This window comes from Acinetobacter colistiniresistens, assembly GCF_000413935.1.
Taxonomy (GTDB): domain Bacteria; phylum Pseudomonadota; class Gammaproteobacteria; order Pseudomonadales; family Moraxellaceae; genus Acinetobacter; species Acinetobacter colistiniresistens.
In genome coordinates, this window is the sequence record NZ_KE340376.1 from 234775 (window position 1) to 350117 (window position 115343).

The following is a 115343-nucleotide window of genomic DNA, read 5'->3' on the forward strand; positions in this document are numbered from 1 at the left end:
ACGTCTAGGCCATAAATTTCTTTCATTTCCGCAGCTTCAGTATCGGCAGTACCGGTCATCCCTGAAAGCTTTTTATACAGACGGAAATAGTTCTGGAAAGTTGTGGTGGCAAGGGTTTGGTTTTCAGGTTGAATTTCCATGTTTTCTTTGGCTTCAACCGCTTGATGCAGACCTTCAGACCAACGACGACCTGGCATGGTACGACCCGTGCTTTCATCCACAATAATGACTTCTTCTTTTTGCGTCTGTGGATTCACACCGATGATGTAATGCACATTCTTTTGATAAAGATAATGCGCACGAATCGCAGCGGTGACATGGTGTACCAAATTCAGGTTGGTTGCTGAATACAGGCTCTCACCCTCAGCCAACAAGCCCATTTCAATCAGTTTTTGTTCAACTGTTTCATAACCAACTTCAGTCATTTCAACTGAGCGTTGTTTCTCATCGACCCAGAAGTGTCCGCCATCAGCCACTTTTTCTTCTTTCTGTGGACATAATGTTGGAGGAATACTGTTAATGAGCTGATAAAGATGAGATGAATCTTCACTTTGACCCGAAATAATCAGCGGCGTACGTGCTTCATCAATCAAGATTGAGTCGACTTCATCGATGATGGCATAGCTTAAACCACGTTGCTTTTTCTCTTGCAGAGAAAACACCATGTTGTCACGAAGATAGTCGAAACCGAACTCGTTGTTGGTTCCGTAGGTAATGTCGGAAGTATAGGCTTGTGCTTTTTCATCCGGCATTTGCATCGAGTAAATCACCCCAATGCTAAGACCTAAAAATTCGAATAATGGACGGTTTAACTCAGCATCACGTTGTGCCAAGTAGTCATTCACGGTAATCACGTGAACACCCTGACCGCTCAATGCATTGAGATAACAGGCCAAAGTACCCATCAGGGTTTTACCTTCACCTGTACGCATTTCGGCAATCTTACCTTCGTGTAAGGTAATACCACCAATTAACTGCACGTCATAATGGCGCATGCCCATGACACGTTTTGCTGCTTCACGACACACCGCAAACGCTTCTGGCATTAATTTATCTAAACTTTCGCCATTGCTAAAACGCTGTTTGAATTCTGGAGTTTTTGCAGAGAGGTCTGCATCGTTAAGAGCAGATATCGTCGGTTCAAGCGCATTGATTTGTTCAACAATTTTACGCATGCGTTTGAGCTCGCGCTCATTTTTTGTACCGAAGATACCTCCGATCAGACTTGCCAACATGAATAAACTCTCTAATCCTGTTTGTTATAAGGTTTGCCAATAACAACAAACCCTAGGTCGGTTAATTTTTTCTTAGCTGTTATTATGGAGTCAGAAATAAGAACTACAAGTGCTTTGCATTCAAACAGGCAAAAAAATCTGCGAGGCGATTCTGACGTCACATCACTAAAGATGCGTTAATGTAGCAAATTTGCATTTAACTTACATCGATTTGAATGTGAATTTCTGCTCATTTTTTAACAAGATCAATAATCAATATCTCAAAAGTTCATAATAAAATACAAAAACAATAATTTTATTTATAAAGTAGATCCTGCATATTGAAAGGAGATAGAAAACATAAAGAATGTATAGAGGACTGATCATGACATTACGTTTAGGCGACATTGCCCCGAATTTCCAGCAACAATCAAGCCAAGGCAACATTGATTTCTATGGCTTTTTAGGTGATAGCTGGGGAATCCTTTTTTCCCATCCTGCAGACTACACCCCAGTCTGTACCACCGAACTCGGCTACACAGCAAAGTTAAAAGATGAGTTTGACAAACGCGGCGTAAAAGCAATCGCCCTTTCAGTGGATGATGTTGAATCACATAAAGGCTGGATTCTGGACATTAATGAAACACAAAATACCACAGTTAATTTCCCGATCATTGCCGACAAAGATCGTAAAGTGTCTGAACTATATGGATTTATTCATCCAAATGCCAGTGAGACCTTAACTGTACGTTCATTGGTGATTATTGATCCAAATAAAAAAGTGCGTTTGATTATTACCTACCCAGCTTCAACGGGTCGTAACTTTAATGAAGTGCTGCGTGTCGTCGACTCATTACAGTTAACCGATAACCACAAAGTGGCAACACCAGCGAACTGGCATCAAGGTGAAGATGTGGTGATTGTGCCGTCATTGAAAGATGAAGAAGAAATCAAACAACGCTTCCCGAAAGGCTATAAAGCCGTCAAACCTTATCTAAGACTCACGCCCCAGCCTGAACAAGATTAAAGCATACGCTTTAATCGAAGTGCAAAACAAACGGAGTGCGTAGTAAGAAAGACGAGCAACGCTCGTTCCTGAGAAGCGACTGAAGCTTCGCAAGAAGATGAACAGCTATGCTGTGAGTTAAGAAATTAAAGCGTATGCTTTAAGTGCAAGATAAACGAAGTACGTAGCTCAAGAATAAGATCAAATCATGCAAAGCCTATCTATCCGATAGGCTTTTTCTATACCATTTAAATTTATTTTGGTATTTTTTTAATCAATACGTTATAAGAATAATTCGATCCGAAACACAATAAAAACCATCATGATCTACAACATTCACCATCTTCATTGCGGAAGCTTCTGCCCATCTTGCGCACCGCTGTTTGGACAAAAGGGTTGGAAAGCCCACCTTGTCTGTCATTGCCTCTTGGTTGAGACGGATCAAGGCTTGGTATTGATTGATACAGGCTTAGGTACACAAGATTATTTACATACCGAACAACGCTTGGGTCGCTTACTCAAACAATTTGGTTCAATTGTGCCGAATCTCCAACTCACTGCCATTCAGCAAATTCAGCAACTCAGTTTTAACCCGAGTGATGTCAGACATATTTTTGTGACTCATCTAGATTTTGACCATGCCGGTGGAATTTCAGATTTTCCCAATGCGACGATACATCTCTTAGCTGCGGAGTTTAATGCCACCCAATCACTTACGGCCAAGGGAAAATTGCGCTATAAAACTGAACAATTTAAACAGCATCGTCATTGGAACTTTGCTGAACACAACGATGGCGAGCCATGGTTTAACCTGCAAAAAGTCAAAGGGCTTCCCTTATTTCACGATGAGATTTTAATGATTCCCCTGATCGGGCATACGGCTGGGCACTGTGGCATTGCAATCAAAAAAGCGGATGGTTGGATGTTATTTTGTGGTGATGCCTATTACACCCATCTGGAGCTCAATCCGAAAAATAAATTGAGAGCCCTAGACCTGACTGAACGTTTATTGGCTGAGGATAACCAACTGCGTTTACACAACCTCAAACAGTTACAATATCTCGCTCAACATGAGCCAAGCATTGAGTTAATTTGTGCGCATGATCCAGTCGAATTCAATCGTTATCAGTAATATGAAAACAACGCTCATTACCATTACGCTCATTTCAATACTTAGCTTAGGTGGATGTATGAAACATCCTAACCTAGATGGTGAGCAACGTCCTAAAAACTGGGGAACGCTCATTTCACAAACGCATAATTTTTATCAAATTAGCAATGATGTGTTCCGCAGTGACCAACCCAGTAATGAATTGATCCCTATTTTGAAGAAATATCAAATTGATACCGTCATTAATCTACGCGCTAGAAATGAAGATGCCAAAGTTTTAAAAGATCAACCTTTTAATTTGGTTCATATTCCCATTTATACTTGGGCGATCAATCGTGAAGACTTATTAGAAGCAATGCGCACAATCCAAACGGCCAAACAAAATAATCAAAAAGTATTAGTACATTGCTATCACGGTTCTGATCGTACTGGAGCAACGATTGCCATGTACCGTATTATTTTTGAGAACTGGTCGATTGAAGATGCGGTTAAAGAAATGAAACAAGGCGGTTACGGCTTCCATGTGATCTGGAAAAATATTGATCATTTATTCAGCCCTGAAAATGTAAAATGGATTCAACAGCAACTGTCGAATCCATCTTCTTAATACCACGAACCCAAAGGGTTTCACTTATCTCTGGTCAAGTGGAACCCAGTCAATCACCCAAGCCGATTTCATATTCAAGCTTTCATCTGTGGTAATTTTCTTACGGGTTGCATCCGCAATATCACGATCTTTGGCTGGGCCAACCATGATGCGAATTCCCTTCGAAGTCGGACTAGTAGTTACTTTATAGCCTTTAGCGCGTAATTTAGACACCACAGCGTCGGCATTGGCTTGGTTTGCAGCCAATGCGACTTGTACCATCCACTTCTTATCGCCATTTTCCATCAAATCACGTGCTTTTTCTGCTTCGGCTTTCTTATCAGCTTCAGCTTTACGTTTATCGTCTGCTGCTTTTTTGTCTGCTTCAGCTTTACGCTTGTCTTCGGCCGCTTTCTTGTCAGCCTCAGCCTTACGTTTGTCTTCTGCAGCTTTCTTGTCAGCCTCAGCCTTACGTTTGTCTTCTGCAGCTTTCTTATCAGCCTCAGCCTTACGTCTGTCTTCTGCTGCTTTCTTGTCAGCTTCTGCCTTACGTCTGTCTTCAGCCGCTTTCTTGTCAGCTTCAGCCTTACGTTTGTCTTCGGCTAACTTCTTATCGGCATCGGATTTCTGCTGATCGGTTTTTTGCTGTTCAGCGCGCTTCTTTTCATCAGCTTTACGCTTATCTTCTGCGAGGCGTTGCGCTTTGGCTTTTTCATCTTCAACAAGCTCTGGCGGAATATTGTCTGAACTTTCCTGAGCCGCTGCTCGACGCGCATTAATCGCCGCGTATTCCTCTGCCGCTTTGCGTGCAGCTGCTGCCTCTGCCTGCTGCTGCATCTTTAAAAATTCAGCGGCACGCGCTTCTTGTTCTGCAACTGCTTTTTCACGCGAACGGCGTTGTTCTTCAAGCAAACGTTTTTCGGTTTCAACATCAACTGCCAAAGGCTGTAATGACACCATTTCATTGTCTTGAGCAGGCTGAGCTGTTTTTGGCTTAGACTCAGTTTTGGGAATCGGATGAGTAACGGGCGCGTGAGTCTGATCTTGCTCTATTTCTTCATTACCTTTCAAAAGTAATGCTGCCAATAAAACACCACCACCTAATATAACAACGCCACCCATCCAGCGTTGTTTGTTATTCATCGACATTCTTCTAAATACTCCCAGACCGCTTCTAAAGTATGAAACGAACCACAGACTAAAATCAGCTGATTGTTATGACCTTGTTTCAGCACAGTTTCAAACGCTTGCTGGATACTGCCAAACTCATACACCTGTTGCCTTTGCAATGCTTCTTGGATTTGTTGCACTGGTGCGGCTCTAGGCACATCTAAATTAGCAATAAACCAATCTTTTACTGTTGTTTTTAGTAAATCAGTGACCGATGGAATGTCTTTATCGGCCAACATTGAAAATACAGCAACAACTTCTGTGTACTGTTTATTGTATTTTAAGAATTTTCGCAACTGCTTCAATAAAAATTCGACGCCATGCGCATTGTGCCCTGCATCAAAAATGACTGTTTTATCTTGAATCTGGCGTATTTCAAAACGGCCTTGCAAACGTGCCTGTTGAATACCTGTGGTAATTGCTGCTTGAGAAACTTCAACCCCACTCACCAATACCGCAGCCACCGCAGTTGAAATATTATCTAGCGCAAGCTGACCAACAGGAAGTTTTAAAGTTGTACCCGACGATGCAAATGACCATGTTTCACCATCCTCATTGAGCTGATAAAAATAATCACGATCTAAAGCGTATAACTGCGCTTGGGTTTCAGCCACTTTATTTTGAATGGCTTGCGGCAGTTGCTGTTGCCCTGCAAATACCACGGGAATATTCGGACGAATAATGCCAGCTTTCTCAAATGCAATTTTTTCAACGGTATCACCTAACCAATCAACATGGTCTAAGCCAATGTTGGTAATCACGGCAATATCAGGGTCAATCACATTGACGACATCAAGACGGCCACCCAGACCAACCTCGAGTACCCAAACATCACATTGTTGCTGTTTAAAAATAACAAAAGCAGCCAACGTGGTTGCTTCAAAAAAAGAAAGACTTAATCCACATTCACGACGGGCCTGATCGACTAAAACAAACGCATCTACCAGACTTTGGTCATCGACCTCAGCACCTGCCAGCTTTACCCGTTCATTAAAACGGTAAATATGCGGCGATTGGTAAAGACCGACTTTATAACCTTGTGCATTCAAAATCGCAGCTAAAGTGGTCGTGGTTGAGCCTTTGCCATTGGTGCCTGCAACAGTAAATACTTTGGCCTTAGGTTGCATTACATCCAACTTTTCAGCAACAGGAATAACGCGTTCTAAACCTAAATCAATGCCTGTAACATGAACATGGCCCCAATAATCGAGCCATGTTGTTAATGTATCCGTTGAATGTGGAGCGTGCGGTTTCAAGGTAAGTTCATCAGTTTTGCAACAAGTCTGTATACAGTATCACGTAATGCATGACGATGAACAATTTGATCGACCACACCATGATCAAGCAAGTATTCTGCACGTTGGAATGGTTCTTCCAGTTTTTCACGCACGGTTTGTTCGATGACACGTTTCCCCGCAAAACCAATCATGGCTTTCGGTTCAGCAATATGCACATCACCAAGCATGGCCAATGAAGCGGTTACACCACCATAAACTGGATGGGTCAATACCACCAAATAAGGAACACGGGCATCTTTCATTTTCTGGATTGCCGCAGCAGTACGTGCCATTTGCATCAAAGACAACATACCTTCTTGCATACGTGCACCACCAGATGCTGCAAAACAAATCATCGGTTGATGTAAGGCAATCGCACGCTCAGCGGCCTGTACAAAACGGTCACCAACGACGGTCCCCATTGAACCCGCCATAAAATCGAACTCAAAGGCACAGGCAATGAGGTCTAGGCCTTTTAAAGAACCCTGCATCACCACCAGTGCTTCGGTTTCATCCGTTTTGTCTTGTGCTTCACGAATACGATCTGGATAAGGTCTGCTGTCCACAAACTTTAATGGGTCTTTAGCACCAAATTCTTGGCCCAATTCTCCGTTGACCTGATCAAAAAACCAGTTCAAACGATCACGCGCACGCATACGTAAGTGTTCATCACATTGAGGGCACACATAGGCATTAAATGACATCGCAGTACGGGTTACCAGTGCATGGCACTCAGGACATTCAATGGTCGGTTCAGTAAAGGTCGCTTTAAATGTCTGCTGTTGATCTGCAACCTGAATACCAGGGACATGACGCTCCGTCCAAGGTGTTGAAGGGTTAAGAACCTTCCCTGATGTTAATTCTTGACTCATACTAACTCATCGAGCGCAGCTCGAAGCTCCTTCACTTTATTCACCGTCTGTTGCGCAGCTTCATCGGCTGGCAATGTCGCAAAAGATTTAACGAAAGCACTTCCTACAATCACGGCATCAGCAACCTGCCCCATCGCTTTTGCAGACGCTGCATCACTAATTCCAAAACCGACACCCACTGGGACATTGGTCTTAGATTTAATTTTTGCAATACGTGCTGCTGCTTCGGAGGTATCTAACGTTGCTGCACCAGTGACACCTTTAAGTGACACATAGTAAACAAAGCCACTGGCTTGATTGACCACATGCTGGATACGTTGATCGGTTGAGGTTGGCGCAAGCAAGAAGATCTGATCCATTCCGTTTTGTTTAAGAACTTCACCCAATTGCTTCGACTCTTCTGGCGGCAAGTCCACCAAAAGTATCCCATCAACACCACAGTCTTTCGCATAAGCCACAAACTTTTCATAACCAATCACTTCAACAGGATTTAAATACCCCATCAAAACGACTGGTGTGGTTTGATCTTTTTCACGAAAGGCTTTCACCATATCCAATGCATCTAAAGTATTGGTTCCACCTGCCAAAGCACGCTCAGCGGCTAAAGCAATCACAGGGCCATCTGCCATTGGGTCAGAAAATGGAAGACCCAGTTCAATGACATCGACCCCTGCTTCAACCATTTGATGAAGTAAGGGAACGGTCACTTGTGGATGCGGATCACCTGCCATCACATAAGAAACAAGCGCTTTACGTTGCTGAGATTTAAGCTGTTCAAAACGAGTGGCAAGACGTGACATAGGATTATGCTTTCCTTGATTTATATAAATTGAGGAGTTGTTTGTAGTCATACAAAAACACTGCATTGTAACGCTATTTTTTGTTCATTGAACAGAGTTTGACGTGATTGCGACCGTGAATCTTGCGACTTACAACGCCTCGTGTACATTTATCTATATTTTGAGTTTTTTCTCAATGATCAAAGCTTCCTAATTTCAGGCTGATTACATGACATTTTAGAAATCGGCCAAGCTCCTTTATACTACCCGCAATTTTTAAGTTTTCTTTTTATTTTTTATGTCTGCCCACTCTCAGGAAAAAGTACAAAGCAATGCCCTTGCTTTGCTACCGCTATTGGTATTTTTGATCATCTTTCTCGGGAGTGGTCTCTATCATTCAATGATCGGGACAGAATTTGCCTTCTATCAGGTCAAAGCACCTGTAGCCGCGATTCCAGCCGTTATTTTAGCTTTACTACTGTATAAACAAAAACTCAATGCCGCCATTGAGGAGTTCTTAGAAGGTGCTAGTCATCCCAATCTGATTTTAATGTTTATGGTGTTTATGCTGGCAGGAGCTTTTGCCAGTGTCTCCAGTGCCATTGGCAGTGTTGATGCAACCGTACAGTTGGGGCTTTCACTCATTTCTCCAGAATATGTGTTACCCATGCTGTTTATCATTGCTGCGTTTATTGCGACCGCAATGGGCACTTCAATGGGCACCATTGCGGCCTGTGCACCCATTGCCTTTGGTTTCGCCCAAGCCACAGATATTGCACCCGTCTATGCTATTGGTGCAGTCGTCGGCGGCGCCATGTTTGGCGATAACTTATCGATGATTTCAGATACCACCATTGCTGCAACCCGTAGCCAGAATGTTGAACTTCGAGATAAATTCAGGGTCAATGTCTGGATTGCCCTCCCTGCCGCGATCATGACCTTGTTGGTCTATATCTTCATGAGTCATGAAGCAGAAGCGATTCAATCCAAGCCCTATGATATTTGGCTAATTCTGCCTTATATCGCAGTATTTTTTCTTGCCTTTACCCGTTTACATGTATTAGCAGTACTGATGATCGGCGTGATTTTATCCGGCTTGATGGGGCTGATTGAAAAGCCATATTTTGACCTACTGAAACTGAACAGTGCGATTTATGATGGCTTTGTTGGCATGTTTGAAGTGGCATTACTTTCCATGTTGCTGGGTGGACTATCTGCCTTGATGCAAAAAGAAGGTGGTTTGCAGTGGCTGATCCAACGCATCTATGCCATTACTCGCCTATTCAAATTTGGCAAACAACGTGCTGGTGAGCTGGGCATCAGCTTTCTGGTGGTCTTTTCGAATTTATTTGTGGCCAACAATACCGTTGCGATTATTTTATCGGGTGATATGGCGCGTGAAGTGGCGAGAGAATATGGGGTAGATCCAAAACGTAGCGCGGCTTTACTGGATATTTTTTCTTGTGTCATTCAGGGGATTATCCCCTACGGCGCACAGTTGCTTTTGGCCTGCTCGATTGCCAAACTGTCACCTGTTGAATTGATTGGCAATATCTACTATTGCTGGATTCTTGCGGTTTGTGCAGTACTCGCCATTGTCTTTAATTATCCACGTTTAAAAAACCAATAGAAAGTTTGAGTTACTGATCAAATCTCACTCTCAATAACGCTTTAATTTAGACAAGAATCTACTATCGTGACAGGCGACATGGATGTCGCCCGTTGGACTGCCGTAACATGGACGTACCGTCAGTCCAACAGAGGATTTTTGTTACTTTTCATCCCTGAAAAGTAAGGGAAATATCAAACCCATCTGATTATTCATCAATTAAACAACCTTAGCTAAACTCACTTATTAATTAAAAGTTTGATTAGCAGTCTGATCTAAAATCTAAAGAGATTTTAAAAACTGCTTAGGCGTAACTCCTGTCCAACGCTTAAACGCCCGTCCAAACGCACTCTGATCTGCATAATTCAACCGCTCTGCAATCTCAGAAAAAGACTTCCCTTGCTGCAAATACAGCTTGCTCTGTTCCAAGCGATACTGATCCAGCACGTCCTGAAAATTCAGTTCAAAGGCTTTGAGCTGACGTTGTAAAGTCCGTTCCGAACAATGCAGGCGTTTCGCGACATAACTCTGCAACACCTCTTCCTGCTGCACTAAACCTTGCTCAATAAAGGCATGTATTTTCTGACGAAATTGCTGCTGTTGAACTTCAAAAGAACTAACACTGTTCAATGACTGCTGTGCTTGAGTCGATAACACATGGTTCAGTTGCTGATCTGCGGCAATACTCTTTGCCTTTAAAATTTGATTGGAAAAGCGAATGGCATACTGCCCTGCCTGAATCTGAATCGGACAACCATAAAATTTCTCAAAATGATAAAGTGCTGTATGCGGTGCATAGCCAAATTGAATCATCTGCGGTGGCACTAAAGCATCTTGCACAATCGACTGCGCAATTTTAAAGATCAAGGCCAGATTGAGCTCATACATTTCACGATAATCGCTATAGGATGCGCTCCACACAATTTGAATATATTCAGGATATTGTTGTACATCAAGCTGTTCTAAATTGGTTTGCTTGAACACCAAAGAATAATAACGTTGTAATAGTTGCAAGGCTTGTTGTAGATCAATACTGGTCGATGCCAAATAGCCCATCAATCCCAAATCTTGTAGATTGGCATGTTCAGCCAGTACCAAAGTAATCGGACGAGTGAAATGTGGCTGAGCCGCCTGTAGCAATAAGGCATAGCGTTCAACATCAAAGTCTTTTTCATCCGGATTTTCCAAACAGGCTTGAAAGGCTTGCCAAAGTTCAGGCACAACAACTTTAGACAAATCAACTTGTTCCTGTTGCAACACGCGATTAAACAAACGCAGATATCCGATTATTATTTTAACTGACATACGCCAATCTCATCCTGATCTGTCGTTATTTGTATAAAACTTGGCTGTAACTGTCAAAACATTTCATCGGACTTTTTCCATACTGGGTACATGAAGAAAAACAAGGAATAGTCACGATGAATGCACATGTTTCTTATCAAGTTGATCCTGTGGTCAGAACCAAATTGGACTTCCATCTCGATCAAGCACCACGCTTCTGGTTTGGGGGTGATCCGTTCCGTACCCGTATGTTTGATGCTTTGAGTCTGACCTTTCCTGACGGCGAGCGTTATTTTATTGAATGTGTCCGTTTATTCCGCGACAAAATTGATGATCCAGACTTGCAGGAACGTGTGGCTGATTTCATCCGTCAAGAAGCGCAACATGGTATTGCGCATGACAAAATGAACCAAGTCATGAAAGATCAGGGCATGCCTGTGGATCAATTCACCACACGTTTAAAGAAAATTTTTCGCTTTGAGCTCAAAAACCGTTCTCCACAATACAATATTGCCATGACCGCAGCAGCCGAGCATTTAACCGCACTGATGGCCGATACCTTTTATAGTAAAAAAGCAACTTTGGCAGAAGCAGATCCTTTTGTGCGTGCACTTTTTGCTTGGCATGCCATCGAAGAAATGGAACATCGGGATGTGGCTTTTGATGTGATGCGAGAAGTTGGCGAAGTGCCTGAAGCAACTCGTCGTTTTGCCTTGGTCTTTACTACCGTCATGATGTTTGGCTTTACTTTGTATCGTACCGATGTAATGCTTAAAACCGATGGTTTTAACCTAAGACAACGTTTTGATATGGCACGTAAAGGCTTGCCGTGGTTCTTTGGTCGTAACGGTATTTTGACTGCAAAAAGAGCGCAATATAGTGACTGGTTTAAAAAAGACTTCCATCCGAATCAACATCCTGTGATTCGCCAGTATGATGTCTGGATTGATACTTTGGCCAAAACCAATGATCCGATTGCCGCCGGTGAAGCTTTTTGGCAAGCAGGGCTTTAATTCATTACCCATAAAAAAATCCCCTTTCGATTAAGGGGATTTTTTTATTTTCGTTATTACCACTTCGCATAATGCTGTTCTAATAAGCCATATTCATTATTTAACAACACTAATTCAACCTGCTCATGTGCAATGGTACCGCTGACTTTGGCCTGCCATTGATTAAACTGGCTGCCGATCAGGCGCAAGTTAATATTTTCAAAACGGCACCAACCCGTTTCCACCATCAAGTTTAAACAGCCACCTAATGAGCGAATCGACCAAGTATTTTCATTTTGCTGTTCGAATAGCACATCTGTTAATGGGTACAACCGTCCATTGACCCATAGTGCATTTTCATTACCAAAACTTTCATTCACTCCTGAAGCAAGGTTCAATCCAATCCGACGATCCTGCGCATCACGGAACTGGCAGGACAACCAGAACCAAGCCGTTTCAGGGCGTAGAAAACCACAGGTATCGTCCAAAGCAGCAAGACTATGCGCATTAAATTCAATCTGTTGCTGTTGCGGACTAATAAAAAATCCCTCAACAGCCAATGTGGTTTGCTTCTGGGTATAGGTCCAGCCATTAATTCCCGTTGGGCTACATAAACTTAAAGCATCGGTACCTGCACAAAAAATCCGAGCTTTTAACTGGATTTCACCATGTTTAGTGACCTGAATATAACGCACGCCATTGGCATGCTGCATATCGAATTGATAAGCCGATTTTTTAAAAGAGCTTTGACTAAATAAAGGCTGTTCATCCAGTTGTGTTTTGAATGCCAGTGGCTGAATTGCATTCCATTCAATCACTTTTTCAGCCTGATGGTCATAGACATAGAAAAAGCCATGACCCGCCCAGGATAAATCGACAATCGCGACCCCAATGCTGTAATGCGCATGCTGCAAACCACAGAATTTAAATTTCTTATATTTAAGTTGTTTGCGCCAGCCTTTCAGTATCTGGCCATATGGCGTTTTATAGACATAGTCATCCAAGTTAATCCGCGAAGGTACTTGCTCAAAACGTCCATAACGCGGTTGACCATTGGCTTGTATCAAATCCATTTTATATTCCATGATTGCGAAGTCGCATCTACGCCCATAATAGACTGTAAGTGATCAAATTTACTACTATTTCCATATAAAGAAATGCAACTTAATTCACATTTCACCCGATAAATCCAAGCGATTAATAGACTTCTTTAGCTCATAATTTCATCAAAGATTCATACAGAAGTTTTATTTTAAAAAACAATCTTATACCACTCGATCAAAAAACATGACGACTCAACGACTCTTAAAAGCAAATGTGCTCTGTCTCATGATGCTGGCTTTAACGGCGTGTAATGACGACAATGATAATAACCAGACCCCGACCGTTGAACGCAAAAATCAAAGTATCAACATCCTTGCCTTCAATGATTTTCACGGCAATTTAGAGCCACCAAAACGCTTTATTGAAGCAGATGATCCAAGCGATAACAGCAAAACAGTACGTATCCCAGTCGGTGGGGTCAGTTATTTTGCCGATGCCATCAAAAAACTACGCGCACAGTATCCTAACAATGCCGTCGTGTCAGCCGGTGACTTGATTAGTGCCTCACCACTCACTTCATCTCTGTTCCTAGATGAACCCACCATTGAAACCATGAATGACATTCAGATTGATTTCAATGCAGTGGGAAATCATGAATTTGACCGAGGAACAGATGAGTTACGTCGCTTACAAAATGGTGGCTGTCAGCAGTACACCAGCGCCAAACCTTGTCAAATCAATCCAAAATTTGAGGGTGCAAAGTTTAATTTCTTGGCAGCCAATGTCTCCATGAAGGCTGATCCAAAGAAAACCTTGTTCCCTGCTTATAAAGTCAAAACTTACGGCGGTATTCCAGTTGCCTTTATCGGGATGACCTTGAAAGCTACGCCAAGTATCGTATCAGCGGCAGGAATCAAAGATGTCGACTTTCAGGATGAAGCGGATACCGTCAATGCCCTAATTCCTGAATTGAAGAAACAAGGAATTGAAGCGATTGTAGTCGTCGTGCATGAAGGTGTTGCACCAAGTACTAAATTTAATAAGAAGACTTGCGATGGTTTAAGTGGCCCATTACTCGGTATTTTGGATCGCCTAGACCCTGCGGTTGACGTGGTAGTTTCAGGTCATACCCATCAATCTTATATTTGTGATTACGCGACCAAGAATCCACAAAAACCATTCTTGCTGACTTCTGCTGGACAATATGGCACGATTATTACCAATATTCAGTTGGAACTGGATGGCAAAACAGGTCATGTGATTAAAAAAGATGCCAAACAAGTCCCTATTCAAAGTGAAGCTTATACCTCTGGCGCAACCACAGTAAACTTGACCAATCTCTATGAGAAATTTAATAAAACGCCAAGCATTGAAGTGATTTTAGATAAATATCGTCAAGCAGTCACCACCATTTCAGCACGTGTGGTCGGCACAGCCAACGGTGTCATTAATCGCAATCCAACTGAAAGTGGTGAAAGCGCGCTGGGTAACTTAATTGCCGACGCGCAACAAGCAATGGCCTTGGCGGCAAGTAATCAAGGTTCCGACTTTACCCTGATGAATCCTGGTGGTGTTCGTGCCGATTTATTGGTGAACAGTAGCAACCAGATTACTTTCGGTGATGTCTTTACCGTACAGCCCTTCGGCAACTCGATTGTCACGATCAGTCTGACAGGCAAACAAATTCGCGATGTGTTAGAACAACAATGGTCAGGTGCCAATGCTGGAACGGTACGTATCTTGCAACCATCCAAAGAGCTCAGTTATTCATATAAGAAAGACAGCTCGGCTTCACCACGTGCCAGCAATATTTTAGTTGCGGGGCAGGCGCTCAATGACAGTAAGGTCTATCGTGTTACCGTAAATAGCTTCCTTGCCGATGGTGGCGATAACTTTACCGTCTTAAAAGAAGGAAAAAATCCAGTCGGTGGTGGACAGGATATTGATGCACTAGAGAAATATGTCGCTCAATATTCTCCATTGACCGCACCTAAAACAGATCGAATCAAAGTGATTCCTTAATTACATCTACAATAAAAACGGGGAAGCTTTTGCTTCCCCGTTTTTAACTGCTCATTTAAACCAACTTGAATTTTAAATCACAAAGACTCCGAATTAGGCGTCATCATCACTCGCCGATTCAGATTCCTGCTCATCGCTGTCATGATTTTCCAATTTATTTTCAGCAATTTTTGCAGCTTCATAGCCAGCAAAAGCACTTGCTGCTTTTTCAAGAAAACCCGCATCTGGATCCAATTTATCGACACCTTGTTCAGCGACAATCGCACCCGCAATTTTACCTACTTCATCTAACAGACCCATTTTTATTACTCCAAAGAGCTTTACTTGAGTTTTTAGTCTAATCAGACGAATTGTAAATAGTGCTACAAAAAAGTTGCGATTTGAGAGCGCTATATACGAGATTGGCAACGTTTTATGATTTTTTCTTAAACTTAAGCTTTCGTTAAGAAGGATTAGATCGGTAAATAGGTATTTTCCCAAATGGTGGGACTAAACTCGCCTTGAACCAAATGAATATAACGCCCTGCAACATGATCAATCGGGAGACAGTCATCCACATCAACCACACGATCGGTATGCGGTTTATGCCAATCCTGCCCGATAAACTGCTTACCCAGCTGTTTTGCAGTTACAGTATCTGCCGCAACAACTAAATGGTAGCGATGGAACTCACCAAAGTTGTTTGCTGAATAGCCCCCCAGATTAATCAAATACAGCTTTTCATCCGAGGCAGAAGGCGCTGCATCAGAAAACAGAATTTGATAATTCACACCTTGCGATTGTACGCCTGAAATCTGTGCCCAAGCATCGATGTGTAAACCGTTGACCTCACCAAACCAAGCCTGTTTGAGCTGTGGAATAACCTCCTGTACAGATGTACCAATCGCCATCACGACATCATGCACTTCTGTATTGGCTCTTGCGTGTCGGCCACCCAACATCACCACAAACAAACTTGGCATTGCGAATACTTACATCTCAACCATTTCAACGCCATCAATACGCGCAACCGTCATCAAGTCTTTATCACCACGACCAGAAACCGTTGCAATAATGATCTGATCTTTCGACATGGTTGGCGCAAGTTTAGTGACATAAGCCATCGCATGTGAGCTTTCAAGTGCAGGAATAATTCCTTCAATCTTAGTCAAATCACGGAAACCTTGTAGGGCTTCATCATCATTGATTGGAACATATTCAACACGGTTCATGTCTTTCAGGAAACTATGCTCAGGACCAACACCTGGATAGTCCAAACCAGCAGAAATACTGTGAGTTTCGATGATCTGACCTTGTTCATCCGACATCAAGTAAGTACGGTTACCATGTAACACCCCCACATGACCTGCATTTAACGGCGCAGAATGTTTACCTGTTTCAATGCCATAGCCTGCTGCTTCGACACCGTACATTTTCACGTCTTGATCATTCAAGAAGGGATAGAACAAGCCCATCGCATTTGAGCCACCACCAACGCAAGCGACTAAAGCATCTGGCAAGCGTCCTGCTTGTTCTTGGATTTGACGACGTGCTTCACGCCCAATAATCGATTGGAAATCACGAACCAATTGTGGATATGGATGCGGACCAGCCACTGTACCAATCACATAATAGGTACTATCAACATTGGTGACCCAGTCACGCATTGCTTCGTTCATGGCATCTTTCAATGTTTTTGAACCACTTTGCACAGGCACCACTGTCGCACCCAACAAACGCATACGGTAGACATTCATGGCCTGACGTTTCACGTCTTCGGCGCCCATGTACACCACGCATTCCATTCCTAAACGCGCCGCAATCGTTGCCGTCGCCACACCATGTTGACCCGCACCCGTTTCCGCAATGATACGCTTCTTACCCGACAGCTTTGCCAATAATGCCTGACCAATGGTGTTGTTGACCTTATGCGAACCGGTATGGTTCAGATCTTCACGTTTCAGGTAAATTTGCGCACCGCCGAGGTACTGAGACCATCGTTCAGCATAATACAGCGGACTAGGACGACCAACATAGAAGGCAAGATCACGGTCAAATTCAGCCAAGAATTGAGCATCATTCTTCATACGACCATAAAGACTTTCGAGGTCTTCAAGTGCAGCCATCAGCGTTTCTGATACAAAACGTCCACCATGAATACCGAAATGCCCTTGAGCATCTGGAAACTGGGTGTAGTCAATCACGTTATTTTGCTGATCCACGTTGGACTCCTTGCATAAATTTTTCAATCAGTTGTTGGTCTTTTATACCTTTTGCGGACTCGACGCCTCCGCTGACATCCACAGCAAATGCCGCTGTAGTATCAATAGCTTCACTGACATTTTCAGGGGTTAAGCCCCCTGCCAAGATGAGTGGAATTTCAAGTTGTGGAAATTGGTTCCAGTCAAAACTGTGCCCTGTGCCACCTTTCAATTCAGGATGCCATGCATCCAACAGCACGGCACTGGCACCTGCGGACTGATAACGTTGAATTTCAGCCACCACATTCAGGTCTGGTTTAACCTGAATGGCCTTATACCAGCGACGTTTGCATTGTGCTGCAATTTGTTGGCATTGTTCAGGTGTCTCATCACCATGTAGTTGTAATACATCCAAAGGAACTGAATCAAGCACCGTCTGTATTTCTTTAGCACTGGCATTTACAAATAACCCAACCAACTGTACGTAGGGCGGCACCAGCTCTGCCAAGGTTTTTGCCAGCTCAATGCTGACATGACGTGGGCTCGGTGGAAAAAAGACAAAGCCAATCGCATCTGCACCTGACTCGACAACGGCATGGATATCTTGTGCTCGGGTAATTCCACAAATCTTGGCGCGGGTTCGCATTTGGCTTTGGCGCATGAGCTGTCCAATTTAAACTGAATATTTTTGAAACTTTGGCATTGTAATGCAATTTGACCTACTTTGGGCAAAGTTCATTCGGAATTGCAATTGTTTAAAAAACGTTAACACTTTATACTTTGCGTAATCTTGCAACAAGTCTAAAGCAAATTCTTTTGCTTATAGGGAAGTTGGTGAAATTCCGACACTGCCCTCGCAACGGTAACACCGAATCACTCATCTCAGCTCAACGCCAAATCACTGCATCGGTATGATGTGGGAAGATGATGAGTAACATCATTTATTTGATGATTATAGTGAAGTCCGGAGACCTGCTTGTTGTTTATTTCCACATTATCATTCACGACGGGTGAATGTCTGGAGTGCGCATGTCTACTGCTTTTCAACCAACGCGTTTAGTTGGGGCTATCGCTATTGCGATGGGGTTTTCTTCACCAGCTTTTGCTCAAGATCAATCCAGCGATAAAACTGCGACGCTAGATACGATTGTTGTGACAGCATCAAAAACACCTGAATCAATTAAAAATGTGCCTGCACGAATCAATATCATTGAGCCGAAAATTCTTGAACAGTCACCAATTGCATCTTTACCGCAATTATTAGAAACCGATGCTTCCATTAATATGGTACAAAGCGGCGGCTATGGACAAACGGCATCTATCTTCCTCCGTGGTGGTAATTCAAACCAAACACTTGTTTTAAGAGACGGTGTTCGCCTCAATTCAGCAACATCTGGTACAGCTTCTTTACCATTTATTGATACAACTGATATTAAGCAGATTGAAGTATTAAAAGGTCCTGCATCAGTTTTATATGGTACGGATGCAATCTCAGGTGTCGTTCAACTCATTTCAAAAACACCAGAAACAACCTCCGCATTTGTGACAGGTGAAATTGGTGAAAATAAAACCTATAAATCTGTCATCGGTGCAGATCTGGCTGAAAATGGCTTCTATGCACAAATACGTGGTCAACGCTTAGAAACTGATGGGACGCCTGTAAAAGACGTAATAAATGCACCAAATGCCTCATTTGATCAAAAGGGCTATAGTGCAAAAGTAGGCGTTGATAAAGAGCGATATGCAGCTTCGGTTGATTATAGCGAGAACCAGGGTTCTAGTGATTACGATAACTTTGGCAGACTCGTTTCTCAAGATTTTAAAAATGAAATCATTAACGTTAAAGGACGTTTAAATATTCTTGAGAATTTAGCTGTACATGCCCGTTTCTCTCAATTTAAAGATGAAATAGATCAAAATAATTCAACCGATTTTGTGCATAGTAAAACGCAAGAAGCTGAAATCTATGGTCAATGGGGCTTCACTCCAAATCAACAAATTTTGGTTGGTGTAACCCACCGTAATATTGATGGCGATGTGCTTTCTTATGGCTCACCATACCAAGAAGATATTGACTCAACAGGTTATTATATCCAGCACAAATATGACCAAGCTGGGTTAAATACTCAAGTTGGTGTCCGTGTTGAAGACAATGAAAAATTCGGCACACATACCGTTGCTCAGGGATCTGTTCGCTATCAAGTGCTACCTTTAACTAGCATTTATGCAAATATTGGCTCAGCATTTAAAGCACCAACACTCAATGATATGTATGCTTATGGCGGTAACCCAAACCTTAAACCTGAAGAAAGCTTGTCTTACGAAATCGGTCTAGATCAAAAACTGGCCTACAACATTTCAACAGGTTTATCTCTCTATACTACTGAGGTTGATAATCTCATTGATTTTGATGGTGTTCTCAATCAAATGAGAAACCTTGAAAAAGCAAAAATGGAAGGTAGTGAGCTATATGTGAAATGGCAAGGTGAAAACCTGTTTACCAATTTAAGCTATAACTATGTCCGTGCCAAGAACAAGAAAAATGATGAAGATCTAAGTCGTCGTCCTCGTCAAAATATTGCGTTGACTGCGGGCTGGACTGATGAACAATATACCTTCTCGACCACAATGCTTGCGAATGGCGATTACGACAACAGTACCTTTGACAATGTTCAAATCCCAGGGCACTTCCGCGTAGACATGCATGGACAATACAAAGTGAATAAAAATGTAGATGTCTTTGCCAATATCCAAAATGTAGGGGATTCAAAATATCGTACCGCTTATGGCAGTGGTAGTTACTACATCAACGGCGGTCGCTTGGCTTCTGCGGGTGTCACATTCCGTTATTAATTGCGTGATAAAATCATAAAAAATATTTTCTTAACTCCAGTTTCGGGGTAATGTTCTGACCGACATTATCCCCTTTTTATTTTCAGGATTAGAGAAACAGCACTATGGGACATCGTTTAAGTAAAATCTATACCCGTACAGGTGACTCAGGCACAACTGGCCTAGGGGATGGCTCACGCGTTGCCAAAGATGATTTACGCATTGCAGCTTTGGGCGATGTCGATGAACTCAATGCCACCATTGGCGTGCTTCGTGCACAAATCAGTGCCAGCCAAGTTGCAGATAAAGCGCATTGGGACAAAAGTTTAAGTCTGATTCAGCACTGGTTATTCGATTTAGGCGGTGAGGTGTGTATTCCGAACTATCATTTACTACAACCTGTATGTATTGAATTTCTGGAAAAAGAAATCGACCACATGAATGAATCTTTACCGATGTTAAAAGACTTCATTTTGCCATCAGGCACTTTAGCTTGTAGTTATGCACATCAGGCTCGTGCAATGTGCCGTCGTGCAGAACGTGCTTTATTGTCAGCACATCATCGTGACCAAAATATTCAAGCAACCGCATTACAATTACTCAATCGATTATCGGACTGGCTGTTTGTTGCTTCACGTGCCTTACAACGTGCCGAAGGTGGTAACGAAGTGTTGTGGCAAAAGAATATTAATGACAGTATCGATCAAGCATAATCATTTTTTGGATAGATAAAGATGCGAATTATTGGTCATCGTGGTGCGCGTGGCGAAGCGCCTGAAAATACTTTAGGCGGTTTTCGCTATTTGCATGATTTGGGTATACGTGCCGTTGAATTTGATGTACGTCAACTGAAAGATGATCAACTCGTGGTGATTCATGATGAGGATTTTGTACGTACGGCAGGTCGTTCACAACAGGTAGAAAGTAGCACCTTGCTTGAAGCCCAACAATTTGATCATCGGCATCAGTGGCAAGCTTGGGCCTGTGAAGAATATACCCCTAGCCTGCGACAAGTACTGGATTGCCTCACTGACTTTGAACATATCGAAGTGGAGATTAAGGCAGTTGCAGACGAAGCTGCGGCTGAGCGCTTGATTGTACAATTGCAGCAAGATTTAAAAGGTTTTGAAGCCACCGCAACCATTACCAGCTTTGATGTCAAAATCCTGTCTGCCCTACAGCAACAACAGAGTTCTTTTAAACGTGGACTACTGGTTGAAATTCCCATTGGTGAATATGCGATCGAGTTGGCGCAGCAGTATGGGTGTTGCCAGATGGGTTGGGGAGATTTATTGGCAACAGATGAAATCATTCAACGGACTCAACAGGCTAATCTTGAGATCAGTGTCTGGACCGTGAATGAAGTCGAAAGAGCCAAGCACCTACAACAACTCGGCATCCAAGGTCTAATCACCGATATCCCAAGCGCCATGTTGCAGTATTTCAAGTCATAAAAAGGCGGAAATCATTCCGCCTTTTTATTGTCATTTGCGTTGTGCCTGAATCAAACGCTGCCCTTTGGCATCTAATAAATATAAGTTTGTGCCCTCTAACTGAAAGCGTTCAACCCGTTGAATCGCATCCATCAAGTCTGCCTCTTGCGCTAGAGCACGATTACAGCTCTGATGCTGTGCCATCACATCAAAATCCAGTTTACGTTGTGCAAAGTCATATTTATAGCGTCCATAGATATTGTTACAGCCAGTATGTCCTGTCACCATCTTTGAGGCCGAGTTAAGAGAGAAACTTGGGTACTGATTAAAGAACAATGCCTTTCTATTCTGGATACTGATGATCTGCCATTCAATATCTTGAACACCATCCACGCTCTTGCGCACTTGCATTGCAGGAGGTTGAGCCACTCGCTTAGGTTGTAAGCTATGTTTCTGCACTGGTTTCGGTTGGCTTTGACAGGCTGCAAGCATGACCGCAGCAGAGAATATTAAAGTTTTGTTAAAAAATGCCTTCAAAGAAAAAATCGGATTTTTCATGGTAATTTGCTCAGACATTGATTTATTTCACCTTTTAATTCATTGATCAAATTTATGAATGAATTCTGTTACTGTTCTTTCGATACAACTGTAGAATAATGCTAGTGCTAACTGATTTGGACATGCTAATATCAGTGATAAAATAGCAATATATCGTCATGATTGGTTTTGCTATCTCGTTTAGTTTTATTATCTTGTACAAACAAGGTTTTTAGGAGCGCTGACGGATATGACTTCCGCCCCACTCAAAAAGGCACCCATTAACTGGACTGCTAGCATTACCTTAATTGGAACACCAATTCTTGCCGCTATTTTAATTCCTTTATACGCTTATTATTATGATTTTAGTGTAAGTGCGTGGGTAAGCATGATCTTCTTGCTTGCACTCAGCAGCTTGGGAATTACCGCAGGCTATCACCGTCTTTGGGCACACCGTGCTTATGAAGCGGCATTACCGCTTAAAATTTTATTGATGATTGGTGGTACCTTTGCCGTTCAAAACAGTATTTTGTTCTGGGCTTCGGGGCACCGTACGCATCACCGTCATGTCGATGATGTCGACCAAGACCCTTATTCAATCAAGCGTGGCTTTTGGTATGCTCACCTAGGTTGGATGATCCGCGACCACTCTCCGTCAGAACCCGATTTCAAAAATGTCCCTGATTTGCTGAATGACAAACTGGTGATGTTCCAACATAAATACTATGTTCCGATGGTAATTGCGGTTCATGTTGGTGTGCTGGGCTTAATTGGTTGGGCAACAGGCGATATCTGGGGTGTGATCTTGCTTGGTGGTTTATTGCGTTTGATCATTAGCCATCATGTGACCTTCTTCATCAACTCGCTTTGCCACATGTGGGGCAAACGACCTTATACCGATGAAAACACCGCACGTGACAACTTTGTGTTGGCGATCTTCACTTGGGGTGAGGGCTATCACAATTATCACCATATCTTCCAGTACGACTATCGTAATGGGGTGAAATGGTGGCAATATGACCCAACCAAATGGTTGATCTGGACCAGTTCTAAACTCGGTTTGGCGAAAAATCTACGTCGTATTCCAAGCTTTAATATCAAGAAAGCTGAACTTGCGATGAAGTTTAAATATGCTGAACGCGACTTGGCGATTTATGGTCATGATGTCAATACCGACATCGTGCAAATGAAACAACGTATTGCCCAAGAATATGAAGCTTTTACCCATACCTTAAATGATTGGGCAAAGCTGAAAGAACAAGAACTTCACGCGAAGAAGGCCGCGATGGCTGAAAAAATCCATCAGATGGATCACAAACTTAAAGTTGATTTTCAGTTGCTTGAACATCGCTTAAGCCATCATCGTGAATGTTTAGAAACCTTGATGCGCAACATTAAAAAAGCGCCTGTTTCTGAATAACAAATTGCTTAACGAAAATGGTCTCTCAAGAGGCCATTTTTTATGTCTACTCATCTACACGCTCTTCTCGCAACGGCTCACCATTTCATGCTGATATTTGCTATAGTCAAGATTCAGCTCTCTCTGATGTTTCGTTTATGCAATTCAATTCCCGCTATGCTTCGCTTAACCCTAAACTCTATCACCAGCAACAACCAAGTCCGTTGCGTGGTGCTAAAGCAGGCCATTTTAATGAAGCTTTGGCTGATGAGTTGCAATGGAACGAAGAAGATAAAGCCAACTGGGTTGAGATTTGTAGCGGTCAAAAAACTTTTGCTGAATTTCCTCCACTCGCGATGGTCTATGCGGGGCATCAATTTGGACAATGGGCTGGGCAGCTCGGTGATGGTCGTGGCCTATTGATCGGACAAATCCTGAATCAGCAAGGACAAACCATCGATCTCCATCTGAAAGGTGCAGGTTCAACCCCCTACTCACGCATGGGTGATGGCCGAGCAGTCCTACGTTCCGTCATACGTGAATACTTAGCTGGGCATGCATTAAATGCGCTGGATGTCGCATCGAGCCATGCTGTGGGTTTTACCACCTCGACTCAAGGCGTGCAGCGCGAAACCCTCGAACTCGGTGCAATGCTGTTGCGTACTTCTGAATGTCATATTCGTTTGGGGCATTTTGAGTGGATCAATCAATATGCCCCTGAGCTGTTAGCTGAATTCACACAAAAATGTATTGAATGGCATTATCCAGAATGCCTAGAAGCTGAAAATCAGATTCTTGCATTTGCCCAAGCAGTGATTGAGCGCACTGCCATCATGATTGCCAAATGGCAATTGGTGGGTTTTGCACATGGGGTGATGAATACCGATAATCTAAATATTACAGGTTCAACCTTAGATTTTGGTCCATACGGTTTTATGGAACGTTTCCGACCGAATTGGATTAACAACCACTCAGACTATCAAGGACGTTATACCTATCAGAATCAACCCAGTATTGGTCATTGGAATCTTTGGACATGGCTGAATAATTTAATTCCATTAGCGAGCGCAGAAAATAAAGAACAGTTCAAACTCGATCTAGCAGCATGTTTAGAAAAGTTTGAGCCGACCTTCTTACAATATTATGGTCAAGGCCTATGCCAAAAAATGGGGCTGCCAGAATTTCATAAAGACAGTCTGGATTGTAGTTTTGCCTTTCTCGGAATTTTGCAAACCGAGCAATTGGATTACACCCAAAGTTTTCTGCGTTTACAACAACAGGATTACAAAGCTTTAAGAGATGATTGTATCCATGTGCAGCAGTTCGATGATTTCTTGACCCGCTATCAAAATATCCGACAGCATCAAGATACCGATGCCTTAAATGCGGTGATGCAACAAGTTAATCCACAATATACCCTGCGTAACCATATGGCACAGAAAGCCATTGAGCTTGCGGAGCGTGGTGATTTTAGCGAGGTTGATCGTTTGTTTAAGTTACTGAATCAGCCTTATCAAAAACAGCCTGACTTAGAAACGGAAGCAGATATCGCACCATTGCCAAGTGACGTGCCTGAAATTTCTGTCAGTTGTTCATCTTAGCAGAAGAAATCTATGAAAATTGGGCTGATGTTTGGATGTGCGATTTTAATCCTGTTATTGGGACTGGCTTACTTCCAGTATGGCAAGTTCATTCCGACATTGGGATCGGTACATCAGCCCCTTTCAGCCCAAGAAATACAAAAGCTCCAACAAAGCAAACCCGTGACCTCAATTGAAGTGTTTAAAAGCCAGCGCATTTTACAATTGAAACATCAACAAGAAGTCATTCGCAGCTATCCAATCCGTTTAGGCTTTGATCCAATCGGACACAAACAGTTTGAAGGTGACGGTAAAACCCCTGAAGGTAGCTATTCCATTGACTGGCGCAATCCACAGAGTGCTTACTATAAATCTTTGCATATCTCTTACCCCAATGTGGATGATATAAGCTATGCCAAACAGCAGGGCCAATCTGCGGGTGGTAATGTGATGATTCACGGTACTGTGCCAACACGAGCCACATCCGTTCCTGCAAGCGCAAGCTATATGCCACGTAAAGACTGGACGCTGGGCTGTATTGCGGTGACCAACTCGGATATGGATGAAATATGGCAATTGGTCTCTGACCATACCTCTATTATTATTCACCCATGATGAGATAACCGTTCAGGTAGGTTTTGCGGATAAAGGCAATGATCAAACTGCACAAGGCTTATGCAGAGGATAAGTTTATCATCTGAAATCAGTCACAGTTCACCATCACAATACATCACAAGCAATTGTAAAGTAATGTAAAATTCCTCTACTTATAAAAAGCTGATACTTAAGTTTTCACCAGAAAAGAAGATAATTTCGACAAAAGCTTTGCGAAACTATCCACATTTTCTGTGGATAACGCTGTGGTTATCCACAGGATAAAACTTTTTACCTACTTTATCCTTATTATCTTCAAGACTCATCTTATTTTCAGGCTTTCTACACGAAGAACAAATCATGGGTTAATTCGTAAAAACTGTTCCACATTTTCTTGAATATGAGCCGCGTTGAAGCGGCGCAAGGGCGACTATAGCAGTGCAAGGCGTTGAAGCGGCGCAAGGGGTAGCCACAGGATAAAACTTTTTGTAGTTCCTCATCCCTTCTTATCATCAAGATCCATCTTATTTCAGCGTCTCTATCCGAAGAAAAGTGATGCGCTATTTAAGCAAAACTCATCCCCCACGCCCTAGAAATGAGTTAGATCTAAAGCAGCACAAGGCCGAATAAGGTAGTGCAGGAACAAAGCGTTATTTATTCATCTGGATATTCAAAACGATATCCCACCCCATACACCGCCTGAATCCATTCATGACGATTTCCAGTATCCGCCGCCTCTGAAATCTTACGGCGCAGGTTTTTAATATGGCTATCAATCACACGGTCTGCCACATCAAAGCTGTCTGGATTGATATGATCGAGTAACTGGGCACGTGAATAGACCTGTCCAAGATGCTCTAAAAACAGCTCTAATAAACGGAACTCGGTTGGCGTCAAGGTTAGTGCTTTTTGCTGGTACCAAATCCGTTGCTGCGCTTTATCAATACGGAATAAATCATTTTGTTCAGGTTCCGCTTTACGTTCTAAACGGCGCAAAACTGCCTGTACACGCGCCACCAGTTCTTTTGGACTAAAAGGCTTACAGATATAATCATCTGCACCCATATTCAGACCCAAGACACGATCAATTTCTTCAGTACGTGCAGTCACCATAATGATCGGCAAATCAGACTGCTCACGTACTTTACGGCAAATGGTTAAACCATCCATACGCGGCACCATTAAATCCAGAATCATCAAGCTCGGTTTACGTTGCTGGAACTGGGTATAAGCATCTTGACCATCATGGAACATACTGACTTCAAAACCAGCAGCTTCTAAATAATCACGAACCAACTGTGCCAGTTCAACCTCATCTTCAACCAACATGATATGTTTCATGGTTTTCATCCTATCCATCATCCTCAACACAAGAGGATCTAAAAGTTATTTGATCTGTTTTGGGAAAGTCAGCACACAACGTAATCCACCTAAAGGTGAATGCTCAAAAGTCAGTGAGCCACCTAAAGCTTGTGCAAGTTTACATGATAAAGCCAAACCTAAGCCGGTTCCGCCTGTACTACGGGTACGTGAATCATCAACACGATAGAAGCGCTCACCTAGACGTGCCAGTTGCTCATCATTCACGCCCAATGGACTGTCATCCACATACATTATCCATTGTTGCTCATCTTGTTGAGTGTGAATCTGTATTTTTCCACCTTGTTCCGTGTAACGAACACAGTTACCTAGCAGATTGACGATAATCTGTTTAAAGCGATCACGGTCTAAAGATAAGGTTGCTCCTTCTCCTGACAACGTCACCTCAAGCTGGTTTTGCTCAAATGTCGATTTGAAATTCTCGACTTCTTGTACGACCACATCCCATGGATTGACTTCAGCAAAATAGCATTTCAACTGTTGTGCATCGGCCTGAGCCAGATCAGCCAAATCTTGGGTCAACTTTTTCAAAGTACTGACCTGACGCATCATGGCATTCAGATGCTCAGGCGTCGCTTTACGAATCCCATCCTGCATCGCTTCAATTTGGGCCTGCAATACCGCCAAGGGTGTTTTCAGTTCATGTGAAGTATCGGATACCCATTGACGACGAGATTCTTCATGCTGATGTAAAATATCGGCTAAATGATTGAGCTGATTAGACAAATCACCTAACTCATCATTGCGCTTAATGATCACCTGATGCTGATAATTACCACGGGTCAATTCTAAAGTTGCATTCAATAAGCGTTGAATTGGCTTTTTAAAGTACGTTGCCATCAATAAAGCAGCCACCAAACTTGAGAGCACCGTTAATGCATAAACCAAAAGTAAATAGCGTTTTTGATTACTAAAGAAGTTAATACTGGATGCATCATCCTGATCTAATACAGGTTTTAAGCCCAAATAACCAACCACTTTATCCGAAACAATAATCGGACGGAACGAGATCTGATCCGTGGCGGGTTCACCCACAATAAACTGCTGCTTTTCATCATATAAAGACAGACGCGAACTCAAACCCAAACGGTCTGGAATTGAGACAAACCGTTTTTTGCCATGTTCTACCGGCGCATTTAATTTGCTTTCCTGTTTATCCTCTTTTCCATCTTTCTTTAAACGGAACTGACTTGGACTTAAGGGAAAGCGTAAGCCCTCAAAAGGCTGATATTCAGAAGGTAAATTCTGTTTCAGGATTTTGAGCTCTTCATCATTGAAAATCTGCCGATTTCTGATCTCGACATTATTTTGTGCTAAAGAGGGAGACATACTTAACAGGGTATGATCATTAAAATAACGTTGCTGCAAGGCAATATCATACTGACGACGTAACCACCACTGAGACAGTCGATCATAGTCATCTGGCGCCGCTGTGCCTTCAATCTGTAGAATTTGTGCCTGAATTGCATTACCCCAATCATGATAAACCGTATAGACATTGCCTAGGTTGGCAATCAAACGATCCAACTTTTGCATTTCCACATCGGCCACATAACGGGCAAAGTTCTTTTGCATGGTCCAATGCAAAACTCCCAGACTGATCGTTGCAATCAGCAAGGTGGTGAGTAATACAGTTAAAAACAGGCGTAAGGCTAAGGGCACGCGACGAACATTCAAAAGCGAATTCTCAATAGTGTTCTATTTGTGGATTGTAACCAACATGGTCGAAAAAAACTCTCCATTGTTTCTTCATCTTTATTATCTAATCTTTAACCATCACATCTCAACTGATAACGCTGGATAAAACAATGAACAAGACAAAAATCGTATTGATGACCACTCTACTCAGTTCTGTTTTAGGTTTAGCTGCCTGTCAATCGACAATGCCAGCAGAACAGTCAATGAACCGTGATCATCCTCGTCACAATATGCAACGTACGCCTCTAACACCAGAACAACGTGCTGAATGGCAAGCCAAACGTGAGCAACGCTTAGAACAACGTGAACAAATGCGTCAGGAACATCAAGCACAACGTGCACAGATTGAACAGGCTTGCCAAGGTAAACGTATCGGAGACCGTGTTAATGTTCAATGGAATAATCGTGTCATTCAAGGGACTTGTGAGGTACGTTTTACTCCAGATAAATCCCAATTCAAGCGTCAAACTAACACAACCACTTAATCCCCTCTTCCTCATAGGCGCTTTTCAAGCGCTTTTTTTATGGCCAAAATATATTCATTTTCAAGTACACAGCTGCTTACGATTTTGCCGCAGCAGTTTCACTCAAAAGCCAAAAAACCACCTACAATCTAAACGCTTAAACAGGTTGAACCATAAACTTTGACTTCACAGTCACTAAGAAATGACCTGTAAAAGCTTGTACCGAACTATAACTTGTTGCACGATTAGCGCTACCAAATGGTGCTCTTGGGCACATCAAACATTGACTAAGATTATAACTCTGGTTTAACCAGTATTGAGGAACCCGCTATGCCACAATACAAAGCACCCTTACGTGATATGCAGTTCGTATTACACGAATTATTAAATGCTGAAGCACATTACGCGAAACTTCCTGCATTTCAAGACACTGTAAGCCGTGAATTGGTTGATCAATATTTAGAAGCAGCGGCTGATTTCTGCGAAAACGAACTTTCTCCTTTAAACCAAGTGGGCGACCGCGAAGGTTGTACTTGGAATGACGGCGTTGTAACGACACCTACAGGCTTTAAAGAAGCGTATCAAAAATATATCGAACTTGGTTTCCCATCTCTTTCTGCTGATGAAGAATTTGGCGGTCAAGCATTACCAAACTCTTTAGGGATTGCAATCTCTGAAATGGTCGGTACAGCTAACTGGTCATGGGGTATGTACCCTGGTCTTTCTCATGGTGCGGTGCGTACTTTAGAACACCATGGTTCTGACGAACAAAAGAACACTTACTTGCCAAACCTTGTTTCAGGTGTTTGGACTGGGACCATGTGCTTAACTGAATCTCATGCTGGTTCTGACCTTGGTATTATCCGTTCTAAAGCTGAACCAAATGCAGATGGCAGCTATGCAATCTCTGGCGAGAAAATCTTTATCTCTGCTGGTGAACACGACATGGCTGAAAACATCATCCATATCGTACTTGCACGTTTACCTGGCGCGCCAAAAGGCACAAAAGGGATTTCTTTATTCATCGTACCTAAATTCCACGTGAATGCTGACGGTTCTGTTGGTGAACGTAATGCGGTTCGTTGTGGTTCAATCGAACACAAAATGGGTATCCATGGTAACGCAACTTGCGTGATCAACTTTGATCAAGCAAAAGGTTACTTGATTGGCCCTGAAAACCGTGGCTTAAACTGCATGTTCACTTTCATGAACACAGCACGTATCGGTACAGCAGTTCAAGGTTTATCTGCATCTGAATCGTCTTTCCAAGGCGCTTTAGCGTATGCGAAAGACCGTTTGGCAATGCGTTCTCTTTCTGGTCCTAAAGCGCCTGAAAAAGAAGCCGATCCAATTATTGTTCACCCTGCTGTTCGCAACATGCTTTTGACACAAAAATCATTTGCTGAAGGCGGTCGTGCATTGGTTTACTTATTGGCTCAATATGCAGACATCGTTGAAAAAGGCGAAACTGAAGAAGAGCGTAAGTTTGCTGACAACATCTTGTCTTTGTTAACGCCAATTGCAAAAGCATTCTTAACTGAAACGGGTTCTGAATCTGCGAAGCACGGTGTACAAGTCTTTGGTGGTCACGGCTTCATTTCTGAACACGGTATGGAGCAAATCGTACGTGATACACGTATTGCTTGCTTATACGAAGGTACCACCGAGATTCAAGCGCTTGACTTGTTAGGTCGTAAAGTATTGCAAACTCAAGGTGCAATGTTGAAAGACTTCACCAAGATCATTCATAAATTTGTTGAAGCAAACAAAGATAATGCGGCAATGCAAGAATTCGTTGTGCCATTGGCTGCTGCCAACAAAGAATGGGGTGATATCACCATGCAAATCGGTATGCGTGCGATGCAGAATCCGGATGAAGTGGGTGCAGCTGCGGTTGACTACCTCTACTTCTCTGGTTATGTCACGCTTGCTTACTTATGGGCGCGCATGGCACTTGTTGCTCAAGAAAAATTGGCTGAAGGTACAACCGATGTTGACTTCTACAATGCAAAAGTGACCACGGCTCGTTTCTACTTCAAGAAGATCTTGCCACGTGTTCGCTCACATGTAGACGTACTTTCAACTGGCGTTGCGCCATTGTTTGAACTTGATGCGGAACACTTCGCTTTCTAAACATAGTTTAGAATGAGATGCAACGTTCATCACAGAAAAAGGACTGGTCAGTTTTGACCGTCCTTTTTTTGTTTAATCAATGCTAAATTGATACCATTCAATTTATTTGTTCGTTTTATTTGATCACTTTGCACATGACACTGTGCCTAGAAGGGAACGATTATGCCAATTTACAATGCGCCTTTAGCAGACATGAAATTCATCTTAAATGATGTATTTAAAGCAGAACAATTTTGGCAGTCTAATGAGAAACTGGCTCATGTAGATGCTGCAACAGCTGAAGCAATTTTAGAAGAAATGGCGAAGTTTGCCCAAAACGTGACACATCCGTTAAACCGTACGGGTGATGAAGAAGGTGCACGTTGGGAAAATGGCGAAGTTTTCACCCCAGCAGGTTTCAAAGAAGCATTCCGTCAATACGCTGACGGCGGTTGGATCGGCTTAGGTGCGGACGAAGAATGGGGCGGTCAGGCCATGCCAAAAATGCTGACTGTATTGTCTGATGAAATGTTATTCGCGACCAATCCATCATTCATGCTCTACCCGCTTCTTTCCGTGGGTGCTGGTATGGCCTTAAACAGCTATGCATCACAAGAGCAAAAAGAAACCTATTTACCTAAAATCTACTCTGGCGAATGGTCAGGCACCATGTGCTTAACTGAACCACATGCAGGTACAGATTTAGGCATTATCAAAACCAAAGCTGAACGCAATGAAGATGGTACGTATAACATTACGGGGACTAAAATCTTCATCACTGGCGGTGATAACGATTTAGCTGAAAACATCATTCATCTTGTTCTTGCCAAGACACCTGATGCACCTGCGGGTTCACGCGGTATTTCGTTATTCATCGTTCCAAAGTTCCTGTTAAATGAAGACGGTTCTTTAGGTGAGCGCAATCCAGTTGGCCCAGGTTCTATCGAACACAAGATGGGGATTAAAGCTTCTGCAACTTGCGTGATGAACTTTGATGGTGCCAAAGGTTACCTCGTGGGTAAAGAAAACGAAGGTCTTGCTGCAATGTTCGTGATGATGAACTACGAACGTTTGTCGATGGGTATCCAAGGTCTTGGTGCTTCTGAATTTGCGTATCAAAATGCAGCACAATACGCAACTGACCGTTTGCAAGGCCGTAGCGCGTCTGGTGTTCAATCACCAAACAAGCCCGCGGATAGCATTTTAGTACATGGTGATGTACGTCGTATGTTGCTCAATGTACGTGCCAATAACGAAGCATCTCGTGCATTCGCAGTATATGTTGGTCAGCAACTGGATATCACCAAGTTCTCAACCGATGCGGAAGCAGTGAAGAAAGCCAATGACCGTGTTGCATTATTAACACCAATTGCAAAAGCGTATTTGACTGACACGGCTTTCCAAGCGACTTTAGATGCGCAAATGGTGTTTGGTGGCCACGGTTATATCCGTGAATGGGGTATGGAACAATGTATCCGTGATCTTCGTATTGCTCAGATTTATGAAGGTACCAACGGTGTTCAATCTCAAGATTTAATTGGTCGTAAAACCATTAAATGTGGCGGCGCATTCATTGCTGAATACATCACTGAAATCCGTGACTTTGCCAATGACTTAGACACCGATTTGAACTTCATTAAAGATGCAACTTTAGATGCGGCCACTGAAATCGAAGCGATCACGCAGTTCATTATTGAGCAAGCAGCTGAAAACGTAGATTTCCCAAATGCTGCTGCGGTTGATTACCTACATGCAGTCGGCCTACTCAGCTTCGCCTATATGTTTGCGAAAATTGCTGCCGCGGCTAAAGACAAGTCTGGTGATTTCTACCAAAACAAACTGGCTTTGGCACAATATTTTGTAGACCGTATCCTGCCTGAAATTGATGCGCGTTTAGCGAAGATCAAAGCGGGTTCTGACTTGATCATGAACTTCAGCGAAGATTACTTCACCAATCAAGCTTAATTTAGCTTGGTCATAAAAACTGCTTCGGCCATGTGGTTGAGGCAGTTTTTTTTATCGCTATAATAAAATCAGCATAAAACTTGCATAATATTCTAATAATCATATTGAGCATCTGAGTCGCTATGTCGAACCCTAAAGAGAAACTTGAAGGCTTACCTCGCCTATTCGACCGCTTCGGTCACTATGCGGTTGAAGCCTTTCATTATTTAGCCTTATTTATTATCGGCTGTATGATTGCATGGTCAGCCGTGCATACCGTGATCGAAATTCTGACGGTGAAACAGTACGCCAGCATTGATGACATCTTACTCTTATTTATCTATTTAGAACTCGGCGCCATGGTGGGGATTTATTTCAAGACCAATCACATGCCAGTGCGCTTTTTGATTTATGTCGCGATTACCGCCCTCACTCGCCTGTTGATCGCCGATATTCAGCACAACCATAAAGCCTCGATGGATTTAGTCATCACCACAGGTTCGATCTTAATTTTAGCGGTGGCGATTTTGGTGGTTCGTTTTGCATCATGGAACTACCCTTCTGTGATTCGGGGCAAAGATCAAGAACAACAACTGCCCTCCAATAAAACCCCAAGACCCCAAGACGATGAGCTGGCATAAATAAAAAAGCAGGCATTTGGCCTGCTTTCTTTATTCGCGATCTTATCCAACGCGGAAGACACGATATTGGGAATCAACCAGTACATATTTGCCTTGTACTTGCATCCAGTTATAACCACGTGGCGGCTCGTACAAACGATGGTAGCGATAATTTGAGACTATATAACGGTTATTACGAAACTCAGAAGGCAAACGCTCACCACGTTTAAAATTAATGCGCTGACCATAATGATTACCACGGTCACCATTCGACCAACGCGGTTGTTCACGATGATCATAACGGTGGTCATAACGATCATAGCGCTGATCGTAACGATCTTTATAATCATGACTCCAACGATTTGAATCTGCCATTGCCGAAGCAGATATACCGAGCATTAAAGTCGATACCAATAACACCGCTGTCTTTTTCATTGTTTGATCCTCTATTTTTCGATCTGAAACCAGATTAAGAAAAACTCTAGGAGAAAGCATGAATAAAACCTGTCACATTGCAAAACTTTGTAATGAAATCCAAGAAATTATGGAGAATCATCTACAGACTAAATTTGAAAAAGCAATTTAAAATCAGCGAATAATTTCAATGGTAAAACTATCATCCGTCACCAAAAGATAACGTCCATCCACCATCACCCAATGGCGACCGCGCGGCGGTTCACGTAATGAATAATAATCCCAGTCCCGGACGATATAGCGTTCATTCCTGAATTGACCAGGTAATTCATTGCCAACCACAAAGGAGCCGCTTCGGTAACTGCGCTCATACTGTGTCTCTGGATAATATTCAACACGCACACCAGGACGGTGATTCGGACGAGGATAATAGTTATTTTGATTGGGCTGATAATAATAGCCTTTTGGCGGTGCTGTTGGCGTATCACGCTGATTCGAGAATGCGAATGGATCTTGTGCAGGTGGCTGATAGGAAGATGAGGTCTGATGAGAAGAGTGACGTTCTACGCCACGATAACCACCCCATGCATTATCTGCATAGCTCATCACAGGCAGAGAGCCCAATAGAACCACTAAGCCATAAATATAGCGTTTAGATTGCATCATCATGATCTCCCTAAAATCAGAGTATCTTTTTATTTTAGAATAAAAAACCAGCACTGATGTTGTAATAATATTTTTTCAGATCAGCTGTTGCATTGCATTGATAAATAGCAGCTGCCTAAAGCCATCATTAGATATGCTAAAATCAATTTTTTGGTTTTGAGGCAACATCTGTGGCTGAAATGAATTTTGATCGTCTCTATCAATTTTTCTGTAAAGTTCCCAGCGTACAAGAATCTCGTATCGTTGCGCATGGTGCAGATGGTCAACATGCGTGGTGGTTTAAATTCAACATTGATGTTGAGCATCCGCTGGCATGGCAAACTGTTCAAGAACTCGGGCACGTCCTCAATTATTTATCCACCAATGAACGTTTACCCACTCAGTTCTTTCCCGTGTCTCCTCCCCCGTACATGAACGGTGAAGCTAAAGATTTCTTGGCGTGGGTAATCCAGTGTAATCATCCAGAATTCACTCCAGATGTGGTCTGTGACTGGCTAGAAGCCCGCTTACCCAATCCAGTCGAAGATGAAACTCAGTGGAAAATCAAAACAGATTTAAGCGAACTTGAGCAATTGGCCGATAAAGATTTAGATCAGTTGATTCCTCCGAGCCCTTAATTCGAAGACTTGTCATCTTTTCAACGAGCTTAATAATCAATGATACCCAAGCTCGTTGAGATGCGGCTGTGAAGCACTATAAGTCGTAGCCCAAATACTCTTGTGGTGATTCCGAATAAGGTAAAATCAGATAGTTATTTTTTAAAATCAGGGCTTTTATTTTTTCCTGATGAGGGAGATCTAAAGGGTAAATCAAAGCAAGATCCTGAGCCAAATCATCAATCGTATCCACTTTAAACACTGATGTTTTGATCCACCCCAATAAAGCCGCCCCAAGGCCGATAAACTCAAAACCATAGTGCTGCATTTTCTCAATGATGGCAAAGTTTTCAAATGGATCAAAATCACAGGAGAAATAACCGTTCGGTAACATCGCCAATTTCAATGCTTCGGTTTCAACATCCGCGACTTTCACTTCAATCACACTCTCCATTGAAATCAATAGATTTTGATTAAAATAAATGATCGCCTCTAAATCACTTTCATCGTAATGCTGCATTTTCTCAGCAAAGTTTTCAAAGCGCAGCTGATGGGCTGGATCACTCAACTGTTGAAGATAATGCCGCAATTGCTTGGGTACACAAACATTTTGATAGGTCTGTTCCCAGCTTGAATCACCAACCTCAATCCCGTTCAGATCATCACTAAAATCAACATACAAGCGGTCATCCTCGACTGCATGCATCGAGGTGTATTTTGCCTGTGCTACATCATCCAGAATCAGAAACACTTTTTTGGGATAAACGTCTTTTTTCAAGCTCAGATAGCATTCCAGCAGTTCAGCCCAACTGTGAATTTCAACAATATCAGCATAATGATTGAGTTGATGCACAGCTAAATCAATCTGCTGATCCTGCCTAGTAGTCAGTTTAATTTTTGCCATTCCGTCGAACACCTGCTCTGCTCAATTAAAACGTCGATAACCCCGACCATTCCATAAAACGATACAGCCAGTATTTCGCCTTTGATTCATCCGCATATTTTGCATAATCAACCGTAATTTGACGGCCATTGGCATTGGTCCATGCTGCATCAAAATACTTTCCTGCATCTTTAAACACTGGCGCTTGTGCTGCACCAATCACCCGCATATCAGTCTCAAGGTTATAATTTTTCAAATTCCGTGCAGTTAAGTTGGCTGAACCCAGAATAATTTCTGCTTGCTGCGCATTATATTTCAACAGCATTTTGCTATGGCACTGCTCGCCACGCGTGTCACACCAACGAATTGGAATGCCAGTGGCATGGAGTTCTGAAGCCACTTGACGATTTGGGATACCATTCTTTTTCAGACCGAACGCATCTTTATTCGGATCAATCATGATGCGAATCTTGACACCACGTTGCTGTGCTTGCTTCAGTGCATCAATGATATTGCGTTCCGACAAATAGAACATGGCCATATCCAGATGCTCTTTACTTTTCGCAGTCTGAATCATCTTTAAGACAGCCTCATAAATGGCTTTTTCAGTCAGCACTTGGACTTGAGGTAAGCTTTTATCTTCTGCCAGCCCCCCCATGATCACAAATGGACTAGAGCCATTAGACATATTGGCCACTGCTTGTTCGGTTTGCAGTATATCAATCGCGGTTGGGCCCTCCACCACCAACGCCACATTGCTATGATGCGAACTACCATCATGTGGATTGGCTGAAGTTACCAAACTCTTCCAGCCGTCCACCGTATCCACGACCAAAGTTTTACGATGATTGGCTTTAAAATTAAAGAGTTCCAAATAACTACGCAAAGTCACTTTATCTTTGCCAAATGGACTGCTTAACCATCCCCCTTCTGGATTATTCCCCAAGTTCTGGCAACAGATATACCAGAAACCTGACCAGAGTGGATTCGAGGCACGGAGCGGTTTTAAATCGGTCTCGATTACTTCTACCCCCGCCTGACGTAACTGCTGATAATGCTGAGGTGTCATACCGCCATAAACCGAGTTAATCGGATCGGTAATCACCACAATTTCAACCGTTGGATGCAAACGACGCTTCACAACCAAGGCATCCGTCAATTCTTGCATCAAAGGAAACTGTTTGACTTTGGACTTTCCGACTTCCTGATTAAACAGGAACATATCCAGCACAATCGTTGTTTGTGCCTGATCGATCAACTGGAAAACTTCTTTGAAAATATGCTGATCAACCTGCTGTTGACCTTGCGTATCAATATAAGTCTGATCCGCTAAAAACTTCACATTGGCATGACGCAACTGACCCGTAAAATCCAGTCCTTTCGGGAGTGGTTTTACCGTGTGATAGATTGCCGAAGCAATGTATCCAATCGCAAAAATACACAATATGACTGCCATGTAACGTCGACCTGACCAGTTTAATTTCCGATGAATTCGTTGGAAGATACGCATATAAACAAAAAAAGCCCTAGCCTAATGTGTTAAGGCTAGAGCTTATACTTTGATTTTTCAATAAGATTTAAGTGAAAAATTAGAAGTTAAAATTCACCCCAACGGTAAAGTTACGGCCCACTTGCGGAATCGTCGATAAGAACGATGCATGTTGATAAACCTGATCGTCCAGCAAGTTATTCGCATTCAGGAATACGCGGTAATCGCCAACATTGCTATATTTACCCGTATATGCCACACCCAGATTCACCATGTTATAGCTTTGGGTGTCCGTCTCATAAGCTGCAATTTTGTCTTGCTGGAACACATGATAATATTCCGCTGAACCACTAAAACCATCACCAAAGTCAGCATTTACTTTGGTTCCTAAACGACCTGCCGGTACTCTTGGTGCATTTTCATTGTCGATCTTGCCACGAACATAGTCTCCAAATACACCGACTTTATACATTGACGAAATTTGATAACCAGCTTCTGCCTCAGCACCGTAGAAGCGTGCCTGATCTTGTGTATATTTCACCAAGCGGAAATCTTTATAGCGGTCTAAAGTTTGTGCGTAGATATAATCATCAAACCAGTTGTGATACACGTGGACATGATAATCAAACTTGTTATCGTCATAATGGAAACCTAACTCCACATTATTTGACTTCTCTTTCTTCAATTGATCATCACCTAACTCATAGGTATTGGTCGCAAAATGTCCACCATTCGCATATAACTCTTGTGCTAAAGGTAAACGCTCTTGATGTGAAGTCACCAATGAAAGTTTATAGTTCGGTGCAAATTCCCAGTTGGCTGCACCTGAAACAGAAAAGGCCGAACCACTGAAATCTTTTTTCGATGAGTCATCAATATCAATTTTTTGCTGGTCCGCACGTGCTGCGACTTCAACATGTACATCATTAAATTGAGCATGCTCTAAGGCAAAAACACTCCACTTCTTGGTCGTATTTGGTGCCAAGAACGCTTCTTCACCCGTGAGTTCCAGTTTTTGCTGACCATATTGGGTTCCAATCACACCTTCCCAAGGACCGAGGGGATTGTGTACCAATTCCAGACGCCCATCATAGCCCTTGTTTTTAAAGCGCGTAGCAATGGTGCCTTCTTCAATTTCATCATGCTTATAATCGGTATAACTGGCTTGAGCACGTAACTTTTTAAAGCCCGCAAATGGATCGTTCAGTTCAGTACGGACATCATAACGCTCAGATTTCAAATCGATCCAAGGACCAGCCTCATGTGCGTGATCATGGTCGTGGTCGTGATCATCCCCGTCATCATGATCATGCTCGCCACAATGCAGACTTAAACCATGTAAATGGCAACTTTCATATTCATGGCTGTGGCCCGGTAAACCATATTTATCTTGACGATTACTATATGAAATTCCTGTAAAACCACGATCATAAATCCAGGATAAACCCACATTAACGGTTTCACCCTTGGCAAAAGTATTGCCTACACGGCGCTCTTTTTCGCCCTCATGGAAATAGCCTGGTGCAATGTAATCATTCGCTTCTCGGTTTAACCCTTCTACACGTAAAGCCACCTGATCACCTAAAGCAACTGTAACGCCAGCGGTCGCCAGTTTTTCATCACTGCCTGTGTTATAGCGTAATCCAACATTTCCCTCATAACCATTTGCAGGCATTTGCGTTGGAATCTTACTGTCCGTGACATTGACTAAACCACCCACCGTTCCAGCACCAAACAATAAGGTTGATGGCCCGCGGATCACTTCGACCTGCTTCGCCAATGCTGGATCAACCGTCACCGCATGATCTGGAGACAATGTTGATACGTCAATGTTTTCAGAAGAGTTTTGCAGAACCTTCACACGCGGGCCATCCTGTCCACGAATCACAGGACGACTTGACCCTGCACCGAATTGATTGGAATAAATACCAGGCTCACCACTCAGTGCGTCACCAATGGTCACCGCCCCTTGCTGTAAATGTTTTTGGTCCACCACCGTATCGGCAACAGCAAAATCTTTAGAAGTTTGCTCAAGTGGATGTGCTTTAATTCGAATTGTATCTAAGGTTGAAACCTGTTCAGTTTCTGCTGCCAATGTGGATACAGATACAACAGCTAAAATCGATAAGGTCAGAATATTTTTGGAGAATGACATACCATGTCTCAAATCAGTTGTTTGCTACATTGTAATATTATAACATTTCATTAATTTTGCAATAAGAAACAGTCGAACAAAAAACATTTGCTACACTACTTCTCCATGATTCCATGAATGGTCGTTTTTCAACCATATGCCTTTTACCCTTTCCCATGCTGTTCTCGCCCCGCCACTCTCCAAACTCAGTCAAGGACATTTGCCTGTCGCCGCTTTAGCCATTGGCTGTATGACCCCAGATCTATATCGGTTATTCACGCAGGAAACTATTGCCATTACGCATCAATGGTCTGGCCTATTATTTCCCAACTTGCCAATTGGCCTATTCTTTTGCTTATTGTGGTATTTAATCTATCGCCCTGTCATTTACCGTGTTCTGGGCATTCAGCATCCTTTACATATCCACTCCTTTGATCAGGCTGTGGCTTTCATCTTGATGAATTGCTTTGCCATTCTTTTCGGGAGTGCAACGCATTTAATTTGGGATGGGTTAACTCATCTCGACTTTCGCACGTTTGCATTTAAAGAACTTCTTGCACAAAACATATCCCTACTGGGTCTTAATTATCCTCTGCATCTTATCTTACAGATTGGTTCATCCCTCATCACGCTCCCAATCTTAATGCAGATGTGCTGGCGCTATTATCAGCAGCATAAAGGCACCCAGCCTAGTTCAATTCAAGAGAGATGGTTCTTCGTTATTAGCCTGATCATTTCCACAATTTCAGCACTCCTCTCTATATGGGACTATAGCAGACATATCCCTGCTTCCCTTTGGAACAGCGAACGCTATTTCTTCATTGGAAAATCAATCAATGAATTTACACAAACGGGCTTAAGTCTATTCACGGTCTCGTGTTTATTATTCTTATTTTTGCATCGGAACCAGCGACTGAAATCGTTTTAACAAAAAGCATCCGTTTTAAATTCTCTTGAAAACATTAAGACTTGAGACTCTACGTTCAACAAGGCATAATCTCCCCTTCATTGGTGCTGCGCTGTTTACGCATTCACCTTCTACAGCCAATATAGTTTGGATACATAATTCAATATGATGCGCACTCATTACTGTGGCTCTTTAACTGAAGCCCAAATCGATCAAACCGTTACTTTATGCGGATGGGTTCATCGTCGTCGTGACCATGGCGGTGTAATTTTCCTTGATATGCGTGACCGTGATGGTTTAGTACAGGTGGTGATCGATCCAGATACCCCTGAAGCATTCGCAACAGCAGATAAAGCACGTTCTGAATTTGTATTAAAAATTACAGGCCGTGTTCGTCGCCGCTATGAAGGTACTGAAAATGCCAACATGGTGAGTGGTCAGATTGAAGTTTTAGGTAAAGAAATCGAAGTTCTTGCAGCTTCTGATACTCCGCCATTCCCATTGAATGACGAAAACACCAATATTTCAGAAGAAATTCGTTTGAAATACCGTTTCTTGGACATCCGCCGTCCAGAAATGCTCGAGCGCTTGCGTTTCCGCTCTAAAGTCACCAACTTGATCCGTAACTATTTTGAAGATCATGGTTTCTTAGACGTTGAAACCCCAATTTTGACACGTGCTACACCAGAAGGCGCACGTGACTATTTAGTACCAAGCCGTGTTTCAAATGGTAGTTTCTACGCACTTCCACAATCACCACAATTATTCAAACAGTTGTTGATGGTTGGCGGTATTGATCGTTATTACCAAATTGCTAAATGTTTCCGTGACGAAGACTTACGTGCGGATCGTCAGCCTGAATTTACCCAAATCGACGTTGAAACATCGTTCATGAGTGACGATGACATCATGGATTTAATGGAAGGCTTAACGGTTAAAATGTTCAATGAATTATTGAATGTAAAATTCGATAAATTTGAACGTATGACCTATGCAGACGCAATGCGTGACTATGCATCTGACAAACCAGATATGCGTATTCCATTGAAACTTGTTGACGTTGCAGACTTGATGCAAGACGTTGAGTTCAAAGTATTCGCTGGCCCTGCTAAAGATCCGAAAGGTCGTATCGTGGCTTTACGTGTGCCTGGTGCAGGCTCACTGCCACGTAGTGCAATTGACGAATACACCAAATTCGTAGGCATCTACGGTGCAAAAGGCTTGGCTTATATCAAAGTCAACGAACTTGAAAAAGGCATCGAAGGTCTGCAATCACCAATCGTTAAATTCATCGAACCAATCGTGCTTGATCTATTAAAACGCGTTGGTGCTGAAAATGGCGACATCGTGTTCTTTGGTGCAGACAAAGCCAAAGTTGTAAATGATGCGATGGGTGCACTTCGTGTCAAAATCGGTCATGACTTGAAGCTGACCACTTGCGAGTGGGCACCGCTTTGGGTAGTTGACTTCCCAATGTTTGAAGAAACTGATGATGGTAAATGGACTTCTGTTCACCACCCATTCACACTACCAAAATCAAGTGTTGAAGAAGTGAAGAGCAATCCAGGTGAAGCCCTTTCTGTTGCATACGATATGGTACTGAATGGTACTGAAATCGGTGGTGGCTCACTTCGTATCTATACTTTAGAAATGCAAAAAGCAATTTTTGAAGCTTTAGGGATTGGTGAAGAAGAAGCAGAAGAGAAATTCAGCTTCTTATTGAATGCATTACGTTACGGTGCGCCTCCGCACGGTGGTTTGGCCTTTGGTCTTGACCGCTTAATCATGTTAATGACAGGTGCTTCTTCGATTCGTGATGTAATTGCATTCCCGAAAACCAAGACAGCTGAATGTCCATTGACTCAAGCGCCAGCGCCAGTTGAAGCAAATCAATTACGTGACTTAGGTATTCGTTTACGCGAAAAAGCAAAAGCTGAAGAAAAATAAACCTTGCGTTTATGATTCAACAAAAACCCTGCTCTATGCAGGGTTTTTTTATATTCGAGTTTTACTTTGCGATCATGCTCGCTAGTGGCATAATAGACTGCTTTTTTATTGAGAGATCCGTCTTATGGCAATGCGTCCTGATGTACGTCGACATGCAATTGTACTTATTGTATTTTCACTTGCTCAATGGTTTTTCATGCGTTACATCTTGGCAAATGAACTCTTCAATATGGACACCAATCAACGCATTTTATACTTCTGTGTAAGTAGCTTGGCGGGTGCTCTGCTGATCTTTGTTGCGTTGATCTACATGGTACTTAAAGGCAACGTCGATAAACAAGATTAAAAGCATGTCGTTTTACGCTACCCTACTTCGTATTCTCCCTTTAGCACTTTTGCGTAGTATCGCAAAAGTGGCAGCTTACTTTATCAATCAAAATCCGAATAAAAGTATGCTGTGGAAAACCAGAGTCAATCTAGGCTTAGCCTATCCGCAACTCAAACCAGAACAAAAAGAACAGCTAGCACGAGAAAGTGTGACCAAGCAATGCCTCAGTTATATTGAATCTGGTAAATGCTGGGCCATGCCACCTGAATGGAGCATCCAACAGATTCATACGGTACATCGTTTGGAAGTATTAACAGATGCGCTCAGTGATCCAAGAGGCGCACTGATTATTACCCCGCATCTGGGCACATGGGAAATGATGAATGCATGGGTACATCAATATGGTATTCCGACCATTATGTATAAGCCAATGAAAGATTCTGGCTTTAATGCTTTTGCCCTACATGCACGTCAGCGTCTTAACGCCACTTTGGTCCCTACCGATGCATCTGGCGTTAAAGCTTTGTTTAAAAATTTAAAACAAGGTGGCTTCAGTGTAATTCTACCCGATCATGTTCCAGATCCATCTGGTGGTGTTGTGGTTCCATTTTTCGGAATTCCTTGCCTGACCAGTACGCTAGCCAGCAAAATGGCGCAAAAAACCCAATGTCGTTTAGTTGGTTTAAGCTGTTTCCGCCGCGAAGATGGTGCAGGTTTTGATGTGTATTGTGACGATCTGAATGATCCGCAGCTGTATGATCGAGATATCAAAGTTGCCACAACAGCACTCAATCAAGCGGTTGAGCAAATGATTAACCGTTTTCCTGCTGAGTATATGTGGGGCTACAAACGGTTTAGAGGTGATCAACGCCATACAGACTATTATTCCCCAAAGAACAACCATTAATCACTCATCAAAAAATGCTATGTTAATTTCCACTTTAAACAATTTTACTTGCTTATGATCCCGAAAATTATCCATTATTGCTGGTTTGGTGGAAAACCTCTACCAGAGCAGTTACAACACTATATCAATGGCTGGAAAGTAAAATGCCCAGATTGGGACATTAAACTTTGGAATGAAGATAATTTTGATATTAACAGTCATCCTTTCACAAAAAAGGCATACGAAGAAAAAAAATATGCCTTTGTTTCAGACTATGTGCGTGCATTAGCCTTATATAAATTTGGTGGTGTTTATTTAGATACAGATGTTGAAGTTAAACACTCTATAGACGAATTTTTGGCATTAGAAGCTTTTAGCAGTTTTGAAATCGACAATATACCTTTTACGTCTGCGGTCTGGGGGAGTATGCCAGAACACTCGCTGACAAAAAGAATGTTAGATTATTACAACTCAAAGACTTATAGCAATAATGAACCCCCGAACACTGTTACGATCAGTAATTTGCTCACACAATTTTATGCAATTGATCCGCATAAAGATGAAAACCAAATTGGTCATGATGGTTCTCACAAAATTCATATTTTTGCCTCTTCTTATTTCTGCTTAGATCTTCCTCCAAATTATACCACTCATCATTTTATCGGTTCATGGTTAGATAAAGAGAAAACTGAAAGCTACAAAGCTAGAGTTCATACTGAATATTATAAAAACAAAGTCTTAAACGTAGAAACTGCTACAAATAAACTTTTTTTAAAAGACCTCGCAACAAAATTAGATCTCAAGAGCTTAATAAACTTAATTCGGTATTATATAAGATATAAGTTCAAGTAGTTTTACTACTTGAACTCTATTTTCTTTTCAAAAAATTTATAATGTAGATTGTAAATCTGAATAAAAAAACGATAAATTTCTCTTTTTATTTTCAAGCTTATTTTATTTATTTTCACAGGAGTAATCATTTCACTTTGATGTCTTTGAGACCGATCTGATTGAAGACAACTCGCAAACCGAACTTCCTTATTATAAATAAAATCTTGTACACACAGTGCAGGTTGCATCTGATATACCATTTTCTTTGCAATATAGCTATCAAACATAATATCATCAATTGGTTTTATTACTTCCAGCTCATTTATATATTTCAATAAATCTCTAGCTCCCGCATTGGAAATAATATAGCCCGCAGTACCCAAATGCTCCCCTTTTAAAAGAAATAGTACTCTATCATCAATAAGAGATTTTTTAGAGAATAGTTCAACTTGTACTGAATCAGAAAATGCTTCAAGCTTAATGATTTCGACCTTTCCAGGTATCCAAGAACTATCTTTTAGAAATGACTCTGCCTTGGAACCTAAATAGATATCATCTTCAAAAATTGCCATATAAGGTAAGTTGTTATCAATTATTTTTTTCCACAAGGAGATATGGCTTAAAAGACATCCAATTTCGCCTTTTGTTAGAGAACAATTTTTAAGCTCAATTCCTGTATTTTTGAGAGCTTCTTCAATTTGATGAGGCTCAATAGCATCAAAATATTGAAATTCAATTTGTTGAGTCATAAATTGCTTGTTTATATGCTTTCTTCTTTCAAGCGCATTTTTTAAGCTAACGACAAAAATATCCATTCAATGCTCTCTTCTCAGGATCATGCTAACAACATACTGTTATTTGGGTGATTATAGGATAAAATAGGTCATGACTCAAATTAGCCATATTCACTCAATGATCTGTTTAAGCATTATTATTCCGGTATACAATGTTGAAAAATACATTCAAGAATGCCTACTAAGTATATATAATCAAATAGAAAGTAATATTGAAGTTATTATTATTAATGATGGTTCAACAGACCACTCGGCACAAATTATTGATGAATTTACACATAAGCTACCTAGCTCATTGAAACAGAATTTTATTGTCATCCACCAAAATAATCAGGGCGTAAGCCACTCAAGAAACAATGGCATACAGCAGGCCAGAGGTAACTATATAACGTTCATAGACTCTGATGACATCATAGCTGATCATTACATTTCTAATATCTTATTTGCAATAAAAAAATCTCCAGATCTAGTCCAGTTTAATGCATATTGTTTTTTCGAGAGTGCGCCTGAAAAAAATTATCACCTATCGCAGTCTTCATTATCTGGCCTACATAAAGTTAATGATGAATTGCTTTGTGATCTATTCAATAAGAACAATTGGTTTTCCTGGTTACGAGTATATAAACGAGAACTCCTTCTCGACAACCCATTCCCAACAAATATGACCCACTTTGAAGATGCATTTATTGTATCGAAAATACTCTCTGAAATTGAAAATATATTTATGATTAAACAAAGTATTTATCATTACAGAATTTTAGAAAACAGTGCCACAAGAGAAAATAATCTAGAAACAAAAAATAAACTTTTAAATAGCTGCTCTCTTTTAATCAAAGAACTTATTAAAAACTCTAAAAAAAGAGAAATATTTGCAATTCCACTACTCCACTTTTCTTATATCTATCTAGATGAATCAAAAAAAAGTAGGGGTTATTTTATTACAAATAAAAACTGGAAAAAAATTGCAAAAGAAATGAAAAACTTAAAACTAAATCTCAGTATCATACAAACAAAAAGAGAAAAGCTTTTCTTTATGTTTCGTAACCTCGGCACCTTTGGCCACTATTTGGCCAGAAAATTAAGTAAAGTTATAAAGTAAATTAAACACCCAAGAATACTGTTCTATTCTTGGGCCGATACGCTATTTAAACCCAACAGTTTTAAAGAAAATAAGTTCTCGGATTTGTTGAACAATGCGAATTAATTCTAAATGTATCTTATCCATTCCAGTTTTTTTATCGTATTTCCTTCTGGTTAAACGTTCTTTGTATAAATGACTTGCAAACTTCACACTATCTTTCGTTGAATAAAGCGTCACATCTTGAATACATAAAGCTGGTTTCATCTGACATACAGATAAAATTTTATCTTGAATCAGTTTTTCAAACATCAAGTGATCTAAGGCAATCAGTTTATCCAAAGACTGGATATAGCCGATTAATTGTTTAGCACCATGCAAAGATAAAATATAACCCGCCGTCCCAAGATTCTTGCTTTTAAGATCAAACAGCGCTCTCTCGGGCTCACCATTAAACGTTTTAATCTTTTGCCCTAATGCGACTTTTGGCGTAAATTCTTCAATCTTGATCAGATGCCAGTTCTGATCTACCCAAGAATCATCAGTCAGGAATGCTTTAACATCCTCACCCAAATAAATATCATCTTCAAAAATAGCCATATGTGGAATATTGTCGGTAATCATCTTTTGCCACAAAAACACATGACTCATGAAGCATGCCACTTCACCTTTTGTTAAAGCATACTCATCGATATTTAAACTAAGCTCTTGTGCAAATAATGCTGCTGGTTCAGGTGTCAAGGCATCAAAAAAATCAAAATCGATACCTTTCTTACTGAATTCGCTACTGATATGTACCCTGCGCTCGTGTGCAGTAGATAAACTGATAACAAATTTTTTCATGGCAATAGAAACATTAGTCTTACTGCTATTCTACTTGCTTCCCTACTCCCTTTCACCCTCAATTTCTTCCAGTCTTGTTAAGAAATGTCCAACAATGAATCTTTTAAATACATTCCTTTTTCATAATAATGGCTCAATGTTTTCCTCTCCTTCCCTGCCAGCTTAATCAGTCTTGGCATTTCTGGTGGTGGATAGTTGATCGCCATATCAATCAATACTTTTTCTTTCACCCATTGATGCTTCACTTGGAAAAATAAGGCATTCTGATCACAATTAATTAAGCTCATACTGGGTAAATGACGACGCATCACCTTCTGGCAAGCCACATAAGCAACCAGATATTCCAAACGACCAATCTCTTGGAACAAATCTGGATAATGAGGCTCAGTCTCCTTGAGATGTTGAAGGTAATTTTTAGGCGTTGCTTCAATTGCTTTCGCCAACTCATCAAACCAATGCTTAAAAAAGATGTTTTTCTCTGCGCTAGCCAGCAACCAGTTTTCCAATACGGGAAAATCTTTAAGCGTTGTATTCTTGGCACGGTAATAGGCAAAACTATTGGTATGATTCTTTATAATCAGTTGCTGAATCCAGTCTAAGCTCTCATAAACAAGAATACTTGCATCTAACCAGATACCACCATGCTGATAAATCAGCTCAAAACGGATGAGATCGGCTTTTTGTTGCGGAGTTGCATGTTGAAAACGCGCATAATCAATGTTGCAAAAATCCTTAACTGTATCAGGCGTTAAAAAATTGACTTCATAATCAGGATTGGTTTTTTTAACTTGCTCGACACATTTCTCGACAAAGCCTGAAAGCGTGCCTTCCCAATACATCCAGATTTTTTTAGGAATGACTGCATTCTGCACAACTGGATTGAGCACAATCAAACCAGCATCATTGTCTATTGCCTCATTCACTTCTCTCTGTTTATTTGAATACATCATATAAAATTTTAAGAGATAAAATATTTTTTTAAATATTTTCATATCGGGAACCTAGCTAGGAACTAAATCACTGTTGTATTTCACTTCAGTGATTTGCATCGACCATTTGTATTTAGAGAAAGAGATGCCTAAAAGCATAAAAACGGTCACGCCACATTCGCTTCTGTTTTTTTAAAGCATGAGAGGCGTCACGTTTTTCCAAATCCTTACGCTGAATACCCTGTGTTGCAACCGTACCCAAAATATCACTGTCCAATCCAGCAGGTTTAACAAAAGGCTGCCAGACCCCTAAGCCTTTACCATTTTTACTGAGCCAACCTTGAAAGAAAATATCGACAGGTACATTTATATTTTTGCCGCGTTTGACAAACTCTTCAGCGCCTTTACGAGACCACAGTAAACCCACACCTCGAATTGGAAAATAATAGGCATGCCACACGTTAAAACGATCCATCTGCACAATATCTTTGGCGAGTTTTTTCTTTTTAGCCGCCATATTCACTACATACCAATCGAGTTCTTTATGCTGGTCGAGATAATTGAGTAACGACTCAAGATTGTGCTTAAAGTTGGGCAAAACCTGAATATCGTCCTCCAAAACCACCAAATAATCAGCATCGGTTTCAAGGAATTTTTCCGCACAACCATAATGACTGAGATAACATCCTAGCTCTGAATTGATCAGACTACGGCCTAAAATTCGCTGCGCCTCTGCATCATCGTACTGTTTGAACTCAGAGAGCGCTTTACCACGCCCATCATAGGCTGCAAAACGGGTAAATGGCCAACCTTCTTGCTGTAATTGCGCTGTTGCACTCGCTAAGCGTTGATCACTGCCATCGAGATTAATCAGATAAGTTTCAACTTTCATCATTTATCCTTTGGCCGTTTCAGCCAATAAAACTTTGGGTATATAGCCTGCCAACTTGTGATTTAAAGCTGCATAAATTTGCTTTGCTGCAGTGTCACTCAATTGATCCAGACTCTGCATACACCCATATTTAATCTTTTCGTTGCCCAAGCTTTGCAAGAAACTGCTTAAACTGCTTTCATTTTTCAAATACGCAATTTCGAGATCAGGCTTCAACACAGCTTCATTCTTTTGAATTTTCAAATGATTCATTAATGAAATCGGATTGATCTGTTCTACGCTACGGAACTTATACTGGATCTGTTTTTCCAGAAACGTAGGGTGTGCTAGCAAATAATCACGTAAAATCTTGCGATCGACCGCATGCGGATAATGATGAATTTCAAAAAACTTTTTAAATCCCAGCATATCTGCGCCTAACATTTGCGCAATCATATGTTTAGGTTGGATGGGTTTGGCAAAATATTGATTTAAAAACTGACGGTACCAAAGCTTGGCTTTGAGCGCAAAGCTGCTTTGCCAATGTCCGTAAATCACCATCTTCTGATCAACCAGAATATCTTCCAACTGTGCAGCTGCATTAAAGAAGAAATCATCATTTAAATAGAAAAAGTAATCAGATAAACCCTGAATATTCCATAACATTGTTTCAATCGAACGGGTATTGAAAGTTGGAAGATATTGCTCATAACCCGTAAAGATTTCACGATGATCAACAATTCGAATCTTGCCTGCTTCACAAATCCCATCCGTCACAAAGTCATCAACCCATTGCGGTTGCTGGCCATCTGTCACAATATAGATATGTCGACAAAATGGGACATATTTTAGAATTGATGCAACGTTATAATAAATTTCATGGTTGCTGGCAAAACGGGTATCACTAATGGCATCAGAAGCTTGTGTTTTGCCCTGATACTGCATGCGTTTCTGCTTTAACTTCGGATCATTGCCATCCACCCAAGCAATCACCACATCAACCGGTTGCATCATTTCACTCATCAATTCACTCTTAAACGATCCGAAAGCACGAAAATACGGCTAAACATGTTTAATCTAGAGACCTATGATAACACTACTGCCCTGTTTACAGGCAGTCTCTTTTCGTAATGGTTGGGGCTCGATAATGCCGATCATTTCATATAAATCAACATATTATAATTTTCTAAGTTTTCACTGCGATGAGGCGATCAGTCAGCGAATGATTTCTTTCAATTCAGTAGATTTATTAATCTCAACTTAAAATCCAACAATCTTTAACAAAATCAAACCTTTTTGAATTATTTTACACTCAAAGCCTCCATATTTTCATTAGACGGATTTGGGTATTTTTATTATAATTACAGGTTACTTTGACGGGATTTAATCTTTTGACTGATGATTTATAACTACTTTGAGTATCAAGCAAAAATAATTAGAACTAAATTTGTCTCAGATAAAGCGTACCTTACCAAACGATTTATCTGCAAATTAGGTTATACCCCTGATTTTTGCTCGCCAAAAAGCTTCAATGAAAAAGTCACAGCCCGAATGATTTTCGAGCGCAGTCCCTTATTCACAAAATTAGCGGATAAATGTGCCGTAAGACAACTTGTTTCAGCAAAAGTGGGAGATGCCTATTTTGTTCCACTGATTGGCGTTTATAAGTGTTTTGATGAGATTAATTTCGAACAGCTACCCGATCAATTTGTTTTAAAATGTACACATGACAGTGGTAGTGCCATGGTCTGTCTCGATAAGAGCAAGTTTAATATCACAGCAGCCTCAACTAAAATCAAAAATCATTTAAAAATGAACATGTATTTTAGAAAACGTGAATGGCACTATAAAGATATTTCTCCTCAAATCCTGATTGAACAATATGTTGAGCTCTATGTAGATCAACAGAGCCAAGCGACCATTACCACTTGTCGTGTACATTGTTTTGAAGGCCGACCAGAATATTTAGAAATTGATGTGCAAGATGCTCAAGGTAATGATTACTCCAATATGTATGATACCCATTGGGAATTACAACCATTTCGGGTCGATCTTAAAGACAACTCCCCCTCAGCTTTAGCTGCACCGAAACAATTGCCAGAGATCATTCAGCTGTCAGAAAAGCTCTGTTTAGCGTATGGCTATAGTCGGGTCGATTTCTTACTCTCTCAAGATCATGTTTATTTTAGTGAAATCACACTCACCCCAAATGCAGGACGAATGGTCATCACACCAGTCGAATGGGATTTAAAATTAGGTGCAATGTGGCTATCCTATTAACCATCCATCATGTATTTCGAATCTATTAGGTACTTATGAAAATAGCGATTGCTGGAACAGGATATGTGGGGTTGTCAAATGCAATGCTATTTGCACAACACCATGAAACCATTGCGCTGGATATCCTACAGAGTAAAGTTGATTTACTGAATAACAAAGTATCCCCGATTCAAGACCATGATATTTCACTTTTTTTAGAAGAAAAAAAGTTAAATTTCACAGCAACGACAGATAAGCAGCTGGCGTTTCAAAATGCTGATTTTATTATTATTGCAACACCCACCGATTACGACCCACAGACCAATTACTTTAACACCCAAAGTGTGGAAAGTGTCATTCAGGACGTTCTCGCAATTAATCCGAATGCGACTATGATCGTCAAATCTACAGTTCCTGTGGGTTTCACCGAGCAAGTCAAAAATAAATACCAGACTGAAAACATTATTTTCTCACCTGAATTTTTACGTGAAGGTAAAGCACTGCACGACAACCTCTACCCTTCTCGTATCATCGTTGGGGAACAGTCCGAACGTGCTCAGCAATTCGCAGATCTGTTGGTAGAGGGTGCAATCAAGCAGGATATTCCTGTATTGCTGACTCATTCAACCGAAGCTGAAGCGATTAAGCTGTTTGCCAATACCTATTTAGCAATGCGTGTGGCATTCTTTAATGAATTGGACACCTATGCGCAAAGTTTCGGTCTGGATACCAAACAAGTGATTGATGGGGTCTGTCTTGATCCACGTATTGGCAGTCATTATAACAATCCATCTTTTGGCTACGGCGGCTATTGCCTGCCAAAAGACACCAAGCAGTTATTGGCCAACTATAACAATGTACCCAGCAATCTGATCAAAGCGATTGTCGACGCCAACCGTACCCGTAAAGATTTTATTGCCGACTCAATTATCGCAAGGAATCCAAGTACCGTTGGTATTTATCGTCTGGTGATGAAGAGTGGCTCAGACAATTACCGTGCCTCTGCGATTCAAGGTGTGATGAAACGTCTCAAAGCCAAAGGCATCGAAATCATCATTTATGAACCCACCTTCCATGAAGACAGTTTCTTTAAGTCCAAAGTGACCCAAGATCTGAATGAGTTTAAGCAATCGTGTGATGTGATTATTGCCAATCGCCTCTCCAGTGATTTGCTCGATGTACAAGATAAAGTTTATACTCGAGATATTTTTGGAGGCGATGAATGAAAGTTCTAGTCACAGGTGCTGCTGGATTCATCGGCTTTAGTGTTGCAAAAAAACTGCTGGAACGCGGTGATGATGTGGTCGGTTTTGATAACTTTAACGATTATTATGATCCATCACTGAAAGAAGCACGTGCTCAGCAATTACAGTTGTTGGCTGAACGCAACGATAGCGGAAGCTTCACACTCATTCGCGACAATCTTGCCAATAAAGCAGTGGTAGATCAATGCTTCCAAGCGCATCATTTTGATCGTGTGATTCATTTGGCTGCACAGGCAGGTGTGCGTTATTCACTTGAAAACCCACATAGCTATGTGGAAAGCAACCTGATTGCCTTTACCAATATTCTCGAAGCTTGCCGCTATGCAGAAACGCCACACTTGACCTATGCCAGTACCAGTAGTGTCTATGGCGCCAATACCACTATGCCATTCAGCGAACAACATGGCGTCGATCATCCATTGCAATTTTATGCCGCAACCAAACGCGCTAATGAACTAATGGCGCATAGCTATAGTCATTTATTTAAATTACCCACCACAGGGCTGCGTTTCTTTACCGTCTATGGACCGTGGACACGCCCAGATATGGCCTTGTTTAAGTTCACCAAGAACATTTTTGAAGGCAAGCCGATTCCGGTATTTAATCATGGCAATCACACCCGTGACTTCACCTATATCGATGATATTGTTGAGGGCATCATTCGTACCAGCGACAAGATTGCCACGCCTGATGCAACTTGGGATAGCAACCATCCAAATCCATCCACCAGTAATGCCCCGTTTAGAATTTTCAATATCGGCAACAACCGTACAGTGAAGCTGATTGAATATATTCAGGCGATTGAAAAAGCCGCAGGTAAAGAAGCGATTCTAGACCTATTACCGCTACAGCCAGGTGATGTGCCAGACACCTTTGCCGATAGCTCTGCACTAGAACACTATGTCGACTACAAACCTGCGACTTCAGTGGTCGATGGCGTGAAAAACTTTATCGATTGGTACCGCCAATATCACAATATTTAACAGCACTTAAAGCAAAAAATCAGGCATTGCGCCTGATTTTTTTATTCGATTTATCCCTTCCTTCATCCAAGGGATAATAACGCTTGGATTATTGCCAAGACTCTTTAATCCAATCCGATGGCAACACATAGCGATACCATTTACCGCCACCACCACTGATCGCATCAGGTGGATTAATTTCGCCATGAAAAATAATAATTTTGGCGCCTTTTGGCTTCACTGGAGGGAGAATGTAAGCAAACGGTACTTTACGTAGGCAATGATACTTATAGCTCTTACACCAATCTTTGTTCCAGTAGCTTAACTTACCCTCTTTATGTACAAACCAAGACAGATATTCTTGTTCATTACGGAACTTTTGACTAATCTGTTTAAAGTTTGCACGAAAATACGGCAGAATGTCAGGGAAAGCTCCCAGTTTAAAACGATAAACCGAACTATTGCCCGTGATTCGCCAAGGACGTTTCCAGTCATGAATCACCAGAAACTCACCTTTTTCTTGGAAAAAGCAGTCAATATTATCAATGATCACTACATCCAAATCGAGGAACAGTGCATTACCTTTTAAGCCATAAAGATCCGGTTCAAACGTTGAAAGCTTATTCCAACCACGTTCAGGGCTACCTGCAGGTAAATCCAACGATGGAATCGGGAAACATTGGATATTTGGATCAATACCCTCAGTACGATCCGTCAGACAGACCATTTTAAAAGGCAAAGTCAGATGACGTTTGACCATGTTATACAAACGGTTGACATACTCAGCACCATATTTGGTTCCCCATTTCATGCATAAAATCACATTGTCTTCAGGAGTTGCCGAATTTTGTTGAATCTCTACCATCTGATAACCTTAAATGCTTGAGATATGATGGCTCACTTTGTCGTAAAAAAACAAAAGTGTTCAATCATATGCACTGAATATATGCTCATCTTAGCATAGACCCTATGACTTTTTTTATTATTAATTCGTCAATAAAAAAGCGAAGCCTAAGCTTCGCCTTCGCACATACTAAACGCTTATTTGATATACGTTAACCAGTGTGCATATTTGTCATTACGACCTTGTACCGCATCAAAGAAAGTCTTTTGAATCACAGTGGTAATCGGACCACGTGAACCACAACCAATCTCACGGTCATCATATTCACGAATTGGTGTCACTTCCGCAGCAGTCCCGGTAAAGAATGCTTCATCTGCAATGTAGAATTCATCACGAGTAATACGACGTTCAACCACTTCATAACCCAAGTCTTTAGCAATGGTAATCACGGTTTGACGAGTAATCCCTTCTAATGCGCCACCTGCTAAATCAGGGGTATGCAAGACACCATCTTTGATCAGGAATACGTTCTCGCCCGCACCTTGGCAAACAAAGCCTTGTGGGTCAAGCAACATCGCTTCGTCATAACCTGAACGCGCCACTTCCTGATGCGCCAAGATCGACACGGTATAGTTACCACATGCTTTTGCCTTACACATGGTCACGTTTGGATGATGATGTGTGAATGAAGAGGTTTTTACACGAATACCGTGTGCCATTGCTTCTTCACCCAAGTATGCACCCCAACCCCATGCTGCAACCGCGGCATGAATGGTGTTGTCTGTTGCGGCAATACCGAGTTTTTCAGAACCAATCCAAATCAATGGACGTAAATAGCAAGAAGCCAGTTTATTTTCACGAACCACATCGATTTGTGCTTGTTCTAATGTCGCTTGATCAAATGGAACATTCATCTGATAAATTTTTGCTGAATTTAATAAGCGCTTAGTGTGATCTTGCAAACGGAAGATTGCGGTACCCTTCGGGGTTTCGTAAGCTCTGACGCCTTCAAAGACACCCATGCTGTAGTGTAGTGTGTGAGTTAAGACGTGAATTTTTGCATCACGCCAATCAACTAATTTTCCATCTTGCCAAATAAAACCATCACGATCAGCCAAACTCATCGCACATACTCCATTTTCTTTTTTACACAATTATTCACTTTCCAATGCTTGCGCAGTTGGATCAATTAATCTCTGCCATAACTTGCAAACGATCTCGCGGGTATCGTGCCAATCCGCAGCATTGACTTGCATAGATTGATTTGCAAGCGCTAGACGGTGGCTCTCAGCTCGTTCACGGAGATAAGCGTGTATTAATGCTGTGGCATCTTCACTGGATAAGCAGCCTGCTTGAGCAGCATCTTCTAGAATTCTTACATTGTCGGAAAAATGGGCGAGATCTGTATTCGTCCCACTCCATGCAAGCACAACATACTGTGCCATAAATTCGATATCAACGATACCACCTGAGTCCTGTTTTAAATGAAAAATCCCATGTTTTTTTTGCTCAGAAGATGATCCTAAATGATCTTTCATCTTTTGGCGCATTTTCAGCACTTCTTCACGCACTTCGTTTTCATCACGCACTTGGGTCAGAATCTGACAGCGAATCTGTTCAAATTGCGTGCATAATCCACTATCTCCTGCAATCGAACGGGCACGCACCAAGGCTTGATGCTCCCAGAGCCAAGCACTTTTTTGTTGATATTGCTCATAGGCTTTTAGACTAGTGACCAACATCCCTGCTTCACCTGAAGGTCGCAGACGGGTATCAATCTCATAGACACGCCCATCTAGCGTTTGCGTAGTCATTAAGGACATAAACTTCTGCGCAACACGAATCGCAAACTCAGCGCCACTGATACGCTTACGACCATCGGTTTCACCTTGCTCTTCAAGTGCATGGATAAACACCAAATCTAAATCGGAACCATAACCGAGTTCAATGCCACCCAATTTGCCATAAGCAATCACCGCAAAACCTTTTTTATCCAGACTGCATCGTTGCCCATCATTGCCGACTGGATAACCATGACGCTGTGCAACCGCCTCATAAGCCAAGCGTAAAGTCGCTTGTACACTCACTTCAGCAATATCGGTCAGGGCATCGGAGACTTTCATCAACGGACTTTCCGCCAACACATCACTGGCTGCAACTGTCAGCACATTGCTCTTTTTAAATAAGCGCAATACTCGCATTTGATCTTCAACTTGATCAATCTCGATGCGCAACAATTGCTGACGCAAAGAATCTTCCAGATCTTTGCGTTGTGGCAGACCAAAATCCATCGACAGGAATTCATCCAACAGTACAGGATATTGCGCCAGCTCCTCACAGATCCACGGACTGACGGTTGCCATCTTGACCAGTCGCTGCAATGCGCCGCGGCTTTCCATCAACATCACTAAATACACGGTACGGCGTAACACCGACTCGATCAAAGGCATCAAGCGCAACAGTGCCACTTGCGGCTGATCCGACTGTAAAATTGCTTCGACCAAATGCGGCCAGAATTTCTTTAAGCGCTCTAAGGCACTGGCTGGAATTTTACGAAGTGCTTGTCCATGCCAGAAGTTTTGAATCAGGTTCTTGGCATCATCATCCAGTACGACATTGAGCTTTTGTTCAAGCTGAACAAAATCATCGACCGGCTCAGCAAATTCTTTCTCCTGAATCAATTGTTTAAACTGGACTTTGACCTTGTCACGTTTCTGATTCAATACATCCAAGAATGCAGGCCAATCGGCAAAGCCTAATGTCTCCAGCATACGCTGTCTCAGCTCGGGTTCAGTTGGAAGGGACTGGGTTTGCTGATCATTCAAGGCTTGAATGGCATGTTCGACTCGTCTTAGGAATAGATAGGCATCTTCCAGATCAATCACTGCTTGCTGATCTAATAATTCAGCTTCGCCTAAGTGATGTAGATTCACGAGACATTGACGATCTTGCAGTTCGCGCTTCGATCCACCATAAATCAACTGGAATACCTGCACAATGAATTCGATTTCACGAATCCCGCCTGCACCCAGTTTAATATCCTCTTCGATATTACGGCGCATGACCTCACGTTCGATCATGGCTTTCATTTCACGCATGGCAGCAAAAGCGGAATAATCGACATAACGACGGAATACAAACGGACGCGACATATCTAACAATTCTTCGCCCGCTTTGCCGCCCGTAATCACCCGTGCCTTAATCCATGCATAACGCTCCCATTCACGCCCATGCTGGCTGAGATACTTTTCCAAACCACTATGACTGATTGCTAAGGCTGAACCATCGCCCCACGGACGCAAGCGCATATCAACACGGAATACAAAACCATCTGCGGTAATATGATCGAGCAGATAAATCAGCTTCTGTCCCCACAGAATGCAAAACTGCTGTACATCAATACATTTACGCCCATTGGTCTCGCCTTGCTCATCGAAGGCAAAAATCAGGTCAATATCACTGGATAAATTCAGTTCTTGCGCGCCGAGCTTGCCCATACCAATCACGATCAGGTCTTGTAACTGACCTGAATAACCAATGGGTTCACCATGTTTGGCTAATAATGGTGGTAATGCAAAAGCTTTGGCGGCACAAATACTGGCATCGGCAAAATCTGATAGTTCACGTGTCAGTGTGACCACATTGGTGAGTTGATTGGCATCCTGCCAAATCCAGCGAAACATCAGCTTGGCACGCAAGATACGTAAGGCTTTCATCCACGCCTGTTCATCTGCGACCTCAGCCACAGCCAGTTGCACTTTTTGATAAATAGTTTCAGTCGACAGCGAGTCAAGAAATTGATCTACGGAATAGTCTTGTTCTAATTCTACTTGGTATAAATTTAAAACTTGTTCAGCATATTGGCTTGCAACTAAGGTTCTTTGTAGCTGTTGCGCATTCATATAAAAAGGCTCGACTGATGTCAGGTCATCTTGGATTAGTTATATCAGTTACAAGCTTATCTTTAAAATCTCTTTAGACTAATTTCGCTTTGCTTTTTTGTTGATCCGTACATAAATCAACCTGTTCACGTTCAATTGGCAACAACACGGTAAATACCGTGCCTTCGCCCTCATTGGAGCTGACATTGATTTCACCCAAATTCATTTCTACAAAGCGCTTACATAAACTTAAACCCAAACCTGCACCTTTCTCTCCTGCAGTGCCTTTATAACTCATGGTAATCCGTGGCTGAAACAAGTCATTGATTTGTTGTTGGGTCATGCCGAGACCAGTGTCTTTAACATAGATTTCAACATAAGTGCCTTTATGTTGTGCTTGAATATAGACCTTACCTGTACCATCAACATCGGTAAATTTCAGCGCATTCGACACCAAGTTCTGAATCACCGAGGTGATCATATTCATATCGGCATAGACTTTAAGATTTTCATCCACTTCATTAATCAGTTGAATATTCTTCTTAATCGCCAAAGTTTTAAGAATGTCGGTCACGATATTGGTGATCTGGCGCAACTTAAAATTGATCGGGTGATAGACAAAACGCCCACCTTCCGCCATCGCCCAATTCAATAAGCTTTCCAATAAGTTATAGGTCGATTGTGAAGTGTCGTAAAGATAGTCGGCAATATTCTGAATACTGGATTCGTCTAAGGTTTCACGTTCTTTCGCTAATATCTCAGAGAAGCCTAGTAGCCCATGAAATGGTGCACGTAAGTCATGGGAAATAATCGAAAAGAATTTGGTTTTACTAAAATTGAGTGCAGCTTCTTGTTCGTATAGTTCTTTCAACTCGTCATGGTTAAACTTCAATTCCAGTTGTTGCATGAAGTTGACACAATGTTCTTGGAGGAGTTGTTTTTGTAAATCATTAAAGCCTTGGGCAGCTTCATCAAACAGGATGATATAACCGAGTGAAGTTTGATCTGGGTGTCTAAGATGTAAAGCGACTGCAGTTTGGATTTTCTTTTTTAGTGGAGCAAGGAATGCCAATAAGGTTGGGTATTGCGGATGGTCGCTATCGACCAGATCACCATTGACGAATAAGGTATTTAAGCTTTTGCTAATCTTTGCGGAGTCAATGGCTTTAAGTTTTTCAGGGCAGCGATGCCAAAGATAAGGTTCTTGGTGGAAGGACAGCAATGCGGTACTGACTTGCATCAGTTTTCGGTTGAACTGTAAAAATTGCTCAAGCAAGTTCTGCTCTGAAGTTAACCCCAAAGAAAGAGAGATTTTACAAGCACTTAACTTTTCGGCTTGCTGTAGTTCTAATAATTGAATCGTCATTTCCGCCTCTCGAATATTATCGTTATACGGTTCTTTACGTTTTTTAAAAAAAATGTGAAAACTATCACTCAGTATTAACAAACTTTAACAGAAAAGGCAATTGTAGATTCAATCAATTCGCAACAAAACGTGAAATTTCATTAAATTTTAACTCTATTTAATAATTAGAAAAATTAAAACCATACATAAAAGTCTTAATTTTTTTTAGAACTAAGATTTTTAATTACTTCTGTAGATATTTTTATCAGTTCAGCGTTTACTTTCATTTGTTCAACATTTAGATTTGACGCCTCTATATTCCCCTTATTTTGATCATTTCCAAAATATTTTAAAGCTAATTCTTTCCGAAGTTTAACACCATCTTCAGGATCAAGATCAGATATGTACGAAGGAAAAGCATTTAGCTCTAAACTTATTTTCTCTGCAAAATCTTCTTTTTTCTGATAATGTACAACCTGTTTTAGAAAAAAACTAAGTATAGTGACACATAAAGATAAGACTGTAATTTTAAAAACCCAATAATCGTAAGCTTCAATTTCAAATCTATCGAAGAAAATTTTTTTAAAAACTAGTGAGGCTACTGCAAATGAAAGTGTCGCGATAACTGTAAAAAAGAATAAACCTAAGTAGCTATGCTTTGTATTATTAAAATTATTCTTAGCACTATCATAAATATTCTCTGAGTCAGCATTTTGCAATCTATTTCTTAACTCTCTAATCTTTTTTATTTCAAGCTCGATTTTTTGTGTAACTATATCTAAACTTTCATTAAGATATTCATTTTGAACTTGTATTAGGTCATTATAAACCTTTAAAAACTCATCTAAAGCTATCAGTTTCGCTGTAAGATAATCCTCTATATCATAATAATCCTTATTACTTAATATTTCTTCCAATCTTAACGTTATAGATTCGAGTATATGACTATGACTTGCAGAAACACTATCTACTTTCACTCTAATTCTGGCTAGTAGGTCATCCACCACTCCTATAGAAAAGCCGTTGTTCTCATTTAAGGCTTTTGACTCGATCTGATCAATTAAATTAAAAACACTTTTCTTTTTTTCCCCAAAATCAGCATTTCTTTGGATCAAGCTAATTATTTGGTTAGGTTCATACTGTTTATTCATCAGATTATTTAACTTTTTACTAAATTAGCTCTAAATAATTTTAACTAAAGCATTCATAATTCTCCACAAAAATATAAATTTAGCTAACTTTTTCTAATTCTAAAAACTTCTTAGCTTGCCAAGGCTTAACCATAGGCTTGAGGAGCATAAGCGCCAAAAAAAGACAAGCTATAAACAAAATAAATTGAGAGACAAAAAAACTAAATGGAACTTGATCTAAACCAACACCAGCTTTTATACATAGAAAAGTAATATATGCCATCGGCAACAATGAGCCAAAACTTATTGAAAAATATATAATTGTTCCAGCAATATTTAGGCTCTTAACGAACCAATCTTTACAGAAACTTTTTAGCTTAAACTCTTGTGTAATTTGATCTTTTTCCAAATAGAAATTCGCTTTTTTATAATAAAATATTGCTAAGTTTTTATTTTCACACGAAAGGATATATTCAAGTAAATCTTTATCATGATGAGAATATTTTAGTAATTTACTCAATTTAGAGACATCTAAATGATATTGAATTTGGTTTTTATATTTTTCAAAAGATACATCATCAAGTAGTTTTTCTTGATCTTTAATTTCATCATTTATACGTTGGATCTTATGATCTTGATGCTCTCGTATGCTGCTTAGAATCCCAGACTTAGCGATAAAGAAAACAATCGCTACAACTAACACCAGAAAAAGTACACTACTACAGATAATTACACCATAAGGGTTATCAATTACTCTCTCTAACAATGGTGTAAGGTTCAATTCTGAGTTTAAATTAGTTGCCATTAGCTCCCCTATATTAATTCTAGTAATTAAATCATTTTATTGCTGCAACATACTAATGAATATAAATATATTATAAATAAACATTAAAAAACCCCAAGCCTTTAATACCAGCTTGGGGTCTTTGAATCTTGGTCCCGAGGGTCGGACTCGAACCGACACGTCATCTCTGACAGCGGATTTTGAGTCCGCCGCGTCTACCAATTTCACCACCTCGGGAAGAGTGCGATGCTTTGTGTTGCGTATAATAACCTGTTTGATTTTATTGTCAAACACTAACTCACGCTTATTGCTCACTTTTAAATCATTCAGATATTTTTCTATCAATAAACACGCGAACTCAGCGAGAAAACACAAAAAAGACTATACTACGCCCAATTTTTGCAATGTTTTAGATGTATGCAACTCTCCGACTTTTCGTTTGATCTCCCCGATGAACTTATTGCTCGCTATCCCTTAGACAGCCGTAGCGCATCTCGCCTGCTGCATATCGATGCTCAAGGTCAATATCACGATCATGCCTTTACCGATATTCTCGACCTACTCGAAGACGGTGATTTGCTGGTACTGAATGACACCAAAGTCATGAAAGCACGCTTAAAAGGTAAACGTGCCACAGGCGGTGCAATCGAAGTGCTGGTTGAACGCATGTTGGATACCCACACTGCACATTGCCATATCAAATCAAGCAACTCACCTAAAGCAGGCGCAGAACTGTATATCGGTGAAGACGCAGTACCTGTCACGGTACAAGGTCGCCATGAAAATCTGTTTGTGGTGAAGTTTTCACAACCGATTTTGTCGGTACTGGATCAATACGGTCAGCTGCCGATTCCACCTTATTTCAATCGTGAAGCCGAAGAGATTGATACCGAACGCTATCAAACCGTATTCCACGACCCTGAAAAAATTGCCAGCGTTGCAGCACCAACAGCCAGTCTGCATTTCGACCAAGGCTTATTAGAAAAACTAGCAGCCAAAGGCGTGCAAAAGACCTTTGTCACGCTACATGTCGGTGCAGGAACGTTTATGCCTGTGCGTACTACAGACATTACCAATCATATTATGCACAGTGAATGGTGTGATGTACCGCAAGCCACGATTGATCTGATTTTGGCAACCAAAGCACGTGGTAATAAAGTCATTGCGGTAGGCACTACGGCGACGCGTGCCCTAGAAAGTGCAGCACAGGCGAATCAAGGGCAAATTGCAGCATGGACAGGTGATACCCAGATCTTTATTTATCCAGGTTATCAATTCTGTATTGTGGATCGTTTGATTACCAACTTCCATTTACCAGAATCGACCTTGTTGATGTTGGTTTCAGCCTTGTCAAATCGTGACAATATTTTGGCTGCTTATAAACATGCAGTGGAACAACGCTATCGCTTCTTTAGTTATGGCGATGCGATGTTGGTGGATGAGCTCGACGCTTAAAATAGATCAATAGGCTAAATTCAGGTTTAGCCTATTTTTTAAAATGATGATTTAAAAATTATGCCATTTATATCTAAAAAAATTCAAAAAACCATTCAAAATCAATTTATGCATAATCAGGCAACCTTAGAAAATATTGAGGCCATTCGCCAATTGCTTGCAGAGCAGCCCTCACCTGACACGCTTATCAGTCACTTAAAACACTGGCAAGGCGAGCAAAACCTGTATATCAAGAATTATCTTTACTGGGCGCTGACCACCCTGAGTCTCATTTTTTTATTGGCAGGCCTTTTGCTCTCAGCCTACTACCTGATTGTTAGTGTTGTTCTGTTTAGCCTTGGCATCCGTTATCGTATTCCCACAAGTGAACTGGAAAACTTAAAAGAACAACTCAGAGTTTATATGCTGGAACAGACCTATAAGGTGAAGTTTCAGCAGGATGAACCACCCTTAAATCATGCATTACTGGATCACCCTTTATTTCAATTCGGCAATACAGACAATACCGTTACGATCTTGCTTGTTGGAAAAGCAATGATTAAACAAAAAACCTATGATTATTCGGTTTTTAAATATCGCTATAGCTATAAAACAAAAACAACCAATGACCAAGGCCAAGAGATTTGGGAAACGACAACCTGTGATCTATGGGGTGTGCTGATGGAAAATTTTCCATTTAAGGGTGTCAGTATTTCAGCCGCGCATAAAAACCGTTGTCATCTTGGGGTTGAATGGCAATCCAGTGATATTCGTTTTAATCAAAAATATCAGCAAAGTGGTATGAGCGAATTTGAATTTGTGAAATTTTTAACCCCAGAACGATTATTAGCGCTGGAGAACATGATGCAGGCCTTTTATGGCGATTTTTATGTACACCCCCACACGGGCGTGATGTGTTGGTTATTCAATGAGTCGCCCTTAGTCGAGAACAATTATTTATTTCAGGCAAGCACCGTAAATGAGTTGGCGGAAAAATTGGAACAACTTCACATGCCAAAGCTTCAGCGCTTACAAGAGGCTTTTACAGCGCTGCTCAAAACGCTATGACAGAATCAGCAACGTGTAAAATCACCTACAAGGCACTTCTTAGTTTCTGAAATTTAAAGCATAATTAGAACAATATACAGACATTATAATGAAACAAAATATCCATGCCGATTGACACCGTACAACAAGCGCTGCATATCAGACGCAAAAAAAATGCGCAGGTTTTCCGCAATATTGCACGACTATGGGAGGTCGGACAAAAAGCACATAGCGATCAAGCCCTATTAGATGCCTTGCATCCTTGGCGAGAAGATCACAGCCTGCATTTTTTTAATGTGCTGCCCTATTTATTGGCTTTGATCAGTATCGGCACATTGGTGTTTGGCTATTTTTTTCATCCGCATATTCAATATATCTGGAGTCTACTTGGGGCATTCCTTACGGGTTTTCTGGCCTATCTGCTCTATGAACCACAGGAACCATTAACACGTGTCATTCATTATCTGGAAGAACGTATGACCGTATTACGCTATGGTTTGCAGTTCCAGCAACTCCCTGCTTATCTCCCCATTCAAGCGCAACCGATTTTAGTGATGAGCAAATTAAAGCAACATTTCCCACTGTTTAATCGGGGCAGTGAGTCCAATGAGATTACTCACTACGCCTCTACGACTTGGCATGATGGCAACACAGAACATCAGGTTCTCCTGTTTCAATATCATTATGTCAGTGAAATGCCGATTCTTCAGGATCAAAGCAGTGATAAAAAAATTGTCAAAGAAATCCATAAAGATTTATGGGGCGCTTTTATTTTTCAAATGCCAGCCTTAGGAATTGCCGTCAGCAATCAGCGCTCACGTTTTTTTGAACCGTATACCCGTTCATGGCAAAGCAGTGATATTTTGATTAACCAAGAATTGAATATCTTTGGCTTGAATCAACATCAACTTGCCAAAGAAATCAGCCCGAGCCTCACTTTAAAACTGCATGATTTTTTTCAACATTTTACAGGGGATTTAATTTATCATCATCAAGAACAAATCCTGTGTTACGTGGGCGAACAAAATCTTTTCGAAACCGCCAGTAAACGCAGCGACATCCATGATATTCCCGCATTGCGTGGCCATTTACGCACCATGACCATGCCGCAATATCAGAAGTTTCAACAATGGATGCTGAATTTAATTCGTTAATCATTGAGTAATAACAATAAGGGGAATGGCGATGACAGGTTTATTCATCTTTTTAGCGATTTTTGTACTCCTGATCGTGTGGGGTATTTCTATCCGCAATAACATCGTACGTTATTTTAATGCCACCAAGCGAGCATGGTCAGAAGTGGCCAACTTCGAGCGTCAAAAAGTAAAGACTTTAGAAGCCTTGGAAGCCACACTGGATCAATATACCCAGTTTGAAAAATCGACCTTGGAAAAAGTCACCGAGTTGCGGCAGCAGATTCTGAATCTGAATGTGAATGACACTGATATTTCTCAGTTACAACAGATTGAAAAAATGAGTAAGGAGCTGATTCGCAGCCTGAATGTGGTGGTCGAGAATTATCCTGAACTGAAAGCCGATGCGTTGTATAGCAAGATGATGGATGATATTCAGGAACAAAATGAAAATGTCGGTGCAGCCATTACCATCTTTAACCGCAATGTAGAATTGTTTAATAACCAGATCGAAGTGTTTCCAAACAACCTGATCAATACCCTGACTTTATCGAAGAAAGCCATTCGCCCATTTAAGGATAATCTGGCGACTGAAAATTTTGACTATAAACCGAATTTTTAAGAACAAGCTGAGTCATTCCAAAGCCAATTTAGGTCGTCACTTGAATTGGCTTTTTTATTTTTTGGTTATGGCTACATTTAGTAGTAGAACTACACACCATAATCGGGGAAAATAGCCGCTTTCGATCAGCGAACTGTTTTTTCGCCTTCTTGCGCTGCAATCATAGTAGCACTTCGATCTTGCTCAGGTTATGACATGAAATTTGAAAAATTAGGCCAGTCGGGGCGCGCCCGTCGTGGTCGACTTACTTTAGAACACGGTGTGGTTGAAACCCCTGTGTTTATGCCCGTTGGTACTTACGGTACAGTAAAAGGCATGCTCCCTCGTGATATTGAAGAAATTCAGGCACAGATTATCTTAGGAAACACCTTCCACTTATATTTACGTCCAGGTTTGGAAGTAATTAAAGAGCATGGCGGTCTGCACGAGTTTATCCAATGGGATAAACCGATTTTGACCGACTCTGGTGGTTTCCAGGTATTCAGCTTGGGCGCAATGCGTAAAATCAAAGAAGAAGGTGTGACCTTCCGCTCTCCGATTGATGGTTCAAAAGTGTTCTTGTCTCCAGAAATTTCAATGGAGATTCAACATGTACTGAATTCAGATATCGTGATGATTTTTGATGAATGTACCCCTTACCCTGCCACTCATGAAGAAGCGCAAAAATCATTGCAACTTTCTTTACGTTGGGCAAAACGTTGTAAAACCCACCATCATGACGCGCTCAAGAATAAAAATGCCTTATTCGGCATCATTCAAGGCGGCATGTACGAAGACCTACGAGATGAATCACTCAAAGGCTTGTTGGAAGTTGGTTTTGATGGTTATGCGATTGGGGGGCTTTCGGTAGGTGAACCGAAAGAAGAAATGATCAAGGTACTTGATTATTTACCCAACAAAATGCCGCAAGAAAAACCACGTTACTTAATGGGTGTGGGTAAACCAGAAGACATCGTCGAAGCAGTTCGCCGTGGTGTCGATATGTTTGACTGTGTGATGCCAACTCGTAATGCCCGTAATGGTCATTATTTTGTGACCGATGGTCTGGTCCGTATCCGTAATAGTAAATATCGCCATGATAAAGGGCCTTTGGACCCACATTGTGATTGCTACACTTGTAAAAACTTTACTCGTGCCTATTTATATCATTTAGAGAAGTGTGGTGAGATGCTGGCATCAATGCTTGGCACGATCCACAACTTGCGTTACTACCAACGTCTGACGCAAGGTATGCGTGATGCCTTGGATAACGGCACATTTGATGAGTACGTTCAGGACTTTTATGCCCGTCGTGGCTTAGAAGTTCCAGCATGTCCAGAGGACTAAACTGAACGATTTGCATCAAGATTTGCGCCTGATCGCAAGACAAGGTACATTGCAAAACGAATTGGAATTTATTGTTAATTTTTTGCCTTTTAATTTTAGGAAATCGAAATGAGTTTTTTCATCTCTACTGCTCACGCTGCACCTGCTGCGGCACAAGGTCCAAGCCTTATGGCAAACTTATTGATGATCGCGGTATTTATCGCAATCTTCTATTTCTTGATCTGGAGACCTCAAGCGAAACGCGCTAAAGAACATCGTTCTTTAATTGAAAGCTTGGGTGTAGGCAGCGAGATCGTGTTTGCTGGTGGTTTAATGGGGAGAATTACCAAACTTGAAGGTGACTTTGCAGTTGTTGAACTCACTCGCGGTGTTGAGGTAAAAATCCAACGTGCGAGTGTCATTTCAGTATTACCTGAAGGCACATTAAATAACCTTTAATCATAAAATAGTCGTGCCTCAGCACGACTTTTTCATTTAAGAAGAAAGCGAATGCGTTACCCTGCATGGAAATATTTACTGATCCTTGTGGTACTTGTGATCAGTACGTTATATGCACTTCCAAGTCTGTATCCAGATGAACCTGCTGTCCAAATTTCGGGGGCAAAAGCAGGCACTAAAATTGATCAGACTATCGTGCAAAAAGCGGAGCAGATTTTAAAAACTGCCAACATTAGCAGCCACGACAATAGCTTCACCAATAACGCGGCATTATTACGTTTAAGCTCTTCTGAAGCACAGTTAAAAGCCAAAGAAGTGTTACGCCGTGATTTAGGTGATGATTATGTCGTTGCGCTCAACCTTGCACCAACCACCCCTGAGTGGTTGCAAAAGATTGGCGCAAAACCGATGAAACTCGGTTTGGACTTACGTGGTGGTGTACACTTCTTGCTCGAAGTCGACATGGATAAAGCCATTAGTCAGCGTATGGAAACATCTGCGACTGATTTGCGTCGTCAATTCCGTGATAACAAAATCAAATTTAACAACCTTGCGTTAAGTAACAACACCATTACCATCCAGTTTGCCAGCAATGCCGACCGTGATGCAGCGACTGATTTTTTACGTCGTAATGGTAACGAATTTACTCAACAAGCGGTTGCCACTTCATCTGGTGCAACTTTAAGACTGAATTATACCGATGCACGCCGTCAGGAAATTCAATCTTATGCAGTCAACCAAAACTTAACCACCTTACGTAACCGTATTAACGAACTCGGTGTAGCCGAAGCACTGGTACAAACACAGGGTAGCAACCGTATTGTGGTTGAATTGCCGGGTGTACAAGATACCGCTGAAGCAAAACGTGTCTTGGGTCGTACTGCGAACTTAGAGTTCCGTTTGGTTGCAGATAGCAATGATCAATATATCGATCCATATACGGGTAAATATAATGGTCAGCCACTTCCTCCGGGAACTGAGGTATTTGCCTACCAGTCTTTAGACAGTGGTCGTCAACTTCTGTTACAACGTAACCGTATCTTGACCGGTGAACGTGTTCAAAACGCAAGTTCTGGCTTTAGCCAAGACTCTGGCGGTGCTGAAGTGAATATCACCCTCGATTCTTCAGGTGGTAAACTGATGGCAGATGCCACTCGTGGTGCAGTTGGCAAACGTATGGCCGTTTTGTTTATCGAGAATAAACAAAAAATCTCTTACGTAGCTGATCCAAACACAGGCGTCCAGACTGAAGTTCGTACTCCATATACCGAATCTGTGGTGATCAATGCTGCAACTATTCAAGCGGTATTGGGTTCGCAATTCCGTATTACGGGTCTAGATTCACCACAAGAAGCAGCGGAGCTTGCCTTGATGCTTCGTGCAGGTGCTTTGGCTGCCCCAATGTACTTCGTTGAAGAACGTGTGGTAGGTCCAAGCTTAGGTCAAGAAAACATTGATAAGGGCGTGTTATCGACTCAAATCGGCTTCTTGTTGGTTGCGATTTGGATGATCGTATTCTTCCGTTTATTCGGTTTGATCGCGAACTTTGCCTTGGTGTTCAACCTTGCCATGATCTTAACCGTAATGTCTTGGATTGGTGCCTCCCTCACCCTGCCGGGTATTGCAGGTATCGTGATTACCATTGGTATGGCGGTCGATGCTAACGTTCTGATCTGTGAGCGTATCCGAGAGGAAATGCTCTGGGGTGCCTCGCCCAAACAGGCAATTGTTGCGGGTTATGATCGTGCCTATAACACCATTCTCGACTCGAACTTAACCACGTTCATTGTTGCGTTTATTTTATTCGCGATTGGTACAGGTCCGATCAAAGGCTTCGCAGTGACCTTGATGATTGGTATTATTTGTTCGATGTTTACGGCAATTACCGTCACGCGTGCAATCGTACAGCTCATTTATGGCAAACGCCGTAATTTGAACAAGTTGAGTATTTAAGGAGATTCACATGACTGATCTGACTCAACAAGACTCAAAGCAATACGGTCGCCCAGATGATCTAAAAATCATCCCATTCATGAAGATTGCCACACCTGCGGCTATCTTCTCGATCCTGATTACCATTGCCAGTATCTTTTTTATCGCCACTAAAGGTCTCAATCTTGGTTTGGACTTTACTGGTGGTATTTCGGCTGAATTAAACTACAAGCAAGGGGTTCAACCGGCTCAAGTGATTCAAGCCCTGGATCGTGCAGGCTTCAAAGATGCTGTAGTACAAACTTTGGGGAGTAATACCGACCTGATCGTGCGTATGCCTGTACAAGAAGACCTGAATGTTGAAGACCTGAGCAATAGCATCACTAAAGCAGTGCAATTGCCAAATAACACCGTAGAAGTTCACAAAGTGGACTCTGTCGGTGGTGCGGTTGGTAATGAACTCTATGTACGTTCTGCGGGCGCAGTCGCACTTGCTTTGATCCTGATGTTGATCTACGTGACCATTCGATTTGAGTTTAAAATGGCGGTCGGTGCTGTAATGTCATTATTCCATGACATTATCATCATTTTTGGTGCTTTTGCGCTGTTCCAATGGCCTTTCGACTTAACCGTACTTGCGGCTGTACTTGCGGTGATTGGTTTCTCACTCAACGATAATATCGTGGTATCGGACCGTATCCGTGAAAACTTCCGTAAAATTCGTGGTGCAAGCCCTCGTGAAATCGTAGACATCGCCTTAACAGAAACTTTACGTCGTACCATTCACACCTCGATGACCTTATTACTCGTGGTTCTGGCCATGATGTTCTTAGGGGGTGATGGCTTACACTGGTTCTCTATGGCAATGTTTGTCGGTATCTTTGTCGGCACCTACTCATCCATCTATATCGGTACAGCATTCGCCTTATGGCGTGGTCTGAACCGTCAGGACTTTATTGTTCAAGTTAAACCTGAATTTGAAGAAGAAGAGATTCCTTAATCACTCTCCTGCTTAAATTCAAATAAAATGCCAGCACAACGCTGGCATTTTTTATGGGCTTCAAACACGTGCTTAAACAGGCGCTCACTATCTCTTTTCCACCAGCAGGTGAGCTTCATTATCCTTTCATTAAGGGATAATCATAATCTCCCCACTTACTGGTTTGAATGCCTAAACCATGCAGGCTTTCAATCAGTTTAACCGCAGCCCGAACCCCATCAATAATCGGAATGCCCAGCTCCAGACTGACCTGATCCGCCATCTCGGCCATGCCACCACAGCCCAAGACGATCGCTCCAATTCCATCCTCTATTTTGGCTTGCTGACAGCTTGCCAATAATTTTTCATAGGCAATTTGCTTATCATTTTCCAAAGCCAATACAGGTAGATCAATGCATCGAATCTGTGCACATTTCCGTTCAAAGCCATATTGATACAATAAATGTTCAGCAATGATTTTGGTTCGGGCTAAGGTGGTCACAATCGAAAATTTTGTCGCAATCAAACTGGCCATATGAAATGCAGCTTCGGCAATGCCAATCACAGGCGCCTGAGCCAACTCTCTTGCCGCATGCAAAACTGGATCACCAAAGCAGGCGATAATATGCCCATCGACCTGCTGTGCTTTTCCTTGTTGGATTAATTCAAGCACTCCAACAGCAGAAATCGCCTCATCATAATGCCCCTCAATCGATAACACGCCTTTTTCGGGAGACTGGGCGATAATTTCGGTATCTACCGCGGCCACCTGACGCGCAGCCTCAGCAATTGATGTGGTCATTTTGACACAGGTATTTGGATTAATGATTTGAATTCGAGTCGCGTTTCTCATTTCTGCACATTTTTAATTCAAAAAATAAGATTGATCATATTTCAATCCAGCTGGTCTGAACAGTTAAAAGCTGAAATTAAATATTTAAACAAATATAATCAATAAATTAATAATAAATTTAAAATAATAAAATGAAGTTGGCTTAATTTCTGCATCACTGGTCTGAACAGTTGTTTATCTTGAAGACCCGTCATGAGCGATAACCCGAACTATAGTCCTAAACTCTCCAATGAAGATCTCATCCCTGCTGAAAAAAATTGGACGTGGTATAACATCTTTTCCTTTTGGATGTCCGATGTACATAGTATGGGCGGCTATGTGGTCGCAGCGAGCTTATTTTCGCTTGGGCTAGCCAGCTGGCAAGTGTTGCTGGCTTTACTGATTGGTATCGTAATTGTCCAGGTTGCGGCGAACTTGGTTGCAAAACCTAGTCAAATTTCAGGGGTTCCCTATGCAGTGATCTCTCGCCAAGCCTTCGGGATTTATGGAGCCTATATTCCAGCCTTAATTCGCGGCCTGATTGCGGTTTCATGGTATGGCATTCAAACCTGGCTGGCCTCCAATGCCTTGATGATGATTCTTCTTAAGTTCTATCCAGCATTACACCCACTTACACTGACTGAATTTGCGGGTCTAAGCACGATTGGCTGGATCTGTTTTGGTTTTATCTGGGCGATACAAGCACTGGTTTTCTGGAAAGGGATGGACACCATCAAGGTGTTTATCGACTGGGCGGGCCCAATGGTCTATGTGGTGATGTTGGCACTGGCATTATGGCTGGTGTGGAAAGCAGGCTGGCATCATATTTCCTTCAACCTCAGTGATAAACACCTCAGCGTCAATCAGCAAATCATGCAAACCATTGTCGCGATTGCATTGGTGGTGTCTTATTTCTCAGGCCCATTACTCAACTTTGGCGATTTCTCCCGTTATGGCAAAGATATGCAACAGGTCAAAAAGGGTAACTTTTGGGGACTACCGTTTAACTTTCTCTTCTTTGCCATCATCGTCGTCATGATTGTTTCAGGTACCTTTAGTGTGTTTGGAAAAATGGTACATGATCCACTCGAAACGGTTGCAATGATTGATAACGGGTTTGTGGTGGTACTCGGTTTATTAACAGTATTAACCGCCACCATTGGCATTAATATTGTGGCGAATTTCGTTTCAGCTGGGTTTGATTTTTCTAATCTTGCCCCACGCTTTCTTAGTTTTCGCAGAGCCGGCATGATTGCCGCGATTGGTTCGATCTTTATCACCCCATGGAATTTATTTAACTCCCCTGAACTGATTCACTATACGCTTGATACTTTAGCCGCGTTTATCGGTCCACTGTTTGGTATTCTACTCGCTGACTTTTACCTGATTAATAAACAACAAGTGCTGGTCGATGACTTATTTAGCGACCAACCCACAGCAGCATATTACTATCAAAAAGGCATCAATCGAAAAGCCGTCGTGAGCTTAATGGCCGCGGTCAGCATCGGCCTACTCTTGGTGCTTATTCCAAGTTTTCAGTTTTTGGCTCCCTTCAACTGGTTTATTGGAGTCCTCCTCGGCAGTAGTTTTTACTATCGCCTCTCTCGGGAAAGCGTTGCTTCGAAAACAAGAAATATCCATCATCAGCAAAGCTTGAATATTCCTCAAAACCATCAATGTATGCAGGATGGTTTTTTAATGCTGAATGATCTGGATCTGTGGAAACTGGAAACCACGGCAGGACTGCTCTGCCCGCCACGCGACAGTCAATACCATGTTCTGATGAAGAATAAAGTTTTGATAAGCATAGCTCCCAATCAACGGATGAGAACACATTCCTCCCTGATTGGACGGATGTACTTGGGTATTCAGACTATTCAAGTCCAGACGAATGCCTAAGCCTGATGCTTTTAAAACTGCTTCTTTGGTGGTCCAGACTCTGAACCAGTATTCAGTATCCTGATCCTGCTGTTGCCAGATTCGATATTCCTCGGCATGAAACGCATGTTGAGCCAAGGCATCAAAACGCACTTTACGATCCAGTTCTTCGACATCAATCCCAATATCTTTGACCCGTTCACTCATCGCCAAGGCATAATATTGCTGACTATGGGTATGATTAAAATGTAAGGTATGTGAGCTTAAAAAGGGTTTACCGTGTTCATGTTTGGAAAAACTTAAATCGTCCACCGAGCAAAGCAGTTGATTTGCCAGCAACGTATTTCTATAGGTTCTAATCTGTTCTTTTTTATAGTGATTAAACGATCTTAAATCAGCAAAGTCAGCTTTATTTTTTTGCAGAAGTTGTGCCAATGCCTGAACATGGATTTCGATTTGACCTGCCATCTGATCACTCCCGTTATTGATACAAAAAAGCCCAAAGCAAACTTTGGGCTTTTCGGCATCCAGAATAGCTTAACGCTTAAATTTCTTTTCTGCTTTTTTGAATTTCTGAACATAACGACGTTTACGTGCCGCTACACGCTCATCCACTTGCGATTTGCGCCCTTCAAATGGATTCTCTGACGTTTTAAAATCGATACGGACTGGCGTTCCTTCAAGTTTATACACTCGACGGAATACGTTTTCCAAGTAACGACGATAGTCAGCAGGTGTCTTATCAACCTTGTTCCCGTGGATCACGATAGTCGGTGGATTTTGTCCACCCATATGCGCATAACGCATTTTAATACGACGACCGCTGATCATTGGCGGCTGATGCGCTTCAGTTGCATCACTTAAAATCTGGGTCAGTTTCGCAGGAGAAACTTTTAAATTTGCTGATTCATAAGCACGATGGATCGATGGATAGAGTTCACCCACCCCAGTCCCATGCAATGCAGAAATTAAATGAATTTTCGCCCATGGAATGAAGTCAAAACGGCGTTCAACATCGAGCTTACACTGCTTACGATCATACTCGGTCATGTTGTCCCATTTGTTGATCGCAATCACCATGGCACGACCAGCTTCAAGTGCATAACCAATCAAATGTAAGTCTTGTTCAACAATACCTTCACGTGCATCCACCACCACGACCACCACATGGGCATCTTTCATGGCTTGCAATGTTTTCACGATTGAGAACTTCTCAATCATTTCATCGACTTTACCTTTACGACGCACGCCCGCAGTATCAATTAAAGTATATTGACGACCATCACGCTCATAAGGAATATAAATCGAGTCACGCGTTGTTCCCGGCTGGTCAAATGCAACCACACGTTCTTCGCCCAACAAACGGTTAACCAAAGTCGATTTACCCACGTTTGGACGACCAATAATCGCTAAACGTAAACCGGTATTTTTATTGTGTTCATCTGGATTTTCATCTTCTGGGACTTCAGCCAACACTTCTTCCAGCATTTGCTGTACACCACGACCATGACTGGCCGCAACCTGCATTGGTTCACCCATACCGAGCTTATAAAACTCAACCAAAGCCGCTTCAGCATGAACACCATCGACCTTATTGGCAACCAAGTGAACTTTTTTGCCTAGGGTACGAAGCTCACGTGCGATTTGCTCATCTGATGCCAACAGGCCAGCACGCGCATCGACGACAAACACAATAATGTCTGCTTCATGGATCGCGGTCTTCGACTGCTCGGCCATGTATGAATCAATACCGCCCTCATTCTCACCGATACCACCCGTATCTACGACAATGAACGATTTATTTTGATAAACCGCATCACCATATTTGCGGTCACGAGTTAAACCAGCGAAGTCAGCAACCAAAGCATCACGACTTTTGGTGATTTGGTTAAATAGCGTTGATTTTCCGACGTTTGGACGACCAATGAGCGCAATAACGGGTTTCATAAATTAACCTTAATTCAGACGAGCCATCGTTGATGACATCGTATCAGAAACAGTATGGAAGATTTTGGTGATCAAGTAATCACAATAAAAATTCGGGGTTTTGTTTAAACAAATACCCCGATCATTCTTTTATTAGCAATAGCTAATTGTGCATTTTACCACAAGCTAGGACAAAATTAACGATTCTGCCAAATGCTTAATGCACCTTTTCGTGTTGCAACATAAAGTTGATTGTCAATCACGCGCAGTGATCGAACTTCACCGCTGGTTTTAGCGCGGCCAATCAACTTACCTGAAGCAGGATTAATCAGATGCAATACACCATCCAAATCACCCACCACAAGATTTTGCCCTAGCATCACAGGATTACTCAGCTTGCGATTCAGCAATTCTTCATTTTGCCAAACCAGCTCACCTGTCGCCAAGCTATAGGCATTCAGCTTGCCATCCGTCGTCGCAACAAAAACTTTGTCGTCCGCAACTTCAGCACTGTTGGTACTGCTGGCATCTTCACTCCACACCACACGTTGTGTTGCGAGATCAGTTACTGTGACTTGACCTTGGAAGCTAGTGGTCACTAAATATTGTCCTGCAACAACAGGATCACCCACGACATCAACTAAACGCTGAATGTCTGAACGGCCTTCGCTGATTGCCACACGGCGCTGGAAACGTGGTACACCACTGATAATATCCAAGGCATAAATATAGGCATTTGCAGAGCCAATCAATACAGTCCGCTCATCTAAACGAACGGGTGCAGGTTGACCACGTAAACTAAATTGAACATTTGGCAGCTTATAGGCCCAGACCTGTTGTCCAGTCACCGCATCATGTGCAAATACAGTCCCGTCATTGGCAATGGTAATCACACGACCTGACTGGATCAAAGATGGAGACAAAATGGCACCAGACAATTTCGCTGTCCACTTTTGCTCGCCTGTCGCTTGATCTAAAGCAAATAACTGGCCTTTACGATTGCCACTGACCACAATCCCTTCACCCGCTTCGACACCCGCAGTGAGTTCTTGTTTGGTGATTTTACTTTTCCAAAGACGCTCTTTACCTTTGTAAGCAGAAATCTGACCATCCGGATCAATCGCAAAAATCACACCATTGTCAGTATCCAGCTGCAAGCGCAAAGATTCTGCAGCATTGGTCGACGAAACACTTTGTGAGAACACAAGGTTTAAACTTTGTTCTTGTACGATTTTTGGCAATGGATTCGGTTTTGCTTCTTTTACTTTATTGCTTGAACAACCAACGAGTAAAGCTGAAGCAATGGCAATTGCCAACGGTAGTTTTAGTTTATTCTGCATTAAGACTCATCCACTTTGGTATCTAAGATCGGGCGCTCAAACTCAGGATCATCTACTAAAACGCCAACACTTTCGAGTTTAATTTGTAAAAGCTGACGTTCCTGTTTACGCTCGAGCAAGTTATCCCATGCACTTTGATACGCTTTGCGTGCAGATTCATTGTCTTTTTTGGCAACAAAAATATCACCGCGAAGTTCATCCGCAGACGCCTTGAATGCAGGATCGGTCACGCTAGATAGAGTTTTTAATGCTTCATCATATTTGCTTTGTGCCAATTGTGAATCTGCTAAACGTAATTTAACAATTTGCAGCAAACCCGCATCTTTGACTTTTGAAGCTTCAACTTTCTTCAATGCTTTTTCAGCTGCAGCATAGTCTTGCTTATCATAAGCAAGCTTCGCCATGATAAATTGTGTTTGAATCGCTTGAGCAGAGTCTGCATCATCTTTGACAATTTTATCTGCTGTTTCTGACAAAGTCGCAAAGGCATTCGGCTGACCCGATGCCGCTTTCGCTTCATCCATCAACTTTTGCACCTTGGCAGTCTGGTTCTGGGCTTCGGCAAGGTTTTTCTTTTGCCAGTATTCCCATCCGAAAAAGGCAATCAGGGCAATGAGAATTCCGCTGATGATTGCAGAACCATATTTTTTGGCAAACGACTTGAACTGGTCGAGTTGTTCTTCATCACTTAAACTCATGTGATTGTCCTTTTCCTAAATTGTGCAATTTATTGTTTAAATTTTTCGATAAAAAATGGCGTCAGTTCAGCAATCCCAACTTGAGACTGTTCAGCCGTTGCCAATTCCTTCACCAAGAGTTGCTGAGACTCCCACTCACGCTCACCCAAGATCACCGCAAAGATTGCGCCAGATTGATCGGCCTTTTTCATTTGGCTTTTCATGCTGCCTTGTGAACCTGTTTTCAGGCGAATTGGACTGTTTGCTGCTTCTAACTGATCACGCATCTGCTCTGCCAACACCAAAGCTTTGGCTTGATAAGCTGGCTCAGCCAATAAGAACACTTCACAATCACGTACGTCTTTGGCTTGTGCAACTTGTTCAACCAACAACAGTAAACGTTCCATTCCCATGGCAAAACCAACCGCTGGAACAGACTGATCGGCTTTACCTTTAAGCTGTCCAACCAAGCCATCATAGCGACCACCCGCACAAACCGTTCCTTGGGAACCCAGCATGGTGGTGGTCCATTCGAATACGGTCTTGTTGTAGTAGTCCAAGCCACGCACTAACTTTTGGTTAATCACAAACTCAACACCTGCATCAGTGAGGTATTGCTGTAATTGCTGGAAGTGGTTGATTGAATCTTCTTTAAGAAAATCATGCAACTTCGGTGCATTTACCAAAATCTTTTGCGTTGATTCAATTTTCGAATCCAGAATACGCAAAGGATTCGTGGTTAAACGGCGTTGTGAATCTTCATCCAAGGCATCTTTGTGTTGGTTTAAGAACGCAACCAAGGCAGCACGATATTCTGCACGCTCATCTGTTTCACCCAGGGTATTGAGCTCTAAGCGAACATTCGCTGCCACCCCCATACGTTTCCATAAACGCGCAGTCATTAAAATGAGTTCAGCATCAATATCAGGCGTTGCCACACCAAAAGTTTCAACACCAAATTGATGGAACTGACGATAGCGGCCTTTTTGTGGCTTTTCATAGCGGAACATGGATCCGAGATACCAGACACGCGGTGTCGCACCACGCAACAGGTTATGCTCTAACATGGCACGTACACAACCCGCCGTCCCCTCAGGACGTAAGGTTAATGATTCAGGGGGCGTACCTTTGTCGAAAAAGGTATACATTTCTTTTTCAACGATATCGGTCGCATCACCAATTGCACGTTTAAATAAACCAGTTTGCTCAACAATGGGCAAACGGATCTGTTGATAACCATACGCATCCATTAATGATGCAAGTTGTTGTTCCAGACTTCTCCAAGCCGCAGTTTGCGTTGGAAGGATGTCATTAAAACCTTTGATAGCGACGATTGAACTCATGATGAACTACGAATAATTTCTTTAGATTTTGCTTCTTCAAGCTCTTGAACACGTTGACGAACCATTGTTTCAATTTCATCAACCAACTGATTTGTGTCAATTAAATGACTCTTTTCACCATTACGATAGACCAGTGAACGCGGTGATGCACCGACAATCCCGATATCTGCCTCTTTGGCTTCACCTGGGCCATTCACCTTACACCCGATCACCGACAAGTCCATCGGCGTACGGATATCCTCTAAACGCTCTTCCAATGCCTGCATCACTTGAATCACATTGAATTCTTGACGTGAGCAACTTGGACAAGCAATAAAGTTAATCCCGTTTGAGCGTAAACCCAATGATTTTAAAATATCAAAGCCGATTTTAATTTCATCTTCTGGCTCTGCCGCAAGCGAAATACGCATGGTATCGCCAATGCCTTCCATCAACAATCCACCCAGTGCAATCGCTGATTTGACTGTACCCGTACGGTAAATCCCAGCTTCAGTCACACCCAAATGCAATGGATTATCAATCTGTTGCGACAATAAGCGATAGGCATCCATGGTTAAAAACACATTCGATGCTTTTACGCTGACTTTAAACTCGTGAAAATCCAAACGATCCAGAATATCGATGTGACGCATTGCAGACTCAAGTAAAGCCTGCCCTGTCGGTTCACCATATTTGACCTGTAAGTCTTTTTCTAAAGAACCCGCATTGACCCCAATACGAATCGAAATGCCGTGATGTTTTGCTGCTGCAACCACTTCACGTACTTTTTGATCCGAGCCAATATTGCCTGGGTTAATCCGCAGACAGTCTGCGCCATAATCCGCAACAGCCAAAGCAATACGATGATCAAAGTGAATATCCGCCACCAATGGCACAGAAACGCGTTTGCGAATTTCACCAAACGCTTCTGCTGCTTCCATCGACGGTACCGAAACACGCATGATATCTGCGCCAGCATCTGCACAGCGCTGAATTTGCGCCACAGTTGCCTCAACATCGCAAGTTTCAGTATTGGTCATACTTTGAACACTGATCGGGGCATCACCACCGACATACACCGAACCAACACGGATTTTACGTGTTGGGCGACGTTTAATTGGGTTCACAATCATCGTATAGCTCTACTCTCTGGCATTAACGAGACAAACGGAATTCTGCTTTTCCATTGACCGTATATGGAGACAAGGAAATTTTCTCTTGATTTAAAGTCAATGCTACGGCGGTCGCATCATCTAAACGAATTTGAAATGGTGATTCACCACTTAAAGTCAATGTTGATGCTTGACGGCCTGTTGCCAATACTTTACCTGTTGCATCTACGATATGCACAGAGGTTGGTCGATTAAAGTCCAGAACCAATTGGTCACCAGATGTTGCTGCGGTGCTATTTCCCATTGGCAAAATCTGGACATCCGAATTTTTGATCTTGGGCACATCTTCATCATCTTTATGACTTGATGTCCAGTTCTGAACCGCCATTACGGCTAACCACGCCAACACCGCAACAGCCACCACGATTGCAATACGTTTTAACCAGATACGATTACGCACACTTTTCGAACCTGATAATTTCCCCATGATTTTAATCGGAGAGTTATTCAGGGCATGGCTGGCTTTAAGTCCAGTATCATTCACATAAATTTCATCAAAACGTTGAATGATCGCACTGGCATCTGCATTTAAATGCTTTGCATACGCACGGTAATAACCTTTAATGAACGTCGCTTCCGGCAAGGATTTATAATCATCTTGCTCTAATGCTGTCAAGGTTTTGACAGGCATATTCAATACGTTTGCAATCTCTTCAATTTCTTTCTTTTGTGCAATACGAATTTGACGCAAATACTCACCAGGTCGTTGAATATTTCCTAACGTTGACGCTGGCGAGGTTGAGCCAGTTGGCTGATGTGAATTTGGATTTATTTCCATACGGCCTCAGTACTGTACTGTAATTGCAAATAACGTTGATATTCTGGACTATCAGGAAATAGTGCACGTAGTTGATTAACCAGTACCTGCATTCCTAATTGATCCGCATTCGCTCGAGCAATGCGTAGACCAATCCAAAGCGCACGAGCCCCTTGGTTGTTCTGCCCTACATTACGAACATATTGTTCGTATAGTTGTGACGCATCTCTATTATTTTGTTGCAAATAGAAAATTTCCGCCAACTCTAACATTGAAATGGTTGCGTTTCGATTCGCTTGTAGCGCTTGTTTGAATGATTTTTCAGCATTCGCAACATCGCCCAATTTTAAATAGATTCGTCCCAGGTTTTCCAACGACTGAAATCGTTGATCATAGCCTAGCGTTGCACCCGCACGGGTAAATTGCTCAATCGCCTCATTATAGCGTTGCTGCTGATACAAATATGTACCGTAATTATTACGCGCTTGAGCATTATCAGGTTCCGAGGAAATTGCACGCTTAAAATAAGCCTCTGCTTTTTCCATATTGCTTGCACTGCCTTCTTGTTGCAGCAAGATGCCCATCATCATATTGGCATTGGCATCACGAGAGTCCGCTTTTAACGCTTGATCAAGCGAACGTTTGGCAGCGTCTAGATCACGGCTACGAATATATTCTGCGGCCAGTTGTGTTCGAACTTGTACTGCTTTTTCTGGATCTTTTTTTAATCCTGTAGACGGCGATTGACAAGCTGTTAAGCCAAACAAAGTAAACACAACAGCCGTCACAGTAATGGTTTTTGTTCGAGTGGTATTCAACGCCTTTCCCCAAGTATTATCCTTGTGTGCGCAAAATTTCTTGTCGTTGCGCCACTTTCTTTTTCCATTGTTCAGCACGACGAGTACGATCTGCAACCTGTCCTACTAATTGTCCACATGCGGCATCAATATCATCACCACGTGTCTGACGAATCGTACACACAAATCCGGCATCCGACAAAGTTTTTTGGAAGGCAATGATACGGTTACGGCTTGAACGACCATACGGGGCATGCGGGAATGGATTAAATGGAATCAGGTTGATTTTACTTGGTAAGTTTTTCAACAATTTTAAAAGTTGTTGGGCATGCTCAGGTTGGTCATTGACCCCTTCCAGCATTACATATTCAATAGTGACATGACGACGTGCACTTTCATTGCCATCTTTAGCTAAATAGCGTTGGCAAGCAGCGATTAATTGTTGTAATGGATATTTTTTATTGATTGGCACAAGTTCATTACGAAGTTCGTCATTTGGTGCATGTAATGAAATCGCCAAAGCAACATCAATGTCCTGCGCCAGCTGATCAATTTTTGGTACAACACCTGAGGTCGATAGCGTCACACGGCGTTTTGACATGCCATAAGCAAAATCGTCCAGCATCAATTGCATTGAACTGAGTACAGCATCATAGTTGAGTAACGGTTCGCCCATCCCCATCATTACCACATTGGTCACGGTACGCTCGCGTTCGGCCACAGGCACATCTTCCATATAGGAATAGTTTGCCATCCACAACTGACCAATGATTTCTGCTGGTGTCAGGTCACGCTGGAAACCTTGTTTCCCTGTTGAACAAAATGAACAATCCAGTGCACAACCCACTTGCGATGAGATACATAAGGTCTTACGTGCCCCTGTCTTGTCATCAGCTGGAATCAGGACGGTTTCGACCAGAGAACCTTCGCCATCTCCTACGCGGAACACCCACTTACGCGTTCCATCTTTAGAGTAGTTACGATGCACCACTTCTGGCGCTTTAATTTCACAAATCTTTTCTAATTTTTCGCGTAATTTTCCTGAGATATTACTCATCTCGGCAAAATCAGTCACAAAAAATTGATGAATCCACTTCATCACCTGACCGGCACGAAACTTTTTTTCGCCCAAATCTTCAAAGAACTTTTCTAATTCAGTTCGAGACATGCCAAGTAAATTTACTTTTTGCTCGGCAGCATGAACGACAGGTGTAGAAACAGACTGTTGTTTTTCATCCAAATTTTCCGATGAAACGACCACTGCAGAACTCATGTATATTTACCTAAACGATATCAGCGCTAGAAAATGCTGTGCATTATTTGCACAACCCAATCTATAAGAAATAAAAAACCAGATAAGTAGTATACCACTTATCTGGCTTGAATACTTTGGATTAACGAGTGCGTGGGCAAATCTCGTTATCAGCAAAGAAGTAAGCGATTTCACGCTCAGCAGAAGCAACTGAGTCAGAACCGTGAGCAGCATTTTCGTCGATGCTTACAGCGAAGTCTGCACGAATTGTACCTGGAGCCGCTTCTTTAGGATTCGTCGCACCTAAGATGTCACGGTGAGCAAGAACTGCGTTTTCGCCTTCAAGAACTGAAACAACCACTGGGCCAGAAGTCATGAATGCAACGAGGTCAGCAAAGAAACCGCGTTCTTTGTGCTCTGCATAGAAACCTTCAGCATCTGCTTGAGAAAGGTGTTTCATTTTAGTTGCAACAATTTTCAAACCTGATTTTTCGAAACGAGCAAAGATGTCGCCGATGTGGTTTTTAGAAACTGCATCTGGTTTTACGATAGATAAAGTGCGTTCAATCGCCATGATTGACTCCTATTATGGTCTAAACTAAAAAAATTTGCCGCATTATACCGATGTCATCGCCAATAATCAGCTTGAATATGCAAAAGTTCCGCGATTTCTGACGAATTTTTAACGAACTTCATCTAACCATGCCATTTGAATGGCTTCAAGCAAACCTTCCGTCGATTTATTCGGATCATCACTAAAATCAGGCAAGGCACACACCCATGCATGTAGATCAGTAAAACGAATCCATTGAGGATCTACTTCTGGATGTGCTTCGGTGAGTTCAATCGCAATATCAATCGTATCCGTCCAACGTAAGCCCATATAACAACCTAAATCAATCTGTATCGTTGAGCGTACTTTAACAAAACACCTGATTTAAGAGATAGTGTTCTGTTACTAAATTCTTGTTAAAAGACTTATAACGCCATATGAAAGCTCGGTGCGAGTAAAATGATCGCACTGGCAACCGATGCACCAATCATGGCTCCCACAATCACATCACTAGGATAGTGCAGACCTAATATCATGCGGGACAATGCAACCAAGATGGTAAATGGCAGCATTAAAATCAATAACAAGGGTTGGATATACCCCAAAGTAATGGTGACCATCACGGCATGTAAAGTATGGCCTGAGGGAAAACTAAAGTGGTCTAGCGGACGCTCTCCCAAGACAATGACCTGATGCACCTGATACGGTCTTGGGCGGGTGGTTTTATTTTTCAGAAATTTATAAATCAGGGTACCGATAGAACCCGCTCCAACCAGATATAATAGCTGCAGACCGTACGCCCAGCCTTGCATTGCCCATACTGACAACAACATGGCATACCAAAATGGCCCATCGCCCAAACGACTAATCGTTTTAAAAAATAAGGCGACACGTTGTGATTGAGAGAGATGATTCAGATAGAGACACCCTTTTAAATCCAAATCTAGTATTTTTATTTTTGCATTTTGAAGATTCATACTCTTTCTCCTCTTTTTGAGAATACTTTAAGTCGTGGTCATGGGAGACTCCTCACGACTTGATACAATGCTTGTTCTAATTGTTGTACTGGAAACTGCCAACTGCTCTGCTGGACACTTTCACTTGCGAGTAAACCCATTGCTCTTAATTGCGGCAGCGCGGGTAAATCACAAATTGACTGCATTAAATCTGTTGTATGTCCAAGTGGACTCAACCATCCTGTGACATCATGTTTGACATGCTGATGGGCGCAGACATAGTCATAAGCTACTACAGCCAAGCCACTGGCAATCGCCTCTAAAACCACATTACCAAAGGTATCGGCTTGGCTGGCAAAGGCAAATACATCGGCACTGGCGTAGGCTGCCGAAAGCGCTTGCCCACTTAAACTGCCCATAAAGATCACATCATCAGATTGCGCCATTTTTCCAAGACGTACACGATCTGGGCCATCGCCAACAATCACAAATTTGATATTTCTGCCTTGTCGGGCCTGCAAGGTGTGGAAGCTTTTGATCAGCACATCGACTTCTTTTTCTGGGGATAACCGCCCTACAGAGAGCATGACTCGCGTTTCTGCATCAGCACCCCACTGTTGGCGAAGTTGCTGTGAGCGATGCTGAGGTGAAAATTTTACGGTATCGACACCGCGACCCACCACCACCAAAGGACAAGTCACACCAAAACCGCGCAAGGCTTGTTCGGTATATTGACTTGGCACACAGGTCACATCGGTGCTGTTATGAAACCAAGTTAAATAGCGCTGGATTGGTTTGACTAAAAAAGCCAGATCAAAGAAGCGACTAAAATCATGAAAGGCTGAATGGAAGCCACTAGAGACTGCGATTTTTCTCGACTTAGCGGCTTGTAATGCGGTTAACCCTAACGGGCCTTCAGTTACAATATGCACCACATCTGGCGCAAACTTTTCAAAAGCTTTTGAAACTTTGAGATATTGTGGCCAGCCAAACTGAATACTTGGATATTTAGGAATCGGCTGAGACATGACCAGACATTCCTGCTCTGGATGAAATTCGGTACACACTTCTTTTTGTATCGGGCGTACCAATAAAATTTTATGTCCAAGCTTTTGTAGGCCTTGGCACAATTGCATCATCGACAGAGCCACACCATTAATTTCTGGTGGCCAAGTTTCAGTCACAATGGCAATGCGGAGACGAGGACGAACCAAATCACGCAGTTCAGACAATTCATCTTGTTTATTTTTGAGTTGTTTCCTTTTAAAGTAGAATTTAAAATTTTCAGGAAACTCTTGCTTGAATAGAGATGTAGCGTATGTACTCTGCATATCGCCATCCATTTGTGTCGTTATTTTCATGTTTTCAGCATAAAAATATTTTTTGACACTTTAATGATCAGTCTATGACAGTTTTTTGACAGCCTTAAAATAAAAAATGCCCAATTTCAAGCTGAAAGTGGGCATTCAAAAGAAGTTGATGCTGCATCAAGCCAAAGGATTATCTACTGCAAAAAGCTGCTGATCTTCCAAACGGAATGCCATTAATTGCTGTCCCCAAACACAGCCCCCATCGACATTTTGAATTTGAGCGCTAATGGTCTTGCCCTGTAAAGCCGCCCAATGTCCGAAAATCAATTGATGGCTTTGTGCTGCCTGACTTTCAAACTCAAACCATGGTTGAAAACCTGCTGGCATCGGTGCATCTAAGGCATCTTTAAAATCAAACTCTAAACGCCCTGTTACATCGGTTAAACGCATTCGGGTCAGATAATTGGTAATGCAACGTAAACGCGGCATGCCTGTAAGTTCATCTGACCATAGATCAGGCTGCGAGCCATACATCTCTGCAAGAAAACCATCCAATACTGACAAGTCTTCATGCGCAACAACCTGTTGCACTTCTTTCGCCAGCGCAACCGTTTGCTCTGCACTCCAGATACATGGCACACCCGCATGGGTAATTAAGGTGTGTGCATTCGGAGATAGACTCAACGGCTGCTTGCGCAACCAGTCAATCAGTTCATCCCCATCAATGGCATCAATCACCTCTTGGGTGTGATCCTTGTCTTTGGCCTTTTTAAAACCACGAGCACAGGCAATCAGAGTTAAATCATGGTTACCCAACACCGTCGCTGCGGCGCCACGATCAGCCAGCTTTTTAATAAAGCGTAATGTACCAACCGAGTTCTCGCCACGTGCAACCAAGTCACCAGCAAACCATAAAAAGTCTTGGTCTGGATCAAAACGGATTTCTTTCAGCAACGCTTTCAATGCTTCGAAACAGCCTTGAACATCACCAATGACGTAGTTATAGCGTTTAGACATCAAGCCACCATCTGATCAGAGAGCGCAACGAAATCTGCCAAACTTAAGGTTTCTGGACGCGCCATTGGATCAACACCTGCTTTTTCAAAGCCATCCTCCACCAACATCCCTTTTAAGCTATTGCGCAAAGTCTTGCGACGCTGGGTAAACACATGACCCACTAAACGCGCCAATGCTTTTTCATTCTTTGCCACAATTGGTTTAACATCATAGGGTTCTAAACGGAAAACCGCCGATGTTACTTTTGGTGGTGGATTAAATGAGCCTGGTGGCACTTCAAACAAGAAGGTTGGCTTACAGTAATACTGGATCATCACCGATAAACGGCCATACTCTTTGGTATTTGGCGTTGCCGTAATACGATCCACCACCTCTTTTTGCAACATGAAATGCATGTCTTTCACTTTGTCGCCAAACTCCAAGAGATGGAACAGCAAGGGTGTTGAAATGTTATAAGGCAAATTCCCAACCACACGCAGTGGACGACCCTCCTGAAATAGTTGGGTAAAGTCGTACTTCAAAGCATCTGCTTCAACAATGGTTAAACGTTCAGGATGTGGCACGCGTCCTGGTAAGCCCGCTGCCAAATCACGGTCTAGCTCAACCACAGTCAACGCATCACACTCACCAATTAACGGTGAGGTCAAGGCCGCCAAACCCGGGCCGATTTCAACAATGTTTTCGCCCGCACGAGGATTTACTGAGCGTACAATTTTGGCAATCACACGTTGATCATGTAAAAAGTTTTGACCAAAACGTTTTCGAGCCTGATGCCCTTCATCTTTAGGGTTTAGGGCATTAATTTGATACATAATAATTCCAACGTGAATAATTTCTTGCCCATCACTGACGGGCTAAATCAAGTGCTAAATCCACTGCAACATGCAAGCTTGATGCTTTTGCCTGTCCAGTGCCTGCAAGAGAAAGTGCTGTACCATGATCGACCGAGGTTCGAATAAATGGCAAGCCTAATGTAATGTTTACTGCTTCACCAAAGCCTTGTGATTTTAGCACAGGTAGACCTTGATCGTGATACATCGCTAAAACAGCATCCGCATCTTTTAGATTTTCTGGGGTAAATAAGGTATCCGCAGGTAGGCTGAGACTGATATGCAGCCCCTGTGTACGATACGTTTCCAATACAGGATTGATCACTTCAATTTCTTCATGGCCTAAATAGCCATCCTCACCTGCATGAGGATTTAAACCACAGACTAAAATACGTGGCTGAGCGATTTTAAATTTGGTTTTTAAGTCGTGAATCAGAATATCAATCACTTGATGCAGACGCGCTTTGGTAATCGCATCAGGTACATCCCGTAACGGTAAATGGGTCGTTGCCAAGGCGACACGCAATGTTTTGGTCGCCAACATCATCACCACACGATCCACACCTGCAAACTCTTGGTAATACTCGGTATGTCCACTAAAAGCGATGCCTGCATCATTGATAATTGACTTTTGTACGGGTGCAGTAGCCACCCCTACACTCTGGCCTGACATGGCATAATCAGCTGAGCGACGTAGCTGCTCCAATACATAAGCGGCATTGGCTGAATCTAGTTGCCCTAAAACAACAGGCTTGGTTAAAGCGACATGTTCAACAAACAGTTGCCCTTTTCGGCTGGATTGTGCCTGCCCTTGATATGTAATCAGTTCAACATCAATCCCTAACTGATTGGCACGTTGTTGCAACATCTGCAAATCGGCCAGAATAACCAATGGTCGCTCATCAACACGCTCAGCCAGACTAAGACAGATATCTGGGCCAATGCCCGCAGGTTCGCCTGAAGTGACATATAAAGGAAGCATCGATAGCGCCCATGTTTTGATTTAAGGCTTAGTGTAACCAAAATCTAAAAGCAGCTACAGCCCTGCATTTTTATAAATTATTTCACTTCAGGATTTATGGTCGCTTTGGGTAGATTTTGTGGCACTAAATTGGAGGGCACAAACTCAACCTTCCGCGTCCATGGATTAATTTTAGGCTGTACTTTCTTCTCTGGCGGTATGCTGGCGACATCTTCCTTTTTCTCGTTAGCTACCACCGAACTCGCAGCTTTATCAAGCAAAGGATTGCTCACAAGCTCTTTCTTTTCGGCAATCGCAGTTGGCTGTGCCACCTCTTTTTTCTCCACCGCCGCTGTCGCTACCACAGTGCTTACAGGACGCGTATACGGTGCTGCGATTGAGCCTTGCTTAACCACTGTTTGTGTTGTTGGTTGTGGGACCGTTTGGGCGGTTGCAGCAGCGCTTTGTCCTTGCAGATTTATTTGATCAACTGGAATTTCAATCGCTTTCATTTCGGCCGTCACGGCCATTGCCGGATCAATATGATCGTTCCCCCGACTTTCCAGCACTTCCAGTTTACGACTGGTTCCCTCTTTGGGCTGAAACTCGGAGTAGTTGGTCACACTGGTCTGATCCACCCATTTATATAGTCGTCGCGCATTGGTTTGTGCTGAACAAACGCCGATCAATAATGTGACTACAACAATTTTTGTAGAAAACGACAACTGCATCAAATTCCCCAAGAGAAGAGGTAAATACTTCTATTTATTTCAAGTGTTTGGTATAAAAATCATAGGGTAAATCCAGTCCTCTCACAACACCCAAAATGTTCTCTTCAATTCCGCGCGTGTTAGTTCCCAATTCGGTCACATTGCAGCAAATTCTGGCGTCTCAGGCGAATTTTCCTTGTGCGCTTTTATAAACTCATGTAGAATTCGGTCTCCTTTTGTTTGGACAGATTTCACCGTCCAAACCAACTATAATAGGTAGTGGTTTAAATGAAAACTCTCAGCGCTAAGCCAGCTGAAGTTCAACACGACTGGTATGTTGTTGATGCTTCTGGCAAAACTTTAGGTCGCCTTGCGACTGAAATCGCTCGTCGTTTACGCGGTAAGCACAAAACTTCTTATACTCCTCACGTTGACACTGGCGACTACATCGTTGTGATCAATGCTGAACACGTTCAAGTGACTGGTAAAAAAGCGCTTGATAAGAAATATTATCGCCATACTGGTTTCCCTGGTGGTATCCGTGAGACTAACTTCGAGAAGTTAATTGCTCACAAACCTGAAGCAGTTTTAGAAAAAGCTGTTAAAGGTATGTTGCCAAAAGGTCCTCTTGGTTATGCAATGATCAAAAAAATGAAAGTGTACGCTGGTACTGAGCATCCTCATACTGCTCAACAGCCACAAGTTTTGGACATCTAAGGGATACAGCACATGGCTACTAATTATGGTACAGGTCGCCGTAAGACCGCAACTGCACGTGTTTTCTTATCAGCTGGTACAGGTAAACTCGTAATTAACAACCGTACACTTGAGCAATATTTCGGTCGTGAAACTGCTCGTATGGTTGTGCGTCAGCCTTTAGAGCTTTTAGAAGTTACTGAAAAATTTGACCTTTACATCACTGTTAAAGGTGGTGGTATTGGTGGTCAAGCAGGCGCTATCCGTCACGGTATTACTCGTGCATTGATCGCTGCTGACGAAACTTTAAAACCTGCTCTTCGTCAAGCTGGTTTCGTTACTCGTGATGCTCGTGAAGTTGAACGTAAGAAACTTGGTTTACGTAAAGCACGTAAACGTCCTCAATTCTCTAAACGTTAATCGTTTTACGAATTGGACAAAAAACCTCGGATTTATCCGAGGTTTTTTATTGCCTAGTCTTAATTATTTCTTTTGAGAACAATCCATCATTGCATCCCCCGAACCATCGGCAGCAGCAAATTCCGTGATCGTACAGCCATTTTCTTGATAGGTTCTGGTACTTTTCGAAAATTGATGATCTTTAGGAATTGGCGCATTACACGGCTGACCCGTTTTTTCATTGACCATCTGGATTGGCCCATCGTTATAAATCGTCACTTTACAAGCTTTAACCACATACTGTTTTTTTATACCACCATATTGTGAGTCATCCTGATCAGCTGCCGCAGCAATCGCAACATCCGTAGCAGCTCTACTCTCCGCTGATGTAGCACGATGCGTCTGCTTGGAGACTGTCTGCGAGCTTGCACAGCCACCCAGTAATAACCCAGCACAAAGTGCGGCCAAGTAATATCGTTTCATTCCCTTCTTCTCTCTTTGAACTTATTGAATCATAAATCTATTCTGTAACAATCATATTATTCAGCTTTAAGTGATTTCCAACGTTAATTTTAGTATTCTAAACAGTCAACCATAATTTTTTGGACTTATGTCTCTAGAAAATCCCCCAAGCCCTGTCCAAGGCATTACGCTTTATAGTCATGCAGATGATTTCCGTTCACACTGGATTCGTTTTTTACTCGCTGAAAAACAAATCAAATATCAACTCATTATCACAGACCACGAAGATGAGGATTTAGCGGATCTCAATCCCTATAATCAACTTCCCATGTTGATCGAACAAAATCTGAAGCTGTTCTCGGCCAATGTAATTGCCGAATATCTAGATGATCGCTATCGTCAAAACAAGCTCTATGCCGATGCGCCCATGGCTCGTGCAGAGCAACGACAATATATCTGGCGTTTTGAGCAAGATTGGTTCAAGTTGGCGGATCACATGCTTAGACATGCAGATACATTAGATCAAAAACAACAGCAAAAAGCACAGAAAGAGCTGAGAGATACCTTAATTTCACTGACTCCGCTATTTCAGCATTTCCCATTTTTCATGTCAGAAACATTTTCAATTCTCGATTGTATGCTGGCCCCGATCTTCCTTCGGCTGAAAAGTATGGGGGTTGAATTGCCAGCACAGCACTGTCGGCCTATATTCTTGTATTGTCATCGTATCTTTAGCCGACCATCGTTCATTAAATCAATGACAGCTCAAGAAAAAAACAGCTACAATGAATTGATTTCTACGATTTAATAAGTTTTTCAATTATGTCTGAGCAAATAACTTTTACGCCGACACGTCCCTATCTTGCTCGCGCCATTTATGAATGGATTTGCGATAACCAACTGACGCCCTATTTATTAGTTGATGCAACCCAACCACACACCGATGTGCCTTTGCAATTTGTAAAAGATGGTCAGATTGTCTTAAACCTTGCACCACACGCCATCCATCAACTCCATATGAGCAATGAAGCGATTACCTTTTCTGCTCGTTTTGGTGGTGTCGCAAAAGAAATTTATGTCCCGATTCGTGCGGTACTCGGCATATATGCCAGAGAAAATGGTCAAGGTTTATTTTTTGATCCTTCAGAATATGAAGCACTTACAGAAACAGCTGTAGCGCCAGCCGAAGAAGCCAAGCAAGAAACTGAACCAACCAAAAAGAAACCTTCACTAAGAATTCTAGATTAAGCGAGGATAGACACGATGGCATTTGACTTAGTTCAGTATTTTGCTGAACAAATTAAAATTCAAAAACCGCAACTTTTTAGTCAATATTCTCCTAAAGAAAAACATGCCTATATTGACGAAGTGAACGTATTAGCATTGGGACAGCTGATCAGTCTGTGGAAGCAAAATCCGCAGAAACTCTATCAGGAAGTTCAAACTGCCGATCCGCTTTATATTCAAGAAGTGTCTCGCCATCTGACCACCTCAGCCCATAACCAATCAACGCTTAAAGCAACTGAACTTGAAAGCAGTATTTCTGATGTCCTCACGCTACAATTAGCTGAATTAAAACAGCTCGATGCAACTGGTAGCTTTGGGCAAACAGGATTAACCGAACTGTTACTGGGTCAAATTGAACATTTATCAGGACAAGCTGAAGACTGGGTATGGTCAACCAACCAACTCACAGAGTTGCTCGGCTCAAAACCGGTCGTACAGGAAGAAGTCTCTCTTGAAGCAACCATGCAGGAATTTAATCAGATGGTGCATCAAGCTCAGCCAACAACGACAGATCATGAATCAACAGCTGAAATAGAAATGCCTGCCATTCCGACATGGGCTTACATTGTTTCACCTGTGATCGCATTGGTCATTCTGGTTTTCTTGTATTGTTCATATTGCCAATTAATTTCAGCTTAATTTACCACCCATGATAAAGATTTTTTAATTACTTTCTTTATCATGGACTTATTATAAATTTAATTTTAAATAAAATATTATTTTAATTAATTTAAGCACATAATTTACATTTATTTACAATGAAAAAATAATATTAAACCCTAATATTAATGTGAATAAAATCACAATAAAAACCAATTATAATCCTCAATCAATATTTTAATTTGTTTATTTGACAAAAATTGTCAATTACTAGCACTCCTGTGATTTCAATTGTTTTAAAGTATGATTGATTTAATAAAAGAGTTTCCTATAATGAGATTAACTACTTTTGAAAACCAATCAAAAAAGCAAAAGTGGCCTATATATAAATTCATAAAAAAAGATGTATTAGTAGAGATAAGATCATGGCTAAAATTTCATTAGAAAGCTTAACAAATATTGATGGGTTCGTTGCAGCAGCATTAGTCGATACAGAAAGTGGTTTGGCGCTAGCGACTCAAGGTGGGGGCTCAATCGACTTAGAACTGGCAGCTGCGGGTAATACCGAAGTTATTCGAGCAAAACGCCGTGTAGCTAACTCACTGAAACTTAATGATGATATCGAAGATATCTTAATCACTCTTGGTAAGGCATACCATTTAATCCGTCCATTAGAAAGCAATGGCAACCTGTTCCTTTATCTCGTATTAGATCGCACTAAATCTAACCTAGCTATGGCTCGTCACGAACTTAAAACTTTTGAGAAAGAACTCGACTTTGCTTAATTTGCAAGTTCAATATATTTAATATACTAGATCTCTTGTATATATTTTTATTTAGCTTATTACATAATAAGAAAATAGAAATAATACAAGTGGTCTATTATTAGTCTTTAGTATTAAGACTAATTTTGTGCAGTCCAATATTTTATAAAACATTAAAGTGATACTATGAATGGACATTGCATTAATATCGCAATTTCAGGTATAAGTTTAAAAGTTTCAGATGAATTAAAAATAGAACTTAGAAAAACAATACCGAATGAATTTGGCATTAATTGGATCAACATAGCCGATCCCAATATCGACTTATTATTAATAAATGAAAATTTTTTTGATACCGAAGGTATTCAACGTATTTTAGAACAAAAAAAACTTCCCTGCTTAAAGGTTTCAAAAGGAGAAGGCTCACATCATATTGAAGAACACAATACGCTTTACTTACCTTTCCAGCATACAGATGCATTAAAAAACTGGATTCAGCTGCGCTTACTGAGTTATCTATCTCATCAACAATCACAACAACCTAAAACAGCGACTGTTTCCACACATAATGCCATTAATGAAAAGTATTTAAATGATATGTTAAATCCAGAGAATGCCCGACTCCATCTATTTGATGATCATGGTACCTTGGCGATTATTGATACGCGTAGCCAGATTGCTTGGCTAGAGCCAACACGCATCCAGACTCAAACCAACCATAGTTTTAAGTACGAATTTGCGACGACATCCAACTTTACCAAAGTCTCTCGAAAAGTTGAGTATAACCTGCAAGATTGGCTCTGGAATCTGTTTTGGCATTCTCTTGAATTCCAGCGGTTGGCGCCGAATGAAAATGACTATTATAAAATTGAATATTGGCCACAGCCTGCGCAAAGCCAAGACCGTAAAACCACCCTATTGCTCTCAGCCTGCTTTATACAAGGAGCCCAACTTTATCAAGTCGCCACACAATTAAAACTTCCTATTCAAACGGTTCAACAATTTATCGCTGCCTGTATGATCTCCAACAATGGCGGCATTATTTCAGCATCAGAAAGTCATTACTTAAAAACAGAAGTCGCTGAACAAGCTTCTGAACAACAAGGTTTTTTAAATAAATTTTTCGGCAAAATCAGACGCCGCTTTGGGCTTTAAGGAATTCTATGATTCTCCAACAATATAAAATCGTCTTTGCAGGAAGCATGGGCGCTGGAAAAACCGAAGCGATCAAATCGCTTTCAGAAATTCCAGTGCTTGCGACCGAAGCATTGAATACAGACAGTCAGGCCCATAATAAGATGCAAACTACGGTTGGTATTGATTATGGGGAAATTACTTTAGATGACGGCGTAAAAATCGGGTTGTATGGTACCCCAGGGCAATCACGTTTTGACTTTATCTGGCCAGTGATTTGCCAAGGGGCTTTGGGGGTGATTTTACTCGTCGATCACAACAGTAAAGTGCCCATTGAAGAACTTGAAAGCTATCTCGATACCTTTAAAGACTATACGCAAAATATTTCGATTGGTATCACCCATGTCGATGAAAATAAAGGACAACCAACAACGATTTACCGGGACTGGTTAATCCAGAATGACTACCACTATCCTTTATTTTTTATCGATGCACGCAAGCAAGAACATATTTTGCTGATGATTGAATCTCTTATCGCAGCACTAGAAGTTAATTTAAAAGCAACAAATTAATCACTTTATAAAGAGAAGAATTATGTTCAGTATTCCCAGTCAGCAACGTACTGCTCCCAAAGAGCTGATCCAGTTTGCAAAAGCTCAGGCCAATGATGTGCTCATGAATATTCGAGGGGTCGATTATATTATGCTCTGCTCAACAGATGGCTTTGAGCTCGCTGCAATTTATAAGAAAAACCCCTATAACAGTACCAAACTGGCTGCGGTCAGTAGTTCAATCTTGGCCATGGTTACCGCTTTTCTCAATGAAATTCAGCTGACTGGATGTCAAAGCATTACTCTGGATGCCGAGAATGGCAAGGCTATTTTAACCTCAATTCCGGCCCCCCATCACCCAATGGTGATGGTAACCTTAAGCAATAAAGACGTTTTACTCGGGCAACTGCTCTATAGCTTGAAGCAAGCCAGTACAGCAATCGTCGACGCTGACCAAGCCTAATTTCCAGACACAATCAAAATCTGACACAGTGCAACACTTGTCAGATTTTCGTCATTAATCATCTTTATACTGAATACATTACTTTTCTATTTTCATTTTTGAACCATTTCTTTTACTACATTTCACTAAATAACGATCCCAATCTGTTTAAAAAATCCAATATCATTCAATAATTCGCAATAAAATATTGTTTTTAAAAAGATCAGATGAATGGTTAGAAATTTAAATGATTTAGAAATACTTTTTCATTATTATAATTTTCGAACAAATAACAATCACAAAATTTTCATAAGTGAATAATTTCAATAAAACGGGATTGTGTTTGTTCAACTATTATTAAGCACTATGGAGAGAAAAGATGAGGCTGAAGAGCTTAAAACTCGGCGCAGGAACTGCACTATTACTCAGCGGTTTTGCCACCCAACAATGTTTGGCAGATTCCTATGTATTTGTAACCAATACCACACCACAAACAGTATCCGTACAAGTCAACCAAACTGGGGCACAATTGCAGCAAGGCAATGAATGGGCACAGGAAGCGACACAGATTGCACCCTATGAAACCAAACGTGTATTGCGTATGAATCGTTATACAGGGATCAAATCAGGTAAAACCTATAACTTTGATACCGTAGTGACCAGTGCCAACTCACAAGTGACCTTCAAACAAACCATGACTGGAACATGGTCGGGTAGCAATATTCAACACGGCATTCAAACAGCAAACACAACTTCCCCGTGGTATTCAGATCGTGATGTACACCGCATCAATACAACCTATGGCGGCTTATCCGCTCAGGCAGCAGTAAAAGCTGAATACACGGGTGGTTATGATGATTTCCACTACACGATTCACCAGAACACGGTTCAGGAGCCTGTTTCAGCCAGCGCCAATGAGTTAAAAGTCCTGACCTATAATATTTATGCCTTGCCGATGGTGGCGAGTAAAATCAGTGAACGTTTGGCCGAATTACCCAACCACTTGAATGGCTATGATGTAATTATGATGCAAGAAGCGTTCGCTTCCTCGCGTACAGGTATGTTGAATCAACTGTCACAACAATATCCATATCAGACACATATTCCTGTCGGCTCGGGCTATAACCTATTTGATAGCGGTTTGGTAATCGTAAGTCGTTATCCAATCGTCAAAACGGCCCAATTTATTTATCCAGACTGTACAGGAACCGATTGCTTTGCCGATAAAGGCGTGTTGTATGCTGAAATCATTAAAAATGGCAAGGCTTATCATGTCACGTCAACACATACCGCTTCTTTTGATACCGATGCAGCGCGTGCACTGCGCCAGACGCAGTTCAAGCAAATTCGTCAACTGGTAGACCAACAAAATATTCCAGCTTTCGATGCAGTGTTGATGGGGGGTGATTTTAATGTGAACAAGTTACTCTGGCCACAAGACTATCAAAATATGCTGAGCAACTTGAATGCGACTGCGGCAGCAAACAATACGGGTTATACCGCATCAACCTTTGACCCTCGTGTGAATAAATTAGCTGGTGCAGCAGGTTCAGGCGGTTCAACCGTTGAATATCTGGATTATATCGTGGCATCCAATAACCACCGTCAGCCCGTTCAGTCACGTAACGATGTGCGCATCCTGCGTACTACGGCTGATCCACTATATATGATCTGGGATCTTTCTGATCATTTCCCTGTAATGGGGCAGTTTAATTACAACCCTTAACGGAATATGGTATGAATAAAAGACTATTGCTGACAATTCTAATTGTTGTCGTGGTCTTGGTTGGGATTGTAGTCTGGAAGAGCACTGCCTCTTCCGCTGCAATCCAGCACACCAAATCCACCTCAGCATCTCAAGATTCGTCTCCACAGATGAGCAATGCCAGCATGCCCAATAAAAGCAAGGACGAACTGTTGCAGGATTCACTTTTGCAGCAACTCAAAACCTTACAGCAGCAACCTGGGAATATCATCGAGTTTCTCAATAACTTTAAAGCCAACTGCCCTGTTTCCGATTGTCATGTAGCACTTGCAAAAGCGCTTGCCAACTATCCCGATCAACAGTTTGCACACTTAGTGGAAAACTTGCTGAAACGCATGCCACAATATGAAAAGCAGATGCAAAGCACGGTGTTATCCACCGCTTTATCACCGAAACAACGTTTTGATGCGCTGTGGAAGCTCAGAGAACAAACCTTGGGGCAAGCCGAAGCCATGCTCGGTTTTGGGCAAGAGCGCAATTATGCGGATTATCGCTTTGCCTATAATGACTTGGTGCAAAATCAAAACCTCAGTGCTGAACAACGCTTAACAGCATTTGAAAAGCTACAGCGTCAATATCCTGATGCAAGCCAGCAGCAAAATAAAATGGGACTTTATCAACAAGCCGTTGATTTAATTAGCCAAGGGCAACATAGCCCAGCTGAAACTGAACGTTTAAAGCAAAAATTGCAGCAACAATATTTGACTGAGCAGGAACGTCAACAGGTTCAACAGCGCGAGCACCGTGAAACCCAGCAACAGCAGCAAGTTGATCAATATCAACAAGCCGTGCAGCAGTTACAACAAGATATGGAGCCGTTAAAAACCCAAGTGCCAAACGAAGAATGGCAAAAGCAATATCAAAGTCGTTTAGAAAACCTACGCTTAAAGATGTTTCCATAAAATAATTGAACCATCGATCTCATAGATCTGGATGGTTCAATCATGGCATTCCATTAATCGACAGCAATATTCAACAATTGCTGTCGTTTTTTCACCTGTTGTCCGACTTGGCCAATCAACTCATGTACGATGCCATCGACATCAGATTTGATTTGCTGCTGAATCTTCATGGCTTCCAGTACCAATAAGGTTTGCCCTTTCACCACCTGATCTCCGACATTCACCAACAGATTCACAATCGCCCCATCCATCGGTGCACGGATTTTACCATCCCCCATAACTTCAGCCGCTTCAGGTACCGCATAGGTCACGTTCTCAAGCACAATATTGCCATTGCCTGCATCTAAATACAGCTGATTTTGATCCAATACATACGCAAGCTTACGGCGAACGCCTTCACAACTATATATAACCTGCACATCACTGATACTTACAGCCTTGATCGTTGCATGTTGGTTACATAACTCAACTTTGACCTGCTGCTGATCATGTTGCACATGCAGCAATATCTGCTGATCGGCGTATTTTAGTTTCAGTGGGAACGGCATGCCAATACCCGTTTGCCACGCGACTTGCTGCTGATTTTGCTGGGTAAACAGTGCGGCTGCTACGGCAAGCGTTTCAATGTTCAAAGTTTGTTGATGTAGACTAATATCATCTTGAAAGTGCTGCTGAATAAAGGCAGTATTGGTCTCCCCAGCGACAATAATGGGATGACGTAATAAGTTGCTAAGAAATTGCTTATTACTATTCACCCCCAACAAGATACAATCATCAACGGCCCGAGCGAGCAGTCGAATCGCATCCTGACGGGTTTTGCCATAGGCAATGACCTTTGCCACCATCGGATCATAGAAGGGACTAATTTCACCTTGTTCTAACATGCCGTGGTCAATACGGACATTGGCTAAACTACCATCAGCCCCCGCAGGCTGCCAACGCAGCACTTTTCCCGTTTGTGGCAAAAAGTCCTGACGTGGATCTTCTGCATATAAGCGAACTTCAATCGCATGTCCATTCAGTGTCAACTCATGTTGCTGCAACGGTAACGTTTCGCCATTGGCAACACGCAATTGCCATTCCACCAAATCCAGTCCTGTCACCATTTCAGTGACTGGGTGTTCGACCTGTAAACGGGTATTCATTTCCAAGAAATAGAACGCACCCGATTGATCCAGCAAAAACTCGACCGTGCCTGCGCCAACATAATCACAAGCCTTGGCCGCTGCAACTGCTGCTTCGCCCATTTTCTGACGTAGTTCTGGTGTCATCACTGGACAAGGGGCTTCTTCGACCACTTTTTGATGACGGCGTTGGATCGAACAATCCCGTTCAAATAAATACACATAATTGCCATGTGTATCCCCAAACACTTGAATTTCAACATGGCGTGGGGCAATCACCGCTTTTTCTAAAATCAACTCACCCGAACCAAAGGCATTCTCTGCTTCTGAACGTGCTGTTTTTAATGCGTCCAATACATCGGCAGCGTGTTGGACCAGACGCATGCCTCGCCCACCACCGCCTGCCGAAGCTTTAACCATTAAAGGATAGCCAATCTTCTCAGCTTGTTGTGCTAGGTAATCAAGGCCTTGCTGATCGCCTTCATAACCTGGCACACACGGCACCCCTGCTTGAATCATGGCAATTTTTGAAAGACGTTTACTGCCCATCAATTCGATCGCAGCAGCCGTCGGTCCAATAAAGGTGATGCCATGATCAAGGCAAGCCTGAGCAAAGTCGGTATTTTCCGATAAAAAACCATAACCGGGATGGACCGCATCAGCTCCCGTCTTTTGGCAGGCTGCAATAATATTGGCAATGGATAAATAGGATTCGGAAACTTTAGATGCGCCGATATAAACCGCCTCATCCGCAAGCTGCACATGACGGGCATTGGCATCTGCATCTGAATACACCGCAACCGTTTGATAGCCCATGGCTTTGGCTGTTTGCATCACACGAACTGCAATCTCACCGCGGTTAGCCACTAATACTTTTGAAAAACTCATTGTTTAATCTCTATTATTAAATCCCTCTCAATCCGCCTTTTAAAGCGGAAGCCCCTCCTTTAATAAAGAGGGATTAGGGGAGATTTTAGTCAAACCAACTCGGATTACGTTTTTGAATAAAAGCCATGGTTCCTTCTTGACCTTCTGCACCACCGACTGCTTGAGCAAACTGTTGTGCCGCATCATCCAAAAGCTGCGCTAAAGGCTCATTCAGCGTCCGATGTAATATAGCTTTGGTGACGCGTGAGGCCAAAGGTGCAGCACGTTTGATCTGCTGAATCGCATCCATAAGCTGTTGTTCTAATTCAATATCATCTGGTGCAACTTGATGAACGACACCTAAATCCAAAGCCGTCTTGCCATCAAAACGTAAACCCAATAAGGCCAAACGACGGGCTTGGGTCAAACCAATGCGCTTCACCACAAAAGGCGCAATTTGCGCTGGTAAAATGCCCAAGCCTGTTTCTGGCAGACCAAACTGGGCACTCTCACGGCTGATGGCAATATCTGAAACACAGGCCAAGCCAAAGCCTCCACCAAGCACTGCCCCTTCTAGCAGAGCAACAACAGTCTGGGGGGCTTGATCAACCTGTTCGATCAAGGCCCCAAAACGGCGATTAAAATCGACATAAGGTTGCAAACTGCCTATATTCGCAGCTTCAACACGTAAGCTCGCCATATCTTTGATATCGCCGCCAGCACAGAAATGCCCACCTCGACCACGTAAAATCACAGCACGAATGGATGAATCATCCGCAATCTGGCTAAACACCTGCTGAATGGCGGTGACCATATTTAAGCTCATGGCATTACGGCTCTCAGGACGATTTAGCCATAGCGTTAAAATGCCACCTTGTTGTTCTAGCTGAATGCTGTCATCTATCGCCAAGCTTGCAAGAGAAGTTGCAACTGTCATGCTCCTGCTCCTATTTTTTCTGTTTCTTCGGCAAGATATCAGTGAGCTTACAAATGATTCCGAGCATAATTTCATCTGCACCGCCGCCAATCGACCCTAAGCGCCCATCACGGAACAGTTGTGATGCAGGGTTATCCCACATAAAGCCATTACCGCCCCAATATTGCAGACAGCTATCTGCTACCTCACGACTTAATCGTCCTGCTTTCAGCTTCGCCATTGACGCCATCAAGGTTGCATCCTCACCAGCAATATGCTGCTCACAGGCTTGATAAGTTAGAGCTTTCAGTGCTGCGACTTCAGTCATCAGTTCAGCAAAACGAAAATGTACATATTGGTTATGAATCAGGGGCTGACCAAAGGTAGTACGATCCTTAGTGTAATCAATGGTTTGCTGAATGACTTTTTCCATCCCCCCCACCGCATTGGCACAGGCCCACATGCGTTCCTCTTGGAACTGCATCATTTGCATCATAAAACCCATGCCTTCCACACCAACTAAATTGCGTTGCGGTACTCGAACATTGTCAAAATAGACTTGTGCAGTGGTGGTTGAACGCATGCCCAATTTATTCAGTGGCTCTGAAAAACTAATCCCTGCTGCCTTGGCTGGGACAATAATCATGGATTTATTGACGTGTGGTTTGTCATCAGAGGTATTCGCAAGTAAACAGAAGAAATCGGCTTGTAGTGAGTTGGTAATCCACATCTTGCTGCCATTAATGACATAATCATCACCATCTTTTTTTGCTGTGGTTTTAATCGCTGCCACGTCAGAACCTGCATGCACTTCCGAAACCGCAATCGACGCGACATATTCACCACGAATCGCAGGATTTAGAAACTCATCTCGCAGTTCTTTGCTGCCAAAGCGAGCAAGCGCTGGCGTTGCCATATCGGTTTGTACGCCAATCGCCAGTGGCACACCACCACAAGCAGCGCGACCTAACTCTTCTGCCACCACAAGGTTATAAGAATAATCGAGTCCTAAACCACCATTTTCCTCAGGCTTACAAATCCCCAATAAACCCAAATCCCCCATTTTCTTAAACACGTCATGAATTGGAAAACGGCCTGCTTCTTCCCATTCTGGAATAAAAGGGTTCAGCTCATTTTCAACAAACTGACGTGTGGTACGGCGTAAAGCTTCATGTTCTGCGGTAAATTTCATTGTTTTTTTCCTTAAAATTAATCTCCCCTAATCCCTCTTTAATTAAAGAGGGGAATTCCTTCCTTTAAAAAGGGAGGCTGGGAGGGATTATTAAAATCTCGACACACCAAATCGTGTTGGATTGAGTTCACGTTGTTGTGCTTCATAAATGGTTAGTAATAAAAAGATCAGTACCTTACGGGTATCTCTCGGATCGATAATCCCATCATCATGCAGCATTGCCGTATTGAACAATGCAGTCGACTGTTGTTCCAATTTCATGGCGGTGCTTTGTTCCAAGAAATCCAGCATCTGCGGATTCGGTTCCATTCCTGATGCTTTTTGTTTACCTTCAGCCACGATACGCAAAACTTTACCTGCTTGTGCTGCACCCATCACTGCGACATGTGAATTCGGCCATGCAAAGATAAATTGTGGCGATAAACTTCGTCCGCACATGGCATAGTTACCCGCGCCATAAGAACCCGCAACCACGATCGAAATCTTAGGTACTGTTGTATTGGCAACTGCCTGAATTAGCTTGGAGCCATGCTTGATAATGCCGTTTTGCTCAGCATCGGTTCCGACCATAAAACCTGTGGTGTTGTGCAGGAATAAAAGTGGACGTTGGGTCTGTTCACAGAGATGAATAAATTGCGCTGCTTTGGCTGCCCCCTGTGGCGTGATCGGGCCATTATTGGTAATGATGCCGATATGCAGCCCTCCCATTTTTGCCCAGCCACAGACTGTTAAAGCATCATATTCCTGTTTAAATTCCAGAAAATCTGAATCATCAATGATCCGTGCAATGATTTCTTTCATATCAAAAGGTTGCTTTGGATCTTGCGGAACAATCCCTAACAGCTCTTCAGCCGCATAACGCGGTTCTTTATAATTCTGATTGGATTGTGCAGTTTGTTCTTTCCAATTGAGATGTTCGAGAATCTCACGTGCTAAGCGAATACCATCAGCATCATTCTCCGCAAGATATTCCGCCACGCCTGAAACTTGAGTATGCATTTCCGCACCACCCAACTCTTCAGCAGTCGCTACTTCGCCTGTTGCAGCCAATAACAACGGTGGGCCCGCCAACAGCATTTCTGTTTGTTTGCGAACTGCAATCACATAATCAGACAGCCCCGGTTGATAAGCACCACCTGCGGTTGCATTACCATGCACCACAGCGACTTGTGGAATCCCTGCCGCAGATAAGCGTGCCTGATTTGCAAAGGTCATACCGCCATAGGTAAACACTTCAGCCGCATAGTTCAGGTTTGCCCCACCACTTTCGGTCAATGTCACCATCGGCAGCTTTTGTTCTAATGCAATCTTTTGCAGGCGGAGGGTTTTATGTACCCCCATCGGTGACATGGTACCCCCCTTGATTGCACTGTTACTGGCAGAGACCAGTGCACGTACACCACTGACAAAACCAATGCCTGCAATCACCCCGCCGCCGGCTTCGGAACCATCTTTATCGTCATGCATGTTGTAGCCGACCAGACCACACAGCTCGACAAATGGTGAGTCTGCATCTAACAGTAAACGAATACGTTCGTGCGGCAAGATTTTGCCTTTCTTATCGAACTTGGGTTTTGCCGCATAAGACTTATCAATGCTTTTTTGCTGCACGGCACGCACTTCAGCCAACTGCGCTAATAATGCCTCTCTATTTTGCTCATACTGCTCACCACCCACTGCAATTTCAGATTGGAGAATAGTCATGTTTTTTCTCCATCCGTTTTGAATATGTCAGGAATAAAAGCACGATGGAAACCATTAAAGGCATCATTATTGGTCGCATCAGCCAATGGATACATCCGTGTGCCTTGTGAAGCAGCCCCATCAATACGCAGGGTGACACCTGATACAAAAGCAGCAGCATCTGAAAGTAAATAGCAAATCGCTGAAGAGATTTCTGACTCGGTACCCATACGTTTTAACGGAACATTACTCGCTAAACTTGGAATGATCACTTTGGCAAAATCACCACTGTAATTATCCATTCCCGAAGAAATTATCCAGCCTGGTGCAACCGCATTGACACGTACCCCAGATTTCCCCCATTCCACTGAAGCAGTTTTAGTGAGGTTATCAACCCCTGAACGTGCTGCACCTGAATGCCCCATACCCGGCATACCACCCCACATATCTGCGGTCATATTGACAATGCTACCGCCATGTTTTGCCATCCACTGATTATAGGCTTCACGCATCAAGTAAAAAGTTGAATGCAGGTTATTACGAACCACTGCATCAAAACCATTGGCAGAAATATTCTCTAATGCAGAAGGAAATTGTCCACCCGCGTTATTGACTAAACCATCGAGCTGGCCAAATTTTTCCAACACCTCAGCAATCATATTTTTGACTTGCTCTTCCTCACGGTTATCGCAGACGATGAAATGGACTTTGCCGCCATCCTCCAGAATTTCTTGGCTAACCTTTTCCAGTTTTTCAACTTTTCGGCCTGTAATCACTATTTGTGCGCCCAAAGAAGCAAGCTCATGTGCAGTACAACGGCCAATACCAGAGCCACCGCCTGTCACGATAATGACTTTGTCAGCAAATGCATCTGTCCTGAAAATTGATTGATAACCCATGCTTTATGATCCATTCATCTATTATTTTTAACTGAATACACACTACCAAGCAAGTGCTTGGTTTGTAAAGTACCAAGATGCCTTTCTTATTCAAATTAAAATGTCACTTTTTGCTAAAATATTATTTCTAGTGCTAACATGCTGTTCAATTTAAGATTTTTTAAACGTTAAAAACTCACAATGAATACAAGCTATTATCAAAATTCGATAGATTTTTTTTTAAATGAAAATAAAAATGCAATTTTTGGACAACTTGCACGTCATCATCAACATGATTTAGAAGATTTACAGAAAAATGCTTGGCTTGAACAAATTGATTTTCTAAAACAGGAGCTTAAAGAGTTCTGTGGGCACTTATATTTTGAGTTCTCTATCCCTAGAATGGGAAAACGAGTAGATAATATATTAATTATAAATAATTTAGTCTTTGTAATAGAGTTTAAAGTAGGCGAAAAAAGTTATTCAAACTATGCCCAAAATCAGACAATTGACTATTGCTTAGATTTACAAAATTTTCATGAAGGAAGTCATAATAAAACGATTATCCCGATTCTTATTGCGACGAACGCCCCAAATACGACCTCTCAGATTGATAACTCTCTAGGCTTAACCAGCTGTATCCTGTGTAATAAAGACAATTTTAAAGCAACTTTGATTCAAATTTTAGACAAAGTAAAAACAGATGAATGTTTAAATATTCATACTTGGGAAAATAGCATTTATAAGCCGACACCAACTATTATTGAGGCTGCTCAAGCCTTATACAAAGGCCATAGCGTTAAAGAAATTTCACGAAGTGATGCCGGTGCGATTAACTTATCAAGTACTTCTATTCGAATAAACGAAATTATCGAAGACTCAAAAGCTCAGCATAAAAAATCAATCTGCTTTTTGACTGGGGTTCCTGGTGCCGGAAAAACACTTGCTGGACTAAACATCGCGAATGAACGACTAAAAGCCGATCAATCAGAACATTCCGTATTCTTATCTGGCAATGGTCCATTAGTGGATGTCTTGAGAGAAGCCTTAACTAGAGATTCAGTAGAGACTGCTAAAAGAAGTGGGCAGAAAATTTTACGTACGGAAGCAGAACGGAAAGCAAAGGCTTTTATCCAAAATATTCATCATTTTAGAGATGACAATTTAAGAACGCCTCATGCCCCTATTGAAAAAGTTGTCGTTTTCGATGAAGCACAAAGAGCTTGGCAAAAAGAACAAGTCTCCAAATTCATGCAACAGAAAAAGGGAATCCAAAACTTTGATATGTCTGAGCCCGAATATCTAATCAGTGTGATGGATCGGCACGATGATTGGTGTGTAATTATATGTCTGATTGGTGGCGGTCAAGAAATTAACACTGGTGAGGCAGGTGTTTCAGAATGGATCGATGCTCTCAAAACAAAATATTCATCTTGGGATATTTATTACTCAGATAAGATTTTGGCTGAACCTAACACCTATCTAAATAATTTAGATTTATCAAATTGGCTAAAACAACATGGACATCAAAAAACTGATCTTCATTTATCGACTTCTGTCCGCTCATTTCGAAGTGAAAAAGTTGCATCCTTGATCCAATCCATTTTAGACAATCAAAATGATCTAGCTGCTCAAATTTATCAAGAAATTAAACACAATTATCCAATCAAAATCACGAGAGATTTAAGCAAAGCAAAAGCCTGGTTAAGACATCAAGCGAGAGGTACGGAAAGAATTGGACTGATCGCAAGTTCAGGCGCTAAAAGACTAAAAGCAGAAGGCATATATGTTAAAAATGATATATCTCCAGCTGATTGGTTTTTAAATCATCAGGATGATACCCGGTCATCTTATTACTTAGAGGATATTGCGACTGAGTTCGATATCCAAGGGCTTGAAATCGACTATACCTGCGTAACTTGGGATATTAACCTCTATTATGATCAGGGTTGGCAATTTCAAAGTTTTAAAGGCTCAAAGTGGCAGAATATTAATAAAGACTCAACTAAAAATTACCTTCTCAATGCTTATAGAGTTCTATTAACGCGAGCCCGACAAGGTATGGTTATTTTTATTCCTGCTGTAGATGGAAAAGATCCAACAAGACCTCAAAAACACTATGACTCAATCTATGACTATCTGCTTTCTTGTGGGCTAGACATAATATAAAAAGTATCGGAGTTTCGCTTGTACTGCTTTAGGACAAACGAAACTCCGATACCAGATAAATGCAGCTCAAGATATTAGTTTTCTAGGCACTTTCACCGGCATATCCAATAATTGCTGTGCAAAGGCTTTGCCCTGCGGATCAATTCGCAAGCTGGCAATCCCACCTCCACCCAATGCATTTTCCAGCATGAAATTCAGGGCATGCATCTCTGGCAACTCATAACGAATGACGTTTGATTTTTCAGGATCAAGAACATGCTGCATATACGCTGCAACATTGGCTTCAGTCAGTGCGGCACGAATCCACGGTAAATATTCTGCTTGACGTGCAATCACCCCAATATTGCTATGATTGCCTTTATCGCCACTGCGCGCATGCGCTACATCGATCAAACAGACTTCAACCTCATCGCCTTGATATACAGCCACGTCACCGACGGGATGTAGCTCGACCTCTAGTGCTGTTTGCCCTGTTGGAATCTGTACGGGATAACGCTGCCCTGCAAAATCGACTTCGACCTTTAATTGATCTTTATCAATCAAGAATGAAAATAGTTTCACCACGGCCGATGCTTTAGGGCGACCACCAACAATCCCTGCCAATGCAGGTGCCATGCCTGTTGAAGCTTGGGCAATTTCAGAAGCAAAGAACATACAGGCTTCTTTAAACAGATGCTTAACCGCGATCTTAACCACCACTTCACGACTGTCTTTCACTTTCGCATGTGCACCATAAGTACTTTCAATGCCGAGAATTTCGACTGATTTTTCACTAAATGGTGGGACTGAGCGTAGTGCCAAGACTCGTTCACATTTATTCAGAATGGCATCCGCAATCACTTGGGCTTTTTCTGGTGCTTCACGACCTGCGATTAAGAAACTGACCAAGACACGATAACCATCCGCATAGGTCGCACTGACTTTATATTGCTGAGTTGGCGGACGACCTGTGGCACCAGTCACTTTGACTCGATGCTCTCCCACCTGTTCTAAATGTACTTGGCTAAAATCAGCGCTTACATCGGGTAAAAGATAGGCTTGCGGATTGCCAATTTCGTAAACGATCTGCTCTGCTACAGTCGCAGTCGAAACCAATCCACCCGTTCCTTTGGGCTTGGTCACGATAAATGAAGCATCAGCACTGACTTCTACGATTGGAAAGCCCATATTGTCAAAGCCTTGAACCAGACGCCAATCGGTAAAATTTCCGCCTGTACACTGCGCACCACATTCAATCACATGCCCAGCCAAGGAACCTTGTGCTAGCTTGTCATAATCATCGAGGGACCATTTGTACTCATGCAATAATGGGGCAAGCACAACTGCGGAGTCGACCACACGGCCTGTAATCACAATATCCGCACCTAAGTCCAAAGCATCACGAATCGCAACTGCACCGAGATAGGCATTGCTACTGGCCACATGTGCAGGCAAGGCTTCAGCATTAAACATTTCCTGAACATTTTGGGCGAGTAATTCGGCATGCTTTGGCAATACATCATCGCCTAACACCACAGCAACTTTTAAATCCAAGCCTTTTTCATCAATGATTTTCTGTAAGGCATCACGGCAAGCCAATGGATTTACCCCACCTGCATTACTGATCACTTTAATTTTTTTCTCAGCAATTTCATGGATCAGGGGCGCCATCACTCGACTGACAAAATCCAGTGCATAACCATGACTTGGATCCAGCATCATCGCCTTGGCCATAATCGACATGGTGATTTCTGACAGATAATCAAAGACTAAATAATCAATATCACTCAGATGCACCAACTGAAAGGCAGCGGTATTGGTATCGCCCCAAAACCCTGATGCACACCCGATTTTGACTAGCCTCTGCTCATCCTGTTTGACACTTGTCATGCGCTTTCTCATTGTTATTGATAAAAACGCCTCAACATTACCAAGCAAGTGCTTGGTTTGTAAAGTGCATAATGCTATGCTGTATTGGCAAAAACAGACAAACTCAAGCAAATGCTTGTTATAAAAAGATAAGACAATGCATCAAATAATTTTTGTTACAATAGACTTTAGATTAAACGGGATAGATGGATAGGCATGATCGCAACCTCAATTGAGCAAATACCCAAGATTGTTTGTTTTGATGACAGTCCACGTGGACGTCTACTGCAAGGTGCTGCCTATCTATTTTATAAACAAGGTTATGACAAAACCACGGTTCGTCAGCTCGGTGAATTTATTGGCATTCAATCGGGTAGCCTGTTTCATCACTTTAAAAGCAAAGATGAGATTCTGGCGACAGTGATGGAACAAACCATTATCTATAACTTCGCCCGCTTAAAAGAAGCGGCTGAACGCTCAGAAGATCCTGAACAGCAGTTACGTCATCTCATTAAGGCTGAATTACTTTCCATTGCAGGTGATACAGGCGCTGCGATGGCCGTATTGGTGCATGAATGGTTTGCCCTTTCCAAAGAAAAACAAGACTATCTTTTGAAAATGCGTAATGAATATGAGCAAGTTTGGCTGGATGTGATTGAAAAACTACGTGCACTAGGTAAAGTCAAACATGATGCTTTTATCTGGCGTCGTTTGCTCGGCGGTTCGATTTCTTGGACTGTCACGTGGTACAGACCCGAAGGTAAAGTCAAAATTGATGAATTGACTGACATGGTTTGGGAAATGGCGGTGAAATGAGTCCAGTCTATTTACGTAAGCCTCAACTCAGCGATTTAGCTGAAATCAAACATGCCTACTCAAATAGTATTCATCTACATCGACCGTGGACCTATGCTCCGACTGATTTTGGACACTACCTCGCTCAAGAACACCGTTATTTTGTCTGCTTAACAGAAAATCACGCCATTGTTGGCACCTTTAATATCTCCAATATTATTCGTGGTCACTTCCATTCTGCTTATTTAGGTTATGAAGCCTTTTATCCCTATGCAGGTCATGGCTATATGCGACAAGGGCTGCAACTGGTTTTACACGAAGCATTTCAAACACTGAATCTACACCGGCTAGAAGCCAATATCCAACCTGAAAACCGCCCCTCTATTCGTCTTATCGCAAATGCAGGTTTTATAAAAGAAGGTTTCTCTCGCCAGTACCTACGAGTCGGTGGGAAAGAATGGAAAGATCATGAACGTTGGGCCATTTTAAATACCGATTGGACCGATAAAAAATATCAAGCCTTCTAAAATTGATCCCAATTTAAGTACGACACAGCTTATCGCTCACGTCTAATCGTCTATATTCGTTTCATTAGAAACCTGTTATTGTTGTTAAACATCAAATGATTATAAGAATTAGTAAAAATGAATCCAGTACAACACGCCAATATTTCGATGAAGCGTCGTGGGGGCGAGCTTGAAGATTATATTGACATTCATGCTTTAATCGACAGTACCAAAATGCTATGTACCGACAATCGTCATCGTATCCTGCATACTTTTTGGGGTGTCCAGGAAGTCATTATTCCGATCTTCGGTCATCACTTCAAAAACAGTGCTGGGAATAGCATTGAGGTTAAGGATCTGTGTGAAAAAGATCACCTATTGGTTGATTTTCATCACCGCTTTATTCCAACCATTGGCGATTTTGTTGCAGCCATGCAGCATATCCCGACAGATGGGTTAGCGAAGCGTCTAGAAAAATTTCATGCCGATGTGATTGACGATCCAAAGCTATCAGCAACACTGCTCTCTCCGTTATCGGTGACGGGACAATTAAAGTCGCTATTGATCACACACAACAGTTGGTTTATCAATACCATTCTTCCGATGATGGGAAAAGGTGAAGCCAAATTTATTGATTTTGATATTGGTCCTGATTTCTTTTTCAATCCAATGCGTTTTGAACTCTGGATGGACAATGGCATGGCTGTGCCACCGAGTGCAGCTAAGCTGCAAGAATTAAAAACTAAAATTGCTTAACTTAAGGGGAAATAAAAATGAGCAATATCCAATACGTGATTCGTCAAAATGACTTTGCTTACAATGACGAATGGCATCTAACCAACTGCGTTTCAACTGGGGCAATCAAACAGATTTATACAGATAAAGTTGAAGCAGAAAAGGCCTATAAAAGCTTAGTTGTTGAGGGCTTATATTATGATGAACTCTGTAACTATGACATCGGCAATGGTGAAGTAGATGATGAGGTCTACAAAAAACTTGAAGCTTTGGTATTAGAAAAAACGGGCAAAAAATTTGATATCGGAGATGGTGAAATTCCAAAGCTGAATGAAGATGATGCTTTCGCGTTTGCCCAAATTTCCGGCATTGTCTGGTACCAACTTATAGAAGTCGATGCGGCACAACCGTGCTATGTCCTCTGGATCAACTCAGAAGAAGACTATTTTTCTGGCTATGAAACTGGCAGTATTATTTCTAGCCAAGATGAGAACTTCAGTGATGTTTCGTGGCAATCCAATATTTATGCGATGGACTATGAGTTCGAAGCCTTGATGGATAAACCCCTTGTAGAGTTAAGCGATAGCCCATTGTTATTAAAACAGTTTATTGAGCAAACTGCAGATATTCGCTATGACGCTGAAAAAGATAGCATCGAAGGTATCGCACTCGACAACATAAAATTTATTGATATCAAAGCACTTAATTCATTTCTAAAACAACCCATCTTTGAAATCCGTCAGATTTCTTTAGAAGAATTGGCTGAACTGGAATAAATTTTAAAATGAAAAAAGTGCGGTGTTTTAACCGCACTTTTAACGAACAACGGAATAAGTTTAATAACCCAATTGCTTACTAATTAAATCCTTCATAATCTCTTCTGCGCCCCCACCAATCATATTCACCTTCACTTCACGATAGATTCGTTCAGATTTGGTACCGCGCATAAAGCCCATACCTCCGAGCGTTTGTACCGCAGCATCGGCACAAAATTGCATGGTTTGAGTCGCAACATTCTTCAGCATACAAATCTGGGCGATCAGTTCACTGCCCTGCAATTCAGGCTTACCCAAGCGATAAGCTGTATCCTCAAGTAAAGCACGGGTTGCGGTCAGACGAGTGGCCATGTCCACCAGCTTATGACGCATGACCTGATGATCGACCAGACGCTTGCCAAAGGTTTGGCGTTGCTGTGCCCAATCCAATGCTTCCTCATAACAAGTCAGGGCAAAACCATAACTACTGGCCGCGAGAAAAAAACGTTCCATATTAAAGTTATTCATAATCACCAGAAAGCCCATATTTTCAGGACCTAATAAATGGCTAGCAGGTACTTTGACATTCTCAAAATGCAAATGTGCGGTATCTGATGCCCACCAACCCATTTTATCCAGTTTGGTTTTGCTGATCCCTACACTATGTGCATCTATGAGAAGCATGGATATACCATTTGCCCCTTTCGCATGCAGATCAGTACGCACTGCCACTGAATAATAATCCGCTCGCATCCCTGAAGTGATAAAGGTTTTTTCACCACTCACCAGAAAATAATCACCTTCACGCACTGCCTTGGTTTTAAGTGAAGCGACATCTGAACCACCTCCTGGCTCAGTAATCGCCAATGCCGAGATCTTTTCACCTGATAAAATCTGAGGCAGCACCTGAGCTTTGACCACTTCATTGGCAAAGTGCTGGATGGGTGGCGCGCCAATGGTATGTGAAAGTAAGGAAGCAGCTAGACCACCCGAAGCACATTTTGCTAACTCAATCGAAGATAACAACGTATAAAATGCATCTGTACCCGCAATTCCACCATATTGCTCTTCAAAACCTAATCCCAACAAACCAATATCTGCAGCTTTCTTATAGAGCTCTCTAGGAAAAGTTTCGCTTTCATCCCATTCATTGATAAAAGGCGAAATTTCTTTTTCAACAAAACGTCGAATACTCTTGGCAAATTCAAGATGCTGCTCGTTATAGTACAAAGGATTAAGGTGCATATTCTGCTTCCTAGCAATTATTGATCATTGTTTACTGAATGAACACTAAAGTAGCAAAAGCAGAAAAACCAAGCAAGCGCTTGGCAAAATTAAAGATTAAAAAACATCTCAAAAGGGTCATCGAGTCATAAAACTATATTTTTAATCGACCACGAAATCCGCGGGTCGCATAATAAGATTGTGCGCCGTTGTGATAGGTAAAAACACGGCCATAACGGCTATCACAAAAAATTGCACCGCCCAATTTACGTACATCCTCAGGCGTTTTGACCCAACTTGAGGTTTTTAAATCAAAATGTTCAACCGATTGTAATTGCTTATATTGTTCTTCCGTGAGTAATTCAATTCCAATCACTTCCGCAACTTCAACCGCATTGTTTTCGGGCTTATGTTCTTTACGTGCATCCAAAGCAGCACGATCATAACAAAGGCTTCTACGCCCTTTGGGTGTTTCCACGGCACAATCATAAAACACAATTTCAGATGATTTTGAATCAAATGAAACCACATCTGGCTCTCCACCAGTATCTTCCATTTGATTGAGTGACCATAACTTTTCTGGCTGCTGTTGTAATCGATCTTCAATATCAGCCCAATTCAAGTCTTTATGACGATGCATATTTTTTTGAAAACGCTTTTTTAATCCGTCTAGTAGTGCTGCAACTTGTTCTGGATCTAACTTTTTATGCTTGGTCATTTTTGTTCTCTAGATTTGATGATTACACCGAACGTCCATCAAAATGATTAATCTTGATGCTTTCCAAATCTAAATCTTCGATACACCTGATATTAAGGGCATACATTTTATTGCCTTTAGGATCAACGCCAACTGCATAAGGATGAATGCCACAGCTCGTGCAGAAATGATGATCGATCACATGTTTATTAAATTGATAACTCGCTGATGCATCTTCTTGGACTGAAATATCAACCTGATCCGTAGGTAAAAACCATAATAACGAGCCTTTTCTTTGACAAATCGAACAGTTACATGACAATGCCTCGGTTAACTCCCCCTGTACAACAAAGGAGATTTTTCCGCAGTGACAACTTCCCTTATATTCCATTTTCTTTTCCTTTTTTAATTTTTATCTAGTATTAGTACATTGCTTATAAAAGTTCAAATGTGATTCTGTTAATCAATACTTAGACAGGGCTACCTCCAGAAATGTTGGCATTGTTGACACTTAGTTCCATGTTTATAAAAAAATAACGGAAAACCAAGTAATAAGAAAACTAAATATGCAGGCCGCTTCCCTTCTGTATAAGACTTTATATCTGTGCTTCCGCAATTAGGACAACTTTCACTTGCTCCAAACTGATGTTCTAATTCTTGGCTAAAGTCTTGTGCCAGTAACGCTTTCGCTTCATCTGCATAATGCTCAGGAACTAATAAGCGAACCCCACCTAAAGCATTGGAGTAAAGCCAATCCATATTAATGGTATGTTCATTTTCAATACGAGCTGGAATCTCAGCTGCTTCTAATTGCGTTTTAGCAATCTGAGCTTCATAAGGAAATGAAAAGCTTTGTACTACGATCCAAGCCATATCAGAAAGCCCATAAAAAACTCAGTATATAAAATTACACACGATAAAAAACACCCCCTAACGTTAGTTAGGGGGTGTTCGTATTTAAAAGCTGGCGATGACTTACTCTCACATGGCAAGTGCCACACTACCATCAGCGCTAAGAGGTTTCACTTCTGAGTTCGGGAAGGGATCAGGTGGTTCACTCTTGCTATTGTCGCCAGCAAACTGTTGTGGTGCTTTCGGGTCTTATTCATGGTGTATTCATCATATGCCTTACTTACGGTCCAAAGAGTTATTAACGGATTAGTTAATTGAGTCGGTATTGTAACTAGATTTCACACTAAATCAAGTTATGTATTGAATTTATCTTGAATACAACAACTGTTTGGGTGTTGTATAGTCAAGCCTCACGAGCAATTAGTATTGGTCAGCTTCACACGTCACCGTGCTTCCACACCCAACCTATCAACGTCCTAGTCTCGAACGGCTCTTTAGAGGAATAAATTCCTAGGGAAATCTTATCTTGAGGTAGGCTTCCCGCTTAGATGCTTTCAGCGGTTATCCCTTCCGAACATAGCTACCCGGCGATGCGACTGGCGTCACAACCGGTACACCAGAGGTTCGTCCACTCTGGTCCTCTCGTACTAGGAGCAGATCCTCTCAAATTTCCAGCGCCCACGGTAGATAGGGACCGAACTGTCTCACGACGTTCTAAACCCAGCTCGCGTACCTCTTTAAATGGCGAACAGCCATACCCTTGGGACCTGCTTCAGCCCCAGGATGAGATGAGCCGACATCGAGGTGCCAAACACCGCCGTCGATATGAACTCTTGGGCGGTATCAGCCTGTTATCCCCAGAGTACCTTTTATCCGTTGAGCGATGGCCCTTCCATACAGAACCACCGGATCACTAAGACCTACTTTCGTACCTGCTCGACTTGTGGGTCTCGCAGTTAAGCGCGCTTTTGCCTTTATACTCTACGCGTGATTTCCGACCACGCTGAGCGCACCTTCGTACTCCTCCGTTACTCTTTAGGAGGAGACCGCCCCAGTCAAACTACCCACCAGACATGGTCCTCGCCCCGGATTAC

Annotated in this window: 109 protein-coding genes, 1 tRNA gene, 2 rRNA genes, 1 pseudogene and 1 riboswitch (2 of these 114 only partly in view); of the genes and pseudogenes, 51 read left to right on the forward strand and 62 right to left on the reverse strand. The window is 42.0% G+C overall.

Annotated elements, in window-relative coordinates; genetic code table 11:
* Nucleotides 1-1235 carry the beginning of a preprotein translocase subunit SecA gene (gene secA / locus F907_RS16340; RefSeq protein ID WP_016651160.1) on the reverse strand. The gene continues 1501 nt to the left of window position 1, outside the view, so the window shows 1235 of its 2736 coding nt (coding positions 1-1235); the start codon lies at nucleotides 1233-1235; the stop codon falls past the left edge of the window.
* A 364-nt stretch (nucleotides 1236-1599) separates the two neighbouring features.
* Here secA and F907_RS16335 point away from each other — a divergent pair, with 364 nt between their 5' ends.
* From F907_RS16335 to F907_RS16325, 3 genes are all read left to right on the forward strand, one after another.
* A complete protein-coding gene (locus F907_RS16335) occupies nucleotides 1600-2241 on the forward strand; it encodes a peroxiredoxin (RefSeq protein WP_016651161.1) in 642 nt (213 codons plus the stop codon).
* 301 nt (nucleotides 2242-2542) lie between these two features.
* A complete protein-coding gene (locus F907_RS16330; protein ID WP_016651162.1) occupies nucleotides 2543-3352 on the forward strand; it encodes an MBL fold metallo-hydrolase in 810 nt (269 codons plus the stop codon).
* 1 nt (nucleotide 3353) lies between these two features.
* Nucleotides 3354-3938 (forward strand): dual specificity protein phosphatase family protein, encoded by a 585-nt coding sequence (locus F907_RS16325; protein WP_081402427.1) that lies wholly within the window; start codon nucleotides 3354-3356, stop codon nucleotides 3936-3938.
* Between the two features lie 24 nt (nucleotides 3939-3962).
* Here F907_RS16325 and F907_RS16320 read toward each other — a convergent pair whose 3' ends face one another.
* The 4 genes from F907_RS16320 to trpA are packed head-to-tail and all read right to left on the reverse strand — an operon-like array spanning nucleotide 3963 to nucleotide 8036.
* Nucleotides 3963-5066 carry an SPOR domain-containing protein gene (locus tag F907_RS16320; RefSeq protein ID WP_016651164.1) on the reverse strand — a complete coding sequence of 368 codons (1104 nt, stop codon included), beginning with the start codon at nucleotides 5064-5066 and terminating at the stop codon, nucleotides 3963-3965.
* The gene (gene folC / locus F907_RS16315; protein ID WP_016651165.1) at nucleotides 5057-6343 is read right to left on the reverse strand and encodes a bifunctional tetrahydrofolate synthase/dihydrofolate synthase; all 1287 of its coding nucleotides are present in this window, start codon (nucleotides 6341-6343) and stop codon (nucleotides 5057-5059) included. Before folC ends, F907_RS16320 begins: the two co-directional genes overlap by 10 nt.
* Nucleotides 6340-7236 carry an acetyl-CoA carboxylase, carboxyltransferase subunit beta gene (accD, locus tag F907_RS16310; RefSeq protein WP_005269296.1) on the reverse strand — a complete coding sequence of 299 codons (897 nt, stop codon included), beginning with the start codon at nucleotides 7234-7236 and terminating at the stop codon, nucleotides 6340-6342. The genes folC and accD overlap by 4 nt, the downstream gene beginning before the upstream one ends.
* Nucleotides 7233-8036 (reverse strand): tryptophan synthase subunit alpha, encoded by an 804-nt coding sequence (gene trpA, locus F907_RS16305; RefSeq protein ID WP_016651166.1) that lies wholly within the window; start codon nucleotides 8034-8036, stop codon nucleotides 7233-7235. Before trpA ends, accD begins: the two co-directional genes overlap by 4 nt.
* A 277-nt stretch (nucleotides 8037-8313) precedes the next feature.
* Between trpA and F907_RS16300 the strand changes: the two genes are divergently transcribed.
* Nucleotides 8314-9645: a Na+/H+ antiporter NhaC family protein gene (locus F907_RS16300; RefSeq protein WP_016651167.1), complete on the forward strand. Its 1332-nt coding sequence runs from the start codon at nucleotides 8314-8316 to the stop codon at nucleotides 9643-9645.
* Between the two features lie 261 nt (nucleotides 9646-9906).
* On the opposite strand, the gene F907_RS16295 is transcribed toward F907_RS16300, so the two are convergent.
* Complete coding sequence (locus F907_RS16295; RefSeq protein ID WP_016651168.1) at nucleotides 9907-10929, reverse strand: AraC family transcriptional regulator; 1023 nt, start codon at nucleotides 10927-10929, stop codon at nucleotides 9907-9909.
* Nucleotides 10930-11045: 116 nt separating this feature from the next.
* Here F907_RS16295 and F907_RS16290 point away from each other — a divergent pair, with 116 nt between their 5' ends.
* Nucleotides 11046-11921 carry a metal-dependent hydrolase gene (locus F907_RS16290; protein ID WP_016651169.1) on the forward strand — a complete coding sequence of 292 codons (876 nt, stop codon included), beginning with the start codon at nucleotides 11046-11048 and terminating at the stop codon, nucleotides 11919-11921.
* A 56-nt stretch (nucleotides 11922-11977) separates the two neighbouring features.
* Here the strand turns inward: F907_RS16290 and F907_RS16285 are convergent, their stop codons facing one another.
* Nucleotides 11978-12973: a DUF2804 domain-containing protein gene (locus F907_RS16285; protein WP_016651170.1), complete on the reverse strand. Its 996-nt coding sequence runs from the start codon at nucleotides 12971-12973 to the stop codon at nucleotides 11978-11980.
* Between the two features lie 214 nt (nucleotides 12974-13187).
* On the opposite strand from F907_RS16285, the gene F907_RS16280 reads away from it, so the two are divergent.
* On the forward strand, nucleotides 13188-14966 hold the full coding sequence (locus F907_RS16280) for a bifunctional metallophosphatase/5'-nucleotidase (protein WP_016651171.1): 1779 nt from the start codon (nucleotides 13188-13190) through the stop codon (nucleotides 14964-14966).
* Between the two features lie 93 nt (nucleotides 14967-15059).
* On the opposite strand, the gene F907_RS16275 is transcribed toward F907_RS16280, so the two are convergent.
* From F907_RS16275 to F907_RS16260, 4 genes are all read right to left on the reverse strand, one after another.
* The gene (locus F907_RS16275; protein WP_005269286.1) at nucleotides 15060-15266 is read right to left on the reverse strand and encodes a hypothetical protein; all 207 of its coding nucleotides are present in this window, start codon (nucleotides 15264-15266) and stop codon (nucleotides 15060-15062) included.
* Between the two features lie 152 nt (nucleotides 15267-15418).
* Nucleotides 15419-15928: a DUF1543 domain-containing protein gene (locus F907_RS16270; protein WP_016651172.1), complete on the reverse strand. Its 510-nt coding sequence runs from the start codon at nucleotides 15926-15928 to the stop codon at nucleotides 15419-15421.
* Nucleotides 15929-15937: 9 nt separating this feature from the next.
* On the reverse strand, nucleotides 15938-17167 hold the full coding sequence (gene trpB, locus F907_RS16265) for a tryptophan synthase subunit beta (protein WP_016651173.1): 1230 nt from the start codon (nucleotides 17165-17167) through the stop codon (nucleotides 15938-15940).
* Complete coding sequence (locus F907_RS16260; RefSeq protein ID WP_016651174.1) at nucleotides 17151-17807, reverse strand: phosphoribosylanthranilate isomerase; 657 nt, start codon at nucleotides 17805-17807, stop codon at nucleotides 17151-17153. Before F907_RS16260 ends, trpB begins: the two co-directional genes overlap by 17 nt.
* A 119-nt stretch (nucleotides 17808-17926) precedes the next feature.
* Nucleotides 17927-18140: riboswitch (cobalamin riboswitch) on the forward strand.
* A 35-nt stretch (nucleotides 18141-18175) separates the two neighbouring features.
* On the opposite strand from F907_RS16260, the gene F907_RS16255 reads away from it, so the two are divergent.
* From F907_RS16255 to F907_RS16245, 3 genes are all read left to right on the forward strand, one after another.
* Nucleotides 18176-19999, forward strand: a complete 1824-nt coding sequence (locus F907_RS16255) for a TonB-dependent receptor plug domain-containing protein (protein WP_016651175.1) — start codon at nucleotides 18176-18178, stop codon at nucleotides 19997-19999.
* A 104-nt stretch (nucleotides 20000-20103) separates the two neighbouring features.
* Complete coding sequence (locus F907_RS16250; protein ID WP_016651176.1) at nucleotides 20104-20691, forward strand: cob(I)yrinic acid a,c-diamide adenosyltransferase; 588 nt, start codon at nucleotides 20104-20106, stop codon at nucleotides 20689-20691.
* A gap of 21 nt (nucleotides 20692-20712) precedes the next feature.
* On the forward strand, nucleotides 20713-21432 hold the full coding sequence (locus tag F907_RS16245) for a glycerophosphodiester phosphodiesterase (protein ID WP_016651177.1): 720 nt from the start codon (nucleotides 20713-20715) through the stop codon (nucleotides 21430-21432).
* 30 nt (nucleotides 21433-21462) lie between these two features.
* Here the strand turns inward: F907_RS16245 and F907_RS16240 are convergent, their stop codons facing one another.
* On the reverse strand, nucleotides 21463-21987 hold the full coding sequence (locus F907_RS16240) for an META domain-containing protein (protein WP_016651178.1): 525 nt from the start codon (nucleotides 21985-21987) through the stop codon (nucleotides 21463-21465).
* Between the two features lie 211 nt (nucleotides 21988-22198).
* Here F907_RS16240 and F907_RS16235 point away from each other — a divergent pair, with 211 nt between their 5' ends.
* The 3 genes from F907_RS16235 (at nucleotide 22199) to F907_RS16225 (ending at nucleotide 25542) form a co-directional block, all read left to right on the forward strand.
* A complete protein-coding gene (locus tag F907_RS16235; protein ID WP_005269268.1) occupies nucleotides 22199-23368 on the forward strand; it encodes an acyl-CoA desaturase in 1170 nt (389 codons plus the stop codon).
* Between the two features lie 137 nt (nucleotides 23369-23505).
* Nucleotides 23506-24948 carry a protein adenylyltransferase SelO gene (locus F907_RS16230; protein ID WP_032861697.1) on the forward strand — a complete coding sequence of 481 codons (1443 nt, stop codon included), beginning with the start codon at nucleotides 23506-23508 and terminating at the stop codon, nucleotides 24946-24948.
* 12 nt (nucleotides 24949-24960) lie between these two features.
* Nucleotides 24961-25542, forward strand: a complete 582-nt coding sequence (locus F907_RS16225; RefSeq protein WP_016651180.1) for a L,D-transpeptidase family protein — start codon at nucleotides 24961-24963, stop codon at nucleotides 25540-25542.
* A 633-nt stretch (nucleotides 25543-26175) separates the two neighbouring features.
* Here F907_RS16225 and F907_RS16220 read toward each other — a convergent pair.
* Nucleotides 26176-26862, reverse strand: a complete 687-nt coding sequence (locus tag F907_RS16220; protein ID WP_004652437.1) for a response regulator — start codon at nucleotides 26860-26862, stop codon at nucleotides 26176-26178.
* A 45-nt stretch (nucleotides 26863-26907) separates the two neighbouring features.
* The gene (gene baeS, locus F907_RS16215) at nucleotides 26908-28578 is read right to left on the reverse strand and encodes a sensor histidine kinase efflux regulator BaeS (protein WP_005269261.1); all 1671 of its coding nucleotides are present in this window, start codon (nucleotides 28576-28578) and stop codon (nucleotides 26908-26910) included.
* A gap of 131 nt (nucleotides 28579-28709) precedes the next feature.
* On the opposite strand from baeS, the gene F907_RS16210 reads away from it, so the two are divergent.
* From F907_RS16210 to F907_RS16195, 4 genes are all read left to right on the forward strand, one after another.
* Nucleotides 28710-29084, forward strand: a complete 375-nt coding sequence (locus tag F907_RS16210) for a hypothetical protein (RefSeq protein ID WP_016651181.1) — start codon at nucleotides 28710-28712, stop codon at nucleotides 29082-29084.
* 309 nt (nucleotides 29085-29393) lie between these two features.
* The gene (locus F907_RS16205; protein WP_016651182.1) at nucleotides 29394-31196 is read left to right on the forward strand and encodes an acyl-CoA dehydrogenase C-terminal domain-containing protein; all 1803 of its coding nucleotides are present in this window, start codon (nucleotides 29394-29396) and stop codon (nucleotides 31194-31196) included.
* Nucleotides 31197-31358: 162 nt separating this feature from the next.
* Nucleotides 31359-33140, forward strand: a complete 1782-nt coding sequence (locus F907_RS16200; RefSeq protein WP_016651183.1) for an acyl-CoA dehydrogenase C-terminal domain-containing protein — start codon at nucleotides 31359-31361, stop codon at nucleotides 33138-33140.
* A gap of 122 nt (nucleotides 33141-33262) precedes the next feature.
* Entirely contained in the window at nucleotides 33263-33760 is a 498-nt protein-coding gene (locus F907_RS16195) for a phosphate-starvation-inducible protein PsiE (protein ID WP_005269257.1), read from the forward strand.
* A gap of 42 nt (nucleotides 33761-33802) precedes the next feature.
* Here F907_RS16195 and F907_RS16190 read toward each other — a convergent pair whose 3' ends face one another.
* Both F907_RS16190 and F907_RS16185 read right to left on the reverse strand, forming a co-directional pair.
* Complete coding sequence (locus F907_RS16190; protein WP_016651184.1) at nucleotides 33803-34174, reverse strand: RcnB family protein; 372 nt, start codon at nucleotides 34172-34174, stop codon at nucleotides 33803-33805.
* Nucleotides 34175-34327: 153 nt separating this feature from the next.
* Nucleotides 34328-34819 (reverse strand): RcnB family protein, encoded by a 492-nt coding sequence (locus F907_RS16185; protein ID WP_016651185.1) that lies wholly within the window; start codon nucleotides 34817-34819, stop codon nucleotides 34328-34330.
* A 179-nt stretch (nucleotides 34820-34998) separates the two neighbouring features.
* On the opposite strand from F907_RS16185, the gene F907_RS16180 reads away from it, so the two are divergent.
* Nucleotides 34999-35436, forward strand: coding sequence for a hypothetical protein (locus F907_RS16180; protein WP_026040138.1), 438 nt, complete (start codon nucleotides 34999-35001; stop codon nucleotides 35434-35436).
* Between the two features lie 76 nt (nucleotides 35437-35512).
* Here the strand turns inward: F907_RS16180 and F907_RS16175 are convergent, their stop codons facing one another.
* The 3 genes from F907_RS16175 to znuD all read right to left on the reverse strand — a co-directional run bounded on the left by F907_RS16175 (nucleotide 35513) and on the right by znuD (nucleotide 39942).
* Nucleotides 35513-36319 (reverse strand): hypothetical protein, encoded by an 807-nt coding sequence (locus tag F907_RS16175; protein WP_016651186.1) that lies wholly within the window; start codon nucleotides 36317-36319, stop codon nucleotides 35513-35515.
* 25 nt (nucleotides 36320-36344) lie between these two features.
* Nucleotides 36345-37808 (reverse strand): phospholipase D family protein, encoded by a 1464-nt coding sequence (locus F907_RS16170; protein ID WP_171068360.1) that lies wholly within the window; start codon nucleotides 37806-37808, stop codon nucleotides 36345-36347.
* 79 nt (nucleotides 37809-37887) lie between these two features.
* The gene (znuD, locus tag F907_RS16165; RefSeq protein ID WP_016651188.1) at nucleotides 37888-39942 is read right to left on the reverse strand and encodes a zinc piracy TonB-dependent receptor ZnuD; all 2055 of its coding nucleotides are present in this window, start codon (nucleotides 39940-39942) and stop codon (nucleotides 37888-37890) included.
* Nucleotides 39943-40078: 136 nt separating this feature from the next.
* On the opposite strand from znuD, the gene F907_RS16160 reads away from it, so the two are divergent.
* The 5 genes from F907_RS16160 (at nucleotide 40079) to F907_RS16140 (ending at nucleotide 44841) form a co-directional block, all read left to right on the forward strand.
* The gene (locus F907_RS16160; protein WP_016651189.1) at nucleotides 40079-40849 is read left to right on the forward strand and encodes a DUF4184 family protein; all 771 of its coding nucleotides are present in this window, start codon (nucleotides 40079-40081) and stop codon (nucleotides 40847-40849) included.
* A 144-nt stretch (nucleotides 40850-40993) separates the two neighbouring features.
* On the forward strand, nucleotides 40994-42775 hold the full coding sequence (aspS, locus tag F907_RS16155) for an aspartate--tRNA ligase (RefSeq protein WP_016651190.1): 1782 nt from the start codon (nucleotides 40994-40996) through the stop codon (nucleotides 42773-42775).
* Nucleotides 42776-42899: 124 nt separating this feature from the next.
* Nucleotides 42900-43121 carry a hypothetical protein gene (locus F907_RS16150; RefSeq protein WP_004802750.1) on the forward strand — a complete coding sequence of 74 codons (222 nt, stop codon included), beginning with the start codon at nucleotides 42900-42902 and terminating at the stop codon, nucleotides 43119-43121.
* Nucleotides 43122-43125: 4 nt separating this feature from the next.
* Entirely contained in the window at nucleotides 43126-44010 is an 885-nt protein-coding gene (locus tag F907_RS16145) for a lysophospholipid acyltransferase family protein (RefSeq protein WP_016651191.1), read from the forward strand.
* Nucleotides 44011-44016: 6 nt separating this feature from the next.
* Nucleotides 44017-44841 (forward strand): glycosyltransferase family 32 protein, encoded by an 825-nt coding sequence (locus F907_RS16140; protein ID WP_228129544.1) that lies wholly within the window; start codon nucleotides 44017-44019, stop codon nucleotides 44839-44841.
* 5 nt (nucleotides 44842-44846) lie between these two features.
* On the opposite strand, the gene F907_RS16135 is transcribed toward F907_RS16140, so the two are convergent.
* The gene (locus tag F907_RS16135) at nucleotides 44847-45635 is read right to left on the reverse strand and encodes a glycosyltransferase family 25 protein (RefSeq protein ID WP_016651193.1); all 789 of its coding nucleotides are present in this window, start codon (nucleotides 45633-45635) and stop codon (nucleotides 44847-44849) included.
* Nucleotides 45636-45705: 70 nt separating this feature from the next.
* Between F907_RS16135 and F907_RS16130 the strand changes: the two genes are divergently transcribed.
* Nucleotides 45706-46713 carry a glycosyltransferase family 2 protein gene (locus F907_RS16130; RefSeq protein ID WP_016651194.1) on the forward strand — a complete coding sequence of 336 codons (1008 nt, stop codon included), beginning with the start codon at nucleotides 45706-45708 and terminating at the stop codon, nucleotides 46711-46713.
* 42 nt (nucleotides 46714-46755) lie between these two features.
* On the opposite strand, the gene F907_RS16125 is transcribed toward F907_RS16130, so the two are convergent.
* The 4 genes from F907_RS16125 to F907_RS16110 all read right to left on the reverse strand — a co-directional run bounded on the left by F907_RS16125 (nucleotide 46756) and on the right by F907_RS16110 (nucleotide 50358).
* Entirely contained in the window at nucleotides 46756-47535 is a 780-nt protein-coding gene (locus F907_RS16125; RefSeq protein WP_016651195.1) for a glycosyltransferase family 25 protein, read from the reverse strand.
* Between the two features lie 77 nt (nucleotides 47536-47612).
* Nucleotides 47613-48527, reverse strand: coding sequence for a glycosyltransferase family 32 protein (locus tag F907_RS16120; RefSeq protein WP_016651196.1), 915 nt, complete (start codon nucleotides 48525-48527; stop codon nucleotides 47613-47615).
* 70 nt (nucleotides 48528-48597) lie between these two features.
* Nucleotides 48598-49356, reverse strand: coding sequence for a glycosyltransferase family 25 protein (locus tag F907_RS16115; RefSeq protein WP_016651197.1), 759 nt, complete (start codon nucleotides 49354-49356; stop codon nucleotides 48598-48600).
* 3 nt (nucleotides 49357-49359) lie between these two features.
* Nucleotides 49360-50358 carry a Stealth CR1 domain-containing protein gene (locus F907_RS16110; protein ID WP_016651198.1) on the reverse strand — a complete coding sequence of 333 codons (999 nt, stop codon included), beginning with the start codon at nucleotides 50356-50358 and terminating at the stop codon, nucleotides 49360-49362.
* Nucleotides 50359-50733: 375 nt separating this feature from the next.
* On the opposite strand from F907_RS16110, the gene F907_RS16105 reads away from it, so the two are divergent.
* Genes F907_RS16105 through F907_RS16095 form a run of 3 tightly spaced genes read left to right on the forward strand, consistent with a single transcriptional unit; the run spans nucleotide 50734 to nucleotide 53842 of the window.
* Complete coding sequence (locus tag F907_RS16105) at nucleotides 50734-51615, forward strand: ATP-grasp fold amidoligase family protein (RefSeq protein ID WP_016651199.1); 882 nt, start codon at nucleotides 50734-50736, stop codon at nucleotides 51613-51615.
* A gap of 35 nt (nucleotides 51616-51650) precedes the next feature.
* Nucleotides 51651-52820, forward strand: a complete 1170-nt coding sequence (locus F907_RS16100) for a nucleotide sugar dehydrogenase (RefSeq protein ID WP_016651200.1) — start codon at nucleotides 51651-51653, stop codon at nucleotides 52818-52820.
* Complete coding sequence (locus tag F907_RS16095; RefSeq protein WP_016651201.1) at nucleotides 52817-53842, forward strand: NAD-dependent epimerase; 1026 nt, start codon at nucleotides 52817-52819, stop codon at nucleotides 53840-53842. Before F907_RS16100 ends, F907_RS16095 begins: the two co-directional genes overlap by 4 nt.
* Nucleotides 53843-53930: 88 nt before the next feature.
* On the opposite strand, the gene F907_RS16090 is transcribed toward F907_RS16095, so the two are convergent.
* From F907_RS16090 to F907_RS16060, 7 genes are all read right to left on the reverse strand, one after another.
* Nucleotides 53931-54686, reverse strand: a complete 756-nt coding sequence (locus F907_RS16090) for a hypothetical protein (RefSeq protein WP_016651202.1) — start codon at nucleotides 54684-54686, stop codon at nucleotides 53931-53933.
* A gap of 176 nt (nucleotides 54687-54862) precedes the next feature.
* Nucleotides 54863-55789 (reverse strand): branched-chain amino acid transaminase, encoded by a 927-nt coding sequence (locus tag F907_RS16085; RefSeq protein ID WP_016651203.1) that lies wholly within the window; start codon nucleotides 55787-55789, stop codon nucleotides 54863-54865.
* A 30-nt stretch (nucleotides 55790-55819) separates the two neighbouring features.
* Nucleotides 55820-58567 (reverse strand): bifunctional [glutamate--ammonia ligase]-adenylyl-L-tyrosine phosphorylase/[glutamate--ammonia-ligase] adenylyltransferase, encoded by a 2748-nt coding sequence (glnE, locus tag F907_RS16080; protein WP_016651204.1) that lies wholly within the window; start codon nucleotides 58565-58567, stop codon nucleotides 55820-55822.
* Nucleotides 58568-58640: 73 nt separating this feature from the next.
* Nucleotides 58641-59912 carry a sensor histidine kinase gene (locus F907_RS16075; RefSeq protein ID WP_016651205.1) on the reverse strand — a complete coding sequence of 424 codons (1272 nt, stop codon included), beginning with the start codon at nucleotides 59910-59912 and terminating at the stop codon, nucleotides 58641-58643.
* A 194-nt stretch (nucleotides 59913-60106) separates the two neighbouring features.
* Nucleotides 60107-61042 (reverse strand): hypothetical protein, encoded by a 936-nt coding sequence (locus F907_RS16070; RefSeq protein ID WP_016651206.1) that lies wholly within the window; start codon nucleotides 61040-61042, stop codon nucleotides 60107-60109.
* Nucleotides 61043-61121: 79 nt separating this feature from the next.
* Nucleotides 61122-61826, reverse strand: coding sequence for a CDC50/LEM3 family protein (locus F907_RS16065; RefSeq protein ID WP_016651207.1), 705 nt, complete (start codon nucleotides 61824-61826; stop codon nucleotides 61122-61124).
* Between the two features lie 129 nt (nucleotides 61827-61955).
* Nucleotides 61956-62042 (reverse strand) — tRNA-Leu (locus F907_RS16060).
* Nucleotides 62043-62222: 180 nt separating this feature from the next.
* Here F907_RS16060 and queA point away from each other — a divergent pair.
* From queA to secF, 8 genes are all read left to right on the forward strand, one after another.
* Nucleotides 62223-63260, forward strand: a complete 1038-nt coding sequence (queA, locus tag F907_RS16055; RefSeq protein ID WP_016651208.1) for a tRNA preQ1(34) S-adenosylmethionine ribosyltransferase-isomerase QueA — start codon at nucleotides 62223-62225, stop codon at nucleotides 63258-63260.
* A gap of 60 nt (nucleotides 63261-63320) precedes the next feature.
* Complete coding sequence (locus tag F907_RS16050) at nucleotides 63321-64307, forward strand: hypothetical protein (protein WP_016651209.1); 987 nt, start codon at nucleotides 63321-63323, stop codon at nucleotides 64305-64307.
* 104 nt (nucleotides 64308-64411) lie between these two features.
* A complete protein-coding gene (locus F907_RS16045) occupies nucleotides 64412-65440 on the forward strand; it encodes a hypothetical protein (RefSeq protein ID WP_016651210.1) in 1029 nt (342 codons plus the stop codon).
* Nucleotides 65441-65471: 31 nt separating this feature from the next.
* Entirely contained in the window at nucleotides 65472-66041 is a 570-nt protein-coding gene (locus F907_RS16040) for a LemA family protein (RefSeq protein WP_005269195.1), read from the forward strand.
* Nucleotides 66042-66236: 195 nt separating this feature from the next.
* The gene (tgt, locus tag F907_RS16035) at nucleotides 66237-67367 is read left to right on the forward strand and encodes a tRNA guanosine(34) transglycosylase Tgt (protein ID WP_016651211.1); all 1131 of its coding nucleotides are present in this window, start codon (nucleotides 66237-66239) and stop codon (nucleotides 67365-67367) included.
* 108 nt (nucleotides 67368-67475) lie between these two features.
* Entirely contained in the window at nucleotides 67476-67805 is a 330-nt protein-coding gene (yajC, locus tag F907_RS16030) for a preprotein translocase subunit YajC (protein WP_005206306.1), read from the forward strand.
* A gap of 51 nt (nucleotides 67806-67856) precedes the next feature.
* A complete protein-coding gene (secD, locus tag F907_RS16025) occupies nucleotides 67857-69758 on the forward strand; it encodes a protein translocase subunit SecD (RefSeq protein WP_016651212.1) in 1902 nt (633 codons plus the stop codon).
* 10 nt (nucleotides 69759-69768) lie between these two features.
* Entirely contained in the window at nucleotides 69769-70737 is a 969-nt protein-coding gene (gene secF, locus F907_RS16020) for a protein translocase subunit SecF (protein ID WP_005244311.1), read from the forward strand.
* 118 nt (nucleotides 70738-70855) lie between these two features.
* Here the strand turns inward: secF and F907_RS16015 are convergent, their stop codons facing one another.
* A complete protein-coding gene (locus F907_RS16015) occupies nucleotides 70856-71569 on the reverse strand; it encodes an aspartate/glutamate racemase family protein (RefSeq protein ID WP_016651213.1) in 714 nt (237 codons plus the stop codon).
* Between the two features lie 192 nt (nucleotides 71570-71761).
* Between F907_RS16015 and F907_RS16010 the strand changes: the two are divergent.
* A pseudogene (locus tag F907_RS16010) lies at nucleotides 71762-73225 on the forward strand (NCS1 family nucleobase:cation symporter-1); the annotation flags it as partial.
* Nucleotides 73226-73243: 18 nt separating this feature from the next.
* Here the strand turns inward: F907_RS16010 and F907_RS18295 are convergent.
* From F907_RS18295 to F907_RS15930, 17 genes are all read right to left on the reverse strand, one after another.
* On the reverse strand, nucleotides 73244-73894 hold the full coding sequence (locus F907_RS18295) for a 4'-phosphopantetheinyl transferase family protein (protein ID WP_081402428.1): 651 nt from the start codon (nucleotides 73892-73894) through the stop codon (nucleotides 73244-73246).
* Nucleotides 73895-73963: 69 nt separating this feature from the next.
* Nucleotides 73964-75373: a ribosome biogenesis GTPase Der gene (gene der / locus F907_RS16005; RefSeq protein ID WP_004775614.1), complete on the reverse strand. Its 1410-nt coding sequence runs from the start codon at nucleotides 75371-75373 to the stop codon at nucleotides 73964-73966.
* A gap of 176 nt (nucleotides 75374-75549) precedes the next feature.
* Nucleotides 75550-76692: an outer membrane protein assembly factor BamB gene (gene bamB / locus F907_RS16000; protein ID WP_005269183.1), complete on the reverse strand. Its 1143-nt coding sequence runs from the start codon at nucleotides 76690-76692 to the stop codon at nucleotides 75550-75552.
* Complete coding sequence (locus tag F907_RS15995) at nucleotides 76692-77390, reverse strand: YfgM family protein (protein WP_005269175.1); 699 nt, start codon at nucleotides 77388-77390, stop codon at nucleotides 76692-76694. Before F907_RS15995 ends, bamB begins: the two co-directional genes overlap by 1 nt.
* Before the next feature lie 29 nt (nucleotides 77391-77419).
* Nucleotides 77420-78712, reverse strand: a complete 1293-nt coding sequence (hisS, locus tag F907_RS15990) for a histidine--tRNA ligase (protein ID WP_016651215.1) — start codon at nucleotides 78710-78712, stop codon at nucleotides 77420-77422.
* Complete coding sequence (ispG, locus tag F907_RS15985; RefSeq protein WP_005244326.1) at nucleotides 78709-79824, reverse strand: flavodoxin-dependent (E)-4-hydroxy-3-methylbut-2-enyl-diphosphate synthase; 1116 nt, start codon at nucleotides 79822-79824, stop codon at nucleotides 78709-78711. Before ispG ends, hisS begins: the two co-directional genes overlap by 4 nt.
* A gap of 22 nt (nucleotides 79825-79846) precedes the next feature.
* Entirely contained in the window at nucleotides 79847-80641 is a 795-nt protein-coding gene (locus F907_RS15980; RefSeq protein WP_016651216.1) for a helix-turn-helix domain-containing protein, read from the reverse strand.
* Nucleotides 80632-81438: a type IV pilus biogenesis/stability protein PilW gene (gene pilW / locus F907_RS15975; RefSeq protein WP_005269173.1), complete on the reverse strand. Its 807-nt coding sequence runs from the start codon at nucleotides 81436-81438 to the stop codon at nucleotides 80632-80634. Before pilW ends, F907_RS15980 begins: the two co-directional genes overlap by 10 nt.
* A gap of 16 nt (nucleotides 81439-81454) precedes the next feature.
* Nucleotides 81455-82690: a dual-specificity RNA methyltransferase RlmN gene (rlmN, locus tag F907_RS15970; RefSeq protein WP_016651217.1), complete on the reverse strand. Its 1236-nt coding sequence runs from the start codon at nucleotides 82688-82690 to the stop codon at nucleotides 81455-81457.
* A gap of 121 nt (nucleotides 82691-82811) precedes the next feature.
* Nucleotides 82812-83243 (reverse strand): nucleoside-diphosphate kinase, encoded by a 432-nt coding sequence (ndk, locus tag F907_RS15965; RefSeq protein ID WP_004775629.1) that lies wholly within the window; start codon nucleotides 83241-83243, stop codon nucleotides 82812-82814.
* Between the two features lie 108 nt (nucleotides 83244-83351).
* On the reverse strand, nucleotides 83352-83552 hold the full coding sequence (gene iscX / locus F907_RS15960) for a Fe-S cluster assembly protein IscX (RefSeq protein WP_005269171.1): 201 nt from the start codon (nucleotides 83550-83552) through the stop codon (nucleotides 83352-83354).
* A 95-nt stretch (nucleotides 83553-83647) separates the two neighbouring features.
* Nucleotides 83648-84199, reverse strand: coding sequence for a phosphatase PAP2 family protein (locus tag F907_RS15955; RefSeq protein WP_016651218.1), 552 nt, complete (start codon nucleotides 84197-84199; stop codon nucleotides 83648-83650).
* A 38-nt stretch (nucleotides 84200-84237) separates the two neighbouring features.
* The gene (locus F907_RS15950) at nucleotides 84238-85509 is read right to left on the reverse strand and encodes a glycosyltransferase family 4 protein (protein WP_016651219.1); all 1272 of its coding nucleotides are present in this window, start codon (nucleotides 85507-85509) and stop codon (nucleotides 84238-84240) included.
* Between the two features lie 156 nt (nucleotides 85510-85665).
* Nucleotides 85666-86505, reverse strand: a complete 840-nt coding sequence (locus F907_RS15945) for a symmetrical bis(5'-nucleosyl)-tetraphosphatase (RefSeq protein ID WP_016651220.1) — start codon at nucleotides 86503-86505, stop codon at nucleotides 85666-85668.
* Nucleotides 86505-87317: a 16S rRNA (adenine(1518)-N(6)/adenine(1519)-N(6))-dimethyltransferase RsmA gene (gene rsmA, locus F907_RS15940; RefSeq protein ID WP_005244355.1), complete on the reverse strand. Its 813-nt coding sequence runs from the start codon at nucleotides 87315-87317 to the stop codon at nucleotides 86505-86507. The genes F907_RS15945 and rsmA overlap by 1 nt, the downstream gene beginning before the upstream one ends.
* Nucleotides 87318-87348: 31 nt before the next feature.
* Nucleotides 87349-88317, reverse strand: coding sequence for a 4-hydroxythreonine-4-phosphate dehydrogenase PdxA (gene pdxA / locus F907_RS15935; RefSeq protein ID WP_016651221.1), 969 nt, complete (start codon nucleotides 88315-88317; stop codon nucleotides 87349-87351).
* Between the two features lie 77 nt (nucleotides 88318-88394).
* Nucleotides 88395-89027 carry a hypothetical protein gene (locus F907_RS15930; protein WP_016651222.1) on the reverse strand — a complete coding sequence of 211 codons (633 nt, stop codon included), beginning with the start codon at nucleotides 89025-89027 and terminating at the stop codon, nucleotides 88395-88397.
* A gap of 267 nt (nucleotides 89028-89294) precedes the next feature.
* On the opposite strand from F907_RS15930, the gene rplM reads away from it, so the two are divergent.
* Nucleotides 89295-89723: a 50S ribosomal protein L13 gene (rplM, locus tag F907_RS15925; RefSeq protein ID WP_004802631.1), complete on the forward strand. Its 429-nt coding sequence runs from the start codon at nucleotides 89295-89297 to the stop codon at nucleotides 89721-89723.
* Between the two features lie 12 nt (nucleotides 89724-89735).
* Nucleotides 89736-90122, forward strand: a complete 387-nt coding sequence (gene rpsI, locus F907_RS15920; protein ID WP_004640839.1) for a 30S ribosomal protein S9 — start codon at nucleotides 89736-89738, stop codon at nucleotides 90120-90122.
* 63 nt (nucleotides 90123-90185) lie between these two features.
* Here the strand turns inward: rpsI and F907_RS15915 are convergent, their stop codons facing one another.
* Nucleotides 90186-90584 carry a hypothetical protein gene (locus tag F907_RS15915; RefSeq protein ID WP_016651223.1) on the reverse strand — a complete coding sequence of 133 codons (399 nt, stop codon included), beginning with the start codon at nucleotides 90582-90584 and terminating at the stop codon, nucleotides 90186-90188.
* Nucleotides 90585-90711: 127 nt separating this feature from the next.
* Here F907_RS15915 and F907_RS15910 point away from each other — a divergent pair, with 127 nt between their 5' ends.
* The 9 genes from F907_RS15910 to F907_RS15870 all read left to right on the forward strand — a co-directional run bounded on the left by F907_RS15910 (nucleotide 90712) and on the right by F907_RS15870 (nucleotide 98008).
* A complete protein-coding gene (locus F907_RS15910) occupies nucleotides 90712-91371 on the forward strand; it encodes a glutathione S-transferase N-terminal domain-containing protein (protein WP_005269165.1) in 660 nt (219 codons plus the stop codon).
* Nucleotides 91372-91385: 14 nt separating this feature from the next.
* The gene (locus F907_RS15905) at nucleotides 91386-91811 is read left to right on the forward strand and encodes a ClpXP protease specificity-enhancing factor (RefSeq protein WP_016651224.1); all 426 of its coding nucleotides are present in this window, start codon (nucleotides 91386-91388) and stop codon (nucleotides 91809-91811) included.
* Between the two features lie 15 nt (nucleotides 91812-91826).
* Nucleotides 91827-92489, forward strand: coding sequence for a hypothetical protein (locus tag F907_RS15900; RefSeq protein ID WP_016651225.1), 663 nt, complete (start codon nucleotides 91827-91829; stop codon nucleotides 92487-92489).
* 386 nt (nucleotides 92490-92875) lie between these two features.
* Nucleotides 92876-93235, forward strand: a complete 360-nt coding sequence (locus F907_RS15895) for a roadblock/LC7 domain-containing protein (protein WP_005296886.1) — start codon at nucleotides 92876-92878, stop codon at nucleotides 93233-93235.
* 165 nt (nucleotides 93236-93400) lie between these two features.
* A complete protein-coding gene (locus F907_RS15890; protein WP_016651226.1) occupies nucleotides 93401-94369 on the forward strand; it encodes a hypothetical protein in 969 nt (322 codons plus the stop codon).
* A gap of 8 nt (nucleotides 94370-94377) precedes the next feature.
* Complete coding sequence (locus F907_RS15885; RefSeq protein ID WP_005244382.1) at nucleotides 94378-94920, forward strand: GTP-binding protein; 543 nt, start codon at nucleotides 94378-94380, stop codon at nucleotides 94918-94920.
* 22 nt (nucleotides 94921-94942) lie between these two features.
* The gene (locus F907_RS15880; RefSeq protein WP_005269160.1) at nucleotides 94943-95362 is read left to right on the forward strand and encodes a roadblock/LC7 domain-containing protein; all 420 of its coding nucleotides are present in this window, start codon (nucleotides 94943-94945) and stop codon (nucleotides 95360-95362) included.
* A gap of 358 nt (nucleotides 95363-95720) precedes the next feature.
* Nucleotides 95721-97067 (forward strand): sphingomyelin phosphodiesterase, encoded by a 1347-nt coding sequence (locus tag F907_RS15875; protein ID WP_005269159.1) that lies wholly within the window; start codon nucleotides 95721-95723, stop codon nucleotides 97065-97067.
* A gap of 11 nt (nucleotides 97068-97078) precedes the next feature.
* A complete protein-coding gene (locus F907_RS15870) occupies nucleotides 97079-98008 on the forward strand; it encodes a lipase secretion chaperone (RefSeq protein WP_016651227.1) in 930 nt (309 codons plus the stop codon).
* A 53-nt stretch (nucleotides 98009-98061) separates the two neighbouring features.
* Here the strand turns inward: F907_RS15870 and F907_RS15865 are convergent, their stop codons facing one another.
* The 5 genes from F907_RS15865 to F907_RS15845 all read right to left on the reverse strand — a co-directional run bounded on the left by F907_RS15865 (nucleotide 98062) and on the right by F907_RS15845 (nucleotide 104689).
* Nucleotides 98062-100020 (reverse strand): acetyl/propionyl/methylcrotonyl-CoA carboxylase subunit alpha, encoded by a 1959-nt coding sequence (locus F907_RS15865; protein WP_016651228.1) that lies wholly within the window; start codon nucleotides 100018-100020, stop codon nucleotides 98062-98064.
* A gap of 85 nt (nucleotides 100021-100105) precedes the next feature.
* Entirely contained in the window at nucleotides 100106-100936 is an 831-nt protein-coding gene (locus F907_RS15860; protein WP_016651229.1) for an enoyl-CoA hydratase/isomerase family protein, read from the reverse strand.
* A 10-nt stretch (nucleotides 100937-100946) separates the two neighbouring features.
* Nucleotides 100947-102107: an acyl-CoA dehydrogenase family protein gene (locus F907_RS15855; RefSeq protein ID WP_005269155.1), complete on the reverse strand. Its 1161-nt coding sequence runs from the start codon at nucleotides 102105-102107 to the stop codon at nucleotides 100947-100949.
* A 90-nt stretch (nucleotides 102108-102197) separates the two neighbouring features.
* On the reverse strand, nucleotides 102198-103811 hold the full coding sequence (locus F907_RS15850; protein WP_016651230.1) for an acyl-CoA carboxylase subunit beta: 1614 nt from the start codon (nucleotides 103809-103811) through the stop codon (nucleotides 102198-102200).
* Entirely contained in the window at nucleotides 103808-104689 is an 882-nt protein-coding gene (locus F907_RS15845) for an SDR family oxidoreductase (RefSeq protein ID WP_016651231.1), read from the reverse strand. The genes F907_RS15850 and F907_RS15845 overlap by 4 nt, the downstream gene beginning before the upstream one ends.
* A gap of 180 nt (nucleotides 104690-104869) precedes the next feature.
* Between F907_RS15845 and F907_RS15840 the strand changes: the two genes are divergently transcribed.
* Entirely contained in the window at nucleotides 104870-106837 is a 1968-nt protein-coding gene (locus F907_RS15840) for a DUF2075 domain-containing protein (protein ID WP_016651232.1), read from the forward strand.
* Nucleotides 106838-106903: 66 nt separating this feature from the next.
* Here F907_RS15840 and F907_RS15835 read toward each other — a convergent pair whose 3' ends face one another.
* Nucleotides 106904-108706, reverse strand: a complete 1803-nt coding sequence (locus F907_RS15835; protein ID WP_016651233.1) for an acyclic terpene utilization AtuA family protein — start codon at nucleotides 108704-108706, stop codon at nucleotides 106904-106906.
* 195 nt (nucleotides 108707-108901) lie between these two features.
* Between F907_RS15835 and F907_RS15830 the strand changes: the two genes are divergently transcribed.
* From F907_RS15830 to F907_RS15815, 4 genes are all read left to right on the forward strand, one after another.
* A complete protein-coding gene (locus F907_RS15830) occupies nucleotides 108902-109501 on the forward strand; it encodes a TetR/AcrR family transcriptional regulator (RefSeq protein WP_005244401.1) in 600 nt (199 codons plus the stop codon).
* On the forward strand, nucleotides 109498-110007 hold the full coding sequence (locus F907_RS15825; RefSeq protein WP_005269148.1) for a GNAT family N-acetyltransferase: 510 nt from the start codon (nucleotides 109498-109500) through the stop codon (nucleotides 110005-110007). Before F907_RS15830 ends, F907_RS15825 begins: the two co-directional genes overlap by 4 nt.
* Nucleotides 110008-110124: 117 nt before the next feature.
* Nucleotides 110125-110742 carry a DUF6915 family protein gene (locus F907_RS15820; RefSeq protein WP_005269146.1) on the forward strand — a complete coding sequence of 206 codons (618 nt, stop codon included), beginning with the start codon at nucleotides 110125-110127 and terminating at the stop codon, nucleotides 110740-110742.
* Nucleotides 110743-110759: 17 nt separating this feature from the next.
* Complete coding sequence (locus F907_RS15815) at nucleotides 110760-111497, forward strand: hypothetical protein (RefSeq protein WP_016651234.1); 738 nt, start codon at nucleotides 110760-110762, stop codon at nucleotides 111495-111497.
* A gap of 60 nt (nucleotides 111498-111557) precedes the next feature.
* Here F907_RS15815 and F907_RS15810 read toward each other — a convergent pair whose 3' ends face one another.
* The 6 genes from F907_RS15810 to F907_RS15785 all read right to left on the reverse strand — a co-directional run.
* On the reverse strand, nucleotides 111558-112721 hold the full coding sequence (locus F907_RS15810; protein ID WP_016651235.1) for an acyl-CoA dehydrogenase family protein: 1164 nt from the start codon (nucleotides 112719-112721) through the stop codon (nucleotides 111558-111560).
* A 133-nt stretch (nucleotides 112722-112854) separates the two neighbouring features.
* Entirely contained in the window at nucleotides 112855-113418 is a 564-nt protein-coding gene (locus F907_RS15805; RefSeq protein WP_016651236.1) for a DUF4256 domain-containing protein, read from the reverse strand.
* A gap of 22 nt (nucleotides 113419-113440) precedes the next feature.
* Nucleotides 113441-113788 carry a GFA family protein gene (locus F907_RS15800; RefSeq protein WP_016651237.1) on the reverse strand — a complete coding sequence of 116 codons (348 nt, stop codon included), beginning with the start codon at nucleotides 113786-113788 and terminating at the stop codon, nucleotides 113441-113443.
* A gap of 89 nt (nucleotides 113789-113877) precedes the next feature.
* Nucleotides 113878-114270, reverse strand: a complete 393-nt coding sequence (locus F907_RS15795; protein WP_016651238.1) for a putative signal transducing protein — start codon at nucleotides 114268-114270, stop codon at nucleotides 113878-113880.
* Between the two features lie 89 nt (nucleotides 114271-114359).
* Nucleotides 114360-114474: ribosomal RNA gene (rrf, locus tag F907_RS15790) — 5S ribosomal RNA — on the reverse strand.
* 174 nt (nucleotides 114475-114648) lie between these two features.
* Nucleotides 114649-115343: ribosomal RNA gene (locus F907_RS15785) — 23S ribosomal RNA — on the reverse strand; its annotated part runs 1593 nt beyond the window's last position; the annotation flags it as partial.

Excerpts from the sequence above, each read along its gene's own strand:
- rpsI (WP_004640839.1), top strand. The coding sequence starts at position 89,736 with ATGGCTACTAATTATGGTACAGGTCGCCGTAAGACCGCAACTGCACGT.
- F907_RS16135 (WP_016651193.1), bottom strand. The coding sequence starts at position 45,635 with ATGGATATTTTTGTCGTTAGCTTAAAAAATGCGCTTGAAAGAAGAAAG.
- F907_RS16180 (WP_026040138.1), top strand. The coding sequence starts at position 34,999 with ATGAATTTTGATCGTCTCTATCAATTTTTCTGTAAAGTTCCCAGCGTA.
- F907_RS16015 (WP_016651213.1), bottom strand. The coding sequence starts at position 71,569 with ATGAGAAACGCGACTCGAATTCAAATCATTAATCCAAATACCTGTGTC.
- F907_RS16160 (WP_016651189.1), top strand. The coding sequence starts at position 40,079 with ATGCCTTTTACCCTTTCCCATGCTGTTCTCGCCCCGCCACTCTCCAAA.
- F907_RS16070 (WP_016651206.1), bottom strand. The coding sequence starts at position 61,042 with ATGAATAAACAGTATGAACCTAACCAAATAATTAGCTTGATCCAAAGA.
- yajC (WP_005206306.1), top strand. The coding sequence starts at position 67,476 with ATGAGTTTTTTCATCTCTACTGCTCACGCTGCACCTGCTGCGGCACAA.
- F907_RS16120 (WP_016651196.1), bottom strand. The coding sequence starts at position 48,527 with ATGAAAATATTTAAAAAAATATTTTATCTCTTAAAATTTTATATGATG.
- F907_RS16280 (WP_016651171.1), top strand. The coding sequence starts at position 13,188 with ATGACGACTCAACGACTCTTAAAAGCAAATGTGCTCTGTCTCATGATG.
- F907_RS16125 (WP_016651195.1), bottom strand. The coding sequence starts at position 47,535 with ATGAAAAAATTTGTTATCAGTTTATCTACTGCACACGAGCGCAGGGTA.
- F907_RS16085 (WP_016651203.1), bottom strand. The coding sequence starts at position 55,789 with ATGAGTTTGGCTGATCGTGATGGTTTTATTTGGCAAGATGGAAAATTA.
- ndk (WP_004775629.1), bottom strand. The coding sequence starts at position 83,243 with ATGGCGATTGAACGCACTTTATCTATCGTAAAACCAGATGCAGTTTCT.
- secF (WP_005244311.1), top strand. The coding sequence starts at position 69,769 with ATGACTGATCTGACTCAACAAGACTCAAAGCAATACGGTCGCCCAGAT.
- queA (WP_016651208.1), top strand. The coding sequence starts at position 62,223 with ATGCAACTCTCCGACTTTTCGTTTGATCTCCCCGATGAACTTATTGCT.
- iscX (WP_005269171.1), bottom strand. The coding sequence starts at position 83,552 with ATGGGCTTACGTTGGACGGATACGATTGATATTGCGATTGAACTCACC.
- F907_RS16110 (WP_016651198.1), bottom strand. The coding sequence starts at position 50,358 with ATGAGTGAAATGATGCAACCGGTTGATGTGGTGATTGCTTGGGTGGAT.
- F907_RS16285 (WP_016651170.1), bottom strand. The coding sequence starts at position 12,973 with ATGGATTTGATACAAGCCAATGGTCAACCGCGTTATGGACGTTTTGAG.
- F907_RS16050 (WP_016651209.1), top strand. The coding sequence starts at position 63,321 with ATGCCATTTATATCTAAAAAAATTCAAAAAACCATTCAAAATCAATTT.
- F907_RS16210 (WP_016651181.1), top strand. The coding sequence starts at position 28,710 with ATGAACAAGACAAAAATCGTATTGATGACCACTCTACTCAGTTCTGTT.
- F907_RS15865 (WP_016651228.1), bottom strand. The coding sequence starts at position 100,020 with ATGAGTTTTTCAAAAGTATTAGTGGCTAACCGCGGTGAGATTGCAGTT.
- F907_RS16185 (WP_016651185.1), bottom strand. The coding sequence starts at position 34,819 with ATGATGCAATCTAAACGCTATATTTATGGCTTAGTGGTTCTATTGGGC.
- F907_RS15795 (WP_016651238.1), bottom strand. The coding sequence starts at position 114,270 with ATGGCTTGGATCGTAGTACAAAGCTTTTCATTTCCTTATGAAGCTCAG.
- F907_RS16195 (WP_005269257.1), top strand. The coding sequence starts at position 33,263 with ATGTCGAACCCTAAAGAGAAACTTGAAGGCTTACCTCGCCTATTCGAC.
- F907_RS16095 (WP_016651201.1), top strand. The coding sequence starts at position 52,817 with ATGAAAGTTCTAGTCACAGGTGCTGCTGGATTCATCGGCTTTAGTGTT.
- hisS (WP_016651215.1), bottom strand. The coding sequence starts at position 78,712 with ATGAGTTCAATCGTCGCTATCAAAGGTTTTAATGACATCCTTCCAACG.
- F907_RS16275 (WP_005269286.1), bottom strand. The coding sequence starts at position 15,266 with ATGGGTCTGTTAGATGAAGTAGGTAAAATTGCGGGTGCGATTGTCGCT.
- F907_RS15905 (WP_016651224.1), top strand. The coding sequence starts at position 91,386 with ATGTCTGAGCAAATAACTTTTACGCCGACACGTCCCTATCTTGCTCGC.
- F907_RS15810 (WP_016651235.1), bottom strand. The coding sequence starts at position 112,721 with ATGCACCTTAATCCTTTGTACTATAACGAGCAGCATCTTGAATTTGCC.
- F907_RS15950 (WP_016651219.1), bottom strand. The coding sequence starts at position 85,509 with ATGCAGAGTACATACGCTACATCTCTATTCAAGCAAGAGTTTCCTGAA.
- F907_RS15945 (WP_016651220.1), bottom strand. The coding sequence starts at position 86,505 with ATGTCTAAACGCTATAACTACGTCATTGGTGATGTTCAAGGCTGTTTC.
- F907_RS15890 (WP_016651226.1), top strand. The coding sequence starts at position 93,401 with ATGAATGGACATTGCATTAATATCGCAATTTCAGGTATAAGTTTAAAA.
- glnE (WP_016651204.1), bottom strand. The coding sequence starts at position 58,567 with ATGAATGCGCAACAGCTACAAAGAACCTTAGTTGCAAGCCAATATGCT.
- F907_RS16040 (WP_005269195.1), top strand. The coding sequence starts at position 65,472 with ATGACAGGTTTATTCATCTTTTTAGCGATTTTTGTACTCCTGATCGTG.
- F907_RS16250 (WP_016651176.1), top strand. The coding sequence starts at position 20,104 with ATGGGACATCGTTTAAGTAAAATCTATACCCGTACAGGTGACTCAGGC.
- F907_RS15835 (WP_016651233.1), bottom strand. The coding sequence starts at position 108,706 with ATGACAAGTGTCAAACAGGATGAGCAGAGGCTAGTCAAAATCGGGTGT.
- F907_RS15850 (WP_016651230.1), bottom strand. The coding sequence starts at position 103,811 with ATGACTATTCTCCAATCTGAAATTGCAGTGGGTGGTGAGCAGTATGAG.
- F907_RS16335 (WP_016651161.1), top strand. The coding sequence starts at position 1,600 with ATGACATTACGTTTAGGCGACATTGCCCCGAATTTCCAGCAACAATCA.
- rsmA (WP_005244355.1), bottom strand. The coding sequence starts at position 87,317 with ATGTATCAAATTAATGCCCTAAACCCTAAAGATGAAGGGCATCAGGCT.
- F907_RS16045 (WP_016651210.1), top strand. The coding sequence starts at position 64,412 with ATGCCGATTGACACCGTACAACAAGCGCTGCATATCAGACGCAAAAAA.
- accD (WP_005269296.1), bottom strand. The coding sequence starts at position 7,236 with ATGAGTCAAGAATTAACATCAGGGAAGGTTCTTAACCCTTCAACACCT.
- pdxA (WP_016651221.1), bottom strand. The coding sequence starts at position 88,317 with ATGCTTCCTTTATATGTCACTTCAGGCGAACCTGCGGGCATTGGCCCA.
- secD (WP_016651212.1), top strand. The coding sequence starts at position 67,857 with ATGCGTTACCCTGCATGGAAATATTTACTGATCCTTGTGGTACTTGTG.
- F907_RS15815 (WP_016651234.1), top strand. The coding sequence starts at position 110,760 with ATGAGCAATATCCAATACGTGATTCGTCAAAATGACTTTGCTTACAAT.
- F907_RS15930 (WP_016651222.1), bottom strand. The coding sequence starts at position 89,027 with ATGCAGTTGTCGTTTTCTACAAAAATTGTTGTAGTCACATTATTGATC.
- F907_RS15805 (WP_016651236.1), bottom strand. The coding sequence starts at position 113,418 with ATGACCAAGCATAAAAAGTTAGATCCAGAACAAGTTGCAGCACTACTA.
- F907_RS16090 (WP_016651202.1), bottom strand. The coding sequence starts at position 54,686 with ATGGTAGAGATTCAACAAAATTCGGCAACTCCTGAAGACAATGTGATT.
- ispG (WP_005244326.1), bottom strand. The coding sequence starts at position 79,824 with ATGATTGTGAACCCAATTAAACGTCGCCCAACACGTAAAATCCGTGTT.
- F907_RS16235 (WP_005269268.1), top strand. The coding sequence starts at position 22,199 with ATGACTTCCGCCCCACTCAAAAAGGCACCCATTAACTGGACTGCTAGC.
- F907_RS16190 (WP_016651184.1), bottom strand. The coding sequence starts at position 34,174 with ATGAAAAAGACAGCGGTGTTATTGGTATCGACTTTAATGCTCGGTATA.
- F907_RS15895 (WP_005296886.1), top strand. The coding sequence starts at position 92,876 with ATGGCTAAAATTTCATTAGAAAGCTTAACAAATATTGATGGGTTCGTT.
- bamB (WP_005269183.1), bottom strand. The coding sequence starts at position 76,692 with ATGCAGAATAAACTAAAACTACCGTTGGCAATTGCCATTGCTTCAGCT.
- F907_RS16320 (WP_016651164.1), bottom strand. The coding sequence starts at position 5,066 with ATGTCGATGAATAACAAACAACGCTGGATGGGTGGCGTTGTTATATTA.
- aspS (WP_016651190.1), top strand. The coding sequence starts at position 40,994 with ATGATGCGCACTCATTACTGTGGCTCTTTAACTGAAGCCCAAATCGAT.
- F907_RS15915 (WP_016651223.1), bottom strand. The coding sequence starts at position 90,584 with ATGAAACGATATTACTTGGCCGCACTTTGTGCTGGGTTATTACTGGGT.
- F907_RS16175 (WP_016651186.1), bottom strand. The coding sequence starts at position 36,319 with ATGGCAAAAATTAAACTGACTACTAGGCAGGATCAGCAGATTGATTTA.
- F907_RS16260 (WP_016651174.1), bottom strand. The coding sequence starts at position 17,807 with ATGCGCCAAAGCCAAATGCGAACCCGCGCCAAGATTTGTGGAATTACC.
- F907_RS15870 (WP_016651227.1), top strand. The coding sequence starts at position 97,079 with ATGAATAAAAGACTATTGCTGACAATTCTAATTGTTGTCGTGGTCTTG.
- F907_RS16245 (WP_016651177.1), top strand. The coding sequence starts at position 20,713 with ATGCGAATTATTGGTCATCGTGGTGCGCGTGGCGAAGCGCCTGAAAAT.
- F907_RS15800 (WP_016651237.1), bottom strand. The coding sequence starts at position 113,788 with ATGGAATATAAGGGAAGTTGTCACTGCGGAAAAATCTCCTTTGTTGTA.
- F907_RS15840 (WP_016651232.1), top strand. The coding sequence starts at position 104,870 with ATGAATACAAGCTATTATCAAAATTCGATAGATTTTTTTTTAAATGAA.
- F907_RS16225 (WP_016651180.1), top strand. The coding sequence starts at position 24,961 with ATGAAAATTGGGCTGATGTTTGGATGTGCGATTTTAATCCTGTTATTG.
- F907_RS16065 (WP_016651207.1), bottom strand. The coding sequence starts at position 61,826 with ATGGCAACTAATTTAAACTCAGAATTGAACCTTACACCATTGTTAGAG.
- tgt (WP_016651211.1), top strand. The coding sequence starts at position 66,237 with ATGAAATTTGAAAAATTAGGCCAGTCGGGGCGCGCCCGTCGTGGTCGA.
- F907_RS16240 (WP_016651178.1), bottom strand. The coding sequence starts at position 21,987 with ATGTCTGAGCAAATTACCATGAAAAATCCGATTTTTTCTTTGAAGGCA.
- F907_RS16255 (WP_016651175.1), top strand. The coding sequence starts at position 18,176 with ATGTCTACTGCTTTTCAACCAACGCGTTTAGTTGGGGCTATCGCTATT.
- F907_RS15875 (WP_005269159.1), top strand. The coding sequence starts at position 95,721 with ATGAGGCTGAAGAGCTTAAAACTCGGCGCAGGAACTGCACTATTACTC.
- F907_RS16200 (WP_016651183.1), top strand. The coding sequence starts at position 31,359 with ATGCCAATTTACAATGCGCCTTTAGCAGACATGAAATTCATCTTAAAT.
- F907_RS16130 (WP_016651194.1), top strand. The coding sequence starts at position 45,706 with ATGACTCAAATTAGCCATATTCACTCAATGATCTGTTTAAGCATTATT.
- F907_RS15980 (WP_016651216.1), bottom strand. The coding sequence starts at position 80,641 with ATGGAAATAAATCCAAATTCACATCAGCCAACTGGCTCAACCTCGCCA.
- F907_RS16150 (WP_004802750.1), top strand. The coding sequence starts at position 42,900 with ATGGCAATGCGTCCTGATGTACGTCGACATGCAATTGTACTTATTGTA.
- rplM (WP_004802631.1), top strand. The coding sequence starts at position 89,295 with ATGAAAACTCTCAGCGCTAAGCCAGCTGAAGTTCAACACGACTGGTAT.
- F907_RS16300 (WP_016651167.1), top strand. The coding sequence starts at position 8,314 with ATGTCTGCCCACTCTCAGGAAAAAGTACAAAGCAATGCCCTTGCTTTG.
- F907_RS16145 (WP_016651191.1), top strand. The coding sequence starts at position 43,126 with ATGTCGTTTTACGCTACCCTACTTCGTATTCTCCCTTTAGCACTTTTG.
- F907_RS16105 (WP_016651199.1), top strand. The coding sequence starts at position 50,734 with ATGATTTATAACTACTTTGAGTATCAAGCAAAAATAATTAGAACTAAA.
- F907_RS18295 (WP_081402428.1), bottom strand. The coding sequence starts at position 73,894 with ATGGCAGGTCAAATCGAAATCCATGTTCAGGCATTGGCACAACTTCTG.
- F907_RS15910 (WP_005269165.1), top strand. The coding sequence starts at position 90,712 with ATGTCTCTAGAAAATCCCCCAAGCCCTGTCCAAGGCATTACGCTTTAT.
- F907_RS15885 (WP_005244382.1), top strand. The coding sequence starts at position 94,378 with ATGATTCTCCAACAATATAAAATCGTCTTTGCAGGAAGCATGGGCGCT.
- F907_RS16330 (WP_016651162.1), top strand. The coding sequence starts at position 2,543 with ATGATCTACAACATTCACCATCTTCATTGCGGAAGCTTCTGCCCATCT.
- der (WP_004775614.1), bottom strand. The coding sequence starts at position 75,373 with ATGAAACCCGTTATTGCGCTCATTGGTCGTCCAAACGTCGGAAAATCA.
- F907_RS15900 (WP_016651225.1), top strand. The coding sequence starts at position 91,827 with ATGGCATTTGACTTAGTTCAGTATTTTGCTGAACAAATTAAAATTCAA.
- F907_RS16270 (WP_016651172.1), bottom strand. The coding sequence starts at position 15,928 with ATGCCAAGTTTGTTTGTGGTGATGTTGGGTGGCCGACACGCAAGAGCC.
- F907_RS15825 (WP_005269148.1), top strand. The coding sequence starts at position 109,498 with ATGAGTCCAGTCTATTTACGTAAGCCTCAACTCAGCGATTTAGCTGAA.
- F907_RS15955 (WP_016651218.1), bottom strand. The coding sequence starts at position 84,199 with ATGAATCTTCAAAATGCAAAAATAAAAATACTAGATTTGGATTTAAAA.
- trpA (WP_016651166.1), bottom strand. The coding sequence starts at position 8,036 with ATGTCACGTCTTGCCACTCGTTTTGAACAGCTTAAATCTCAGCAACGT.
- F907_RS16205 (WP_016651182.1), top strand. The coding sequence starts at position 29,394 with ATGCCACAATACAAAGCACCCTTACGTGATATGCAGTTCGTATTACAC.
- F907_RS15845 (WP_016651231.1), bottom strand. The coding sequence starts at position 104,689 with ATGGGTTATCAATCAATTTTCAGGACAGATGCATTTGCTGACAAAGTC.
- F907_RS15995 (WP_005269175.1), bottom strand. The coding sequence starts at position 77,390 with ATGAGTTTAAGTGATGAAGAACAACTCGACCAGTTCAAGTCGTTTGCC.
- F907_RS15830 (WP_005244401.1), top strand. The coding sequence starts at position 108,902 with ATGATCGCAACCTCAATTGAGCAAATACCCAAGATTGTTTGTTTTGAT.
- F907_RS16290 (WP_016651169.1), top strand. The coding sequence starts at position 11,046 with ATGAATGCACATGTTTCTTATCAAGTTGATCCTGTGGTCAGAACCAAA.
- F907_RS16220 (WP_004652437.1), bottom strand. The coding sequence starts at position 26,862 with ATGAAACATATCATGTTGGTTGAAGATGAGGTTGAACTGGCACAGTTG.
- F907_RS15860 (WP_016651229.1), bottom strand. The coding sequence starts at position 100,936 with ATGACAGTTGCAACTTCTCTTGCAAGCTTGGCGATAGATGACAGCATT.
- F907_RS16100 (WP_016651200.1), top strand. The coding sequence starts at position 51,651 with ATGAAAATAGCGATTGCTGGAACAGGATATGTGGGGTTGTCAAATGCA.
- F907_RS16075 (WP_016651205.1), bottom strand. The coding sequence starts at position 59,912 with ATGACGATTCAATTATTAGAACTACAGCAAGCCGAAAAGTTAAGTGCT.
- rlmN (WP_016651217.1), bottom strand. The coding sequence starts at position 82,690 with ATGAGTTCTGCAGTGGTCGTTTCATCGGAAAATTTGGATGAAAAACAA.
- F907_RS16115 (WP_016651197.1), bottom strand. The coding sequence starts at position 49,356 with ATGAAAGTTGAAACTTATCTGATTAATCTCGATGGCAGTGATCAACGC.
- F907_RS15820 (WP_005269146.1), top strand. The coding sequence starts at position 110,125 with ATGAATCCAGTACAACACGCCAATATTTCGATGAAGCGTCGTGGGGGC.
- F907_RS15855 (WP_005269155.1), bottom strand. The coding sequence starts at position 102,107 with ATGAAATTTACCGCAGAACATGAAGCTTTACGCCGTACCACACGTCAG.
- F907_RS16230 (WP_032861697.1), top strand. The coding sequence starts at position 23,506 with ATGCAATTCAATTCCCGCTATGCTTCGCTTAACCCTAAACTCTATCAC.
- F907_RS15880 (WP_005269160.1), top strand. The coding sequence starts at position 94,943 with ATGTTCAGTATTCCCAGTCAGCAACGTACTGCTCCCAAAGAGCTGATC.
- F907_RS16170 (WP_171068360.1), bottom strand. The coding sequence starts at position 37,808 with ATGCGTATCTTCCAACGAATTCATCGGAAATTAAACTGGTCAGGTCGA.
- F907_RS16325 (WP_081402427.1), top strand. The coding sequence starts at position 3,354 with ATGAAAACAACGCTCATTACCATTACGCTCATTTCAATACTTAGCTTA.
- znuD (WP_016651188.1), bottom strand. The coding sequence starts at position 39,942 with ATGTCATTCTCCAAAAATATTCTGACCTTATCGATTTTAGCTGTTGTA.
- F907_RS16295 (WP_016651168.1), bottom strand. The coding sequence starts at position 10,929 with ATGTCAGTTAAAATAATAATCGGATATCTGCGTTTGTTTAATCGCGTG.